A 115,343-nucleotide genomic window follows, 5' to 3' on the forward strand; every position below is an offset into this window, starting at 1 on the left:
TTCAAAAAATAATATTCTCAAGAATAGAGAGTAATATTGGAATATCATTCTCACCATTACTCAATAATTTTAAATGTACGGAGGAGGTTTACCCAATGCTTATGGATATCAATATATTTATACATCAAAAGGAAAATCAATGTCGATTGCATTTAAGGAAAAACCAATATATTGTGTTTAGTAACTATTTGTATTTACATTCTAGGACGAGATTTCCAAAGGATTCGCAAAGGACGTTGTTTAGATTTTGGTTTTAGAGGGGTGTATGAATTTAATAATTGCTGATGCATTAGAGTATAAAGGAAGGATAAAAAAATTTGCTTCCGGGAATAAAAATGTCATTTTATTTCTCTGTTTTTTATTACTCCCGGCAAAATCCAGTGGTATAATTGAAATCTTAATTATTTTGTCTTCGAATATTGTTACGCCAGGGAGTTACATAAAGTCATTTTATTTCTCTTCGATATCGTTAATAATTTATATGTTATTTTATTTGGTTAACATAAGATTTTTCCCTACGGCAAGAAAAAATTCATTTGTTGTTTCTTTGGTAGATAAAAAAACATTATTTCTTTGTAGTGTCGTTTTTTTTATTTACAGTGCTTTTCCGATGATTATTTTCTTTTTCTTGGGTTTTTTCTCTGGAAATGTTAATTATTTGTATTATTTTTCATCTATGTTGTTTTTGATTATTTCTTTTGCTGTAATTGGATTTTGCTTATCTGAGTTAAATTTCTTATGTTTTGTCTTTGTTGTTGCATTCTTTATTTTATCTGCATCATTCAGAAATGGAATATTATATAATTTTATTTTCACGTTAGCTATTTTATTGATGGCATTTAGATTATATTTAAACCCTCCGTCATGTTACACTATTAATCAAAGCAAGAAGTTATTTTCATCAGGATTTTTTTCATTACCTTATATTATAAATCTCCGATATTATTTTCATAAAAATAAAACATCTTCACTTATTATGTTATTATTCGTTATAATCTTATATATATTATGTGAAAGTGCTTTTTCTCAAATTCCAGCCAAGGTTGATTATATATTATTAATATACTTCAGTGTTGTTACATATATATGCATGTTGTTGTTCTATAGTTTTTCATATATTGAAATGAATTATCTTTCATATTTATCTAATTTTTTGTCTATGCGGAAAATTTTGTTTTATAATTATTTTATTTCTTTGTTTTTATTTTCCTTTTTAACTTTTACTTTTTGTTTTCTGGTTGTTAAATCATTCCCTGTTATTATGTTTATATCTTATGTTTTTCTTTCAGTTATTTTGTCATTTATTTCTCTATTAAGAACACAGTACACGAAACTTATTATTCTTTGTGTTATTTTCTTTTTTACATATTTTTTCGGAGTTATTTATGCTTGAAGTTATTGAACTGGAAGTTATTATCAATGATAAGACTATTTTTTCAGGAGTTAATTGTAATTTTTATGTCGGGCTAAACCGTATTGCGGGAATTAACGGTGCGGGTAAAACGGCTTTTCTTTCAAGTATTGCTGGTGTAAATAAGGTTAAAAAAGGAATGGTTAATTTTATAAGAAAGGAGAAAACATATCGATTTAGTTTACAAAGGCATGGTTTTTACATCTCAGATAATGTTGATTTTTATAACTTTATTACTGGAATGGATGTGATAGAGCTAGGAAAACGTTATCGGAAAAGTAATTTAAAACATCAATTAGACTACTATTTAAATGGTTTTGGCATATCTAAATATTCTGGTATTGAATATGGAAAAATGTCACTTGGGACAAAAAAGAAATTTTTATTGACGTCGGCTTTTATTACGGAAGCAGATGTTTATATTTTTGATGAACCAACAAATGGCCTTGACTCAGATTCTATAACATTTTTAATAGCATTAATGACTTCTCTCGCAGAAGAAAAAATTGTTATTTTTAGTTCACATGATGACAGCTTTTTACAGGAGTTAAATTTTACCACCTATAAAATAAATGGTAATAAAATAATGCGTCATGGGGAATAAAATAGACTACTGTACTATAATTGTACGCGGTTTTGCATAATAAATTCAACATTATAACGTTGAAAGCAACCCGATTTGTATGCTGTTAAATCGTTTATTTGAGGGTTTTGTTATTCGGATTTTTCATGATTGATGATTTAATTGGTTTATAAAAAAGTTATTCCTTGGTTGAAAACTTTATTAAAGCAGATTCATTTTGGGAAATAGATTGTCTGATTAACCTATTCATATTTTTATTTATCCTTTTTCTCCAGGAAATATAAGCATTAATAAAGTCAATTTTGTTTCTCATTTTTCACTGATGGCTTTATACAGGGCAGGTTTTAAACTATGATTAAAAATCATTATCTTAACTCCTGGATTTAATCGGTATGAGGTTTTAACGGTGGTTTTTACCACTTTTTCGCCTGCTTTTTATTAAGCTTAGTTATCATGGTATATCGTGTTTTATGTTTAAAAAACATTAATTATACTCGATTTTTATCTTTATAAATCAGCCAGTAAATCCTGATGATATAAAAATACTCCTTTATGTTTTTTCGGATAATCACGCTTTTTTCAGGATTTAAACCCTGTCAAATTAACTGCTTTATCCATTTTTTTATTGCGCTATTTTTTATGGTTTACTTCGTAAAATAACGGTAAGAAAGCGCTTTAATACCCGTCTATTCAGATATATCCTTTTGTGTGAATCCAAGATGCATTTATTGAGTTAAATCCGCTTGGTAGGTTTATTTAATACGTGGCTTTAAAGAGCAGTTTTTGTCGATTTAATGGTTTTTTTCGTTTTCTGATCTCTATTTAGTTTCCCCATTTTTATTAAACTGATAATTAAGTTTTCTCGTTTTTCTGTATTTGATTTTTTAGGTTTAAAACCAGAGAGAGTGACAGATGTGTTAATGATATTAAAAACAACGCTCGTTTCTTTAATGTTCTTGTTATTGGATTAACGTTGTCATTTTGCCACCTTGTTAATCAATTTAAAACCCGTTTTTCCTGCTGCTTTCTCTTTCTATATCAGCAGAGCATCGAATCTTTTACCTGCTTTTAAAAAATCTTTAATCACTGCTTTTTACTTTTCATGATTAAAGTTTTTACCTGTTTTTTTCATGATGAGCTTGTTCTTTTTTCCAGATTTTAAAACCATATTGACAGGTGAGAAACGGTTTTTCTTAACTGCTGTTTTATCCTTTCCTTAAAATCCCATCCGACATCACCGTAACCCTTGAAGAAAACAGTCCAGTTGTTGCCTTTCTATTAACTCTCGCGCCAATTTCTCAGCAACTTCAGGTGATTTACCTACAGCAATAAAAATAGAGCTCGGTGAAATAGGATAAGAACTGCCTCCCGGATCCTGCCACTCAGTACAATGTTTATGGGTATACTCCACAATATCAAAGCGGCTCATGTGACCGAACTGTCTCCAAATGGCATCCAGAACCCCTAATTCAGCATCAGAAAGAGATTCAAAATCATCCCTTGTTACATTTTTCCGTCTGAGTGAAATTTCATAATTCTTTTCACTTTTAATCCACGCCCCCCATCCAAATTCATCACTGGCGTAATCTCCAGTGATTAAATTCAAGGTTTGCGATAAAACCGGCCCCTTAGGCATAGATACCATTCGATCACCAGTGATAGGGTAGCCATAGTTATTCATAGACACCCTGTCTGCCAGATAAAGCAACTTCATAAGTTTCAGATATGCCATGCGCCCGCCGCGCTTATGCAGCAGATAGGCAGCCATTTGAGCTACTTTTTCTTCGCAAAACATAGAAACCTCCAAGACTTTTTCGAAATACCAAATTGGTAATTTACACATAAAGTGTACCCATAAATGTGCAACCTTGGCAATATTAATTATAATAAAATCAATTGGTTAAATACAATATGGCTGATATGTAAAGAATTAAAGATTTAAAAATTCTTTATCTTTAGGCAATAAAATCGTTTGACATTGAGAAGAGACAATAACGATTGGCTTCATGAAAAATGAAGTTTGTGTATGTATTCATGTCTGGATTGAAAATGCTGTGAGGGGGAAAAAATACCTTTTATTGCGTGCAGATTATTTGTAGCGCATTTAAGGTTCGGGTATACTGCTTTCCCGTCCTGTTATATCCATCATCTTTAAACCTAAACTTTCAGGTTCAGCATGAAAACTAATTATATTTTTGTGACCGGCGGGGTCGTATCCTCTCTGGGTAAAGGCATTGCCGCAGCCTCTTTGGCCGCTATACTCGAAGCCCGTGGACTCAATGTCACTATTATGAAACTGGATCCGTACATCAACGTCGATCCGGGGACGATGAGCCCAATCCAGCATGGGGAAGTTTTCGTTACTGAAGACGGCGCTGAAACTGATCTCGATTTAGGTCACTATGAGCGTTTCATCCGCACTAAAATGACTCGCCGTAATAATTTCACCACTGGTCGGGTTTATTCCGAAGTTTTGCGTAAAGAGCGTCGTGGCGACTATCTGGGAGCGACCGTTCAGGTTATTCCTCACATCACCAATGAAATTAAAGACCGCATCATCAGCGGTGGTGAAGGTCATGATGTGGTGCTGGTGGAAGTCGGTGGTACTGTCGGTGATATCGAATCATTGCCATTCCTTGAAGCGATTCGTCAAATGGCAGTAGAAGTTGGCCGTGAGCACACATTATATCTGCACCTGACTCTTGTTCCTTACCTGGCAGCGGCTGGGGAAGTAAAAACCAAGCCAACTCAGCATTCAGTAAAAGAGCTGCTTTCTATCGGTATTCAGCCGGATATTCTGATTTGTCGTTCAGATCGCGTCATTCCTGCTAATGAGCGGGCAAAAATTGCCCTTTTCTGTAATGTGCCGGAGAAAGCGGTTATCTCCCTGAAAGATGTTGATTCCATTTATAAAATTCCAGGGCTATTGAAATCTCAGGGTTTAGATGATTATATTTGTAAACGATTCAGCCTTGATTGCCCGGAAGCGAATTTGTCCGAATGGGAACAGGTCATTTACGAAGAAGCGAATCCTTCTGGTGAAATCACTATTGGCATGGTGGGTAAGTATATTGAACTGCCTGATGCATACAAATCTGTGATTGAAGCGTTGAAGCACGGCGGATTGAAAAATCGTCTGACGGTTAACATTAAGCTGATTGATTCCCAGGATATTGAAACCCGTGGCGTTGAATTACTGAAGGGGTTGGATGCGATTCTGGTTCCTGGTGGTTTCGGTGGTCGTGGTGTGGAAGGAAAAATCATGACAGCCCGCTATGCCCGTGAAAATAAAATCCCTTATCTGGGGATCTGTCTCGGTATGCAGGTGGCATTGATTGAGTTCTCACGCCATGTTGCGGGCCTGGAAAAAGCCAGCTCAACAGAATTCGAACCTGATTGCCGGTTCCCGGTTGTCGGCCTAATCACCGAATGGCGTGATGAGGACGGTAATTTAGAAGTGCGTAGCGAAGAGAGTGATCTCGGTGGAACGATGCGTGTGGGTGGTCAGCCATGCCACCTGACAAAAGACAGCCTGGTACGTACCTTGTATGGGGCAGATACAATTGTTGAACGCCATCGGCATCGTTATGAAGTTAATAATTTGTTGTTGAAACGTATTGAAGATGCCGGTCTGCGGGTAGCAGGTCGTTCAGTAGACAATAAATTAGTGGAAATTATTGAGATTCCAGACCATCCTTGGTTCGTGGCTTGTCAGTTCCACCCAGAATTTACTTCCACTCCTCGTGATGGCCATCCGCTGTTTGCCGGTTTTGTTAAAGCAGCCGGTAAATACCAGAAAGGCCAGCTCAAATAAGATGTGCAGTAAGTGGCGGGATGAGTGTTCCGTCATTTACCTGAAATGTAACTTGTACTGAGGAAAACCTAATGTCCAAAATCGTTAAAGTGATCGGTCGTGAAATCATTGACTCCCGTGGTAACCCAACCGTAGAAGCAGAAGTGCATCTGGAAGGGGGCTTTGTTGGTTTAGCGGCTGCGCCATCTGGTGCATCTACCGGCTCCCGCGAAGCGTTGGAACTGCGTGACGGTGACAAATCCCGTTTTATGGGTAAAGGTGTACTGAAAGCTGTTGATGCAGTAAATGGACCCATTGCCCAGGCAGTTATCGGTCAGGATGCTAAAGATCAGGCTAACATCGATAGAATCATGATCACCCTGGATGGTACTGAAAACAAATCTAAATTCGGTGCTAACGCGATTCTGGCGGTTTCTTTGGCTAACGCTAAAGCAGCGGCAGCGGCGAAAGGTATGCCATTGTACGAGCACATTGCTGAATTGAATGGCACGCCAGGTAAATTCTCTATGCCGTTGCCGATGATGAACATTATCAATGGTGGTGAACACGCGGATAACAACGTTGATATCCAGGAATTTATGATTCAGCCGATTGGCGCCAAAACGCTGAAAGAAGCGGTTCGTATCGGTTCTGAAGTGTTCCACAACCTGGCTAAAGTTCTGAAAGCGAAAGGGATGAGTACTGCCGTTGGTGATGAAGGTGGTTATGCGCCTAACCTGGAATCCAACGCTGCTGCATTGGCTGCGATCAAAGAAGCGGTAGAACAGGCAGGCTATGTTTTGGGTAGAGATATCACTCTGGCGATGGATTGTGCCGCTTCTGAATTCTACAACTCAGAAACAGGTAACTATGAACTAAAAGGTGAAGGTAAGACTTTCACTTCTCAGGAATTCACTCATTACCTGGAAGATTTGACCAGAAAATACCCAATCGTATCTATCGAAGATGGCTTGAATGAATCTGACTGGGACGGTTTCGCTTACCAGACTAAAGTGTTGGGTGAGAAAATTCAGTTGGTTGGTGACGACCTGTTCGTTACCAATACTAAAATCCTGAAAGAAGGTATTGAGAAAGGTATCGCTAACTCCATTCTGATTAAATTCAACCAGATCGGTTCTCTAACGGAAACTCTGGCAGCGATCAAAATGGCAAAAGATGCTGGTTACACCGCGGTAATCTCTCATCGTTCCGGTGAAACTGAAGATGCGACCATTGCTGATTTGGCAGTAGGTACAGCAGCAGGTCAGATCAAAACCGGTTCTATGAGCCGTTCTGATCGCGTTGCTAAATACAACCAACTGATCCGTATTGAAGAAGCTTTGGGTAACCGTGCTCCTTTCTATGGTCTGAAAGAAGTAAAAGGCCAAGCTTAATCGGTAATCAAAGCTAGAAATTACTGATATTAACAGGAGGGGTAAAACTCTCCTGTTTTTTTATGCCTGCAAGCTTGCATAAAATGCAGCGACCTCCTATACCTAAAAAGACGTAAATAGTGTGATATAAAAACAAAAAATTGTATAAAATACCGTCTTTTATGATTTAATTGGTCAATTCCAACGTCTTAGATCCCAAAATTCAAAGAACTGCGTTTTCTTCCCAGAAAAGACTCCTTATATTCACACGCCTTGTATTTTTTTAACAATTGTAGCAATGGTGGATAAGATATCACCGGCGCTAATGGAGTCACCATGGATGCTTCTGAATCTTTAACCCCAGCCATTAAGTCAAATTTCTCAAATAAAAAAGGCTTAATCATTCTGGCTGCTGATATTGTATTGCTGTTTATTCTGCTCAATGTCCTGCCGTTTGATGAAAAAGCTAATGCGGGTTTGTCACTGATGGTATTTGTTGGCGTGCTGTGGCTTACTGAAGCTATTCACGTCACTATTACTGCGTTATGTATTCCATTTTTGGCGGTTGGCATGGGATTGATGAATACAGGAGACGCATTGAAATCTTTTGCTAATCCTATCATCTTCCTGTTTTTTGGCGGTTTTGCACTGGCAACGGCATTGCATATACAAGGATTGGATCGACTGATTGCTAATCGTCTGCTGATGATTGCCCGTGGACGTTTTTCTATCGCTGTAATGTTGCTGTTTGGTGTTACTGCCGGTCTTTCTATGTGGATCAGCAATACAGCGACCGCCGCGATGATGTTGCCATTGGTATTGGGTATTTTGTCTAATCTGGATGTACGCACTGAGCGTCATACTTTTGTATTTGTATTGTTGGGGGTTGCTTACAGTGCAAGTATTGGTGGTTTAGGTACGCTGGTTGGTAGCCCGCCGAATGCGATTGCTGCCGCTCAACTGGGTATCGATTTTTTCAATTGGATGAAATTTGGTATTCCACTGGTTGTTATTCTGATGCCAATGATGATCGGCTTAATGTATCTGATGCTGCGTCCGAATTTGAATCATAAATTCGACATGAAGCTGGAAGAACTGGATTGGACAGGTAAGCGTCTGATTACCATGCTGATTTTTCTGTCAGCTGTGTTCTGCTGGATCTTTAGCTCTGTGATTAGTTCTGCTTTGGGTGGCGTGAAAGATCTGGATACCATTATTGCAATTGGTGCTGCTATTTTGATTGGTATAACCGGTGTAGCGAGTTGGTCCCAAATTCAGAATAACACCGAATGGGGTGTGTTGATGTTGTTCGGTGGTGGTCTGACGTTAAGCGCCATTCTGAAAAACTCAGGCGCCAGTGAGATCATGGCAAACGGTATGGCTGCTACTTTCGGTGCAAGCCACTGGTTTGTGATTATTGTTGCGGTGGCAGCGTTTATCATTTTCTTGACTGAATTCACCAGTAATACAGCAAGTGCAGCTCTGCTGGTACCAGTATTTGCAACGGTTGCGGAAGCATTGGGTATGCCGGTAATGACTCTGACACTGATTATCGGTTTCGGTGCCTCTTGTGCCTTCATGTTACCGGTGGCAACACCGCCTAACGCCATTGTTTTCGGCTCCGGTTATATCAAACAGGTTGAAATGGTGAGAGTCGGTATGGTTCTGAATATTGCCTGTATCGCTATCATTTCGTTGTTTGCCTGGTTCTTCTGGCTATAACTGAAAATTTAATTGATGTCCTCTGAGCGCGACAACGAATAATATTCCCCACCTAATGTATTGGGTGGGGAAATAAAGCCAGAGGGCAAGGCATTTATATCGAAGAGCTTGCTGAACTTTTGGAACGAGTCAGCCAGAAATCTAATATTGTCAATGTAAGACCGATAACCAATCCCACCGATAACACCATCATGGCTGCGGGGGGACCTCCCTTTGCCAGTCCTATCATTGCTAACGGTACCAAGCTCAAAATGCCCAGATTATTAAACGTTTCTGCAAAGGCTAGAACCATACCTTTATTAGCGCTTGCTCTTGTCACCAAAACCACTGTACTTGAAGGTGCTCCAGCACCAAGCGCGATTCCCCAAAATATCAAACACCCCAATGAGCCGAAGAGCGTAATTGGAACGAGCATGAAAACTGAGATCACACCAGTTAGTAGCAGACTGACAACGACTAAAATCGCTTCTTCTCGACCGCAAAGTTTGCGAAGCCCACCAGATGAGATATTCCCTATTCCCAGACCGACGCCAAAGGCTATAACGGTCAAGCCGATTTCGGTTGGACCAAATCCGTACTGTTGACGTAAAACTTCTCCCGACAGAAGAAAAGCAGAGACACCGGCACCATTCCAGGCCCCTTTTGCAATGAGTGGCCTGACAACCGACCATTGCCGAAACCAGACTAATTGCCGGTTTATAAGTTCTTTTGACGCCATTTGCATCGGAAGACAGTAAAACCCTGCGATAAATGTGACGGTGCAGCCAAGCGAGCTAAATAAAAAGGGTGCTTGCCAACTAATGAGGTCAGTAAGTATTCCCGCTAAGGCTGGACCAAATGCAATACCGAAAGTCATGCCAAGCATAACAACTCCCATTGCTCCAGCCTGGCGGTTATAAGGAACAATATCGGCGATCAAGGCAAATACTGTCGGTATGATGACCGCTGATGCTATACCGCCAAAAATCCGCAGTGCGATTGCGATTTCAAGAGTGGGTGCAAGAATGATAGCGAGACCATCTACGGCGAAAAACAATAAGGAACCCAGAAGCAATCTGCTCCGATTAACACGATCTGAAAAATATCCGAGTACCGGGGCTGCCAGAGCATAGGAAAATGCATAACCAGACACTAGCCAGGATGCTCCGACGGTAGTCGTTCCGAAGGCTGCTGCCAGAGGGGTAAGCATAGACGATAACATGAATTCGGTCGCGCCGACGAAGAATACGGTGACTGAAAGGATAAATAAAAACGTATAGTTTGTATTTTGCCCTAAAGTTGATGGATATTGAGTTTTGCTGTTCATAAAGTCAATGCGACTCCGTATTGTAGATAGATATTTCGTATATTTCTTGCGATAAAGCGTGATGAACCGGTAACGCGGAAAAGCTGTTGTGAGAGCAATACTATTGATCCATTTCTATAATATGGCTTGGGTGTTCGTACTTACTCTTAGATAAATATCCTTAAATATATTCAACGAGCATTATTAGCTTACGAGAATATTAACAATGTGGGTACAAAATATGACTCTATCCATTTGAAATAGTTAAATTATTTTGAATTGCGCCATATTCTTACTGAAATTTGTCATTTACTATGAGTTCAATTACTAATATTCATAAGACCTTGTGTGCTGCATCACAGCCTATGTCTGTTTCGGATTTATTAGCGGAGCATCCTTCTATTCCCAGAAGGACTATCCAGCGTTGGCTAGGACAGCTTGTTGAAGATGGGAAAGTACACGCTTTAGGAGAAGGACGGGGTCGTCGCTATGTTATTTCTGAGCGAGAAACATTAAAGCAGGTAACAGAAAGATCCGGCGATTTCCCGAGCTATATTCCATTGTCTGAAGATAGTAAGGATGTTCTCCGTTATATTGATCAACCTATGAAAGCCAGGGTGCCAGTTGGTTATCAACGAGAATTTCTGGAATCGTATAAACCCAATGTAACTCATTATCTGTCAGTTCCAATTCGTAATCAGCTTTGGAGAATGGGAGGGAAAACACAGATAATCTTTTCGTTAACTTAATTAAATTAGTCGTTCGTCTGTGAAAATATTTATATTAATCATTCTATTAAGTTGTTTTTATTCGTAAATTAGCCCCTTCACTATGTTATCGCATCAGGATTTAAGCTTGTACCGCTAAAGACTGAATGCGATTCGCGTATGATTGTATTGACATCGCTAAACACCCATCAGTATTTTCATCTCAACTTGGTCAGACATTAATATATGCAGGGTTGCCAGCGTAAATGAATCCTTGATGAAACGGTACAAATCTTTCACCTAGTTATCTTTATTTATCAAATGGATGGATAAAGTTAGTCACGTTATCAAGTTGTTCCTTGCAATACGATGTCGCTTTAATTCTGGTTTGTGCTTAACAAAGATGAACTTGAAGTTTATCTGTTTAAATAAGGCATCTTTATACGGGATTATCCTAAAAAAACAGAAAGTAGTATTTTTTTGATCTAAATTTTCGCATTATGTTCTAAAAGTAGGCAAAAGAAATGTTTAAGTAAGGATTTTAAATGGAAATACCAATTTATTTTCAATATTGGGGTAAGGCGAAGCGAACATCAGAAGCTGAAAGTACAAATTATCATCTACTTCCTTATCATTGCTTGGATGTCGCGGCTGTCGGCATGCAGTTACTTTCTTTAGAAAGATCGCTGATTAAAGATCTCACTAATTTTTTAGCGTTATCGACAAAGCAGTTACAAGGTATTGTCTCTTTTGTACTGACGTTGCATGATATTGGTAAATTTGCATCTGCTTTTCAAAAATTATTTTCCAGTCAGTCAGTCGGTCTGTATCAACCTTATTGCTGTAAAGGCTATGATGGACGTTATTTTTGTCATGACCGTATGGGGCTGTATTTTTGGGAAAATATCAAACCGAAGTTGCTTAAAAAGCTGATTAATATTGAGGATATTAAACGGAGAGAACAGCAAGAGATTTTCGATACCTTAATGGTGCTGATGGACTGTGTATTAGGACATCATGGTCAGCCAATAGATAAAACAGACTATAAAGCTATCGAATATTTTACTGAACCTCATAATCTCAATGCCGCCACACTCTTTGTTCACCATTTAATTGAATTACTCCAACCTGAGTTTCCTATTGAAAAATTACAATCCAAAGAATGGCGACGGCGATTAGAGCAAGTGAGCTGGCAGTTTGCTGGTATTGCGATATTGGCGGATTGGATTGGTTCTGATAATCGCTATTTTGTATATCAATCTGAACCTATGCCATTAGCAGATTATTGGCAACATGCTAAAGCCATGGCAAAAAAAGCGGTGATGGCGACAGATTTAGGCAAGGTGCCGAGAGTAAAGCCATTTATTTCTATTCAGGACTATTACGGTTTTGCTGCGACGCCATTGCAGAAGTGGGCTGAATCAATACCTGTAGATGATTCTCCTCAACTCTTTATTTTAGAAGATGTTACCGGGGCAGGAAAAACAGAGGCGGCATTAGCGCTAACACATCGTTTAATGCGAAGAAAAGCAGCCGATGGTTTTTATTTCGGTTTGCCTGACATGACGTCTTCCAACGCAATGTTTCACCGGATTGCTGAATATTATCAGCAAATGCTATCAACAGACGATGGCAATAAACCAGGTATTATTTTGTCTCATGGTGCACGAGAGATGAATGCTCAATTTCATGAAGCCATTCTGGCGTTAGGTCACCCAGACAGAAGTTATGGTGAAACAGATATCACCACTTCAGCACAATGCAATCAATGGCTGGCGGATCCACGCAAGAAAGCATTGTTAGCGCCTGTTGGAATAGGCGCTATTGATCAGGCTTTATTAGCTGTATTGCCCAGACGTTATCAGGCCCTGAGATTATTTGGGCTTAATCGTAAGGTATTAATTGTTGATGAAGTTTATGCTGCTGATGAATTTATGTTTAATTTATTGGAAAATTTATTAGCTCTGCATCTCTATCAAGGTGGTTCAGCTATTTTGCTGACAGCGACACTGACCCTGAAACAGCGTCAACGTTTAACGGATATTTGGTTGAACGCCGGTGGATTGAGCTCACAATTATTACAAAAAACGGATTTTCCTTTAGCGACAAAAATAAGCTTGAATGCCATATCGCCCGTTATTGAACAACCGTTATCAAGTCGAAAAGATGTTAGCCGGGAAGTCAAGGTTGATTTCTTAAATAGCTTTGTCTGTTGTGTTGAAAAAGTATTGGCTGCGATTGTACAAGGGCAATGTGTCGTTTGGATCCGAAATACAGTAGACGATGCTATTGAGGCTTATCAGACGCTGCAAAGCTTGCTCACTGAACCTGAACGTTGTCTGTTATTTCATAGCCGGTTTGTATTGCAACACCGGAAAGAAATTGAAAATCATATAATGACTATTTTTGGTAAAAATAGTCATAGTGAGATACGCCGCGGTAAAGCGTTAATTGCTACACCCGTATTCCAGCAAAGTTTGGATGCTGATGCCGATGTGATGATTTCAGATATTTGTCCTATTGATGATCTGATTCAGCGAGCAGGGCGTTTGCAACGTCATACTCGTGATAGTGATGGCATTTATCAAAATGGAATTAAAGATTCACGTTCTGCGCCAATACTCTTTATCCATGCGCCTGATTGGAAGGAGCAACCCGAATCAGATTGGTTAAGCCATAATTTCCGTAGCACACAATATGTTTATCGTTCGCCTGCACGTTTGTGGTTAAGCATGCGTGTATTGAGAAAACTGGGTGCAATACGTATGCCTGCGGAAACCCGTGAGTTAATTGATGCGGTTTATGGTCATGCTTATGAGCAAGCGCCTGAAAAGTTAAAGCGCCAGGAAAATGTATTAATTGATGAGGAACGAAGTCAGGAAGCCAAAGCGAAGTCTTATTGGTTGCAGTGGCAGTTATATGGTTATTGTGATCGAAGTGCTGATAATTGGTATGAAGACGATGCCGATATTCATACCCGCTACAGTGATATTGAAACCGTTGAGGTGTTATTACTGAAAAAGACTGATTCAGGACAACTTGTACCCTGGGTAAATTCCGCCGAATTTTCAGTGTCATTGAGTACGGTTACATTATCTAAAAATAAGTATGCGGATAAATTAGCGCCAATTCCAAGGAAATTAATTCCCGCTCTCAATGCATTACAACAGAGATATCACCAAATTAGATACTTGCAACCTTGGTTGCCAGAACAGGACCCAAACTTTACTTATTCTTCAACAATGGGCTTTCGTGAAAAATAAAAGCAGGAGGTGTTATGAACTTAGTTCAGGACCCGTGGTTGCCTTTCCGATTACGTGATGGTAGTGAAAAAGTACTGTCCATTAATGCGATATGTGACCATGATGTTATGGACTTTGCTTTACCGAGAGCTGATTTTCAGGGAGCGGCTTGTCAATTCGCTATTGGCTTATTGCAAACTGTTTTTGCGCCGGAAGATCAATATCAATGGCATTCCCTGTATAAAACATCGCCTGACAAGAAAACATTACAACAAGCTTTTGCCAAAGCTGAACATGCTTTCAATATTACCGGTACAGGGCCCCTTTTTATGCAGGATTTTGATCCTCTGCAAAAGGTAAAATCAACCACTGTCGCTGGACTGTTAATTGAAGCACCAGGAGCCAATGGCTTAAGGCTGAATACTGATCATTTCATTAAACGTGGCATTGGTGATGTAATGTCTCTTGAAATGGCCGCTTTGGCGCTTTTTACCTTACAAATTAACGCGCCATCAGGTGGTGTGGGACATCGGGTCGGGTTGCGGGGGGGAGGGCCATTAACCACGTTAGTGCTGCTGGGCCAGGCTGATGCGACACTATGGCAAAAACTATGGTTAAACGTCATTAACCGAAATGAATGGCGTTATTCAGAACCTGATTTAACCAGTGCTCAGGTTTTTCCCTGGTTAGCGCCAACAAAAGCAAGTGTTAAGGAAGGGACGGAAATTTATTTTTCAGATGTTCATCCCTTGCATATGTATTGGGCAATGCCAAGACGTATACGTCTTGTGGTGGAAGAGAAGGAACAGGTTTGTAAAATTTCAGGCAAGCGCTCTGCATTAACTGTTTCTGAATATCGCACACAGAATTATGGTGGCAATTATTCAGGTAATTGGTTTCACCCATTAACACCCTATAAATGGGACTCAAAAGCAACGGAACATTTATCTGTTAAAGGCCAGCCGGGAGGCGTGACCTACAAAATTTGGGATACTTTGGTATTTAGCAGTCATGAAAGAGGGCAAATCTGTGCACCGGTAGTGAGCCATTTTTATTCTTTATGTCGTGATTTTGCTGAACTTCAAAGTACCATGCCTTATTTGTGGGTGTTTGGCTACGATATGGATAATATGAAAGCACGTTGCTGGTATTCCGTTATCATGCCGCTGTTTTTTATCTTACCTGAACAGCAGGAAGATATTCTGTGCCAAGTTAAAGATCTACAAAAGCTGGCAACTACTATAATTTGGTTATGCCGAAACCAAATAAAAGCTGCCTGGTTTGAAAAGCCCGCAGAGGTAAAAGGAGACACTTCTTTTATTGACCTTGCTTTTTGGCAACAAAGCGAATCGTTATTTTTTTCAGTGATTCATCAAATTATCGACAATGCACGTTCGAATGATCCTTTCCTTACCCCGGAACAGGCCAAACATTGGCTCAATACCTTGCGTCATCTCTGTCTGGATTTATTTGATGAACATGCTGCTTTATCTGAACTTGGTAATGAGCGTTCAATGGCGAAACGTATAAGAGCGCGTCAGCACTTAATCATGGGGTTATATGGGCAAAAAGCTTTAAGAGAGATCAAAACATTTATTACCAATAATCATATTAATTCTGGCAAAGAGGAGGTGTAATGGACAGTAAAACTGAAATTATATTATTGCGTTGGTGGCAAAGTATATCTCTGTCACCAAAACAGTTAAAAGAGAAAGATATTATTCCGTCTCCTTCTACGTATAAAGCCCAGTTAAAGCGCTGTGAAAATGTTGAGATGGCGATGTTAACTGAAGGTTTTCGGGCTTTATGGCTCAGTTTACCTGACGAAATTAGCTTATCCGATAATCCGATAAAAATAGAATATTGGGCCACGATGGCGGCGGTATTAGTTTATGTCAGAAACAATAATGGTATTAAATTGGCAGTAGCGGCGGGTAAGAAAGGAGGGGGGAATAAACCGATTGTCAGTGAATTGCGTTTTTCACAATTACAAAATGCGAAAACACCGAACGAGTTATTACATCGATTACGTCGGATCCTACAGCAAGTAAAAGGCAATATTTCTGTTCTGGCTTTAGCTCAGGATATTGAGGAATGGTTTGCTGAATATGGACAATTACGACCCTGTAAAGCAGATAAGCGTATCAATGTAAAGTGGGTGATGGATTATTACTGTGCCGCCAGTAGTAAATGGGTTGATTTATCAGATTCTTATTAATGAATTTAGGAGAATGACTATGAGTCAGTTTATTCAATTACACCTATTAACCTCCTATGCACCATCCAATCTTAATCGTGATGATTTAGGCCGACCTAAAACAGCGAAAATGGGTGGTTTTGAACGTTTACGTGTGAGTTCTCAAAGTTTGAAACGCCACTGGCGTACCTCTGAATTATTTGAGCAAGCGTTATCGGAGAATATTGGTATTCGCACAAAGCGCTTCGGTATCAAGGTATTTGAAGCTTTGATCAGTGCCGGCGTGAAAGAGAAATCAGCTAAAGCATTGGCTGCAAATATTGCCGGTGTTTTTGGCAAAACTAAAAAAGATGCTTTAGAGACTGAACAATTGGCACATATCAGCCCGGCAGAGCAGCGGTCTGTCATGTCGCTGGTCGCTGTACTGGCAGAAGAAGGCCGGGCGCCAACATCGGAAGAGCTTAATTTGTTAAAAGCTGAACAAACCGCTGTAGATATTGCGTTGTTTGGTCGAATGTTAGCTTCAAGCCCTGCATTTAACGTCGAAGCCGCTTGCCAGGTTGCTCATGCGATTAGTGTGCACAGTGTTGTCGTTGAAGATGATTATTTTACGGCAGTAGATGATTTAAATGATGGTAAAGAAGACACGGGTTCGGCCCATATCGGGGAATCGGGTTTTGCGGCAGCGTTGTTCTACAGTTATATCTGCATTAATAAAACGCAATTAATAGAGAATTTGGATGGTAATAAAGCGCTTGCTAATAAAGCAATTAAAGCATTGACAGAAGCGGCGGTGAAAATCTCACCGACGGGTAAACAAAGTAGTTTTGCTTCCCGTGCTTATGCCAATTTTGCCCTCGCTGAAAAAGGCGAACAACAACCACGTTCTTTATCTGTCGCATTTTTAAAACCGATTCATGACAGTGACCAAGGCCCATCGGCAATTCGAGCATTAGAAAGCCAAATGCACAATATTGATCAGGTTTACGGTGCATGTGCCGATGCCCGCTATAAATTCAATACATTCACAGGGGAAGGAAGTTTGACAGAGCTGCTTGAATTTATTGCACAGTAATGGGGGCAGAATGAAAGCATATTTAGTCTTTCGATTATATGGCCCGATGGCAAGTTGGGGTCAACCTGCGGTTGGCGGGGAAAGGCCAACGGAATCATATCCTAGCCGATCTGCGATTTTGGGGTTATTAGGGGCCGCATTAGGCATTCGACGAGATAATGAGTCTGAATTAGCAAAATTACAAAAAAGTGTGTTGATTGCAATTAAGCAAATTGTTCCCAGTTCTTTAATGCGTGATTACCATACGACGCAGGTACCAACGCACGAGAATAATGTAATTCACCAGAGCCGTAAAAGCGAATTAAGTTCAGATAAACTGAATACCATATTATCTAATCGTGACTATCGCTGTGATGGTATTTGGATCGTTGCCATTGCATTAACCCGGCGAGCTGCTTTTACGCTAGAACAATTACGGGATGCTTTACTTAAACCGGTATTTATCCTGCATCTTGGACGTAAATCTTGTCCACCTGCTTTACCTCTCTGCCCTACATTAACAGGGAGATCGACATTAAAATCGGCGTTGGATACCTCTTTTCCACCACTGATTCATTCTGATAAGGAAGATAAGTTATGGCTGGGAGCAAATGGTCTTGTTACTTATTTTTGGGAAGGAAAAAAAGATGAAATTATCGCTTCAAATATTTTAATAAGCCATCCTTGGGATGAGCCGATCAACCGAGGACGTTGGCAATTCAGGCAACGTACTATGTATCAACTTTCTGTCGAGGAGGGTGTTAATGTATTTGTCTAAAATTACACTTCGGCAATCAGGCCAGACTGCAAACATATTGGCGAAGCTTGGCGCGAATGGAGTTTATACCTCTCATCAATTGCTATGGAAATTGTTTACGGAAGACGTACAGCGTCAATTTCTATTCCGGCAAGAAATCGGAATAATGGGATTACCTGTATTCTATGCTTTATCTAAAACATCACCCCAAACGCAGTCACCGTTATTTGATGTTGAAACGAAATCATTTTACCCTCTATTGCGCGAGGGACAGCGTTTAGCTTTCAAATTACGTGTTAATCCAACAATCTGTGTTACCGATCCTTCTGGAAAACGCCGGCGTCATGATGTCTTAATGCATGCCAAGTTTCAGGCAAGACGGCAAGGTGAAACTGAACAGGGAAAAATAAAGACCCTGATGGAAGATGCTGCCCGTAATTGGCTCCTGGATAATCGTCGTATGCAGCAATGGGGTATTCAGTTTGATGATTTACTGAATATTGAAGGTTATACTCAGCATCGAAGCGTAAAAAGGAAGGGACAAAAAATCCAATTCTCCAGTGTCGATTTCCAGGGACTTCTGACGATTACCAATGGTGATTTATTCTTGGCACAATATACAAAAGGTTTTGGTCGATCTAAAGCTATGGGATGCGGATTGATGTTAATCAGAACAGTATAATGGCACTGACTTCATTTAAATTTATTTCTGTTGGGGATCGTAATATAATCGCCTTCAGGGTATTGATTGTTGAAGATGGCTTATTTGTGTTATTAGATGTTCGCGTTATGTTTTGAAAGCAGAGTAAAAGGCGAGATTACTAACTAATGTATTCGTACCGCGATATTCTATTGCGTTGGGTGCAGTCACTACTCTAAAAAGTATTGATAAAATAATTACTGTGTTCCTCACATCTGTGGGGATAAACCCGAATTTTGGTAGGCATTTGAACCAGGAACAATATGTTTCCTTTGCTTCATCGGATAAAACGCTATAATTAACCAATAAGAGGCCGTGTTGGTGAATGTTCCTTGTGCCTACGGGGATGAACCAAACTCGATAAATCTTATCAATGAGCGAATTTACATGTTCCCTGTACTGACGGGGATAAACCGCGTCATGAGTGATGCTTTAGTAAATTTACTAAATGTTCCCTGTAATTACGGGGATGAACCTAGCAGTGCTCCTAATAGGATAAAGCCAGGAATGAGTTCCCTGTACCATCGGGGATAAACCCGAAGTAACACAGGGACGTAATTAGCGGTAATCGGTGTTTCTTCTGTCTGCGGGAGAATGTTATGTTAAAAGCAGTTAAGTAAAGTATTCCCCGTGTACGGGGATGAACCGAACTGATACTGTTGTATATCTGGTTTGAAAAAATGTTCCCTGTACTTACTGGGATAAACCGAACAGTTAGCGATTAAGTGAGCGGAAACATACGTGTTCCCTGTTTATATGGGGATAAACCGCTAAATACAGAATCATCTTCGTCTGTTATAACTGTGTTCCCCGTAACTTGAGGGGATGGACCGTCATCGGGGAGGAAAATTCCCGCAATAGTACCAGAATTCCTCGTGTCTACGGGGATTAACCTGATTCAGGTTTTGTGGTGGTAGCAGAGTAAAAAGGTTCCCCGTGCTTACGGGGATAAACCGATAATAGAAAAGAGTTAGATAATGAATATGAAGTATTCCCTGTGCTTACGGGGATAGAGTGGTTGTATGTTGTTCATTAAACGTCTGCAAATAATCCACACTGGTCAGGTTGCTAATGTCATCGCCGTTTTCTAAACGCACTTTCAACCAATTAATAATCCGTTCTACTAACCGCTCCTCTGATTCATTCAGTTTTTTAGCTAATTCACCGTGATCTTCCTATAAATCACAACTGATCATAAAGGCTTTCCCTTGCAGGGCGTAATCGGAATGAAGCCAGGCATACGATAAATGACTATCCAGGACGAAAGGCCGTTCATTCCCACCTTGACCGTAATTCTCAGGGCGGTAATAAATCTGTGGCTCAGGTGCGTCGATCATTAATTCACTCACCGGCGTTAGAAATCCCGACCAATCGCTGACAATCATTGCCGGTAATAACTGACTGAGAATACGCGTATCCATACTGCGCAAGAGTACCTGCTTCTCCTGTAATATCACCTGCTGACGTGAACGCCAGTGATTAAGCTGTGTTGCCCATAAATCCTCACTGCGGTAAGCCCAGCTCCAACTGTTATCGCTCAGGGTTTTACTATATGCCAGTAGGTATCATGCTGAATGTGGGCGGTCAGATCTCTCTGCTGATTTAACGGATGGACCTGATAGCCTTTTGGCTCCGGGTTCGGGAAATGATAGGGAGGTGGAATATCTTTGGGATCCCATTCCTTAATCACCGGCAACCCATCACTAATCTGCCCGATAGTCACATAGCAATATTGATGACCTTCCGCTTCTGCTTTTGGCTTCACCACCGAAGCCTCTTCACCGCGGATTTCCCGCAACGGGCGCTGTTCCATCTCGTCAGCCAGCGATTGAGCAGCGATATACAGTGTTACCGGATGGGGTAACAGCGTCTCTTCTCTAAGCACACCGAAACCATCGGTTACCCCCTGGCGCACATAACCTGGGGTTCCGTGACTGATAAGACGATAAGACTGGTTGACCAGCAGCTTATCCTGTTCATCCACCAACTGAAATTCTACCCAGTTTTTTAAAAACCGCTTACAATCGAAACACAAACGCGGATCTGATATACCCATTGGTTTTATTTCCTTCTGTTAACATGAATACAGCCCAGACATATCGCGATGAAAATCCCATAAGACTTTGCCATTTAAAACTGACGAATACTCATATCAAGTAAATAAAGTGAATATCTCATTACCGATCGTGAAATATATCCCACACAAGCAGCTGGATAGGTGGAAAGCAAAAGAAACAAACACCAATCAGTTAATCCCTGTTGATAACGACAAAGGTATCTGATGATATTCTTTCATATCGGCAACATAATAAAGTTTAGACAAAAATTATTAAATCATCATCAGAGTGCAAGAACTTTTTTGAAAATTTACAAAAATAAATTGATAACAATGCGCTATAAATATAAAAAGGATTCAGGTTTATATTTAGCGAAGAACAGATATCTTTAAATCGACCAACTGATCAGAAAAACAATCTATATAAACAAAAAAGTCTCTAATTCACCCATCTTTCACCAAATTATCATCATGACAATATCAAACTCAACATATTGATCATTAATCGATAATATACTCACCCTACCGTCTGTTATGATTTATACCCTTCATCTTTCAAGTTGCTGCTTTGTTGGCTGCGTTCACTTACCCCAGTCACAGAGTTATCTATGCTCCTGGGGAGGCGTTCACTTGCCGCCTAGCTGCAACTTTTCAGGTGCGTTTCCTGACCGCTTTCAGCGACTAACGCTTCCCCGGTCTGTAAATGCTGACTGCCGGTGATACGGTGCGATACATCCCCCTCGGTACTGTATTTACCGGAGCCGGCGATTTTCCGGTGGTCATCAGCGCGGATTTCACTGTAACGGTTATTATCGATCCGCTGTTTATGGTCGTGTTTAATATGCCAGTAGGTATCATGCTGAATATGGGCGGTCAGATCTTTCTGTCCGTGCAGGTAAATCTCTTCCTGGTCTTTGGCATCCTCAAACCGCAATTCGTTAAAACCGTCACCTTTGTGGGTCCGGGTTTTAAACGTGGTGCGGGTTTTCTCGGCGGGTAAATTCAGCGGTGGCCCGGTTTAAACCGTTGTAGGTGCAACCGGTGACAATCGGCCGATCAATATCGCCGTTCAGATAGGAGACGATCACTTCCTGACCGATACGAGGAACCGCCATAAAACCGTAACCGCTGCCATTCCAACCCTGTGCGAACCGTACCCAACAAGACGCGTTTTCATCGGCTTTATTATAACGATCCCAGTGAAAATGGACGCGAATACAACCGTCTTTGTTGACATAAATCTCTTCCCCTGCCGGGCCCACCACGGTTGCCACTTCATCACCATCTGCCAGTGGCTTGTAGCGATACAGCGCTCGCCAGTCCTTATAACCGGAAATAAAACTGAATTCGTTATGCAGATAACTTCCTGATCCGCCACGGGTTTCTTCCAGTGCCTGCGGACATTTGCCGTAATGATGAATGGTCACGATTTGCCAGCGGGTGTTCATGGCATCAATCGGATGCTCGTTGAGGTCAAAGATTTTACCGGGCATCAGCTATTATTCCAATCAATGCTTCCATCCGGGTATTCAACCCTCGCAGGTGCTTTACCCGACGGGATAATCACTTTCGGCATCTTAGTCTCATCCAGTTTAGGCTTATAGATAATTTTCCATTCCGCTCCTGGAGTTAACATCAATCTAAATGGACGCATTGGTTTCTCACCTCGCAAGTAGAGTCTTTTGGGAAATTTGTTAACCATTTCCAAAATAGGGTAAATAACCGGGTGGTAATCTATAACATTCAATGTTGCAGTTTCGTCAAGATATATCTGGGCCGCATCGTTAATAAATGCCGTTAAACCGGTCCCTTCAGCGCCTTCATCCTGAACCGCATCTTTTACCAAGCGGGTGACATCGGTATAACCGACTGTTACAAAGGCTTGATTGATTTTCCATTTGCACCAGCCCCCACCATTAAAGGGTAACTTTGCCTGAAAATAACCGGTTTGTGGATCAGCTTTTACATCCAGACTTAAAACATGGTAAGTCGGTACCTTTATAAGGTGACATATCAGAATGAAACTGATATCTAAGACAATCTTTTGATATATACTGCGCGGACACATACGGTTTGGTATATTTCGGCGCTACGCCTTCCACGGTAATTAACGGCCCCTTTCCGACAGATGAAAAAGGAAAAAGCCAGTTAAAAAAGGTATCGCCCAACGCCCAGTAAATAAAATAGAGAAATAATAAGAGCAACGTTATTTTCAATATTTTCATACTAACGGATTCCTTTAGAATACAGTGTTCTCGTGTTGGCATTTAAGCAAACTGGTGATATGACTTTAGAAACATGGCTTTATTTTCCAGACTCCTCTGATAGCGTTACTTCATATACATATACCGAAAATCGACTATTCGAGTATCGTTATCAATCTTTCCACCAGGATATTCAACCCACTCACTTCCATTAGTCACAGTCACCTTCGCCATTTTGGTTTCATCCAGTCTGGGCTTAAAGGTAATTTTCCACTCGGCTCCTGGAGTTAATTTCAGCCGAAAGGAATGCGTATTTGATACTTCACCCTGTAAGGATACTCTTTTAGGCAATCTTTCAACCATCTCTAAAACAGGGTAAATGATGGGGCTAAAATCAATAGTATTTAATGCCGCGGTTTCACTAATATTCGTCTGGGCAGCATCGTTAATAAATGCAGTGAAACCCGTTCCTCCATAGGGCACCGCATCTTTCACCAGATGGTGGACATCGGCATACCCCACTGCCACAGAAGCTTGATTGATTTTCCATTTACACCAGCCCCCGCCACTAAAAGGTAATTTCGCCTGAAAATAACCGGTTTGTGGGTCTGCCTTCACATCCAGGCGCAATCCGTTATAAGTTGGCACCTTATAAGGCGACATACCTGCATCAAACTGATATCTAAGACAATCTTTTGAGATATACTGCGCATATACATAGGGTTTGGTATATTTCGGCGCGACGCCCTCCACGGTAATTGACGGCCCCTTTCCGGCAGATGAAAAGGGAAAAAGCCAGTTAAAAAAGGTATCGCCTAACGCCCAGTAAATAAAATAGAGAAATAATAAGAGCAACGTTATTTTCAATATTTTCATACTGATAGTTCCTTCTTATCGCAGTAATGTTGTAAGGCCAGTGTGCCTTGTTCTTCCTGTTGGCTGACGGTCAGTGATTTTATTAACTGTTTGTCCATATCCAGAAAATAGAGATTACGATAGTAAATGTTGTCAGGGATAAGCATCTTATCATTATCCATTGTCGCCTTAAATTGACGCTGACTGTCCTGATAGACCGTAATCTTATCCGGTTCGCATAACTCTCTGAGGCGCTTATCTATATAACCCGCATATTTATACGAGCTATGATTAGAAAAGCCAAATCCCCCTTTTAAATCAGCACCTCTGTTTTCAACAAACAGTTTGTCTTTTTCTTGTTGACTGAGCTGATTAAACAACGCATTTTGCTGCTCACCGGCCAGAGAAAAATCCTTTTCTGTTTCCGGGTTTAAGTCAGGAATTAAATAGAGCTTGGTGGTGTTATTCAATACTTCTTCAGTCACACCCGTTATAAAGGGGATATTCCTGGCGGAAATCAGCCATTCCGGGCAACTGTTGGCTTGAAAAAAATGAACAACTTTACCATGATGCCAATAGATTTCTTGACTGGCAGTCGCTTGTTTAATGGCTTTAACAATCGGTGACGGAGACACCAGTTTCATGATTTCCCACTCGTACCCCGCCGGCACCCAGTAATGGAAAAAACCATTATCCATATCCTGCTCAAATGGCACAGCAGGAATGACGTCATCTTCATTAACATGACGATAGTGGATAATGGCAGACAATTCTTCTACTGCACTATGGGTTAATGTTCTCGGCATCCCATAGCTGTAAAGACAAGGATTATATTCTTTCAGTTGTGCACTGTGCAGTAATGCCAATGCTCCTCCCAAGCTGTGGCCGCAAATAAATAACCGTTTGTTTTTCACCAACTCTAAGATATCACTGAATATTTCTTTGGTTGTCTCACTGGGGACTGTTAACCGTTCAACCAAGTTGAATGCCTCCCAGAATCCTTTATGCACTTTGCCACTGTGAATAAACCCGCTGCACAGAGCTTTCTCATCGTCACAGCTCAAACTTAACGGCTGAAAGGTGATATCGGTCAGGTAATTATCCAGACTAATTGTACCCCGCCAGCTGACAAGAACATCACTGTTGCTGGCTACATAAAACAGTCGGGTATCACCCTGTTTATCTGCCGTTTTTGAATCAATAAACTCTACCCGGGAATAACGTTTACTGAACGGCACATCATAAACCACAGGCGTGGCCGATGCTTTTTCCACCTGATAAGGCCGCTTCGAAACATCCACCATCTGCCGATTAAAAAAGTGAGTCACCGAGCCTTCAGTATCAACATCCCCGCCGGCATAAGCCAACACACTCATCAAACACTGGTTATACGCATTAACAATGGAATACTCTTTTTGATGATGTAGCTGCAAGACCCAAGCCCGAAACGGGCATATTTCCAGAACATGCCGACAGTTTAATTGGCGGGAATAAAACCCTTTAGGCTCCGGGTCTGGGAAATGATAGGGAGGCGGAATTTTTTTAGGGTCATTCCAATCCTCAATCACCGGCAACCCATCACTAATCTGCCCGATAGTCACATAATGATATTGGTGGCCTTCGGCTTCTGCTTTGGGCTTCACCACCGACGCCGCTTCACCGCGTATTTCCCGCAATGGCCGCTGTTCCATCTCATCGGCCAAGGGTTGGGCACCGATATACAGTGTTATCGGATGGGGTGGCATATCCTCTTCCCGGAATAATCCATTGCCATCGGTAACACCTTGACGTCCCATCAGAGGATTCTCCCAAACTTTCAAACGGTAAGGCATATTGATCAGGGGTTTCCCCTGTTCATCCATCAACTGAAATTCCACCCAGTTTTTCAGAATTTTTCTACAGTCAATATGATCAAATGGGCCTAATTTGCTCATCGATATGATTTCCTTCTTTATAACATTATATATAGGGACGCAGTCCGAACATCATCTCTTGAAAGTCCCACAAGACTTCTCCCGTCTGACCATAATCACCTTCATCATCAAAAAAGCGCCCATGCTGATGAAAACTGTCAGCAGGCATGTCACCACCAGGCTGAACTGATACATCTCCCCCTGATTGGCAAAACAATCCGGGTTCAGGGTCAGGATAAGCTGGTGACCCCGCACAGGAACCCCTTTGTCGAGGCGATCTATCGGAATGTTATCCAGTCGGACGATACCGTTAATATGCTCCTGAATGCGTCGGCTTTAATGAGATTTCATAACGGCTGATGCCGTTGTTTATCGGGATGGCCGCACTGGTCATCTGCTCCAGTTGTCTGACCGGCACGCAATCCAACAAAAAGGTTTGGGCAATATCAGTCAGTTCCAGACTGCCTTTAAACCGCAAAATCAGCTCGAATGTCCGGTCATCATTCAACCTCACCAACGGACGTTCATTCTTGATATTAATCGTCACAAAATCACGCACATGAGGCATATAGTAATATTCCATCATCAGTTGCAGAATGGAAAACGGCAGGGTTTTCTTGGTCGGAAGAATGTCAACCCGCCGCTCTGTCCCCCACAAGGCCGGTACCGGGTAGCCGCCATCAAGCGTGATAGCTTTATCCTGCGTCCGTAACTGGATATCACAGAGATGAACATCAAGCCACAAAGCTAATTTCGCCGGCAAAAACCGACGTCCCCGCCGGCAGCGTTGTCGCCCCCAGGTGATTCCCTTCTTGCGGTGAAAATTGAACGAGACTCGTCGGCAGTAACGGACGCAACGCTTGTGGCCAAATATGCGTCAACATATTTAGCGTCACCTCAGGAAAATCATCCTCAATTTTGTAGCGAAGACGGGAAGCTAACAGGGCATAGACCTGTATTGCTCGTTCAGCATCCGGATCACCCGCCCCTTCGGATAAAAAAACCAGCCAGATGAGGGTGTTCCTTTACGGCTTCCTGCGCCAATTGTCGCATATAGTTGAGCTCTTGCAGGAGCAGTGATTCTCTTTTATTCATTACATCTGCCCTATGAGATTTTTACCTGAAAAAGTGACTGTGACGCGATCAACGTGGCGCCACAAGAGGTTTTCATGCCCTCCAGCGCGAGCCCCTGTTGATGGGTCCCACTCGCAGTCGAAGCGCCCTCAGCAATGGTTTGATCCCCCACCGGGAATTGAAATAATTGATCCCACCACCCTAAAAATAAGGTAGCAAAAATCCGATTACCACAGACATAAAGTACAGCTCTATGCAGTGAGTAATAACAAATTGAACGACAGGAAGACAGTAATGTATCCCCATCAATTAATCCCTTTGAATAAAGGGAACAGAAGTTGAAATTCCTTTCATACTGCTTGTATGATGGAACTTAAAGTAATAGTTATTAAACTTTCATCAGAAAGCAAGGATTTTTTATAAATTTACAAAAATATAAATTTGTAAGAAATGGTTACAAACGGTAAGAAAGCATTACTGACGCAGTATAAATTCGATTATCTTCAATCTAATAAACGATAAAACGGATAGTGACATACCATTTTTTCAGAAAAATAATCCACGATAGATAAAACAGCCGCTAATTCATTTACATTCCTCCCTATTATCATTGCGACAGAATAATACATTGATTTTTAATCAAAAAAATATATTTACCTCAATCTGTGATGATAACTCATAACGTCATCTATTTAACTGTTTCACTCATAGCGCATCTTCATTAAATACCGGGGATAAGGATATTACGCTTTACTGATGACAATAAAAACAGTCGTGAAAGTTGTCCACTATCTTGACACGCAATAGCCGGCGAACGCCAACAGTCGTGGAAATTATCCTGGTAATGGGGATCCCGGAATTATCTCATTCATTCCCGTGGAGAGAAATACAGATAACCTGAGATTAGTTGCCGTACAGAACGCAATTGACGACGAAAGCAACGCCGGCTTTTAAGAAAAAGAAAAAAAAGATGCCAATAAATTCTCATCCCCGTGGACACGAGGAACAGTATTTGAAGTCAATCGAATTATGACTTCATTTATGGTTCATCTCCGTTGATTCGGGGAACTCGTCATCCATGGTTCATATGGACTCCTTTATCGTAAATATGATGAAATGTAAAAATGATAATAATAACCTATTCAGAAAAAAGCAATTCACGCTATATAAAAACATCTTGTTGATTCAATTGAGCCTCTTTTATTGTATTTTGATGAATCTGATTTATCTTTAATGATGATAGTAAAAACAGTGAAAGTTATTGGTTACTTATATACCCTTCATCTTTCAAGTTGCTGCTTTGTTTGGTTACGTTCACTTGCCACCGCGCCGCAACTTGAAATCTATTGGGTATACACTATTACTCAAGTAATTTTAACGATAGGTGAATTATGACGTTATATGATATAAAACCGAAGTTTCAAAACTTACTCAGACCTTGGGTGATACGCCTTTATCAACGTGGTATTACTGCCAATCAGGTGACGCTGTGTGCAATGATAGCTTCGGTGATTGTAGGTGGAATTTTGGCATTCTTTCCTTATCCGCATCTTTTCCTTCTCTTGCCTCTTTTTCTGTTTCTTCGCATGGCACTTAATGCTATTGATGGCATGTTGGCAAGAGAATTTAATCAGCAATCCCGACTGGGCGCTGTATTAAATGAAATGGGCGATATCGTGTCTGATTTTGCGTTATATTTACCATTTGCTCTTTTGGCTAATACATCCCTTTGGTTAGTTATTTTTACCGTGATATTTGCCATATCTACTGAGTTTTGTGGTGTTGTTGCGCAGACTCTGACAGGTGTGCGCAGTTATAAAGGGCCATTAGGGAAAAGCGATCGGGCTTTCTTGCTGGGTGTTTATGGGATGTGTATCGCACTTTGGCCGCAATCATTGGTTTATTCCAATTATATTTTCATTGCAGCAATATTATTGCTGTTCTGGACATGCATTAATCGTTGCCGGGATGCAATTGCGCGGCCTAAACAAGAGGAATGACGATATATTTCTTCAGGTCGCTATGGAAAGCGTGATGTTGTGTAAAGTGCCGGTGCAGTTTGACTGGGGGCAATCTGAAAACACCACTGAAACTGCACTCAATACTGAATTATGTATCACCCATTCCTTGAGAAAAATAAGCTCAAATTAAGCACCAATGTCTGTAGTAGTGATTCATCTGAAACTTTTCTCTGTAATGATAGATTTACCCTATGATTAGGCTTCGTGGCAGGGCAAGATCGTGAATATTTTGTTAAAAAAATCAGATTTGACCGACGGTAATAGTTATGATCTCATACTCTCTTTTTGAGAGCAAAAACCATGTGCTTTGATATTTTTACTGAACATTTCTCAGACATTCAAGATCCCCGTCAAAGCGCTAAAGTCGCCTACCCTTTATTCGATATTTTATTTGCCTCATTGTGCGCTGTTCTGGGCGGCGCAGATGGTTGGAGTGAGATCCAAGAGTATATTGAAGGCCACCATGAATGGTTTCTTGAACATAATATGTTCAAGGCGGGGATCCCTGTTGATGATACGATTGCCCGGCTTCTCTCACGGATTAATCCGGAACAATTTAATCTGTGTTTTATCAACTGGATGCGTTCGGTTCATCAGGTTACTCAGGGAGAATTAGTGGCGATTGATGGTAAAGTCTTACGGGGTGCCTATGCCCCGGGAGAACGCGGTTCGGCTCTCCACCTTGTGAGTGCTTATGCGACAGCCAATAAAATGGTCATCGGCCAGGTTAAAACCCAGAAAAAATCTAATGAAATTACCGCAATCCCGGAACTCATTAAGTTGTTGGAACTGAAAGGCGCGCTGATTTCCATTGATGCGATGGGATGCCAAACGCAGATCGCTCAGGAGATTATTGATGCCGGCGCGGATTATTTATTAAGTGTGAAAGACAACCAAAAACGTCTCCATCGTGCCATTCAAAAAGCCCTGGAAGCCCAGCGCGTTTTGCCCTTAACAACCGAAAAAGCGTTGATAGAACAGGGTCATGGTCGTCTGGAAATCAGAGAAAGCCATGTGCTGAATGCCGATACATTCAAAACCGATTTTCCGGAATGGACGGGATTAAAAACACTGGGTGTCACAATCGGATACAGGCAAGAAAACGGCAAATTGCCCAGTCTGGAGTACCGTTACTACATCAGTTCAGCCAGACTGACAGAAGAACAATTTTCTCAGGCAGTACGCAGCCATTGGCAAATAGAGAATAATCTTCACTGGGTGCTTGATGTGACGTTTAAGGAAGATGATTGTCAAATTTACCGTGAAAATGCGGCGGAAAACATCGCGATATTACGACGTATTTCGTTAAACATGCTGAAAAAAGAAACGAGTCAATTAAGCATTAAAGCGAAGCGTAGACGAATATGGATGAAAACCCAATTTTTGGAGCGAGTATTACAGGCGGGTTTTGCTAATGTGAGTGATATTTAATCATTCATGCGGTTGCCCTGGGCTTCGTGGTTCCATAAGGGATGGTTACGGTCTCGTGACCAGCGATAATAGAGCGCTAAAAAGGCATTAATATTGTCCGGATAGAATTGCTCTGGGTCGAAATGTTCATTTTCAGACAAACCAAGCGATTCATTTATCCATTGCAGCGTTTCTTCATATTCTTCATGGTCAGGATCATTAAGTATTTCTATTAAGTTTTCATAACCATAAATACCTCCGGTATCTTCAGGGGGGCATGCGCGGGCGCCATCCAGACAGTAAAAAGGCAGCGGAAGATCACTTTCAGGATAATGATTGTTTTCTAAAATAATTTCGTGTTCCCAACTATCGCCAAAATCATAGATATAGCTAAAAGATCTCCCTTTTTGTTTAATCAGGTCAATCAGGCGATATGCACATTCTTCCTTTCCATTCGATGGGTCTTCTGGCATTTCTGTTAGTCGCAGTTTGCCAATATGAAATTCATGCAGATGGCTATCTTGCCATCCCATCACAATTTGTATGACATCATGCAGCCTATCAAGTGAGATAGAGGCAGGAACAACAAATTGCCGCCAAATAGCAGGTTGTGAGTCTGTGAGAGTAATTTTTAATTGATAGAATTTTTCGTTCATTACTGATTCTCCTAATAGTTATGGGATTATTCTTTCAACGTGTTCCATCTGTTGTCAATATTTCGTTGAATTTCTCTGGCTAAAATTGCTGGAATACCAACATGTTCCGCTTCTATATGAAAATCTTTAGCTATGTCATAAATTTCAGCAGCTATATTCATCATCGCTTTTGCGCCTGATAACCCGGCCTGACCTGCCATTAATTCCATTGTCTGTTTTGTTATTTTCGAGCCATAGCCATTGAAAGCTGTCATATGTTCATTATAACGTGATGGACTATACATAATGTCGTAGAAAGGAGAGATACGCCAGTTATCATTGTCATCGGCCAGGAAAGCGAAGTTCTTTGCATGATCATCTTGGTTTATCATCAGATAGTTAAATATGGCTCTGTAGAGAAGTTTCTTGGCTTCATCAGTATTACATAACATTCGGGTCGCTTTGATCAATTCGATATAATCCAGCGAAGGTTCCCTGAAAGGAGCATCCAGTAACCCACAAGCAGAAATCATATGAAAACGCCCTTGTTCACCTACACAGTCAAAACGGGATTGCTGTAACCAATATTGCCCATTCCCGGCATCAAATAACTCAAAATCGGAAACTTCAATATTTACGCGTTCTGCTATTTTCATATAGGTATATTCAATAAGGCTTTCATGATGCCCTAGCGCAAATTTCTCTGAGGTCAATTTGATAATCAGTTTTTCGCCAATAGCATCTTGTTTTGTGGTAAAAGTCCCATTTGCCAGTTTGGTTACATTAAGTTTTGGTCTTGCACCACCCGAACTCCCTGCGTTCATTAGGTGTGCTATTAGGTGAGATTCCGTTCCTTCAAATTCTTTAATGGCTTCTTTACCTAATGTAATGAGTTCTATATCTTGATATTTGTCTCTGTTTTCAATTTGTATTTCAGGCTCATAGGATAAAGCGCCAAGGCCACGATTTCCGATAAACGCCAGTCTTTCCAATGCTGTGATATTTTGGGGAACATAACCATTTTGGCGGAAAACTCGATCCATCAAATATAATCCCCATCCATCGGGCAAGCTATCACCAAAAACGCCATGTAATCCGTAGTGAGGTTGATGTGGTGCTTTTTGCAATGAATCATCGAACTCGAGATTAAATGGAGCAATAGAGCATTTATGTGCTGATAAATAATTATCATCGTATTGAAAGTAAACTCCGCTGCTGTTTTCAGCTAATTTACCGACGTTCTCAACGTTTCCATTACTGAATCTGCGCTTTACCAGTAAAGAGATATTAAGCATGTTTTAATACCTCTTCGATACTTTGGGGATGGTGTTTTATTTTGGTTATCTGATGAATATCATTGAGATTGCACAGTGCATCATAAAGCATTAAGAATTGTCTTAAAGAAATATTACCTGTTGCTTCAAATTTTCGAATCGTACTGTTGGGTACACCGGAATGTTGTGCTAGTGCCTCAACGGATAACTTACGGTTTTTGCGAACTTTCTTCAGATATGTCTTAAACGCAATCTGAGTGTCGTATGGGGTATTTAGTGATAGCATTTCAGCACCTATTGAATCGGAAATATTGCTACTATAATAGCAAAAATAGGGTATTTTTGCCACTTTTTGCTATTATAGTGGCAATTTTGTGATGGTGAACGCTAGGGCTTTTAGATCTTATGGGTTAAGTACATTATCTATCTTTTATTTTGACACTTTTTTTCGGTTAATTACAATCTTTTGATTTACAATGACTAACGTCAATGTAATGCTGTCACACTTATTAATAACGAATGAGAAATGCGATTTTATATTCCTGCTATTAGCATATCTATAGCTGAAAATATATCATCTCGTATTTGCGGTGCTTCCAGACAATATCATCTTTTTTCAAATTCTTAACATCGGTAGATGAAATCATATTTGAAAGAATGACATATTCTTTACCGTTTATCGTTAATATTGGTATTAATTTGTGAATTAGCCTTACTCTTGGCAGCTAACGGCATGTTTATAAATTGAAAATTGAGCCATCAGGAAACCCTGAATCTTTCATCGTCTGAAAATAATCCAGCTTCGTTTATAAAGCCATTCAGTGCTTCAATCCCGGTTTTGTTCTCTTCAATCCATTTTTGGCGTTTACGTTCACTTACAGCGTTTGCTAAGGCTTGTTTTAGTGTTGCTGATAGATTCATATGCAATGCCTTAGCTTCTTCAATTAAATCAATGCTACGGTAGACGTTTGCCCCTTTTTTCTACTACTTGCAGTTGTTCTCATAACACACTCCAGAGCATAATTATAGCTCACAGATAATGAGTACGATCAGCGTATCCCAGAATTTTTATTCTTAACAGGAAAACGCGCCTTATTTACAGATTTTTAATCAAATATTGCAGATCAATAACTGACAATCTAATATCCTAACTAAGTGAAATGCTTAACCAAGTGACAGAGAGATGATAAGGTGTTTTTTAGGCATTCGCTTTACTATTTCGTGTAAAAATCTGAGTAACGTCGTTTAGAGTTGCATAAAGAATAGATGATATGTGGAATATAATCGTGTCGAACAGAACGTTTAGCGCAACTGATTGCATTCAAGCTGGGGTTGAGCAACCACAGATGTTTTAGTTTTGTATTGATAAGAGAAGATTATAAATTTTGGGGTGTCTTCTCTATAAATTAAGGAAACGAGTTAGTTATGTTGTTAAGTAAAAAATTTCGAGAAACGTTCACTTTGGTGTGCTTATTTATCTTTCTCACCTTAGCCCATTTAAGCCTTGGGTATCAGTTAAAGTTTATATATGTATTCAGTGCTTTTTCGATTCTAATATTGTTGTCTAATTTTAGCTTCTCTATATATTGTATCTTTATACTTGCTATTGGATTAACTGGTGTGGTTTATTCTCCAGTAGGGTTGACTTATGGTTATCCTGATATTAATTCAGTAGGATCTTTAATTTATACCAACAAAAATGAAGCTATTGAATTTATCAGTGGGCTTCCTTTGCTTACCTATTTAGTTGCGTTGGCAATAATTATTTTAATGTTTTTGTCTCTCAAGCTAAAAGTAACTTTGAAGAGAAATAATGTAATATTTCTATCTCTGTTTTTTGTATTGTCAGCTTTTTGGTCACCGGTGAGAGGATATATAAAATCTAATTTCGATCCTGACTTTAATATATTAGCCTCTGGCTTACCTGAAGTTAGATTTTTTAGCGATCTGGGGGAAAGCTACAATGAAGTTAATTCAGAAAGGGTGAAATTTGCTGAAATAATAAAACAGAAGGATTCATGGCAGCCGGTGGTAGAAGAGGATAAATATGAAACATATATAATGGTAATTGGTGAAAGTGTTAGAAAAGATTTTATGAATGCGTATGGTTTTCCTTATAATAATACGCCGTGGCTGGACAAAGCCAATGGCAAGATATTTACAAATTATATCTCATCATCAGCATCTACCCAGCTGTCTTTGACGAACTCACTTGCTCTAAAAGACAATAATATTATCAATTTAAACAACAGTGTCATAACGTTGGCGAAAAAAGCGGGATTTTATACTTATTGGATATCTAACCAGGGTATGAAGAGTGCTTTTGATTCTCCGATCGCTTTAATTGGGAAGCAGGCAGATAGTTTTAATTTTCTGAAAAGCGGCAGTTCTGATGACAGGCTTTATTTACCTGATGATAAATTGATGCCTTATATTAAAAAGGCGTTAATGTCAGAAAAGAAGAAAAAGCTTATTGTTATTCATCTGATGGGTTCTCATCCACAGGCGTGTGTCAGAACTAATGGAGAATATGATCTGTTTTTACAATCGAAAGAAATTTCCTGTTATATAAAAAGTATCGCTAATACAGACAAGCTTCTTTCTGAAATTGTTTCTGAGGCGAATGATAATCATTTAAAATGGACTATGATGTATTTTTCAGATCACGGTCTTTCTCATGTTAATGAAGGAACCGAGCAGGAAAGTCTGACACATAATGACAAGAATAAACAGAGTTTTCAGGTACCTTTTTTTCTTACCGGAAGCGATTATTCTCATCGTGAAAAAATAACGGCGCAAAGAAGTGGATTACATTTTCTAACTTTATTTTCTCAATGGCTTGGAACAAAGGAAAAAAATATCCCAGATGATTGTAATATGATATCTAATAGCCAATGCAGTGGGCAAGATAAGATTATTACATTTAAAAATGAAGTTAAAGATTATGATGAATTGAATGAAGACCTCGTCGATACACAATTCGTCTCGGCGAAAAATAGTCATTAATCTATCTGTTAATTATTTTAAACAATAATTGGTGTGATAGTTATTTTATTGATTATTTTAGTGTTGCGTAAAATTAAATGAGGTGAGCGGGTTTTTTCCTTGAAGAAAATTCAGGGAGAAAAAACCCTCTTACCATCATCCACATTTTGTTAGTACCATGACCTGAACCAATTTTTCTTGCGTTATCAGTGCTTGGCAATTCCTATGCTTTATCTCTTTGGGAGCGTTTGTAGGGAACTGTTATTATTGCAGTTGATGAGCTATCTACTTTTCAAATGACTGAGGTAGATTATAGATCTAGATATAAATAACATTTCATAATTTTGCTACACATGGCCTTCTTCAACCCATTGTTATATATAGAATTATGAGTAGTATAAGATGTAGCGCTATTTTGGAATCTTATTTATATGCTAAATTCAAATTTTTATTTAATAACGCAATGTGTTTATTTCCGAAAAATTTAATTTAAAATTAATCACAAGAAATAATAAGCCACATCGTATGATATTAATAATTATTTTAGCGAATGAAAAACCCTCATCAGTACATACATGGATGAGGATTTTTTATAAAAAGAGATATTGAGATTAGTCGAGACCTTTTGAAGGTGTTTCCCATATTCTGGAAAACCGTTTTACATTGCTTGCTGTATAAATAACGGTATGGGATATATTCCGGTGGCCGAGATAATCCTGAATAAGGCGTGTATCTCTTCCGAGATCAGCGAGAGCATAACCGCAGGCATGTCTTAACATATGTGGGTGAGGTGAAATATTAACTAATGCTTGCCTGCCATAACGCTTTAATAAACCATAAACTTGCTGGCGTGAAATAGCGCCTGATTTTTGTGATAAAAAGACCCACGATGTATCTGATTCCCTCCACTGTCGCCTGACATTAAACCATTGATTTAAAGCATTAATTTCTTCTGGCACCAGTGGGTGCGTTGTTGATAATCCTCCTTTTAGTCGTCTTACATGAATAATTCCTGAGTTAAGATCAAGGTCTGATAGCATTAGATTACATAGCTCACTGACTCGAAACCCATGAATGAAGCACATGAGTATCATGCAGTAATCTCTCTCAGCATGACGACCTTGACGTGCTTTTTCTAAAATCGCATTAATTTCATGTCTGGTTAAGAATTTACGCTTCTTCATGAAAATAGTTCCTGTGAAATCAGAGCAGATAGTTATCGGCAGAAAATAATATTAATCTACCGGAATATATCAATTAATAGAGCTTTTATAAAATTATTAGCTGGCAATTCTATTTATTTAGGACAAAATCTATAAATACCATTTTCAGATAGTCACAAATAGTCATTTTTTAATAGAAAATATCAGCTTGTAAACTTTGTAATTATATATTTGGAAATTATTAGACAACAAAAAGAAACTAAACAGAATGCACCAAACTGTTTTATTTGGTTAAAAATACTAATAAGGCATAATAATTCGGAGTAAAAATTTTAAATTTAGTATTATTTTAAATTAATAATCTAAGTAATTAATTAATATTTGATTGAATTCAGATGAATTGACTGAGATTTTACAATCTAATTAATATTAGTTACGAGAAATAGTAAAGTATATCCAAGAAAATCTATATATTATAAATAGTTAAATATTGGCAATCTGGAATTACAATAAATTTGACTTAAGAGGTGGTTTTGTAGGAATATATTTACAGTTTGGTGCATTTTGTTTGGTTTTAAAAAATATTAATCCGAAATTTTGAAACCCTATTTTGTGCCGGATATCGGGTGCATGGATCGGGAATCCTGCGCTGCTATTTTTTTATGGTTATGGGTATTTTATCCTTAAATTCAAGGAATTAATTCACATGAAATTGAATAAATTGGTTATGGCTCTGGGATTGGGCATGGTTTTGGTCGCGAGTTCTGTAAATGCGGCTAATCCTAGCCAAGGTCACGGAACGGTAACTTTTACGGGTTCTATCATTGATGCACCTTGTTCCATCACCCCTGAAACAGTTGATCAGGTTGTACCACTGGGTTCTATCTCTAACGTTTCTTTGAAAAACGGCGGTCGTTCTTCTTCTAAGTCATTCAAAATTTCTTTAGAGAACTGCACAACTGAAACGATAAATACAGTAACAACCACGTTTATCGGCGCCAAATCCAGTATCACTGGCGGTGAAGGTCTGCTGGGCATTGAAGGATCGGCTAAAGGCGCAGGCATTGCGATCACCGATGGGGGCGGCAATAAGATTAAACTGGGTACCCCTTCTCCTGCCGTAGCACTGCATGATGGTAGTAATGATCTGAACTTCGCTGCTTATCTTCAGGGTGATACCGGGCCTGATGCAGTTGTTCCGGGAGATTTCACCGGCATTGCCAATTTCCAACTGACTTATCAATAACTCTTTCATGCATGGAAACGCCTACAGGAAGGCAGGTGTTTCCTAATCAAAGATTTTGAATGAGTTTGGCCGGAGAGAAGTCATGAGCCGATATTCTGCCGTTGTTGTGGTGCCCTGCCTGCTAACGTTTTCCTGCATTGCTGTCGGCGCTGAAGCGACTGCTACACGAGGAACACAAGGGCATGGTCGCGTTAGCATGCAAGGCGCCATTATTGATACAGCCTGTGCGATTGACGCAGGTAGCCGTGACCAGACGATTGAGTTAGCTACGATTCCGGTAAGCCGGATAGTACATGATGGGCAGGGGCCTGTGCGCCCCTTTTCCATCCGCTTGATTAATTGCGTACTGACCTCTGCCACATTGGATAAGCCTGACTGGCGTCACTTTCAGATGACGTTTGACGGCGTGCCGGATGGGAACAATTTTCGATTGGATGGTGTAACACAAGGTGTCGCGTTGCAAATTACTGACATATACGGCAATCAGGCATATCCGGGAACGCCATTGCCTGTGGGGGATTTACAGGAAGGGAATATGACTCTTAGTTACGCGATGCGATTGGTGGGTAATCACCAGTTATTGCAGGCGGGGCAGTATCGAACCACTGTCCGGTTCAGGCTGGATTATCACTAATCATCGATCAGAGAATGTTATGGCTTTGTTTTTTGGTTTGACCGCTGAATATGACAGGGTGGTCCCGGTTCGGTGTGTCCTGAAACCTTTTACTGTTTTGGTACTGCTTGCCTTGGTTGGTACTCATGTTGCGTATGCGGAAGAAGAAATTGAATTTAATACCGACGTATTGGATGTTCAGGATCGTTCGCGGATTGATTTAAAAGAGTTTTCCCGTGCTGGTTATATTATGCCGGGGGATTACCAGATGATGATACGCCTGAATAAAAGCGAGCTGTCTGAGATGCCGGTGACTTTTATGGCACCACCGGATGATCCGAAGGGCAGTGTGGCCTGTCTGCCGCCTGATATGGTGAAGCAGTTGGGACTGCGGGCGGAATGGGAATCAAAGATTAGCTGGTGGAACAATAATCAGTGTCTGGAAACTAAAACGCTGCCAGGAATGATGGTGCGCGGCGATTTGGGCAGCGATACGTTATATCTGAGTGTGCCGCAAGCTTATCTTGAATACAGCTCATCAGATTGGGACCCGCCATCACGTTGGGATGAAGGGATTTTGGGAATGATGTTTGATTATAACGTCAACGCTCAGGTATCTAAGCCGGCGAAGGGAAATGAGAATCATAATATCAGCGCCAACGGCACAACCGGAATAAACTTTGGGGCATGGCGTTTGCGGGCAGATTGGCAGTCACAATATAACCACACCACTGGCCGGGAAGGGAGTACAGAAAGAAACTGGGATTGGAGCCGTTACTACATGTACCGGGCGATACCGCATTGGCAGGCCAAACTGACACTGGGTGAGGATTATCTCAATTCAGGTATTTTTGACAGCTTTCGTTTTACCGGGGCGAGTCTGGTGACGGATGACAATATGTTACCACCAAACCTGCGTGGTTATGCGCCGGAGGTGACTGGCGTGGCGAAAACCAATGCCAGAGTGACCATTCGTCAGCAGGGCCGGGTGTTATATGAGACCCAGGTTGCGCCCGGCCCATTCCGTATTCAGGACATCAATGATGCGGTCAGCGGCAAACTGGATGTACGGGTAGAAGAACAGGATGGTGGTATACAGGAGTTTCAGGTCGATACAGCGAGCATTCCTTACCTGACCCGTCCGGGCCGAGTGCAGTACAAACTGGCGGCGGGTAAGCCGACCAATTGGAAGCACCGCAGTGAGGGGAATGGTTTTGGGCTGGGGGAATTTTCCTGGGGGATAAACAACGGTTGGTCACTGTATGGAGGGCTATTGGGGGCCGGAGATTACAACGCGCTGTCGTTGGGAATAGGGCGTGATCTGATGGCTTTCGGCGCGTTGTCGTTTGATGTGACAGAATCCCGTGCCCGCTTACCGGATGAGGGTAAAACTTTGACCGGCGGCTCCTATCGTCTCAGTTATTCCAAGCGTTTTGAGGAATATGACAGTCAGGTGACGTTTGCAGGTTATCGCTTCTCGGAACGTGACTTCATGAGCATGAGCCAGTATTTGGATCGCCGTTATCACGACGGGGATGCGGAGAGCAGTAAAGAACTTTATACCATTATGTTGAATAAACAGTTCACGAATTTAGGGATCAGTACTTATCTGAACTACAGCCACCAGACTTACTGGAACCAGTCGAACAATGATCGCTACAACATATCGGTATCACGCTATTTCGGTATTGGAACCATTAAGAACATTAACCTGAACCTGTCCGCTTATCGTAATAAATATGAAGGTAAGAATGACGATGGTATGTACCTGACGTTATCCCTGCCGTGGGGGAATTCAGGAACGATCAGTTATAACGCAATGGTCAACCGCAAAGGTAATTCCAATACGGTAGGTTATTACGACCGGATTAATGAAAACAGCAGCTATCGTTTGGCGGCGGGCACCAGTATTGACGGCAAAGCAGCGGCCAACGGCTATTTAACACATTACGGTGATCTTGCCCAACTGACGACAAGTGCGAGTTATCAGGATGGGCGTTATACCTCGGCGGCGCTTGCTGTCCAGGGTGGGATGACTGTCACATCAGAAGGTGCGGCACTGCATCGCATCAATACGCCGGGTACGACGCGTCTGATGGTAGATACCGATGGTGTAGGGGGTGTCCCGGTGAAAGGCTTCGGTGCGATTACCCATACCAATATGTTCGGTAAGGCGGTGATCTCTGATGTAAACAACTATTACCGCAACAGTGCGAGTATTGATTTGAATAAATTGCCGGACAATGTGGAGGCAATACGGTCGGTACAACAAGCGACGCTAACGGAAGGGGCGATTGGTTACCGTAAATTTCAGGTGATATCCGGTGAGAAAGCGATGAGCATGATCCGTTTATCGGATGGGAGTACACCTCCGTTTGGGGCCACCGTATTGAATAAGGATAAACGGGAGATCGGTATCGTCAATGATGGTGGGAATACCTACCTGAGCGGGATAAATCCGGGGGAGAAACTGGATGTACGCTGGGATGGGGAGTTGCAGTGTGTGATTGAACTGCCGCATGAATTACCAATAGTTGAAGAGATGGCCTCGTTATTACTGCTCTGCCAGTTGGCCAGCGGTAATAAACAGCCATAGTTTCAACTGACAGGCAGCGTGAAAACCTTGTTGCTGTCACCGGAACTTATCGTGGTGACCCGTAATGACGCTGAAATGACATATTCTGAGAATGAGTAATTGAGCATGAAATTGAAGAAAACAATGAACGCAGTAACGATCGCCGCCCTGAGTTTGTCAGTGGTCAGTGAGTCAATGGCGGCCATTGCACTGGATCGTACCCGGATAGTGTTTAACGGTGAGGATAAATCCACCAGTATGGATATCAGCAACCAGAACAAAGAGTTGCCGTATCTGGCTCAAGGCTGGATAGAAGATGAGCAGGGTAACAAAATCAATGGTCCGTTAGTGGTGACACCGCCGGTGCAACGAGTGGAGCCGGGGGAGAAAAGCCAGGTGAAAATACAGTCACTGCCAGCAATAGCACAGTTGCCACAGGATCGGGAAAGCCTGTTCTATTTTAATTTGCGTGAAATTCCGCCGCGCAGCAAGAAACCGAACACATTGCAAATTGCGCTGCAAACTCGGATAAAGCTGTTCTATCGGCCGAAGGCGATTTTTGCCAGTCGCACTGATCTGGATAACCCGTGGCAGGAGAAGATGACGCTGACACGTCAGGGGGATCAATATCAGGTGAACAACCCGACTCCGTATTACATCACCGTGGTGGATGCGTCGAATCAGCTTAAAGGGAAGAGCGTGGCGGATTTTAAGCCGTTGATGGTGGCGCCAAAAAGCAGTGCGGTGCTGAGTGGGAGTGCGGGGGCTTTGGGAAGTGCGCCGGTACTGACCTATATCAATGATTTTGGTGGCCGGCCGCAACTGACGTTTAGCTGTGCAGGAAACCAGTGTCAGGTGGCTGAACGTTCGTCGTGACGGGCGAAGCCGCGAGGAGCGACGATGAATATAAAACGGGCAGGTCGAGCACTGGCACTGGCGATCTTACTGACGCCGGTGCGAACGTCGGGAACATTGGGGATCGGGCATTACTGGGCCGTGGTGGATTTTAGGGTGAATTATGACTAAGCCTCTGCGAATAAAAAAGCCGTACTGCGGGCGAAAAAAATTGATTGTATTACTGCTGGGTTGTTTGCTGAGTCCCGGTGCTCAGGCTGATTTACCGACAAAAAGGGTAAACGTCGCAGCAACGCCGTTTAATAGTCTTTCGGGTAAAACGCCGGTCAATATATATGGTGTCGTTATCGCTCCTCCACCTTGTGTAATTAATAATGGCAATACTATTGATGTGGATTTTGGTGAAGTGATGATTACCCGTATCAATGGGGTTAATTACATGAAGCCGGTTAAGTACACAGTGAAATGTGAAAAAATGCCGGCCAATGCGATGAAGATGATGATATCGGGTAACACCGCCAGTTTTGACCGAGCAGTGTTACAAACCAATCATACCGGGCTTGGTATTGCGGTTATTCATAACGGACAGAAATTACCCGTCAATGACTGGATGAAATTTACCTACCCGGATTTTCCTGAGTTACATGCGGTGCCAGTAAAAAATATGACTGCGGTATTGAAAGGCGGTGGTTTTGGCGCAGCTGCCACGATGATGGTTGAATACCAATGAACAGGAGACACTGATGAAGAATTTGATTTATCGTGCTTTCTGGACGGTTTGCCTGGGATTGATCAGCGTGATACCGGGGCAAGCGGCAGATAATATGTGGTTTCATGGCACACTGCTTGAACCGCCTCCTTGCGTCATTAATGACGGTAATATGATTGACATCTATTTTGGTCATAACGTTGGAATACATAAGGTGGATGGGGTGAATTATACCCAGCCAGTAAATTATCAATTGGTGTGTGCGCCTAATGTTTCAGGCTGGAGTTTAGGATTGACGGTGATTGGCCCACAGACTTCATTTGATGCTGCTGCCTTGAAAACGAATATCACCAATTTAGGTATTCGTCTGACTTTGGATGGTAAAGCATTCATCCTTAACAAGCGTATTCCGGTGACATCACAGAAACTGCCGGTGATACAGGCTGTGCCAGTGAAAAATCCGGGAAGCACGTTACCGGAAGGGATATTTGAAGTGACGGCGACATTACTGGCGGAATACCAGTGAAAGGAAAGCCAATGAATTATTTCAAGTTATTCGTGTTGCGCGTTGGTTTTATGATTGTTGCTACTGCGGTTTATTGCAATCAGGTGGTACAGGCTGCGGATAATATGCGTTTTTACGGCGCATTGGTTGAAGAACCCTGCACAATTAAACCGGGTGATGAAGATATCCGGCTTGATTTGGGCACGATTGCTGAAAAATATTTGTATCTGCATGGCCGGACCAATAGTGAACCTTTTCAGCTCCGGCTGTCTGGCTGTGATATGAGTGTGGGGAAATCTATCAAACTGACATTCAGTGGGGTAGAAAACAGACAATTGCCGGGTTTATTAGCATTAAGCGCGGGTAGTCAGGCTTCCGGAATTGCCATTGGTATCGAAACGGCTGAAGGCAAACGGTTACCGTTGAATAAAGACGGAGATGCCTATCCGCTAAAAGAGAGCGAAAACGTGATTATCCTGAAAGCGTATGTGCAGGCTGAACCAACGGCGCTGGCTAACCAGACGATTAAACGGGGCGCGTTTCATGCTATTGCGACATTTAATCTCAACTATGACTAATCGAATAGTTTTGGTTTTATTTTATTAGGTAAGTAAATGAAAAAATTATTCTCTGCTTGTCTGGTATTTTTATCGCTGTTCTCATCAGGTGCTGCGGCATCAATATTTTCATATATCACTAAATCCGAGGGTGTTCCTACAAATGCCTATTATACTTTTGTAATTGAACGTTGGGACCAGGAAAACGATTTTACGCCAAATCCTTGTTATGGTTATTCTGCATGTTGGATATCGGTTAACCATCGCCATTTTGCTGATGGTTATTCAGGGCAGCCCTATAGGATATTTAATACTCGCGTGGAAAGATTTAAGACAATGAAACAAGTACAGGCGGAGATATTGAAATATACCAGTTTTCCGATCACCGGAGTTGCAAAACATTTTGGTCCTGCTATTCGGTCTCATCAGGAATGTGTCGGGCTATTTTACGAAACCGATCAAAATGGCTTTCATGGAAGATTGTTGCCTGGATCTTTATGTGGCGTTGCACCACCGCCGATAGGCTTTTGTCAGGTCAGTGAAGGCTCAGTTGAGCTTGATTACGGTAGTATTGATGAGGCAGAACTAGAAAATGCAACCAAAACGGGAAATATCAATGTGACCTGCAATGTAGATATAAAGATTATCGTGATAGCGACGGGCCTTAATGGGGAATTTGTACCTTTGAGAAATGATGGTAGCTTGAAAGCTAAACTGCTATTAAATGATAGAAAAGGTGAAGACGGCGTTTCTGTGTTTGTACCGGCTGGAGGAAATGTACCCATTACAGTGAAATCAATTTTACAAAAAAATGGCAGAGTAGAGGCAGGACCTTTCTCAGGATCAGGGACAATAATTTTGGCGATGCCATAAAAAGGTGTTTTTTTAATTTAAAGGCTGGGATGAAAATGAAACAAGATCATCTATTAGTAGGGAAGCGTATTCAAAAAAGAAGGAAAGAGTTGGGCATGACCGCCGTAAAATTGGCGGAAAAAATAGGTATTAGTCAGCAACAACTTTCACGTTATGAAAGAGGGATAAACCGCATTAATTTATCCCATCTAGTGCAGATTGCTTCAATATTGGAGACACCGATAAACTGGTTTTTCCTTGATTGTTGTTATCCTGCAACCAATAACAGCATCAATAAATTAACAGACCAATATATTCCTATTGCGGAGGCCACATTGGGTAAATTTGGATGTTAACTGATCTCGACTCCAATCGGGGGATCTATAAACCAGTTGATGACTGAGTTTCGTGACCGACGGAACGGTCACTTTAATGGTTTCACTGTCAGCGATATTATTACGACAAATGAATAGTTCATTCTTGTCTATTAATCTTACCTTTATTGCTTATCACTCAGTCCCTTGAGCATGACTTCTACAGAGTGATAGCGATGTTTTACTTTTATTTCCAGTTCTTTGGCTTCTTGTAAGGCTCCCAGTGTCTTAGGGTGTAATTGTTGTTGGTGTTATTGGATCTTTTGTTTTGTAACTTGAAATCTATTGGGTATATCTAACCCCGCATTTCGGTTATTTCTACTTCTTTATCGAAACGTAAATGCTCATCGGCAGCCATCGGAATTAACCAACGTAAGTTATAGATAACATTATCGGGTAATGCATTTGTTTCATAGATATTGACGATCTCTTTTTCAATAGATCTTGCAGAATAAACCTGATCGTCACACATATAGAGAAAATTTACCCGATAAACGTCAGGGCGAGTTAAGACGGTAAATAGTCGCCATTCTTCAGGGCGCGTTTCAATTCCTGCTTCTTCAGCGAATTCTCTTGCCATTGCCTGTTGAGGGCTTTCACCTGCCTCTATTTTACCGCCAATCCCGTTAAGTTTCCCTGTTTGCCAACTGGGTTGTAGTTTTGAGATTAAAGAGACATGTTTTTTATCTTTAGAAAACATAAATCCAGTTACATAATGAATCATTATCTTTCCCGCTCTTATTATTGAATGACTAATGTCTGATTTCTATCTGGTCCATATGAGATATACTTGATAGGAACTCCAGCATAGTCTTGAATAAAAGACAAGAAGTTAATCAATTCGGTGGGAAGCTCTGTCAAGTGTGTATATGATCCGTTAAGCTCTCCCCAACATTTAAAGGTTTTATAGATAGGTTTTGCTCTGTCTAACTGTAATAATGCGTTATCACAACTCACGATTTCATCGTCAATTTCATAGGCAATAGCCGCTTTTATTTCGTGTAAGCCAGCAAGAACATCAACATTCGTGATTGCCAGTTCTGTGACCCCATTGAGTTTTACCGCATGTTTAATCAGAGATAAATCCAACCAGCCACAACGTCTTGGTCTTTTTGAAACAGTACCATATTCGTTTCCACGCTCCCGAATATAGTCAGCTTTCTCGTCGGATAACTCTGTGGGGAATGGTCCGTTGCCTACGCGAATCATATAGGATTTCATCACACCGACAATATGTATTTTCTGCGCCGGGATACCTATCATAGCAAAACAAGTTTGAACTAATGTCTGATATGCCACGGTATAAGGATAGGTACCAAAACTATTATCTAAGAAAGTGGCTTGTGATGTTTCAAGTAAAACATCTTCTCCAGAATTCAGCAAATCACCGATGACTTCATTAGTGAATGTGAAATAAGGTTCTATTCTGTTGCCATATTGATGCGTTTTCTCTAGCATCTCTTCAAAATCTAATGTGGTTTCTTCATTAAAAACATAATTAATCTGTTTTTCCCTGATACCCCAAAGAAACTCTAATTTTGTTCTTAATTTCTCTTTATCTAAGGTATCAATAAGCCGGATACCATGACGATTAGATTTGTCTTCAACGCAGGCACCGACGCCTACACCAACCGATCCTATTTTATTTTTACCTTTATATTTCTCTGATGCTTTATTTAGTTCGGCATGTAATGGCAAAACGATATGGCATCGGGGATCGATAAATATATTAGAGTTAATGTTCTCTTTTTGTATAAAATCAATCTCTCTAATGAGTATCGGCAAGCTGATTAAAGCGCCTTGACATATATACAAATTTTTTTCATTCAGTGATGAGGGCAATTGAGAAAATGATCCTCTTATATTCCCACATTGTACACTATGACCGGCATTTGCTCCGCCATTAAATCTGGCGACGTTATTGGTATTAACGGATAAATAGTCAACAAATTTCCCTTTTCCTTCATCTCCGAATTGGAGTCCAACGACAGAAATTAACATAAATTTATTCCTTTTATTTATGGAGTGAGCATAGATAATAGTTAAACTTTATCTTTAATCATTTATTTGAAAAATACAAAGTGGCCCATTTTAACCTGATATGTTAAATGGCTATTCACATGTTGTTATTAATCATTTCTTTTTAAATGACCAAACAGATTTCTTCTTATTATGGTTATTTGGGGCAGTTATTTTTAATAAATTCCTTTTTATTGTTTATATACCAGAGAATCTGCTATTAATAACGCTTCTCTTAAGGTATCAACAACGGGAACACCTGCGGTTTCAAGACTTATACGGCTGTGGGTTCCCCCGGTATAAAGAATGGCATGGGTACCTGTCGCTAATGCCGCAATTGCGTCATCAGTAGCATCACCAATAACCACACTTTGTTCAGGAGAAACATTGAGTTTTTTTAGATGACCTGCCAATTGCTCTGATTTGCCGGTTGTTAACAGTGGCGTATTTCTGCCATCTACCTGGGTAAAAAATTTGCCAATACCATGATTATCGAGCATAGGTACTAACTCATCATGTTGCATCAGTGAACATAATGATTGAGTTGCCCCTGTTTGATACCGGGAAGCAAGGAGTTGGCTCACGCCTTCAGTTAAGCTAGCTTTCTGAATCCCTGGCCGATAATGAAAATTAAACGTTTTCCCGATCACTGACCATTCAGAAGATGATGGTTCACGCCCAATCACTTGTTTATAGAAAATTTGCACTGGAACACAATAATATTCCCGATATTGTTCTAAGGTCAGAGGTTCAATGCCAATTTCCGCGAGCGCAAAATTGGTTGCACTTAATGAAACATTGACATCATTAAGCAATGTTCCATTCCAATCCCAAATAATATGTGCTGTTGTCATAATCAATTATTTCCCTTTTCTAAACTAATTTTCCGAGCAGAACATTCAGGGCATTGATGTGCCAGGGTCTTAAATGCATCTATTGGCTGCTCACAATTCAGAGGTATTTGTGATTTCAGATTTGATAGAAAATGCAATAATTTTGTTGCCCATGTTGAATCTGCCAGGGTGTCATGAAGGACAGATAACAAACTGTATGAATAGGCGACCCAATCCGCAGTGGTTGTATGAGCGTATTTACCATCAGTTAAGAGCTGGTTAACCAAACTGTTTAGTACCCGATGATGTCTAAAACACCAGGGTGTCAATACATCTAAAGTTTCGGGGCTGAATACACGATCAGGATGCCCATAAATACGGGTGCGTAACAGTTTTTCCCAGTGCAGTTCGACGGCTCGTGCTTTCGGACGTTGCCCGGTTTCCGCTATCACCAGGTCGATCGCCTGACGTAAGCTATCGCCTGTTCCACAATTATCATCAATAATCGTCACTGTTTGCCCAGACGGAATGTCATGTCCCCACAGGCGATTGCTCTTATTAGATGCATCGTCGTAGCGTGAAACTTTCACTAAATTGAGATCGCTGCCCCATGCTGCCGCGGTTACTGCCGCCGCCGCCGCTCCTCCCAACATAATGCCAACAACCGGGGAGTTTGGGTATGCATCAATTTGTGCCGCGGCTAAGGTTAACAGGTGATTATCCCCTTCAATATACGGTCTGGGCACTTTGTGTTCCGAAGAAAACGGCAATTTCAGGTCACGGATCGAAGAGGATGAAAAACTGAATGCCGTGCCTGTCAGTGTTGAACTGACGACTTTAGCGCACTCTTTGACCCCATCGATAAACGGTACGATATCTTCGTTAACAATTTTCGGAGAGCTTAATAAGCTATCAATAATTCTGAGCAACTTTGCCAGGATATGATCGGCTAATATGTATTTTGATGAGGTGGCGCACAGCTCATCTGTACATTGGAGTTGAGTGATGTGCTCCGCGTAATCTTTCGCTGTAGCCAATAGTTCCCGGCAAGATTTTTGTTCGTAATAGGCAACGCCGCGGGAACCGACGAATTCCGGTGTCTCTGTGAGTAAGCCCGGAAGCGATACCACTTCTTTCGCTAAATAGCCTGCTTCAGGTATGCCGCGTAACTCCCCCAATAAACCAGTAGTGCGAAGATCCAAATCAAGAGATAAAGAAAACGTCTCGGACATATTCAACCCCTCGGCGATTGCGTTGCGGCAAGGGCATCTTCGAGAGAAACTTTACCGATATGTAAAGCCTGACCAAGAATTGCACCTTCAACACCCAGAGTGTACATGTCCGCTAAAGCACGCAGATCATCTATGCTTGATACCCCGCCGCCGGCAATCACGGGTGATGAAGTTTGCGCACAGACTTCACGTAATAGGGTCAAGTTTGGTGAACTCATCATGCCGCCCCGCTCAACATCGGTCACGACGTAGCGCTGACAACCTTGTCTATCAAGGCGTTCAAGTACATCCCAGAGATTGCCATTGTTTACATTCCACCCGTGAGTTGCCAGTTGATAACCTTCTGATGTGCTTCTTACGTCTAAGGCAATTGCGATTTTATCGCCATGTTCTGCAATAGCCCGGGCACACCAATCTGGTTTTTCTAATGCGGCGGTTCCCAAATTAACCCGTTGGCATCCGGTTGCTAATACTTTGCTCAAAATCGCCTCGTCTCTGATCCCGCCACAGACCTGGACATGGATATCAACTGCGGCGATAACATCAGCAATCAAATGGCTGTTTGAGCCTCGCCCTGATGCAGCATCAAGATCAACAACATGTATCCATTTTGCCCCAGCATTTTGCCAGGCCAGAGCGACCTCTACCGGGGTACCTAAAGGTCTACGTAATGTTGAACTTTCACCGCGGGTTAATCGAATCGCAGAATTCGATGTCATAGCTATGCCGTCAACAATATCAACAGAGGGGAAGACCTCAAATGTTTCCTTACTTATCATTGGATGCACCTAAATAATCCCAAATATATAATTTATAAACTAATAACAATATGTGATTAATTTAATTATAGATTATAACTTAATTAACAGAAATTTTTCTTGGTTCTTTGAAAATGAACGGATTAATTTAATGGTTTAAGTTAATCGTTCATAAGCTCATAGTAATGAAAAGAAAAAATTTCTCAATATAGCCATAAGGAATTTAATAAATTAGATGATTTTATTCAGTCACTGAATCTCATATTTAATTAATAATTTACTTAATAAGGGTTGGTTTATAAATGGGGAATTAAGATTCGGTTTAAATGTGCAGATAATCAACTTTGCTGTTATTTTAAGTAGGGAGATTGGTTATTATTAGCCAATATTCCGATCACCTAAAAATAAATTAATTCTGTTTTTTAGGTAAAATTCTTTATATATAATTATTTATATTAAATAAATTACAATATTGACTTACAATACATAAATTTAAATGATTTAATGCTGTTTGGTTGTTTTTTTTGCATTCATATATATTATGATAACTGCCTGTTTCATCATTCATATTAATATAATTCTGAATGTATAATTTCATTAATTGAGTAAATGCAGTCTGTTATCAGACTGCGATTTACCCAATTAATATTTTTTTAATTCAGGAAAATGCCAGCAGTGGTGAGATACACAATAGGAATCCGGTAAAGATAATCAGGACCAGAGATATTCCTTTATATTTGTGCAACGTTGGCACTTTGTAGACCAAATAAGCGGGGATCAGGCAACCGACCATACCGAATATTGGGCTACAGATTGAAGTAAAACTCAGTACCGGTGCATTCAGAATAATCGCTCCCCAAGCCAGCAGAATAGCGAAAATCATGATGCCTTTTTGCACCCAGTTTTTATTGATTCTTTCTGTTGGCATGATACGCGCCAGAATATTCATCACTATGCCTTGGGTTGCTTCACGGAAGCCAAGATAAACGCCAAAGAAGGCGGTCATCACAGCAAAGATATTCAGTAAGACACTGATAACCGTTACCCAACCCCCGGGAAAGAATTTTGCCGCAATCGCCAGAGCAGAGATATTTTGTTCATAAGCTTGAACCGCTTCATCATGTCCCATTGCTAAGGTGAATGAAACTGCATAGAAGAAGACCGTACAAAACAGGACGCCAAAGGCGATATTCATCGCTCTTAATGCCTTGTAGCGGGCGACTTCACGATTTTTCTCATGATGGCGATAAGAGATAACCATCGGGCTTAAGGTTTGAATAAACAGAATGGAAGTCAGGGTAAATGGCAGCGTAATGATCGCCTGTTTTATCAGCGTTCCTGCCGGTGGCAGCGCGCCGATATTATATAAGTGCCACATGCCTATCATGGATAAACCAAGTACCGCGACGACAAGCAGTTTAGACAGCACCATAAAGCTGGATAATTTAAACAGGAGTCGCTCACCACTGGATGAAAGCGCAACCAGAATACAAATCAGTACCAGTCCGTAGAGAGGATTGTCGGACAACAAACCTTCAGTGACACCGAAAGTTTGCAGATAGGAAGCGCTGTCATTGGTGATGGCTGTTGAGTAAACAAACATCCAAATGACCAGCATCACAAAATAGAGTGCACCCAGCAGAATGCCCCAGTTTTTACCGAGATAACCGCTGATAACGCTGGGATAATCTTTACATTCGGGGGATTCTGCCAGCGTGTTGATAAACAGACGTTGGAACAGGTACATCGCCGGATAACCGATCACCGAGGATAGCAGGAAAACCCACAATCCCATTAAACCAACCTGAACTGGCAGGAAGACAATACCGGCGCCGATTGCCATGCCGATACTCATGATGACCCAGCCAACATCAAGATTGTCGAACTTGATAGCTTCCCGCCATTCACTTTCAGTCATGTTTGCCCGCTTTGCCGCAGGAGAATCTGCGACCATGATAGGGTTGTTTTTTGCCGTTTCCATAATGGCTCTCGCTTATTATTTCCGTTAAAAATGTAAGTGTTATAGGGAAGAGATGCAGCATGATAATGCAACAACCCTATTTTTTGAGATTCGTATATAGTCAGTGTATTTCACTATGCAAATTGATTCGTCAGTAAGAAGGTAACGGGATAACATTTTCACGTTACAGAATAATCGATCAGGTATTAAGTGAAAAATAGAAATTACTTTTTAATGACATAAATTGATAAATCATAGTGAAGTATTGCAATTAACTAATTTTAATTTCTTTTTATTCTGTTATAAACAGAGAAAAGAAGAAAATTGAGTAAAAAAACCAACAATTATAAAAATAATTGTAAGTGGCTTTCACATTAGATAGTTTAAACAGGGATAACAGAATAAAATGATGATTTATGTCAATTAAACATAAAATATCAAAATATTTCACTATCAATATCGGGTATTGTTGCAAATAAAGAACCATGCCGGAATATCTCTGTCAGTTATTCATATGGCATGGTTCAGGTAAATTCAGCAGGAAAATGGGCTAGGAGTTTTTCTCTTCCTGCTGCTCTTTTTGACGAATTTCTCTATACCAGCGAGGATGATGTTTCTTTGCCCAGCCACGGGTTACCCAGCCTTCCACCATCGATCGGATAGAGCCTTTTACCCAAAATGCGGCATAGGCATGTATCATAATCAGCAGGATCAGACCAACTCCGGCCAGAGAGTGCACCAGAAGTGCAAGCCGGATCAGTGAGATAGAGAAAAAGTCGGCAAAATAGGGACGCCAGATAATCACACCGCTGATAGCCAGTAAGATCAGGCAGCCACTGATAGACCAATAAATGCCTTTTTGACCCAGGTTATATTGGCCGATATCGCCGGCTTCTTCATTTCTCAGGACCTTATGGATGTTTTTCAGCCAGACAATATCTTCTTTGTCGATAAAGTTATGTTTGAAGTATCTGAAAAACATAAAGATAAACAAGAAAAACATCATTGAGCCGATAAATGGGTGTAATATCCGCGCTAACTGAGGTGTGCCGAAAATATTCATCAACCAGTTAAAGGATGGGAAGAAGAACCCCAACCCACTGATAGCCGTAAATAAAAAACAGAGCACCACTGACCAGTGATTCACCCGCTCAATCGGTGAGTGGCGGAGAATCGTATCTTTCTTTTTCATCACAACTCCTCCCGATTAGCTGATTTTGCCGGTGACTCATCATCCTGACGGGCATGTTCTTCGTCTTCTTCGCTGGTGCGGTTTGGACCAATGCCGACATAGTGGAAGAGGCTGGCGGCAAATGTCGCGGCAAAACCCACCGCTGCCAGTGGTTTCCAGATACCTTTCCAGAAAGTCACGGTTGGGCTGATGGTCGGATTATCCGGCAAGCCGTGATAAAGCTGCGGTTTATCCGCATGATGCAGGACGTACATAACGTGCGTGCCACCAACACCTGCGGGATCGTATAACCCGGCGTTCTGATAACCACGGCCTTGCAGTTCAGTTACCCGTTCGGACGCCAGATTTTTCATCTCTTCTTTGGTACCGAAATGGATTGCCCCGGTCGGACAGGTTTTCACGCAGGCAGGCTCCTGGCCGACACCAACACGGTCAACACACAGGGTACATTTATATGCCCGGTTGTCTTCTTTATTGATCCGCGGCACGTTGAACGGGCAACCCGCGATACAATAACCACAGCCGATACAGTGCTCTGACTGGAAGTCCACAATGCCGTTTGCATACTGGATAATCGCACCTTCTGACGGACATGCTTTCAGGCAGCCCGGATCAGCGCAGTGCATACAGCCATCCTTGCGGATAAGCCACTCCAGTTTGCCGTGCTCTTCCACTTCAGAGAACCGCATCACGGTCCATGATTTAGCGGTCAGATCGGTTGGATTATCATAAACACCGACGTTAAAACCCACTTCGTCACGGATATCGTTCCATTCTGAACAGGCCACCTGACAGGCTTTACAGCCAATACAGGTGGTGACATCGATCAATTTTGCCACTTGTTCCTGATGATCACGCACGCGAGGTGCCGGAGTAAAGGAATGGGTGGCGGATTTACGAATAATGTCTTGAGATTGCATTGCCATAATTCGCTCCTGTTAGACCTTTTCCACATTCACCAGAAACGCTTTGTATTCTGGTGTATGCGCGTTGGCATCACCCACGGAAGGTGTGAGAGTGTTTGCCAGAAAACCTTTCCGGGCAGCCCCGGTGAAACCCCAATGGCAAGGAATACCAATGGTTTCAACTTGCTTACCGTTAATGGTCAGTTGCTGAATTCGTTTGGTGACAACCGCTTTGGCTTTGATAAAACCGCGTTTGGAAGAAACTTTGACTTCATCTCCCTGAATAATGCCTTTTTCTGCCGCCAGCTTTTCACCGATTTCAATAAATTGTTCGGGCTGAACCACGGCATTAAGCTGAGCGTGTTTTGTCCAGTGACGGAACAGTTCGGTAATGGAATAAGTTGTTGCGACATAAGGGAATTCATTTGCTTCTCCCATATAAGCAACATCGGCATGAAAGATGCGGGCAACCGGGTTGGAGATCACATTCGGATGGAGTGGATTGGTACCGATAGGTGATTCAATCGGCTCGTAATGTTCAGGGAATGGCCCGTCAGCCATTTTATCAATGGAAAACAGGCGGGCTACCCCTTCTGGCTGCATGATAAACGGCCCGACATGAGTTCCCGGCGCGGCATTGCTGTAATCAACAACATCAAAGCCACGCCATTTGCTGCCATCCCATTTGATCAGCTCACGGTTCGGATCCCACGGTTTGCCTTGTGGATCAACCGACGCGCGGTTGTAGAGCACCCGGCGGTTTTGTGGCCATGACCACGCCCAGCCCGGAGTACAGCCCAAACCAGATGGATCTGAGTTATCACGGCGGGCCATCTGATTGCCTTGTTCGGTCCAGCAACCGGTGTAGACCCAACAGAAACTGGATGTGGAACCATCATCTCTCAGTTGAGAGAAACCGGAAAGTTGCTGACCTTTTTTCAGCATGATATTGCCGTTTTCGTCTTTAATATCCGCTAATGCCTTACCGTTAGCTTCACGGGCAATCTCTTCCGGTGCCGGATCTTCAGGATTTTGGTAATCCCACGACAGATTCATAATAGGATCGGCATAAGCACCACCTTCTTCACGGTAGAGTTCACGCAGACGCATCAGCAGCTTGCCAAGAATTTTACCGTCGTGCAGGGCTTCTCCCGGTGGATGAGCACCTGCCCAGTGCCATTGCAGCCAGCGACCTGAGTTAGCAATCGATCCATTTTCCTCGGCAAAACAGGAAGAGGGCAGGCGGAAAACTTCGGTTTGAATATCAGCCGGACTCACATCATTCATCTCACCGTGGTGCTGCCAGAAGTTAGATGATTCTGTGACCAGTGGATCGATCACCACCAGATATTTCAGTTTTGATAGTGCTCTGCTTGATTTATTTTTATCCGGGAACGCCGCCAGCGGATTAAAACCCTGAACGATGTAGCCGTTCATTTTGCCTTGAGTCATTAATTCGGCCTGAGTCAGGATATCGTAGCTTTTATCCCATTTAGGCAGCCAGTCGTAACCCCAGTCATTTTCTGCTGTGGCGTGTTCGCCCCAGAAACCTTTTAACAAGCTGATAAAGAAGTTTGGTGTATTTTTCCAGTAATTAACCTGATTTGGTACCAGGGTTTTCGGTGTGGTTTGCGCCAGATAGGTTGCCAGGTTCTCCTGTTTTTCGCTCGGCAGAGGCAGATAACCGGGCAGGTTAAGCGACAACAAACCAAGGTCACTGTAGCCCTGAATATTGGAGTGACCGCGCAATGCGTTAACACCGCCGCCCGGCATTCCCACGTTACCTAACAGTAACTGAACCATTGCAGCGGCACGAATAATCTGAGCACCACCGGTGTGGTGAGTCCAGCCCAGTGCATAGAGAATGGTTGCAGTGCGGTTAGTGACCGAGGTACTTGCCAGTTGAGAACAGATATAGAGGAAATCCTCTTTTGAAGTCCCACACAGATTAGAAACCTGTTCCGGGGTATAACGTTCAACGTGATTTTTCAACAAGTTCCATACACAGCGTGGATGAGACAAGGTGTCATCCCGTTTGGCATAACCTTGTTCATCGGTTTCGTAATGCCATGAAGATCTGTCATAGCTTTTGGTGGCTTGATCAAAGCCGCTGAATAAACCGTCTGTAAACTGATAATCTTCACGAACAATCAAACCCGCATTGGTGTAAGCCTTAACATACTCAGACTGGATTTTGTTGTTGAGCATCAAATAGCGGATCACACCCAGTAAGAACGCAGTATCTGAGCCAGCACGGATCGGTGCGTAAAAATCAGCTACGGCGGCACTGCGATTGAAACGCGGATCAACCACAATCACTTGAGCATTGTTTTTGATTTTTGCTTCAATCACCCATTTAAAACCTACCGGATGCGCTTCAGCGGCGTTTCCGCCCATGATCAAAACAACGTTAGCGTTTTTGATATCGACCCAGTTGTTGGTCATAGCACCACGGCCAAATGTTGGCCCCAGGGCCGATACCGTCGGGCCGTGGCAGAGGCGCGCCTGACAATCAATGGCGATCATGCCCATTGCGCGGGTGAATTTCTGATCGAGAATACCGGTTTCGTTACTGGCAGCGGAGGAGCAGAGCATACCCGTTGTCAGCCAGCGGTTGACAGTGACATTGTTTTCATTCTTCTCAACAAAGTTGGCATCACGGTCATCTTTCATCAGACGGGCAATACGTTCAATCGCTTGATCCCAACTGATGCGTTGCCATTTATCAGAACCCGGAGCGCGGTATTCGGGATAATGAAGGCGGTTTTTACTGCGAATATAATCGAGCACTCCAGCCCCTTTCGGGCACAGAGAACCCCGGCTGACCGGATGATCCGGATCACCTTCGATATGAAAAATGCTTTCTTTAACGTTTTTCGCACCATCACCCAGGCTGTACATCAGAATGCCACAGCCAACGGAACAATAAGTGCAGTTATTACGAATTTCACGCGAGCGCAGTAATTTGTACTGACGAGTTTCAGCCAGCGCAATGGCAGGAGCAAATCCTAGCGCGGCGACTGTTGTTCCCGCCATACCACCTGCGCAGATCTTGAAGAAAGCTCTTCTGCTAACTTGCATCGGTCTTCTCCTTATTTTTTTGAATGACGACATTGCTTTACTTCTGATGCAATAACGCCTTGACGAATCAGGCGAAATTGCTTTCATAGCCCGGCTCGTTTTTCATTCAAAACATTCCTGGGTATCGCGGAGAACCCACTGCATTGATGAGTTATAAACTACCTGAGGTTATCATTATCCATAGTATCATAAAGCGTATTATGTTTGTGACTGCTCCCCGCCTAAAGAGGGTGTCGCAAAAGGCCAGCATTGACAATAAACCCACAGAGATTTATCGCCTGTTATTGGAACTGACAACCCAGACAGGCTAAAAATAGCCCATAATATCAGGGCAACGGCCTTTGATAAGTTATACGCTATGGCGTGCAAGGTAAATTCCACTCTGACTGCCGATAAACCTCTGCGCCGAAAACGCTCCAGTCCCTGGATACCCCGTAAGGCAGAAAATACCGGTTCTACCATGACTTTTCGTTGACTCAATATCCGCTTTGACTCCGGTTTGGTCATACGTGAACGCAGTTTATCCCGCGCTTCATCTTCCCGGTAACGTTTAATTTTTCTGCCCTTTTTCGCCTGCGTACAACCGGATTGACTGTGATGTAATACGGATGAAGCTCCCCCTTCAAAAAACGAGCCCGTCAGCGTGGATTGATGTTGATAGATGAAACGTCCAAGGCTGGCGTGCTCAGGTGTCATGCCATGACTGACAAAGAGACATCCCAAATCCAGACGTGCCAGCCGTTCAAGTCCTCTGAGAGAACGGCTCCCTTTCATGAGCCCATCAAGCAGAATGCCCATCATGGAACGTGGGGAATACGGTGCTCTACCGGATGAGGCGTAATCGCGTTCGAAAGGGGCCCAATCCTGCTCATCAAGGATATCGGAGACAATAAATGCAGTGCGTTCCCCCACTGGCTTCAAATAGTCATGGAGGGAAAGAGTTCCCTTCAGTACAGTGAGGTGCTGAGCGGTGACAAACTGACGCCCGGTATGAACGGAAGGTGTCAGTTGCCGTAGGAATTTAGTCATATAAGGTCTCGTTTAGAATATTAACCCAGAGCTTAACTGATATTAGCTGATAAGGGTTAACTTTTGCGACACCCTCGCACTGGGCAAGGGTTTACGGCGGTTTTTGCTAATTAATTGTGTTACCTTGATTGTAAACGAAATAATCAAAAATCAATGTATTTAAGGGGATTATTAAACATTACCCTCCTGGTCAATATCTTTTATCATTATTTATTCAAGTATAGGAAAGGTGTCTTTCATATATACAGAGGGTATAAGATCATCAATTGGGAGAGATACAACACTGAGGCTCCCGATAAAGGGAACCTCAGTGTTGGGATTAGGCGAATATTTCAATCATCAACAATCTGTTGATTAAAGATCTAATCGCTTTGTTTGCCATTTTTTAGATTTCCAACGCCAAGTATTAACTAATCCACGTAGCCATTCATCACAGAAGAAACCGATCCAAATACCTAAGATCCCCATTTCCATCTTGATGCCAAGGAAATACCCTACTGGAATAGCAACACACCACATAAAGAACATTGCAGTATATAGCGGGAAACGGGCATCACCGGAAGCGCGCAATGCGTTCACCATAATAATATTGGCGGTACGGACTGGCTCCAGAAAAACAGACAGCAAGAATAATGGCAACAGTAGTTTGATGATGGATTCATCTTGTGTCAGGAAATGCAGAATCGGTACTCTGAACAGCCAGAAGGCAGCGACAACACCCACAGTCACGATACAGCCAATTTTCAGGCTATTAAAGCCACGAATATAAGCATCTTCAAACCGTTTGGCACCGACCAGATGGCCAACCATAATTTCATTACCGATGCTGGTGGCAATACCAAACAACATGACAAATAGTGATAGTTGGAAATAGAGTGTTTGTGCTGCCAGTGGAATTTCACCCATCAATCCAATGAATGCTATGGCAGCCATATATTGCAGGACCCACACCATGTTTTCGCCCGCAGCGGGTAAACCGATATGTAAAATTTTGCCCAATATACTTTTTGACCAGAGCAGGAAACCTGTCAGTTTAAATTTAATCCGCAGGCCATAACTTAGCAGACAGAATAACAGGATAACAGCAACAATCCGGCCAAAGACGGTAGACCAGGCAACACCTTCCAGACCATATTGAGGCAATCCAAAGAAACCATACAGGACGATCATATTACCCAGCACCGTCAGCAAGTTAGCAATCAGCGTGACATACATTGCCGGCTTGGATTTTCCATAAACCCGTAAACAAGTCGCCAGGATAATCGAAATGGCTTCCGGGATCAGGCAGATCCCCAGAATGTGCAGATAGCCGAAACCATCTTTCATCAGGTGTTCTGGCATATTCATGATATGCAAGATCTTATAGCCGAAGAAGATGGTAACCAGCGCACAACTAAACCCAAGTAAAAAGTTGAATGCGATAGCAATATGGATCGCCTGACTGGCCTTACCCTGTTTGCCGGCACCAATGTATTGCGCAATAACAACACTGCAACCGACACTGATAAAGCTGAAAATAGTGATAAACAGGTCAAAGACCTGATTACCTACAGCCATAGCAGCCAGGTAAGAAGTAGAAACATGGCTCACCATATAAGTGTTAATTAATAAAGTGGCCAGATGGAGGAGAATATCAATAAAAATCGGCCAGCTTAGAGAAAAGAGCGAACGCTCCGTAACATCAGTTTGATGCATTTGAAAAACCTGCTTATTAAAAAAGGTAAAATAAATAGTTTCTTGAGATGCGGCGTACTCAGAAAATATTCATGCATTGTACATGGTTTATTCATCTGTTAACAGAGAGAGGATAAGAATAAAAAGGTGAATGCTATTTTTCAATTTGTCTGTATCTGAATGTTGGTTATGGCACCTGACTGCTGAGATATCAGGTCGATTCGTGAATAATTTCGGTGCTGTATCAAGTAGATCATTATCTGACAATAGAGGGAGTGGAAAATTCTACATGTTTTATTTAATTGTCTTGGTAATTTTTTCATATAATTAATGCTAATATATAGATTGGTACAGTTAGAGATTATTATTTTTTATGTTTGGATAAATTTTCCCAATAATGCCTATATTTTTGCGTTTGGTTGATATTTAAAGTTTAATTTATCTAAATAACTTTATTTCCTCATTAAAACTTAAATGACTCATCAACGAAAAGATAAAAGAACTTATTTGGTTAAATCTTGTTCTATAATCAGTTACAGGAGTAAAATATATGGAAATAAAAATATACCATTTAACGAGGTGATATGATGATAAATAGATTACAGCGTCGGTTAATAATGACAATTTTGATGTTGACTTTTTTTTCTACTTTTTCTGCCTCTATCTATGCTTGTGTATTAAAGCCACATTTCCCTATATGCGCAATAAAATGTGTTATTTTTTCATCCCACACTACGACATGTCTTATTGGTTCTGATAGTCCTAATAATTTTACTCCTGATCAATCAACCCCTGTTGTATTTAAGAATAAATAATTAATCTAGGCTTGGATTAATTGATTTTCAGATGGCACAGCTATTGTGTTATGCAGAATTCTATTTCTATTCCGCCCTTTAATAAGGGCGGGTTTTTATAAATAAATTAAACTCTAGGTATCTTATTTAAGCTAATGAAAATAATCTACATTAGTTGGTTTTAGATTTAGGTAATTAAAACGACTTACTAAACTTAACTATAATTAACCAATAACAAGAAATGTGTTTATTGGTATATTGTTTATGTTTTTCAGCGTCATAATAGTATTTATGCGTCAAAAAAAGTGAAGGAACGGTCAGGCATAAAAGAATATACCGTTCAATATGTCGTTATGTTTTCCATGAATTGGCTGAAACGTAGCAGATAGCCATCGGGATCTTGCACTAGGAATTCTCTTTGGCAGGCCAGTATTTCATCAATACGGTAATGATTGTCTTTAACTTCTCGGTATAGTTTTATGCCATTAGCTTTTAAGTTGTTAAGCAGAGGAGTTAAATCATCAACTTCAATTTGAAAATTCACACCTCTTCCCAGAGGATAATTTAGTGAGGCAATATTCCAGCCATCATCATGTAGTGCTTCAAGCATTAGCTGTGCTTCGCCTAATTCTAGATAGGCGAAATCTGGGGCATCTCGGCGAATAAGTAATCGGAAGCCGAGGATTCTTTGATAAAAATCCAGAGATCGAGAAAAATCAGTGACGGTCAGTTCTGGGACCATACGATTCCAATAGGGTTTATGTTGGCTCATACGTTATTCTTTAGCTCTGCGATATTTTTTCTATTATATAAGTATTTTTCACTCTATGAACAGCTCTGTTTTTCGTAGTAATTGCCATATAAGAAATGCAGAAATTAATCATTAGTAAGAAAAATGTTTTATTTTCTTACCAACCTTGAAGGATGAGGTTTCTTTGATTTCTGTATGGTTTTTATTTTTATAAAAATATTCTTATTATTTTAATGTGTTGTTTTATTGATTTGGTTTAATTGTGTTGTTATATTTTTTTCATTGATTTTTATACGATGTTTATTAACGGTTTTTTCTTAGGTATATAATCGATTTACTTGAGTGTATATAAATTTCTATTTTTTATGATTTTTATTTTTTGCGTGATTGGTCACAGATAATTTAAATATTATCTATATCTTAGTGACGGGTTTTAACTGTGGAATAAATTCATTATATGACTTCTATATCTTTACATTATCATCTTATTTGTTCTTGTAATATACAGGCATGGTTTAATGTCGATCACCGTATTTCTAACTATTTCCCTAATTAATTCCTCTAATTGTATCTTTAATTAAATCTTTATTTTTAATCACTGCATTTATTGTGGCGTATTTTTGTGTATTTTTCAGGATTTTTCCTGAATTACGTAGTATAGACAATTATTGGATAAAATATTCATGAAACGTATTCCAGAACCTTTCCGTATTAAAATGGTAGAAAATATCCGTATGACTACGCGTGCGGAACGTGAAAAAGCATTAGAAGAAGCTGGATATAATCCATTCCTGTTACCAAGTGACGCTGTTTATATTGATTTGCTGACAGATTCCGGTACAGGTGCAATGAGTGATCGACAGTGGGCGGGAATGATGATGGGTGATGAGGCTTATGCGGGTTCCCGTAACTATTATCATTTATGTGATAAAGTTAATGCGCTGATTGGCTATCAATATACTATTCCAACTCATCAAGGTCGTGGCGCAGAACAAATTTTATTCCCATCATTAATTGCCCGCAAAAAAGCGCAAGGGGGCGCAACACATCCGGTCTTCATTTCTAATTTCCATTTTGATACCACGGCTGCCCATGTTGAATTAAATGGTGCGAAAGCGATTAACGTTGTTACGCCAAAAGCCTTTGATACAACGACGTATTACGATTGGAAAGGCGATTTTGATATTGATGAATTGAAAAAAACGATTGCCGAACAGGGTGCTGATAATATTGTGGCAATTATCACCACTGTGACTTGTAATAGTTCTGGTGGTCAACCTGTCTCTATCGCTAATATGAAGTCTGTGTATGAGATTGCGAAGCAATACGATATTCCTGTGGTGATTGATTCCGCCCGTTTTTGTGAAAATGCCTGGTTTATTAAGCAAAGAGAAAAAGGCTATGAGAATAAATCAGTCAAAGAGATTGTCAGGGAGATGTATCAATATGGTGATATGCTGACAATGTCAGCTAAAAAAGACCCGATGGTCAATATTGGTGGTCTTTGCTGTTTCCGTGATGATGAAGATCTATTTAACGAAGTGCGTACCCGCTGTGTGCCAATGGAAGGGTTTGTCACTTACGGTGGTCTTGCCGGGCGCGATATGGAGGCTCTGGCAATTGGTCTTGAAGAGGGTATGAATGAAGATTATCTGGCATATCGTATTAATCAGGTGGCTTATTTAGGTAACAGATTAAGGGATGCAGGTATTCCGATTCAGTACCCAACTGGTGGCCATGCTGTATTCGTTGATGCTAAATTATTATTGCCGCATATTCCAGGGGAGCAGTTTCCTGCTCACGCATTGAATAATGAACTGTATCTGGATGCGGGAATAAGAAGTGTCGAAATTGGCTCTTTATTGTTAGGTCGTGATCCGAAAACAGGAAAGCAAAAAGAATCACCAATGGAACTGTTGCGTTTAACTATTCCTCGCCGGGTATATACCAATGATCATATGGATTATATTGCTGAGGCTTTTATTTCGCTGAAAGAGAGAGCAACTCAAATTAGAGGATTAACGTTTACTTATGAGCCTTCAGTATTACGGCATTTTGTTGCAAGATTAAAGCCAGTTAAATAATAAAAAACGGGGTGCTTCTATCTGAAAGCATCCCAAATTTTATTTCGTATATTATAAAGCCACGCGAGGATCACGCACATGGCTACTTTACCGATAAAAAAATCGTCTCCCTCTTTACTTGGCGGCGCAATGATCATTGGCGGAACGATTATTGGCGCAGGCATGTTTTCCTTACCTGTTGTAATGTCAGGAGCATGGTTTTACTGGTCAATCGCTGCTTTGGTGTTTACCTGGTTTTGCATGCTGCACTCAGGGTTAATGATATTGGAGGCCAATCTTAATTATCGGGTTGGCTCAAGTTTCGGGACTATAACAAAAGATCTTTTAGGCGATGGCTGGAATATCATTAATGGTATTACGATTGCTTTTGTTTTATATATACTGACTTATGCTTATATTTCTGCCAGTGGATCGATTATTCAGCATGTCATGCAGGAAATGTCGATAGATTTTTCGCCGCGACTTGCCGGTTTTTTGTTTGCTTTTGCCGTTGCGTTTATTGTCTGGTTAAGTACGAAGGCGGTCAGCCGGATAACCTCTATTATTCTTGGTGCCAAAATATTAACTTTCTTTATGACTTTTGGAGGCTTGATTTATAACGTTAAACCTGCTGTTTTATTTAATACCGCTGAGATTAATCCGACTTATTGGCCTTATGTATTAGCAACCTTACCTTTCTGTCTGGCTTCTTTTGGATATCATGGCAATGTTCCTAGCCTGATGAAATATTATGGAAAAGAACCACAAAAAATAAAGAAATGTCTGTTTATTGGGACGTTAATGGCGTTAGTTCTTTATCTGGTCTGGTTGATTGGAACAATGGGAAATATTCCCCGGTCAAGTTTTATTAAAATTGCGGAACAAGGGGGAAATATTGATGTTCTGGTTCAGTCATTAAGTGGAGGCTTAAATAGTTCAACACTAAATTTATTGCTGACACTTTTTTCTAACTTTGCCGTTGCCAGCTCATTTCTTGGTGTCACGCTGGGACTGTTCGATTACTTGGCTGACTTGTTCAAATTTGATGATACCAAACTGGGACGTTTTAAAACCGCACTGGTGACGTTTTTTCCGCCAATGGTTGGTGGGATGATTTACCCGAATGGTTTTATCTATGCGATTGGCTTCGCTGGCCTTGCTGCGACAGTTTGGGCTGCTATCGTTCCCGCTTTACTCGCCAGAGCATCCCGTAAACGGTTTGGTAGCCCAGCCTATCGGGTTTGGGGTGGCAATGCGATGATCGGCTTGATTTTGCTGTTTGGCGTATTGAATGTCACTGCTCATATCTTATCAAGTTTTAATCTGCTGCCCGTTTATTCATAAAAAAACTCCTGCGGTGGGTGCCGCAGGAGCCTGGTGTTGACGGAGATAAGCTCCGAAAAGGAAGAAAACAAAGCAGGTGTATTTATGTTTTAATTTAGTTTGTTAACTCCCAACATCTTACAGCAAGGTTATTAACAGGAAGTTCTTATGGCTTCCCTTTAGAACACGAGCACCTGACTGCCTTATTTAGTACAACATCCCGACAGATGTACCGTAAGAAGTTGTGACTAATAGAACAATAGCATCAGAATGCACTGTTTTGACAACTTTTTGCCTAGTCATTAATTAGTTGTATACAATCTTTCAGTGTCAGTACTGCTTCTGAACCGGTATTATCGTTGCTGGTCAGACCCATTAATACTTGCTCCTGCTTCAGTGGTTGTTTGTGTTGAATCACAACTTAAGCCATCATCATCTGCTGGTATTCGCTAATCACCTGTTGGCAGAATTCAGGTGAATTCACGTGATGAGGGCTTTTAATTAGTTGTCTGTTTTTCGTTTCTATAAATGCAGACTCAAAAGCGTTAATAAAGGCCTGAGTCGCATCAGGATTCCAGAAGGGGCCACCTTCAATGTCCAGAGCGGAAAAACCGCCTTCAGGAATAATAAATTTTACTTTTCCTTCGCACAGATTAAGCTTTTCAGCAATCCAAATCCCCATTTGACGGTTCTCTTCTGGTACGGTGCGCATTAATGTTACCTGAGAATTGTGGCGGTAAAATTGCCGGTATTTGTAGCGTTCCGGGATAGTATTCAGATGCCCGAAATTTACCATATCCAACGCGCCGCAAGAGCCAATATAAGGTATTTGTGTCCGGGCTATCGCACCCAAACGGTCTGCATCACAGGCCAGAACACCACCAAACAGATAATCACAGACTTCGGTTGTAGTGATATCCAACAGGCTATTCAGCAGACGGCTTTCAGCCAGTTTTTCCATTGTTTTGCCGCCGCTGCCGGTTGCATGGAAAACCAGACAATCATACTGATTATCCAGCTCTTTGGTCAGTAACTGTATGCAAGGTGTTGTGACACCAAACATTGTCAGACCGATAGCTGGCTTATCTTCAACATTGTTCTCTTGGTAGAAATAAACTGCACCTGCAATTTGGTTAGCCGCATTTTTCAATACCTGACGGGAGATACGGTTAAGACCAGATACATCAGTGACTGAATAGAGCATGGCAATATCACTGACACCAACATAACCTGAAACATCACCGGAGGCCATAGTAGAAACCATCAGTTTTGGTATACCTACAGGCAAAGATTGCATTGCGGGTGTAATCAGTGCTGTCCCGCAGGATCCCCCCAGACCTAGAATCGCTAAAACATCAGTTTGTCTTGATAAAAAAATATTAAAAGCGGCTGACATTGCGGAAATTGCTTTCCCCCGATCACCACAGAAAACGGCATCTTTGCCTTGTGGATGATGCTCTGCTACTGTTAATGCAGTGATGTCCGCACCTCTTTCGAGCGGGCCAGATTTAGTAGTTAAATCCACAGTACGAACAGCAAGGCCAGCTTTTTCTATCAGATCCCTGACGTAGAAGATTTCTGCGCTCTTGGTATCAAAAATAGTGGCGATATAGACATAGCCTTGGCTTTTTTTCATTATAATTATGAATACTTCCCTGGTGCTGACTACTAACTCATGGATAGATTATAGACAAGATGAGACTCTAGTATCACTATTATATTACCAAATTGAGACTATCATCTCATTTTACCCATAAATAAATTGAATCAATTTGGGTGTTTTGTAGATAGTTAAGTAGAGTGACGATAGCGAAAAAGAATTTTAACCATAAGCTTTATCTAGAGATTTTTATTGTGAAAGAGTTGTGGCAATGATGGATTCGAATACTAAACCTCACTTTACCGGGACCCGGAAAAAAACGTATGCATTGTTGATAAATGCTGCACTGGAACTTTTTGAGCAGAGAGCGATACCTTCGGTTTCCGAATTGGCGCAGTATGCTGGTGTTTCCAGAGCAACGGCATACCGCTATTTTCCGACCCAAAGCGATTTAATTGACGCAATTGTTGGTGCCAGCCTTGGGCCAATTCTCACCTGGAAACCTTCCAGTGAAAAAACCGAAGAGCGGATTATTGAGCTGTTGGATTTTGCCTATCCCCGAATGTTTCAACATGAAGGTGCATTGCGGGCGGCTCTGTTGGTTTCTTTACAGCAATGGGCTCATGGGCGCGATTTATCCGCGGATAAGCAGGAAAAGAAACTGGTACGCGGGCATCGTAAGGAGATCCTTGCAATGGTGGTTGAACCACTAAAAGGGCATTTTCCACCGGAGACTTTGGAAAATGTTATTCGTTCTTTTTCTCTGATTTATGGCTCTGAAGTCTTTCTGGTAATGAAAGATATTTGGAATATGGATGACGAGCAGGTTATTGAAATCACTAAATGGATGGCAAAAGCCATTATTAATCAGGCGCATAGAGATTCTGAGCTCTAGTTGTTTCTGATAAGCCATTTAATAACTCAGTGTTAAACGGGGCGGATATTTTGCATAGATTTCATATAACTTATGATTATTCTTATGCAAAGTATCCCTGTTTATGCTGAAAGAATAAACAGGGTTGTTAAATCAGGTGATTAAGTTTCACCGCTGTATGCCAAATGAGCATTTGTTACTTATTGAATTTATCTCCTTTATGACTAAGGTTTGTTCATAACCATTCTGCATTTCCATTAAAATTAATTTGATGAAATGACATCATTGTACTTATCTTTCATGATTAAAATTCCCGCCTATAGAAAGCAAAATATTAAAAAAAATACTAAATAAAAAACACAATGTTAAGAATATATTGATTTGTGGTTGCAATAAACACTTTAAAATCTAACAAATCGATAACTAATATAACTATTTCAGATTAATCATGATGAAAATCATAATTAGTCCTTTAATTACACCTATATTTTAGTTTTTCTGACTAATCAGAATTTTACTGCTCAAAATAATAGTTTGAAAAATAGGACAAGTACGAAAATACACTTTAATTACAATTCGAAATTTTTAATTTAACCTTTAAATACAATCAGTTAAATTAATTTTAAAGATTTTCGATATTATATTTAATCCAGTAAAGTGTTGCATTAAATCAATATGCGTGAGAACTTATTTACCAGCCGACCCACGGTGGGTTTTAAATATCATTAAATGTGTCACAGCATATCAGATTGCTATAAATAGACGTTAATTGTTCTCTTCGTCTGTTTCATCTTGTTCGGTTATTTAATCAGGTTTGGTGTGGTTTAACGTAAGTTTACACTTCCTGTCATATATAAAGGAGCCATGAATACTCAACATAAGCTTGATAAAGATAATTTTAATACGGTAATGGAAGGTCTGACACCTTCATTGGAATGACAAGTTGAAAGTGCACTGCCTGGGCAGAGTGGATCAAAAGCTAACTCGACCCGTTTCTGGCCGAAGTTACCTCAAGCTTACTGGTTGTTTACAATATTAATCATAATAAAACAAATATTAATATTTTGTTAAAATTAAAAAATAAATACATGTAATAATTAAACCAAAATAACAATTTAATAAACTGAGTCTATTTATTTGTTTTGAAATATTTTAATGAGAAAAACAGTATCAAAATCAAAGAACATTATAATTTCAATTGACATGATATATATTTAATATTAATAAATTACTATAATTTTTTAATTTATTGTAGTGTTGATTTTTTCGATTTTAATATTGACAAGATTTATCCTAAAGAACCAGGAGGGCGGTAGCGTGGGAAGTAACTTAGAAAAGAAAATTAAAAGTACGAAAAGTAGTAAACAGAAGAAATAGTTTTAATGAGAACGTAAATAGGCTTTTTTTACAGAGTAAGGAAATCATAAAGGCAGAGAAAATTTATCCAGAAAATAATAAAACTATACAATTAGTTTACATATCGATGTTGTGCTTGTTAAAGCTGAAAAATTCAATTTTGAACGCATTTAAAATAGTGAAAGAAATTTTAAGTTAGTTTATCACCTGCAATAATAAAGAATTCCTTCAAGTTCTATAATGAGACGAAATCATTAATAGCTAATCCTCAATGGGATATATTATGGATGAAATTAAATGTTTGGATGTTTTCCCACTGTTTTCTACTCTCCTGCAAAAACTTTGGCAACAAATTACCGAGGATATCGAACGCATTACACCAGAAATGTTGCTACTGACTGAAATAAATCAGTCTGACATTGACGAAATATCAACCAGATAATGGGAGAGATCCAGAACGTTCAGGATATTTATGGGCTTTCGCCGTTGCAGGATGGAATTATGTTTCATCACTTGTTGGAAAATCAGGGCGATTCATATCAAGTGATATTCCGTCTCATCATGTTTTAATAATAAACTTAATTATCCATCTCCGTGACAAATATCAATCGAATTATTTCTATATCATTCTTTTATCTTAATTAAGCATATAAACGTATCACTATATTAGTGTCTGTTATCAAATGTTGTGCCCAATTAGAAATTAGAACGATGTTTGGTTGATAGGGATTCAAGACTTGACACTTTGGAATTATAAAATGAATACGCCACATAGCCACAACCTATCATTAGAAAATCCTCTTACTTCTTCTCATGAACTATCACTTAGTTCTACTCAACAAGTCATTTGGCTTGACCAAATTCTTCATCCTGACTCCCCCAATTACAACATTAGTACATTGGTCTGTATTGATGGAGATCTGGATGAAGTATTGTTCACTCAGGCTCTTGAAGCCGTTGTTTCTCGCCATGACACATTGCGCTTACGGCTTGTGGATACCCACGGATTACCTCGCCAAAAACTCGTCGATACTTCCTCCGTATCTTTAGCTGTGCACGATTTTTCACACTATGCTGATGCAGAAGCCCAAGCCACACAGCAAGTGCACGCTACTTTTATACGCCCGTTCCATTTGTATGGGGAGCTGTGGCGTTCTGAGTTGCTGCGAGTCAGTGATACACGCTGGTACTGGCAATTTTGCTGTCATCATTTGATCTCAGATGGTCTGGGTTTGAGGCTGGTTATCAAAGATCTTGCAGATAATTACAATCGTTTGGTCAAAGGGGATACATTAGCAGACGTTGCTCCTTCCTACCTTGACTTTATTGTTGAAGATCGTACCTATCTTGACTCCAAATTACACGCGCGCGACCTGCAATTTTGGCTGGAACGCTATGAAAAACTGCCTCCAGCCCTAATTCCGCCCTCAAATCCAGGCACATCTGTCACTCACTCGCCGGCAAAACCCGTTCTTTGGCAGCTGGACGCAACACTTTTTCAACAGATTGAAGATACAGTGGCCGCTCATGGATTCTCTATCCTCCATTTTATGTATGCCGTTCTGGCTTGCTATTTCGCACGCAGTACAAACACAGAAGAGATTGTTATTGGCATTCCAGTGCACAATCGCAAAAATGCGAAACAGAAATGTACCCTAGGGACATTTTCGTCAGTCATTCCCATTGGAGTGACTATTCACTCTAAAGACTCTTTCCTTGATGTTATGCACAAGGTCGCAGCAGAGTTACGTCGTTGCTATAAGTATCAGCGGCTACCCATTACAGAAATTAACCAGCATACACAGATAAAACAGAAAACAGGACGTGCCCAACTTTTTGATATCACACTGTCGCTTGAGTTGTTCAACACCAATTTTAATATGCAACAAGCTGTCACAACGCTTAAAGCGTCACATCGTGGTGCAATGTTCCCCCTTGCAATAGCTATATACCAATACACATTTACCCACCTTGAAAAGGTAAGCCAGCCTGTCACAATCGAATTCAATTACAATACTAATTACCTGAATCACGAAGAAGTCATTGCCCTCCAGGCTCGTTTAGCCCTATTAGTAGAAGCCGCCATAACTTCTTTAGATAGGCCGATTGGGAATGCCCCTCTCTTACCTTCGTGGGAGCGTCAGCAATTATTGATGGATTTCAACGCAACCAAAGTTGATTTTCCACAAAACACACTGATACATCAGCTGTTTGAGCAACAGGTTGAACGCACTCCTGATGCCATTGCCGTGGTATTTGAAACACAATCAATTAACTACAATGAACTGAATCATCGGGCCAATCGTTTAGCGCATTATCTGATTTCTTTAGGCGTACAGCCCGATGAGCGGGTCGCTATTTGTGTTGAACGTAGTCTGGATATGATAGTGGGGCTGCTGGCTATTCTCAAGGCTGGCGGCGCCTATGTGCCCCTCGATCCGACCTATCCGTCTGAGCGACTGACCTATATGCTGGATGATGTGGAACCAGTGGCTCTGCTGACTCAGTCTTCACTCATTGAAAAACTGAATAGCCATCTGCCTACCGTGGTATTTGATACCCCGGTCTTGTCCGCCTTTGATAAAAAATCGGCAGAAAATCCCAATACTCAGGCCCAAAAACTGACCTCAAACCATCTGGCTTATGTGATTTATACCTCCGGCTCTACCGGGCAACCTAAAGGAGTCATGGTAACACACAGGAATGTTATTAATCTTTATACTGGACTAGGTCTTCATACTGGATTGAATAACACAGAACAGCCATATCGTGTAGCCGTAAATGCCAGTCTGGTATTTGATGCTTCAGTACAAAATTGGATCCAAGTGTTGTCAGGCCACACGTTAGTTATTGTCCCTGAGAACATGCGCCCAGATGGGGACATGCTATGGCAATATTTTGCCAGTCAAGCAGTGGATGTCTTCGACTGCACGCCAGTCCAATTGCAATGGTTACTGAATGCTGGTTTAGGCTCTTCTTCTGATTATCAGCCTAAGCTCGTGTTGATTGGTGGTGATGCCATTTCACCTTTAGTTTGGTCCAGATTGCAACAAATCACGACTTCCCGATTTCTTAACCTATACGGGCCAACAGAATGTACGGTAGATGCCACTGTCTGCCCGATTGATATCACGTTATCACAACCCTCTATTGGTCGCCCTATCGCCAATACCCAAATCTATATTCTAGATACACAAGGCCAACCCGTGCCTTTTGGTGTAACCGGCGAAATTTATATTGCGGGTGCCGGGGTGGCCCGGGGTTATCTGAACCGCCCTGAATTGACTATCGAGCGTTTCTTGACTGATCCGTTTACCTCAGATCCTGATGCCCGCATGTACAAAACCGGTGACCTTGGACGCTGGTTACCTGACGGTAATATTGAGTACATCGGCCGTAATGATTTTCAGATCAAATTACGTGGATTCCGCATTGAACTGGGTGAAATCGAAGCCCATCTCATTCAATGTCCGGGAGTGCGGGAGGCTATTGTCATTTCTCGTGAAGATACCCCCAATAATACACGGCTGGTTGCCTATATTCAGCCTCAGCCCGGTATTAAGCTTGTCCCGGCTGAGCTACGTCAGCAACTTGTTTTGCAATTAGCTGAATATATGCTGCCCAGTGCATTCGTGATATTGGAAACTTTCCCGCTGACTCTCAACGGTAAACTCGATCGTAAAGCACTACCAGCACCTGATCAATCAGCAGTAATAACGCGTAGCTATGAAGCCCCCAGTGGGGAACGGGAAACAAAACTGGCTGAGCTTTGGCAAGACTTACTGGGATTGAAATGTGTTGGCCGTCAAGATCATTTCTTTGAACTCGGTGGTCATTCACTGATGGCGGTCAGCCTGATTGAACGACTGCGTAATGATGGATGGCTGCTTGATGTTCGCGGCGTTTTTTCCGCACCCGTGCTTGCTGACATGGCTCAGGCTATCCAGATAAATCAAGATAACTCTGTTTTTATTGTGCCACCCAACCGTATTCCTAAAAACTGCACCGCTATTACTCCCGACTTGTTGCCCTTAGTAACATTATCTCAAGCAGAAATCGACACGATTACAAAAACTGTAGTTGGCGGCGCGGCCAATGTGCAGGATATCTATCCGCTCGCACCGCTACAGGAAGGCATACTGTTCCATCACCGCCTACAGGAGCAAGGCGATACATACCTGTTAAATAGTCTGATTGCTTTTGATAACCGTCAGCGTCTTGATACCTTCCTTGATGCTTTGCAAAAAGTCATTGATCGCCACGATATCCTGCGTACCGCTATCTGCTGGCAGGGACTGACCCAACCCGTACAAGTGGTCTGGCGACAAGCCTCGCTATCAGTGATGACTTTCGTGCCTATCTCAGCAGACAATGTGCAAGCCCAGTTACAGACCCACACCGACCCACGTCAACGCCGATTTGATCTAAGTCAGGCACCGTTACTGAGCGCCGATATCGCTCATGATCCGGTCAGTCACGAGTGGCTGCTGGCGCTGAGTTACCATCATTTGGTCTGCGACCATATGACACTGGAACTTATCGCCAGTGAAATCCATCTATTACTGCAAGGACTCACTGACGAACTGCCTAATCCGCTACCATACTGTAACTTCATTGCCCAGACCTTGAATGTACCGTCTTCAGTTCATGAAGACTATTTTCGTGCCCGACTCGCCGATATTGATACACCAACGACACCATTTGGTCTGTTTAATGTACAGAATGGTGCTCACGATATTATCGAAGCCCATTTATTGCTGGACAGCACTCTGGCACGAGCGATCCGTACTCAGGCCCGCCACTTAGGAGTCAGTGCAGGGGTACTATTCCATGTTGCCTGGGCGCAAGTATTAGCACAGACCAGCGGCTGTGATGATGTGGTTTTCGGTTCCGTGCTGCTGGGTCGCCTGCGAGGTTACGCTGGGTCTGATCGAGTCATGGGAATGTTTATCAATACCCTACCGGTGCGGGTATCCCTTGCTAATCACAGTGTATTGGAAATGGTGCAGACCACCTACCGTGATCTAGCGATGCTGTTGGAACATGAGCAGGCTCCGCTGGCATTAGCCCAACGCTGTAGTGGTGTTACCCCGCCATTACCGCTGTTCAACACTTTACTCAACTACCGTCATAATCAATCAAACATAGATAATATTACCTCGGACGGTACCCGCTTGCTAACCACAATAGAACGTAACAACTATCCGCTCACTCTCTCGGTAGATGATCTAGGTGAAGATTTTAGTCTGTTGGTTCAAAGCGTTGCGGAGATCGATCCCGCTCGAATAGCAGGTTACTTGACCACAGTCATGGGTAATCTGATCGAAACCTTGGCTACTGACCCTCAGCAGCCTATTTGTCGCCTGCCAATCTTGTCCGCCAATGAGCGTCAGCAATTGCTGATGGATTTCAATGCGACCAAAACTGACTTTCCACAAAACGCACTGGTACACCAATTGTTTGAACAACAGGCTGAACACACTCCTGACGCCATTGCTGTGGTGTTCGAAGGACGCGCTCTCAGCTACAAGGAACTTAACTGCCGTGCTAATTGTCTAGCCCACGACTTGCTTGCGTTGGGGGTAAAACCTGATGACCGGGTGGCCATCTGTGCTGAACGCAGTCCAGAGATGGTGGTGGGGTTATTGGCTATTCTCAAGGCTGGTGGTGCCTATGTACCACTGGATCCAACCTATCCGGCCGAACGACTGGCCTATATGCTGGATGATGCGGCGCCAGTCGCACTACTTACTCAAGCAGCCCTGAGGGAAACACTGGGCAGCAACCTGCCTACTGTAGTGCTTGATGTCCAACAACTATCTATTTTTGATAAAGCGTCAGCAGAAAACCCCGATGTTCGGGCATTGGGATTGACCTCACACAGTCTGGCGTATGTGATCTATACCTCAGGTTCCACCGGGCAACCCAAAGGAGTTATGGTTGAGCATGGCGGATTCAGAAATTACCTACAGTGGGCTCTTAGACACTATGCTAATGCAAATCGACTAAACAGTATTGTGTCATCACCGGTGGCCTTTGATGCGACTGTCACCAGTATTTACCTGCCCCTGCTTTGTGGCGGTAGAATACAACTGCTCCGTGACGGACAAGAATTGATCGAGTTGATACCCACCCTGTTATCTATGGATGCCACTACTCTGGTCAAGATCACCCCAACCCATTTTGCTGTGGTTGGTCAGGAATTGCTGACGGCAAAACAAACTTGTCCTGCGCACTATTTCATTGTGGGGGGAGAGCCTCTCTCTAGTTCAACCGTAGCACTTTGGCGTGAACTTTCTCCTGAATCACGCATTGTCAATGAGTACGGCCCAACCGAAACCGTGGTGGGTTGCATCACGTTTGATGCCTATGAGCTGAATAGTTTCACTCGCAATGTTCCTATTGGCCGCCCAATCGCCAATACCCAAATCTATATTCTGGATGTACAAGGTGAACCCGTACCTCTCGGTGTTATCGGTGAGATCTATATTGGCGGCACCGGTGTGGCCCGCGGCTACCTTAACCGCCCAGAGTTGACAGCAGAACGCTTTATTCCCGACCCGTTCTCAACCGTATCTGGTGCCCGGCTGTATAAAACCGGCGACCTCGGCCGCTGGTTGCCGGACGGCAATATCGAATACCTCGGCCGTAACGATTTTCAGGTCAAGCTGCGCGGCTTCCGCATTGAGCCGGGTGAAATCGAAACCCAACTTGTTCAGTATCCGGGTGTAGAAGAAGCCGTTGTCGTCGCCCGCGAAGATATTCCGGGCGACACCCGTCTGGTGGCCTATCTCCGGCCTCAGTCCGGCGTTGAATTAGTGCCGGCGGATTTACGCCGGCAATTGGCACAGCATCTGGCCGACTATATGCTGCCCAGTGCCTTTGTGATGCTGGAGAGCTTCCCGCTCACGCCCAATGGCAAACTCGACCGCAAATCACTGCCAGCACCCGACCAGTCTGCCGTGGCAATGCATGCCTATGAAGCGCCCGTTGGCAAACTGGAAACAACGCTCGCCCAGATCTGGCAAGACCTGCTGGGGCTGGCGTGTGTCGGGCGTTATGACCATTTCTTCAAACTCGGCGGGCATTCATTACTCGCAGTTCAATGCACGACACGTGTACGCCAAGAGTTAGCTTTGGATCTGCCGCTGGCTCAGCTTTTTGCCCAGCCTGTCCTGATTGACCTCGCCCGGGCACTCACTGCTGCCTCAGTCACCGCCCGGGCTGTTATCCCTGCGGCCGATCACAGCTTGCCTCTGCCACTCTCTTTTGCCCAGCAGCGATTGTGGTTCCTCGGCCAACTCGATTCCGCTGCCAGCCAGGCCTACCATATTCCCGCGGTATTGCAGCTTTCCGGTCAGCTTGACCCGCAGGCCCTCACTGCGGCACTCGATAGCCTTGTCGCCCGCCAAGCGAGCCTGCGTACCCACTTTACGCTGGTTGACGGTCAGCCCTGCCAGCAGATAGCGCCTACAGACATCGGCTTTTCACTCTCCTGTCCGGATCTACGTTCCCTGAACGCAACGGCCCGTGCCAAGCGCGTTGCCGAACTCACCGAATATGAGGCCTATACGCCCTTCGATCTCACTCAGGGCCCGCTGATCCGCGGTCAATTGCTGCACTTGGCCGATGAGGAGCATGTGCTGCTGTTTACTCAGCATCATATCATCTCCGACGGCTGGTCCACCGGCATCATGGTCCGTGAGCTGGCGACGCTTTATCAGGCCGCTCTTGCGGGTCAGGATGCCGCTTTACCGCCTCTGCCTATCCAGTATGCCGACTATGCCGTCTGGCAGCGCAATGAGTTGCAGGGAGACCGCCTTACCGAACAACGTGATTTCTGGTGTGCCCGATTGCAGGGCGCGCCCGCCTTGCTGGAATTGCCCACGGACCGCCCACGCCCGTCAGTACAGCGTTATGCCGGCAGCCGGGTGCCTTTCCATCTGGATGCTGAAGTCCTCACTTCCCTCAAGGCACTGGGGCAACGTCAGGGCACGACCCTGTTTATGACCCTGCTCGCGGCCTGGACTGTTGTACTTGCCCGCCTCAGCGGTCAGGACGATATCGTCATCGGTACCCCCGTGGCCAACCGCCAGAACAGCGAAACCGAAGCATTAATTGGTTTTTTCGTCAATATGCTGGCTTTGCGTATCGAACCCGGTCAGTGCCACACGGTGGCGGAACTGCTTGCTCAGGTTCGCGAACGCACACTGGCGGCCTATGCCCATCAGGACCTGCCTTTCGAACAGGTGGTAGATGCATTGCAGCCGGCCCGCAGCCTGAGTTACAGCCCTGTTTTCCAGGTCATGCTGGCGCTGAACAACACCCCGGCTCAGGCGTTGAAGTTGCCCGGTCTGGCACTCGCCCTCGTTGAGCAACCGCAGCGCAGCAGCCAATTTGATCTGACTCTGTCGCTGACTGAAACCGACGCCGGTTTAGTGGGGGGGCTGGAATATGCGACCGACCTGTTTGAGCGGGAGACCGTGGTTCGCATAGCGGGTTACCTTGAGAACGTGCTGACAGCAATGGTCGCGGATGTGACGCAAGCGCTTTCATCTCTGCCTATACTACCGGTCACAGAGCAGCAACAACTGCTGATGGATTTCAACGCCACACAGGCGGATTTCCCACAGGCCGCCCTGATCCATGAATTGTTCGAACAACAGGCGGCACGTACCCCGGATGCCATTGCTGTGGTGTTTGAAGAACACGCTCTCAGCTATGACGAACTGAACCGCCGCGCCAACCGGCTGGCCCATCACCTGCTGACCCTCGGCGTACAGCCGGATGACCGGGTCGCCATCTGCGCCGAGCGCAGTCTGGAGATGGTGGTGGGATTATTGGCCATCCTTAAGGCCGGCGGTGCCTATCTGCCGCTCGATCCGGCTTATCCGGCCGAACGGCTGGCCTATATGCTCAGTGATGCGGCACCCGTGGCTTTGCTGACTCAGTCCGCGCGGGTTGAAATACTGGACAGCAGCCTGCCTACCGTGGTGCTAGATGCCCGCTCACCGTCTGTCTTTGACGGGACGCCGGACAGCAACCCCAACAGCCGGGCACGGGGACTGACTTCACAGCATCTGGCCTATGTGATTTATACCTCCGGCTCTACCGGCCAGCCCAAAGGGGTGATGAACAGCCACCGGGCCCTGTGTAACCGTCTGGTCTGGATGCAGGCTGCCTATCGCCTGACGCCCGATGACCGTGTCTTGCAGAAAACCCCGTTCAGTTTCGATGTGTCCGTCTGGGAATTCTTCTGGCCCCTGCTCTGGGGGGCTCGTCTGGTGATGGCCCGCCCCGAAGGCCACAAAGACGCGGGGTATTTGGCCCGGTTGATTGAGACCGCCGGTATTACCACATTGCACTTTGTGCCTTCCATGTTACAGCAGTTTGTGCAGAGGGTTTCGCCGGAGCACACCTGCGCCTCCCTCAAACGGGTGATTTGCAGTGGTGAGGCCTTGCCGCCAGAGCTGCAACAGCGCTTTTTCTCCCACTTTGAGGCCGAATTGCACAACCTGTATGGCCCAACCGAAGCCGCGATTGATGTCACCTATTGGGCCTGTCAGCGCGAGGATAAACGCCACTTTGTCCCCATTGGCCGCCCGATTGCCAATACCCAACTCTATATTCTGGATACACAGGGTCAGCCCGTGCCGCTCGGTGTGGCCGGTGAAATCCATATCGGTGGGGTAGGGGTGGCCCGCGGTTACCTGAACCGTCCGGCACTGACAGCGGAACGTTTTATCCCGGACCCGTTCTCCCGCGCCCCGGATGCCCGCCTGTATAAAACCGGCGACCTCGGCCGCTGGCTACCCGACGGCAGTATCGAATACCTGGGCCGTAACGACTTTCAGGTCAAGCTGCGTGGCTTCCGTATTGAGCTGGGGGAAATAGAAGCGCGCCTGACCCAGTGTCCGGGAGTGGAGGAAGCGGTCGTTATCGCCCGCGAAGATATCCCGGGTGACAAACGGTTAGTGGCCTATGTCCGGCCGCAGGCGGGTGCTGCACTGGTGCCGGCGGATTTACGCCCGCAACTGGCACAGCACCTGACCGACTACATGCTGCCCAGTGCCTTTGTGATGCTGGCGGCTTTCCCGCTGACCCCGAACGGCAAGCTGGACCGCAAGGCGCTGCCCGCGCCTGACCAGTCAGCAGCCGTCACCCGTGACTATGAAGCCCCTGTGGGTGAACGGGAAACCACGCTGGCGCAGATTTGGCAAAACCTGCTGGGGCTGGCACGCATCAGCCGGCACGACCACTTCTTCGAACTCGGCGGCCACTCGCTGATGGCGGTCAGCCTGATTGAACAACTGCGCAATGCCGGCTGGCTGCTTGATGTGCGCAGTGTCTTCTCCGCGCCCGTATTGACCGACATGGCGCAGGCTATCCGGACGGAGCAGGGGGAAGCGGCTTTTATTGTGCCGCCCAACCGGATCCCTGACGGCAGCACCGTGCTCACGCCTGAGATGTTACCGCTGGTCACGCTGTCTCAGGCGGAAATTGATGCCATTGCCGACTCCGTGGCGGGCGGGGCAGGCAATGTGCAGGATATCTATCCGCTGGCACCGCTACAGGAGGGCATTCTGTTCCACCATCGGTTGCAAGAGCAAGGCGATGCTTATCTGTTGCACCATGTCATCGCCTTTGATACCCAGGAACGCCTTGAGGCTTTCCTTTGGGCGCTGCAACGGGTGATAGACCGCCATGATATCCTGCGTACCGCTGTCTGCTGGCAGGGATTGACACAGCCTGTGCAGGTGGTCTGGCGTCAGGCGCCACTGTCAGTGGCCACTTTTGTGCCCGCTTCCGCAGAAAATGTGCTGGCCCAATTGCAGGCGCACACCGATCCGTGTCGGTGTCATATTGATTTGAGTCAAGCCCCGTTAATTACCACCAATATTGTTCAAGCTCCTGCCAGTAGTGAATGGCTGTTGGCCCTGAACTTCCATCATCTAATTGGCGATCATATGACGCTGGAGCTTATTGTCGCCGAGGTTCGTTTGCTGTTGCAGGGGCAGACAGAAGCCCTACCTGCTGCCCTACCTGCTGCACTACCTTACCGCGACTTTATCGCTCAAATCCTGAGCGTGCCAGCCTCCGTGCATGAGAACTATTTCCGCGCCCGACTCGCTGATGTCGATGCCCCAACAGCCCCCTTTGGCTTGCTTAATGTACAGGGTAACGGTGAGGATATGACTGAGGCCCATTTGCTATTGGATACCACACTAGCGCAAGCAATACGTATGCAGGCTCGCCGTCTGGGTATCAGCCCAAGTGTTTTATTCCACGTCGCCTGGGCTCAGGTGCTGGCACAAACCAGCGACCGTGACGACGTAGTCTTCGGGACTGTGCTGCTTGGCCGTCTGCAAGGCTCAGCCGGCGCTGATCAAGTGATGGGGATGTTTATCAATACCCTGCCAATGCGGGTATCCCTTGCTAATCGCAGTGTACTGGAAGTTGTGCGTGCCACCTATCGCGATCTGACCGCGCTGTTGGAGCATGAACAAGCCCCCCTGACGCTGGCACAGGGCTGTAGCGGCGTGAACCCACCGCTACCGCTCTTTAGCACCCTGCTTAACTACCGCCATAGCCAGCCAGGTACGGCTAATAAGGTTTGGGACGGTATGCGTATATTGACCACAGAAGAACGCACTAACTATCCGTTGACCCTCTCGGTAGATGATCTGGGGGAGGATTTCAATTTGATAACCCAGAGCGTTGCAGGCGTTGATCCCGTCCGAGTGGTGGATTATTTAGCTACAACCATCAGCCGCCTGATTGAAGTGCTGAAAACCGAGCCACAGCAGCCTATTCTGAGCCTGCCGATCCTGCCTGCCGCTGAGCGTCAGCAGCTTTTGGTCGATTTCAATGCCACACAAGCGGACTTCCCGCAGGCAGCCCTGATCCATGAACTGTTCGAACAACAGGTTAAACGTACCCCTGACGCCATCGCCGTAGTGTTTGAAGGTTTGTCATTGAGTTATGCCGAACTGAACCAGCGCGCTAACCAACTGGCACACGCCCTGATTGAGTTTGGTGTACGTTCCGATGATCGCGTTGCAATTTGTGTTGAACGCAGTCTGGATATGGTGATTGGCATACTAGGCATATTAAAAGCCGGGGCGGGTTATGTTCCGCTCGATCCCGCATACCCTAGCGAACGGCTGACGCATGTCTTATCTGACAGTGCACCAAAATTACTACTCACCCAGCAGCATTTACGGACGCATTTACCGATAGCCGATATCCCTGTCTGGTTACTGGACAATGTCAAACACTTGAACACGGTTGCTCAACAATCTGTTGCCAATCCTGATCCGGTACAACAGGGATTACAAGCGCACCATTTGGCTTATGTTATCTATACTTCTGGCTCTACTGGGTTGCCTAAAGGCGTGATGATCGAGCACCGTAACGTGGTGAATTTTACTCATGCCCAATGCCAGATCAGTGAACTCAAATCCACTGATCGTATCCTGCAATTTGCCACGATTGCCTTTGATACAGCTGTGTCTGAAATTTTTCCAACACTGACTGTCGGTGCCACCTTAATTCTGCGCCCAGCGCATATTCGGATACCAGACACCGCCTTTAGCCATTTCTTGCAAGAACAGGCCATCAGTGTGGTAGATCTACCGACTGCCTTTTGGCACCAGTGGGTACAGGAGATGAAAGCTGGCCGCTGTGATATCAGTCCTTCTCTGCGCTCAATCACGGTTGGTGGTGAGAAAGCCGAATACCGTCATCTTATCGACTGGCAATCCATGCCTGAAACTCAGCACTGCCGCTGGGTCGATACTTACGGGCCAACCGAAACCACCGTTATCACCACTTCGCTGGCCTTGGAGGGTGGCGAGGTACTGGACGCAACAGAAACGCTGTCAATTGGTCGCCCGATTACCAATACCCGCATTTATATTCTCGATACACAAGGACAACCTGTGCCACTCGGCGTCACTGGAGAAATCTATATTGCCGGTGCGGGAGTTGCCCGTGGCTATCTGAATCGCCCTGAGCTTACCGCTGAACGTTTTGTCTCCGACCCATTCAGTTCTCAACCGAATGCCAGAATGTATAAGACCGGCGATCTGGGGTGCTGGCAGCCAAATGGTACGATCGTCTATCTCGGTCGCAATGACTTCCAAGTCAAGATCCGTGGATTCCGCATTGAACTGGGGGAAATAGAGACACAATTGGCCGGTTGCGCGGGTGTTAAGGATGCTGTAGTTATCGCACGTGAAGAAGATAATGGCGAAAAACATTTGGTCGCGTATCTCGTGCCACAGCCTGACATCACGCTGGATGCCATCAACCTGCGCGAACAGCTGAGTACCCGCCTGGCGGATTATATGCTCCCCAGCGCCTTTGTGATGCTGGAGACCTTCCCGCTGACTCCGAACGGAAAACTAGATCGCAAGGCACTACCGGCTCCGGATCAGACCGCCATTGCCAGCCGCGAATATCAGACACCTCAGAGTGAAATGGAACAGCAACTGGCAGCTATCTGGCAAACTTTGCTGGGGCTGGAGCAGGTTGGACGTCACGACAATTTCTTTGAGCTGGGGGGACATTCACTGCTAGTCGTCAGCTTGATTGAACAACTACGCCAACGTGATCTGACCCTTGATGTTAGCGCTGTCTTCGCATCACCGACCCTGACGGCGATGGCTGCTCGCCTGACAACAGAAGTAGCTGGAAATACTGCACTGAATGTACCACCCAACCTCATTAGTACTGATTGTGACACCATTACGCCAGACATGCTGCCACTGATAGCATTATCTCAGGCGGAAATCGACACGGTTGTCAAGACTGTGGTTGGCGGTGCCGCCAATGTGCAGGATATCTATCCGCTTGCTCCGTTACAGGAAGGTATTCTGTTCCATCACCAGCTACAGGAGCAAGGTGATGTCTACTTGTTAAATAGTCTGATTGCCTTTGATAGCCGTACTCGTCTCGACGCTTTCCTTGATGCCTTGCAACAAGTGATTAATCGCCACGATATCTTGCGCACAGCCGTCTGTTGGCAAGGACTGACGCAGCCTGTTCAGGTGGTCTGGCGTCAGGCTCCGTTGTCGGTCACCACTTTTGTCCCGACCTCCTCAGATAATGTGTTGGCTCAGTTACAGGCGCACACCAACCTACGTCGGCTTAACTTGAGTCAGGCACCTCTGTTCACCGCTGATATTGCACTCGATCCAGTCAGCAATGAGTGGCTATTGGCCCTAAATTTCCATCATTTGATCGGCGATCATATAACGATGGAGCTTATCGCTGACGAAGTCCGCTTATTGTTGCAGGAACAAGCAGAAACCTTGCCAACCCCGTTACCTTACCGCAACTTTATTGCCCAGACTCTGAGCGTGCCGCTTTCAGCACATGAGGCATATTTCCGCGCCCGACTGGCCGATATCGATACACCAACAGCCCCTTTCAGCCTACTTAACGTACAGGGCGATGGTGAAGGCATAACCGAAACGCATCTTCCTCTAGATCATGCACTGGCACAGGCAATCCGCAGTCAGTCCTGCCGTCTGGGTATCACACCGGGTGTGTTGTTCCATGTTGCCTGGGCACAGGTGCTGGCGCAGACTAGCGGCCGTGATGATGTAGTCTTTGGTTCCGTGCTGCTGGGTCGTCTGCAAGGCTCTGCCGGGGCCGATCGGGTGATGGGAATGTTTATCAATACCCTGCCAGTACGAGTGTCCCTTGCTGGCCGCAGTGTACTGGAAGTGGTGCAGGCCACCTACCATGATTTGACGGCACTGCTTGAACATGAGCAGGCTCCTTTAGCACTAGCCCAACGTTGTAGCAGTGTGACACCGCCGATGCCATTGTTCAGCGCTCTACTCAATTACCGCCATAGCCAGCCAGACGCAGACGATACAACTTGGGACGGCATGCGTCTGTTGGCGGCAGAAGAGCGCACTAACTACCCGCTGACCCTCTCGGTCGATGACTTTGGGGAAGATTTCAGTCTGGTAGTCAAAACTGTCGCAGCAGTCGATCCCGTCCGGGTAGCGGGTTATCTGGTCACAGCCATCAGTGGCTTGGTTGAAGCCCTGACGAATGAACCCCAGCAGCTTGCTTTGAATCTATCAATCCTGCCTGCTACTGAGCGCAAGCAGTTACTAGTGGATTTCAATGACACAGAGACTGACTTCCCACGGGAAGCTCTGATCCATGAACTGTTTGAACAACAAGTGGTGTGCACCCCAGACGCTATCGCCGTGGTGTTTGAAGAACAGTCTCTCAGTTACAGTGAACTGAATCGCCGTGCCAATTGCCTGGCTCATCATCTGCTCGCCATAGGTGTACGCCCGGATGATCGGGTGGCTATCTGTGTTGAACGTAGCCTGGAGATGATGGTGGGGCTACTGGCTATTCTCAAGGCTGGCGGCGCTTACGTACCACTGGATCCGACCTATCCGGCCGAGCGGCTGGCTTACATGCTCGACGATGCCGCACCAGTGGCCCTGCTCACTCAATCCACACTGGTTGAAATGCTGGACAGCAATCTGCCCAGTATATTACTTGATGCCCAGTTGCCATCTATCTTTGATGAGAAACTGGAAAATAATCTTGATATTCAGACGCTGGGGCTAACTTCACGCCATCTGGCCTATGTGATTTATACCTCTGGTTCTACAGGGCGACCCAAAGGGGTAATGGTGGAACACAGGAATGTTATCAATCTTTACACAGGATTAAATATAGCATTTGCCCTCAAGCAACCGTGCCGCATAGCAATGAATGCCAGTATTGTATTCGACGCATCGGTGAAAAGCTGGCTCCAGTTGCTTTCTGGCCATACATTGGTCATCGTCCCTGAAGCCCTTCGTACCGATGGTCAGACACTTTGGCGCTATTTTGCACGGCATGCTGTGGATATGTTTGACTGCACACCGATCCAATTGCAATGGCTACTAGAAGCAGGTTTGGGAACAACCTCCGGTTATCAACCCAAGCTGGCACTGATCGGTGGTGATAGCATTCCTCCTTTAGTGTGGTCCAAATTGCAACATATAAAAACCACCCGCTTCATCAACGTCTATGGACCAACAGAATGTACGGTAGATGCTAGTATCTGTCCGGTTAATTTATCGCTGTCGCAGCCTAGCATCGGTCGGCCAATCGCCAATACCCAAATCTATATTCTGGATGTACAAGGTGAACCCGTACCTCTCGGTGTTATCGGTGAGATCTATATTGGCGGCACCGGTGTGGCCCGCGGCTACCTTAACCGCCCAGAGTTGACAGCAGAACGCTTTATTCCCGACCCGTTCTCAACCGTATCTGGTGCCCGGCTGTATAAAACCGGCGACCTCGGCCGCTGGTTGCCGGACGGCAATATCGAATACCTCGGCCGTAACGATTTTCAGGTCAAGCTGCGCGGCTTCCGCATTGAGCCGGGTGAAATCGAAACCCAACTTGTTCAGTATCCGGGTGTAGAAGAAGCCGTTGTCGTCGCCCGCGAAGATATTCCGGGCGACACCCGTCTGGTGGCCTATCTCCGGCCTCAGTCCGGCGTTGAATTAGTGCCGGCGGATTTACGCCGGCAATTGGCACAGCATCTGGCCGACTATATGCTGCCCAGTGCCTTTGTGATGCTGGAGAGCTTCCCGCTCACGCCCAATGGCAAACTCGACCGCAAATCACTGCCAGCACCCGACCAGTCTGCCGTGGCAATGCATGCCTATGAGGCGCCCGTTGGCAAACTGGAAACAACGCTCGCCCAGATCTGGCAAGACCTGCTGGGGCTGGCGTGTGTCGGGCGTTATGACCATTTCTTCAAACTCGGCGGGCATTCATTACTCGCAGTTCAATGCACGACACGTGTACGCCAAGAGTTAGCTTTGGATCTGCCGCTGGCTCAGCTTTTTGCCCAGCCTGTCCTGATTGACCTCGCCCGGGCACTCACTGCTGCCTCAGTCACCGCCCGGGCTGTTATCCCTGCGGCCGATCACAGCTTGCCTCTGCCACTCTCTTTTGCCCAGCAGCGATTGTGGTTCCTCGGCCAACTCGATTCCGCTGCCAGCCAGGCCTACCATATTCCCGCGGTATTGCAGCTTTCCGGTCAGCTTGACCCGCAGGCCCTCACCGCGGCACTCGATAGCCTTGTCGCCCGCCAAGCGAGCCTGCGTACCCACTTTACGCTGGTTGACGGTCAGCCCTGCCAGCAGATAGCGCCTACAGACATCGGCTTTTCACTCTCCTGTCTGGATCTACGTTCCCTGAACGCAACAGCCCGTGCCAAGCGCGTTGCCGAACTCACCGAATATGAGGCCTATACGCCCTTCGATCTCACTCAGGGCCCGCTGATCCGCGGTCAATTGCTGCACTTGGCCGATGAGGAGCATGTGCTGCTGTTTACCCAGCATCATATCATCTCCGACGGCTGGTCCACCGGCATCATGGTCCGTGAGCTGGCGACGCTTTATCAGGCCGCTCTTGCGGGTCAGGATGCCGCTTTACCGCCTCTGCCTATCCAGTATGCCGACTATGCCGTCTGGCAGCGCAATGAGTTGCAGGGAGACCGCCTTACCGAACAACGTGATTTCTGGTGTGCCCGATTGCAGGGCGCGCCCGCCTTGCTGGAATTGCCCACGGACCGCCCACGCCCGTCAGTACAGCGTTATGCCGGCAGCCGGGTGCCTTTCCATCTGGATGCTGAAGTCCTCACTTCCCTCAAGGCACTGGGGCAACGTCAGGGCACGACCCTGTTTATGACCCTGCTCGCGGCCTGGACTGTTGTACTTGCCCGCCTCAGCGGTCAGGACGATATCGTCATCGGTACCCCCGTGGCCAACCGCCAGAACAGCGAAACCGAAGCATTAATTGGTTTTTTCGTCAATATGCTGGCTTTGCGTATCGAACCCGGTCAGTGCCACACGGTGGCGGAACTGCTTGCTCAGGTTCGCGAACGCACACTGGCGGCCTATGCCCATCAGGACCTGCCTTTCGAACAGGTGGTAGATGCATTGCAGCCGGCCCGCAGCCTGAGTTACAGCCCTGTTTTCCAGGTCATGCTGGCGCTGAACAACACCCCGGCTCAGGCGTTGAAGTTGCCCGGTCTGGCACTCGCCCTCGTTGAGCAACCGCAGCGCAGCAGCCAATTTGATCTGACGCTGTCGCTGACTGAAACCGACGCCGGTTTAGTGGGGGGGCTGGAATATGCGACCGACCTGTTTGAGCGGGAGACCGTGGTTCGCATAGCGGGTTACCTTGAGAACGTGCTGACAGCAATGGTCGCGGATGTGACGCAAGCGCTTTCATCTCTGCCTATACTACCGGTCACAGAGCAGCAACAACTGCTGATGGATTTCAACGCCACACAGGCGGATTTCCCACAGGCCGCCCTGATCCATGAATTGTTCGAACAACAGGCGGCACGTACCCCGGATGCCATTGCTGTGGTGTTTGAAGAACACGCTCTCAGCTATGACGAACTGAACCGCCGCGCCAACCGGCTGGCCCATCACCTGCTGACCCTCGGCGTACAGCCGGATGACCGGGTCGCCATCTGCGCCGAGCGCAGTCTGGAGATGGTGGTGGGATTATTGGCCATCCTTAAGGCCGGCGGTGCCTATCTGCCGCTCGATCCGGCTTATCCGGCCGAACGGCTGGCCTATATGCTCAGTGATGCGGCACCCGTGGCTTTGCTGACTCAGTCCGCGCGGGTTGAAATACTGGACAGCAGCCTGCCTACCGTGGTGCTAGATGCCCGCTCGCCGTCTGTCTTTGACGGGACGCCGGACAGCAACCCCAACAGCCGGGCACGGGGACTGACTTCACAGCATCTGGCCTATGTGATTTATACCTCCGGCTCTACCGGCCAGCCCAAAGGGGTGATGAACAGCCACCGGGCCCTGTGTAACCGTCTGGTCTGGATGCAGGCTGCCTATCGCCTGACGCCCGATGACCGTGTCTTGCAGAAAACCCCGTTCAGTTTCGATGTGTCCGTCTGGGAATTCTTCTGGCCCCTGCTCTGGGGGGCTCGTCTGGTGATGGCCCGCCCCGAAGGCCACAAAGACGCGGGGTATTTGGCCCGGTTGATTGAGACCGCCGGTATTACCACATTGCACTTTGTGCCTTCCATGTTACAGCAGTTTGTGCAGAGGGTTTCGCCGGAGCACACCTGCGCCTCCCTCAAACGGGTGATTTGCAGTGGTGAGGCCTTGCCGCCAGAGCTGCAACAGCGCTTTTTCTCCCACTTTGAGGCCGAATTGCACAACCTGTATGGCCCAACCGAAGCCGCGATTGATGTCACCTATTGGGCCTGTCAGCGCGAGGATAAACGCCACTTTGTCCCCATTGGCCGCCCGATTGCCAATACCCAACTCTATATTCTGGATACCCAGGGTCAGCCCGTGCCGCTCGGTGTGGCCGGTGAAATCCATATCGGTGGGGTAGGGGTGGCCCGCGGTTACCTGAACCGTCCGGCACTGACAGCGGAACGTTTTATCCCGGACCCATTCTCCCGCGCCCCGGATGCCCGCCTGTATAAAACCGGCGACCTCGGCCGCTGGCTACCCGACGGCAGTATCGAATACCTGGGCCGTAACGACTTTCAGGTCAAGCTGCGTGGCTTCCGTATTGAGCTGGGGGAAATAGAAGCGCGCCTGACCCAGTGTCCGGGAGTGGAGGAAGCGGTCGTTATCGCCCGTGAAGATATCCCGGGTGACAAACGGTTAGTGGCCTATGTCCGGCCGCAGGCGGGTGCTGCACTGGTGCCGGCGGATTTACGCCCGCAACTGGCACAGCACCTGACCGACTACATGCTGCCCAGTGCCTTTGTGATGCTGGCGGCTTTCCCGTTGACCCCGAACGGCAAGCTCGATCGCAGGGCGTTGCCTGCTCCCGATCAGTCGGCCATTGTGTCACGGGGCTATGCGCCTGCGCAGGGTGAGGTTGAAACGGGGCTGGCGCAGATCTGGCAAGACTTGCTGGGATTGGCGCGTGTCGGGCGTTATGATCACTTCTTCGAACTCGGCGGCCACTCGCTGCTGGTGGTCAGTGTAATCGAACGGCTGCACCAGCGGGGCTGGGAACTGGATGTCCGTACGGTATTCACCGCACCGATCCTGGCCGATCTGGCCCGGGCGATTCAGGTATCTCCGGGTGATGTCCCGGCCTTTGTCGTGCCGCCCAACCGTATTCCTGACGGCAACACCGCGCTCACGCCGGAGATGTTACCGCTGGTCACCCTGTCCCAAGCCGAAATCGACACCATCGTCAACCGGGTGCCCGGCGGAGTGACCAATGTGCAGGATATCTATCCGCTGGCTCCGTTGCAGGAAGGTATCCTGTTCCATCATCGACTTGATCCGCACAAAGATCCCTATGTTATCTCGTCGCTGTTATGTGTCGATAGCCAGACAAACCTTGACGCTTTCACGGCTGCATTACAAGCGGTCATCGACCGGCACGATATCCTGCGCACCGCCGTCCACTGGGCCGGGTTATCCCAGCCGGTTCAGGTTATACACCGGCACGCCCCCTTGCCGGTTCATCGCCTGATCCTAAAGAACTGTGATGATATGGCCGCCAGTTTGCAAGCCCGCATGGAGTTGTCACACGGGCAGCTGGATTTATCTCAGGCACCGCTGATACGCTTACAAACCGCTGCTGAACCACATTCAGCCAGGCTGTACGTCTTGCTCCAATTTCATCATATTATCGATGATAACCTCTCATTACGGCAGGTTCTCGCGGAAACGGCGGCATTCTTACTGGGCAAAAGTGCCGATTTACCGCCATCGGTGCCTTATCGTAACTTTGTGGCTTATACCCGTCAGGAAAGCCATATTCAGGCCGCAGAAACCTTCTTCCCGGACTATCTGGCGGATCTTGATGAAGTGACAGCCCCTTTTGGCCTGATCAATGTTCAGGAAGGGGGCGAACATACGGCCGAAGCCCAACAGCCCCTTAATGCCGGCTTATCACGCGCCCTCCGTGAAACGGCCCGCAGGCTGGGCACCAGCCCCGCGGCGTTGTTCCATGCGGGTTGGGCACTGGTCGTCGCCCGGACCAGCGGGCGTGACGATATTGTATTCGGCACCACCTTATCAGGCCGTATGTCGGGCATGGCGGGCAGTGCGGGCGCGTTGGGGATGTTTATCAATACCCTGCCGGTCAGGCTGAAACTCAAAGGGATCAGCGCTGAGGCCCTCATCAAGGCAGTCACTGACATATGCGCTAATTTATTGCGTTATGAACAGACCCCCTTGTCCCTGGTGCAGCGCTATAGCGGGCTCGGTAATATGCCGTTGTTCAGTGCCTTGCTCAATTGCCGGCATGTGAGTGACAAGGACAGCGGCACGCTTAACCTGTCGCAGTTTGGTATAACCAGTCTGGCTGGCCGGGAACGCACCAATTATCCCGTGGGGATCTCGATTGATGATGATGGTAAGGATTTTATGTTATCCGCTCAAACTGTCAGCACTGTCGATCCGAAGAGGATCAATGCCTATTTGATCAGGGCACTGGAACAACTGGTTGCGGTATTGGCGGATGCACCGCATTCACCGGCCCTGGCGGTGGATGTGTTGCCTGCCGCTGAACGTCAGCAATTACTGGCGGACTTCAATGCCACTGAGCGTGACTTCCCGCAAGCGGCCCTGATCCATGAGTTGTTTGAGCAACAGGCCGCACGCACCCCGGATGCCACCGCCGTGCTATTTGAAGGGCAGTCACTCAGCTATGGTGAACTGAACCGCTGTGCCAATCAGCTGGCGCATCATTTAATTGCACTGGGCGTACAGCTTGATGACCGGGTCGCTATCTGTGTTGAACGCAGTCCAGCGATGGTGGTGGGACTGCTGGGAACCCTTAAAGCTGGCGGCGCCTATGTGCCCCTCGACCCAGCTTACCCGACCGAACGGCTGGCCTATATGCTGGCAGATGCGGCGCCGGTGGTCCTGCTTACCCAGACATCACTGGCTGAAAAATTGGGCAGCGGTCTGCCGACGGTGCTGCTGGATACCCCGGCCTGCAATACTTGTGCGGACAATAATCCGGCTGTCCGGGCACATACGCCACACCATCTGGCGTATGTGATTTACACCTCCGGCTCCACCGGTCAGCCCAAAGGAGTTATGGCTGAACACCACGGGTTTAGAAATTACCTACAGTGGGCTCTCAGTCATTATGTTACTGCCGGACAGATAGATAGCATCGTGTCATCATCTTTTGCCTTTGATGCAACAGTCACCAGTATTTACTTGCCTCTGCTTTGTGGGGGCAAAATACGCCTTATCCGTGAAGGTCAGGAACTTACGGAATTGGCGCCCTCACTGTTATCCACATCTATGGAGTCCGCGACTCTGGTTAAAATAACACCCTCTCATCTCGCCGCAATTGGTCAGGAATTACTGGCTGCAAAATGGATCTGCCCTGCACACTGTTTCATCGTCGGCGGGGAGGCACTAACCCGTTCAATCGTAGCACTTTGGCGTGAGTTATCTCCTGAGTCACGTATTGTTAACGAGTATGGCCCAACCGAAACAGTGGTGGGTTGCATCACGTTTGATACTCATAATCAGGATAATATCACCGACAACGTTCCCATCGGACAACCGATCGCCAACACCCGGATTTATATTCTGGATGCGCAAGGCCAACCAGTGCCCTTTGGTGTGGCCGGTGAGATCTATATTGGTGGTGCCGGTGTGGCCCGCGGTTACCTCAACCGTCCGGCACTGACAGCAGAGCGTTTTATTCCTGACTCCTTCTCAGCAGAACCCGATGCCCGTCTGTACAAGACGGGCGACCTCGGTCGCTGGCTGCCGGATGGCAATATCGAGTACCTGGGCCGCAACGATTTTCAGGTCAAGCTGCGTGGTTTCCGGATTGAGCTCGGTGAAATCGAGTCACGTCTCGTCCAATGCTCTGGAGTACGCGAAGCTATTGTTATCGCCCGCGAAGACATTGCCGGAGAAAAACGCCTGGTGGCCTATCTCCGATCGCAGTCCGGCGTTGAACTAGTGCCAGCTGAATTGCGCCAGCAACTGGCTCAACATTTAACCGATTACATGCTGCCCAGCGCTTTTGTGACGCTGGAAAGCTTCCCGCTGACCCCTAACGGTAAACTTGACCGTAAGGTGCTGCCCATCCCTAAGCAGTTTGCCGTGGCAACGCGTGGTTATGAAACACCTGAGGGCGAACTGGAAACCCTGCTGGCACAGATTTGGCAGGAGCTACTGGGCTTGGAGCGTGTTGGCCGTCATGATCATTTCTTCGAACTCGGCGGCCATTCACTGATGGCGGTCAGCTTGATTGAACGACTGCGCGTTTTGGGGCAGACACTTGATGTCCGCAGCATCTTCTCGGCACCGATCCTTTCCGAGATGGCTCTGGCTATTCAGGCCCTTCAAGAGATGCCTGCCTTCATAGTTCCCCCTAATCGCATTAGCAAAGATTGTGTTGTCCTTACACCCGATCTGTTGCCACTGGTGGCACTGTCCCAGACTGAGCTCGATACCATTATCGACACCGTTCCCGGTGGTGCTGCCAATGTTCAGGATATCTATCCGCTTGCCCCGTTGCAGGAAGGCATTCTGTTCCACCATCGCTTGCAGGAACAAGGGGATACCTATCTGTTAAACAGCTTGGTGGCTTTTGATAGCCGTACACGTCTTGACGCCTTCCTTAGCGCCCTGCAACACGTGATCGACCGCCACGACATCCTGCGTACCGCCATCTGCTGGCAGGGACTAACCCTGCCCGTACAGGTGGTCTGGCGACAGGCACCATTGTCAGTGAACACCTTTGTGCCGACCTCAGAAAACAATGTGCTGGCCCAGCTACAAGACCATATTGATCCACGACAGCGCCGGCTTAATCTTAGTCAGGCACCGCTGCTCACCGCCGATATTGCCCATGATCCGGCCAGTCACGAATGGCTGTTGGCGCTGAGTTTCCATCATTTGATCGGCGATCATATGACGCTGACACTTATCGTTGATGAAATTCGCTTACTATTGCAAGGGCGTATAGGAGAACTGCCCAACTCGCTGCCATACCGCAACTTTATCGCCCAAACACGGAGCGTGCCGGTTTCTGTGCATGAGGGCTACTTCCGTGCCCAGCTCGCCGATGTCGATACCCCAACAGCGCCTCTTGGTTTGCTTAATGTGCAAGGTGACGGCGGGGATATTACCGAAGCCCGTTTGTTGCTGGATACCAAGCTGGCCCAAACGATCCGCAATCAAGCCCGCCATCTGGGTATCAGCCCAAGTGTGATATTTCATGTTGCCTGGGCGCAGGTGTTGGCGCAGACCAGCGGCTGTGACGATGTGGTCTTCGGCTCCGTACTGCTGGGCCGTCTGCAAGGCTCTGTCGGCGCTGATCGGGTAATGGGGATGTTTATTAATACCCTGCCATTGCGGGTATCCCTTGCTAATCGCAGTGTACTGGAAGTGGTACAGACCACCTACCGTAACCTCACAACATTGCTGGAGCATGAACAGGCCCCTCTGGCGCTGGCCCAGCGTTGCAGTGGTGTGACGCCTCCCATGCCATTATTTAGCGCTCTGCTTAACTACCGCCATAGCCAGCCAGACGCAGACGATACAGCTTGGGATGGCATGCGTTTGTTGGCGACAGAGGAGCGTACTAATTACCCGTTGATCCTCTCGGTAGATGATTTAGGGGAAGGCTTCAATCTAGTGGCTCAGACTATTTCAGGAATTAGCCCCACTCGGATTGCAAACTATTTGGTTATGGCCATCAGCGGTCTGATTGAAGCACTGGCAACTGAATCCCAACAATCTATTTTGGACCTGCCGATCCTGCCTGCTACCGAACGTCAGCAAATACTGGTGGACTTCAATAATACCGAGGCAGACTTCCCTAGAGAGGTTTTGCTCCATGAATTGTTTGAGCAACAGGTAGTACGTACTCCAGATGCCACCGCTGTGGTGTTTGAGGAAATCACTCTCAGCTACAACGAACTGAACTGCCGTGCTAATCGATTAGCTCATCATCTGCTTGCTCTGGGTATACGCCCGGACGATCGAGTCGCCATCTGTATTGAACGCAGCCTGGAAATGATGGTGGGATTATTGGGTATCCTCAAAGCGGGTGCTGCCTATGTGCCACTCGATCCCGCTTATCCGGCCGAACGCCTGACTTATATGCTGGAAGATGCCGCTCCCGTGGCGTTGCTTACCCAAACTGGTCTGCTGGAAACCCTGGACAGTCACCTGCCTACCATCGTGCTTGATGCTCGTGGCTCATCAGTTCTGGATAATGGGCCGGCAGAAAACCTTGCGGCTCAGGTACTGGGACTGACCTCACGTCATTTGGCGTATGTGATTTATACCTCGGGCTCAACAGGGAAACCAAAGGGTGTGATGATTGAACACAGTAATATTGTTAATTTCTTGTGTTCGATGAGCAAGGAACCTGGTATTACGGAGGAGGATGTTTTACTGGGTATTACCTCTCTTTCTTTCGATATTTCCATTTTAGAACTATTCCTGCCGTTATTAGCCGGAGCTCGGATCATATTGGCGACACAGGCACAAGCAACGAATGCACAGCAACTGGCCGCCTTAATTGCGCATCATAATGTATCCTTCATGCAAGCAACGCCTTCGACATGGCGTATGTTATTGCAAATGCCGACTTTCTCTCTGCCAACCAAGTTTAAGGTGCTGTGTGGTGGGGAAGCATTACCTGAAAAACTAGCAACACAGTTGCTCCAACAGGTTCCTACGCTCTGGAATCTGTATGGGCCAACGGAAACGACAGTCTGGTCTGCGTTAAATGGCTTGACTCGAACTTCCTCTTACATTGGTCACCCTATCGCCAATACCCAAATCTATATTCTGGATACACAGGGTCAGCCCGTGCCCCTTGGTGTGGCCGGTGAAATCCATATTGGTGGGGTTGGTGTGGCCCGCGGTTACCTCAACCAGCCGGCACTGACAGCAGAGCGTTTTATTCCTGACTCCTTCTCAGCAGAACCGGATGCCCGTTTGTACAAGACGGGCGACCTCGGTCGCTGGCTGCCGGATGGCAATATCGAGTACCTGGGCCGCAACGATTTTCAGGTCAAGCTGCGCGGTTTCCGCATCGAACTCGGCGAAATCGAGGCACGCCTCGCCCAATGCTCTGGAGTACGTGAAGCTGTTGTCATCGCCCGCGAAGACATCCCAGGCGATACTCGTCTGGTGGCCTATCTTCTCCCTCAGCCTGATGCTGAGCTCGTGCCGGCTGAACTGCGTCAGCAGCTTGTACAGCATCTGGCCGAGTATATGTTGCCCAGTGCCTTTGTGACGCTGGAAAGCTTCCCGCTGACCCCTAACGGTAAACTTGACCGCAAGTCGCTGCCTGCCCCTGAACAATCTGCTGTGGCTGTACGTGGTTATGAGGTTCCTATTGGTGAAATGGAAACTACGCTGGCTCAAATTTGGCAAGACTTGCTGGGACTGGAGCGCGTCGGCCGACATGATCACTTCTTCGAGATAGGTGGTCATTCGCTCATGGTCGTGCAATTGATAACGCGTATACAAACTGAATTTTTAATCGATATACCCATAGTCTCAATTTTCCAATTCCCAAAATTATCAGAATTAGCTGAGGTAATTCTCTCTGCTCAAATGAGTTCTGCATGGGGAAATGATATTGAATCAGTAAAAAGCGATCTTGATTCAATGTCGATAGAAGAGTTAATGGCGATTTTAGATGGAGATACTAATTAATGACCAAAGCTAACATAAACATTGAGATGCTAAAGCGTGCCGTTTTAGAGAAAAAGCTTAAGGAGCAATTAAAAAAACGCGAGGATCACTCTTTGCATCTACCGATAGGGAAAGCAGATCGCCATATGTCTTTACCGTTGTCTTTTGCTCAACAGCGGCTGTGGTTCCTCGGCCAATTCGATCCTGCCGCCAGTCAAGCTTACCATATGCCTATGGTACTACGACTTTCCGGTCAGCTTGACCCTCAGGCCCTCTCCGCAGCGCTCGATAACCTTGTCGCTCGCCAAGAGAGCCTGCGTACCCATTTTACGCTGGTTGATGGTCAACCCTGCCAGCAGATTGCCCCCGCAGACAGTGGTTTTGAACTTCCCTGTCTGGACTTGCGTTCCCTGAGCGAGACGGCGCGTGCCAATCGTGTTGCCGAACTCACCGAATATGAGGCCTGTGCGCCATTTGATCTCACTCAAGGCCCGCTGATCCGCGGTCAATTGCTGCAACTGGCCGATGAGGAGCATATGCTGCTGTTTACCCAGCACCATATCATCTCCGACGGCTGGTCCATCGGCATCATGGTCCGCGAGCTGGCGGCGCTTTATCAAGCCGCTCTTGCGGGTCAGGATGCAGTTTTACCACCTTTGCCCATCCAGTATGCCGACTATGCCGTCTGGCAGCGCGATGAGTTGCAGGGCGACCGCCTTACCGAACAACGTGATTTCTGGTGTGCCCAATTGCAGGGCGCGCCCGCCTTGCTGGAATTGCCCACGGATCGCCCACGCCCGTCGGTACAGAGCTATGCCGGCAGCCGGGTGCCTTTCCATCTGGATGCTGAAATCCTCACTTCCCTTAAGGCACTGGGTCAACGTCAGGGCACAACCCTGTTTATGACCTTGCTCGCGGCTTGGGCTGTTGTCCTTACTCGCCTCAGTAGCCAAGACGATATCGTCATCGGTACCCCTGTGGCCAACCGGACACGCAGCGAGCTGGAAGGTTTGGTTGGTTTCTTCGCCAATACGCTGGCCTTGCGTATCGAACCCGGTCAGTGCCACACGGTGACGGAACTGCTTGCTCAGGTTCGCGAACGCACACTGGCGGCCTATACTCATCAGGACCTGCCTTTCGAGCAGGTAGTAGAAGCATTGCAGCCAGCCCGCAGTTTGAGTTACAGCCCTGTTTTTCAGGTCATGCTGGCGCTAAACAACACCCCGGCTCAGGCACTGAAGTTGCCCGGGCTGGCTCTCTCCCTCGTTGAGCAACCGCAGCGCAGTAGCCAATTTGACCTGACGCTGTCGCTGACTGAAACCGACGCCGGTTTAGTGGGGGGGCTGGAATATGCGACCGATTTGTTTGATCAGGAGACCGTGGTTCGCATAGTCGGTTACCTCAAAAATGTCCTGACGGCGATGGCAACCGATGTCACGCACGCTATCCCGTCCCTGCCGATGCTGTCTGTCACAGAGCAGCAGCAACTACTGGCAGACTTCAACGCCCCCCAAACCGACTTCCCGCAGACCGCCTTGATCCATGAACTGTTTGAACAACAGGCTAAGCGGGTGCCTGACGCTACCGCCGTGGTGTTTGAAACACAGTCCCTCAGCTATGACGAACTAAACCGCCGCGCCAACCGGCTGGCTCATCATTTGCTGGCCCTGGGCGTACAGCCGGATGACCGGGTCGCTATCTGCGTTGAACGCAGTCTGGATATGGTGGTGGGTTTGCTGGGCATTCTGAAGGCCGGGGCGGCTTATCTGCCGCTTGACCCGGCCTACCCGGCCGAACGGCTGGCCTACATGCTCAGTGATGCGGCGCCGGTGGCCCTGCTTACCCAGACTGCCTTGCTGGAAACCCTGGACAGTCACCTGCCTACCGTGGTGCTGGATGTCAGCTCGTCGTCCGTCCTTGACGGAGCGCCGGACAGCAACCCAGACAGCCGGGCACGGGGACTGACTTCACACCACCTGGCCTATGTGATTTACACCTCCGGCTCCACCGGCCAGCCCAAAGGGGTGATGGTGGAACACGCGAACATCATTCGCCTGTTGGCAGCCACACAGGGTTATTTCCAGTTCAATCGCAACGACGTCTGGACCTTGTTCCACTCTTTCGCTTTTGATTTCTCGGTATGGGAGTTGTGGGGAGCCTTAGCTTACGGTGGCCGGCTGGTTATCGTACCGGCAGCCTGTGCCCGTTCGCCACAGGCATTTTATGCTCTATTGTGCCACGAACGCGTGACGGTGCTGAATCAGACACCGAGTGCTTTCCGTCAACTTATCCCCGTCCAGGATGACACCGCACATGCCCTGCGCTGCATTATCTTCGGCGGGGAGGCGCTGGAATTACCGTCGCTGGCGCCGTGGATCGCCAATAACCCTGTCCGCCAGACCCGGCTGGTGAATATGTACGGCATCACCGAGATCACCGTCCATGCCACCTATCAGGAACTCACCGAGGAGGCTATCACCGGCGGACGGGGTAGCCTGATTGGCCAGCCATTACCCGATCTGCGTGCCTATCTTCTCGACTCTCACGGTCAGCCGGTGCCAATCGGCGTGACCGGCGAGCTTTATATCGGCGGTGCCGGTGTGGCCCGCGGTTACCTGAACCGCCCGGCATTGACAGCGGAACGCTTTATCCCTGACCCGTTCTCCCGCGCCCCGGATGCCCGCCTGTATAAAACCGGTGACCTTAGCCGCTGGCTGTCTGACGGCTGTATCGAATATCTGGGCCGTAACGACTTTCAGGTCAAGCTGCGTGGCTTCCGTATTGAACTGGGGGAAATAGAAGCGCGCCTGACCCAGTGTCCGGGGGTGGAGGAAGCGACCGTTATCGCCCGTGAAGATATCCCCGGTGACAAACGTCTGGTGGCCTATGTCCGGCCGCAATCCGGTGTTGCACTGGTGCCGGCGGATTTACGTCAGCAACTGGTGCAACATCTGGCCGATTATATGCTGCCCAGTGCCTTCGTGATGCTGGAGGCCTTCCCGCTGACCCCGAACGGCAAGTTGGACCGCAAGGCGCTGCCTGCCCCTGATCAGTTGGCCATTGTGTCACGGGGCTATGCGCCTGCGCAGGGTGAGGTTGAAACGGGACTAGCACAGATCTGGCAAGACCTGCTGGGATTGGCGCGTGTCGGGCGCCATGATCACTTCTTCGAACTCGGCGGCCACTCGCTGCTGGTGGTTAGTGTGATCGAACGGCTTCGCCAGCGGGGCTGGGAACTGGACGTCCGTACGGTATTCACTGCACCGATCCTGGCCGATCTGGCCCGGGCAATTCAAATATCCCCGGGTGATGTCCCGGCCTTTGTCGTGCCGCCCAACCGTATTCCTGATGGCAGTATCGTGCTCACCCCTGAAATGCTGCCGCTGGTCACCCTGTCCCAGACGGAAATCGACACTATCGTCAACCGGACTTCCGGCGGAGCGGCCAATGTGCAGGATATCTATCCGCTGGCCCCGTTGCAGGAAGGTATCCTGTTCCACCATTTGCTGAATCCGGCCAAAGATCCCTATGTTATCTCGTCGCTGTTATGTATCGACAGTCAGGCAGACCTTGATGCATTCACGGCTGCATTACAAGCGGTCGTCGGCCGGCACGATATCCTGCGCACCGCCATCCACTGGACCGGATTGTCCCAGCCGGTTCAGGTTGTGCACCGATACGCTCCATTACCTGTTCATCGCCTGATCCTGAAGGACAGTGATGACGTGACTGCCAGTCTGCAAGCCCGCATGGGGTTGTCACACCTGCCTATGGATTTATCTCAGGCGCCGCTGATACGCTTACAAACCGCTGCTGACCCACATTCAGCCAGGCTGTACGTCTTGCTCCAATTTCATCATATTATCGATGATAACCTCTCATTACGGCAGGTTCTCGCGGAAACGGCGGCATTCTTACTGGGCAAAAGTGCCGATTTACCGCCATCGGTGCCTTATCGCAACTTTGTGGCTTATGCCCGTCAGGAAAGCCATATTCAGGCCGCAGAAACCTTCTTCCCGGATTATCTGGCGGATCTCGATGAAGTGACGGCCCCTTTTGGCCTGATTAGCGTTCAGGAAGAGGGCGAACATACGGCCGAAGCCCAACAGCCCCTTAATGCCGGCTTATCCCGCGCCCTCCGTGAAACGGCTCGCAGGCTGGGCACCAGCCCCGCGGCGTTGTTCCATGCGGGTTGGGCACTGGTCGTTGCCCGAACCAGCGGGCGTGACGATATTGTATTCGGTACCACCTTATCAGGCCGTATGTCGGGCATGGCGGGCAGTGCGGGCGCGTTGGGGATGTTTATCAATACCCTGCCGGTCAGGCTGAAACTCAAAGGGATCAGCGTTGAGGAACTCGTCAAGACAGTCACTGACACATGCGCTAATTTATTGCGTTATGAACAGACCCCCTTGTCCCTGGTGCAGCGCTATAGCGGGCTCGGTAATATGCCGTTGTTCAGTGCCTTGCTCAATTGCCGGCATGTGAGTGACAAGGACAGCGGCACGCTTAACCTGTCGCAGTTTGGTATAACCAGTCTGGCTGGCCGGGAACGCACCAATTATCCCGTGGGGATCTCGATTGATGATGATGGTAAGGATTTTATGTTATCCGCTCAAACTGTCAGCACTGTCGATCCGAAGAGGATCAATGCCTATTTGATCAGGGCACTGGAACAACTGGTTGCGGTATTGGCGGATGCACCGCATTCACCGGCCCTGGCGGTGGATGTGTTGCCTGCCGCTGAACGTCAGCAATTACTGGCGGACTTCAATGCCACTGAGCGTGACTTCCCGCAAGCGGCCCTGATCCATGAGTTGTTTGAGCAACAGGCCGCACGCACCCCGGATGCCACCGCCGTGCTATTTGAAGGGCAGTCACTCAGCTATGGTGAACTGAACCGCTACGCCAACCAGCTGGCGCATCATTTAATTGCACTGGACGTACAGCTTGATGACCGGGTCGCTATCTGTGTTGAACGCAGTCCAGCGATGGTGGTGGGACTGCTGGGAACCCTTAAAGCTGGCGGCGCCTATGTGCCCCTCGACCCAGCTTACCCGACCGAACGGCTGACCTATATGCTGGCAGATGCGGCGCCGGTGGTCCTGCTTACCCAGACGTCACTGGTTAAGAAACTGGACAGTTCCCTGCCTGCTGTGCTGCTGGATACCCAAGCCTTCGATACCTGTGCGGACAATAACCCTGATACCCAGGCGCGGGGGTTGACTCCACATCATTTGGCGTATGTTATCTACACCTCCGGCTCCACCGGTCAGCCCAAAGGGGTCATGGTTGAACATCGCGGCCTGAGTAACTTGATTAACACACAAATTGAAGCATTTCATATCACAGCTGACAGTCGGTTATTGCAATTCGCTTCTTTCAGCTTTGATGCCTGTATCTCTGAAATTGCTACTACACTGTGTCAAGGTGCCTGCCTTGTTCTGGCATCCCGCGAAGCCTTGTTACCCGGTGAAGCTCTGCTCAAGACTCTGCAAACTCAGGCGATCACCCATGTGACCCTTCCTCCTGTTGCAGCCAGTGCCTTAACGCCTGATGCTGACCTGCCCAACTTGACAACTTTAGTTTTGGCAGGTGAAACTTGTCCGCCCGCGCTGGTCAAACGGTGGGCAGCGGGGCGACGGATGATTAATGCCTATGGGCCAACAGAAAGTACCGTCTGTGCAACTCTCTATCTATGTGATGTCCGTAATGAAAATGCGCTCCCTATTGGTCAACCGATCGCCAACACCCGGATTTATATTCTGGATGCACAAGGCCAGCCGGTGCCCCTTGGTGTGGCCGGTGAGATCTATATTGGTGGTGCCGGTGTGGCCCGCGGTTACCTCAACCGCCCGGCACTGACAGCAGAGCGTTTTATTCCTGATCTCTTCTCAACAACACCAGATGCCCGACTGTACAAAACGGGTGATCTCGGCTGCTGGCTGCCGGATGGCAATATCGAGTACCTTGGCCGTAACGATTTTCAGGTCAAGCTGCGTGGTTTCCGGATTGAGCTCGGTGAAATCGAGGCACGCCTCGCCCAATGCTCTGGAGTACGCGAAGCTGTTGTTATCGCCCGCGAAGACATTGCCGGAGAAAAACGTCTGGTGGCCTATCTCCGGCCTCAGTCCGGCGTTGAATTGGTGCCGGCCGAACTGCGTCAGCAACTGGCACAGCATCTGGCCGATTATATGCTGCCCAGCGCCTTTGTGACGCTGGAAACTTTCCCGCTGACCCCTAACGGTAAACTTGACCGTAAGGCGCTACCCGACCCTGAGCAGTCTGCCGTGGCAACGCGTGGTTATGAAGTACCTGAAGGCGAACTGGAAACCCTGCTGGTGCAGATTTGGCAGGAGCTGCTGGGCTTGGAGCGTGTTGGCCGTCATGATCATTTCTTCGAACTCGGCGGCCATTCACTGATGGCGGTCAGTCTGATTGAGCGATTGCGTGGCGCTGGCTGGTTGCTTGATGTCCGTAGTGTTTTCTCTACACCCGTGCTCGCCGAGATGGCTCAGATGATACAAACACATCAGGGTAAACCGGTCTTCGTCGTACCACCTAATCGCATTACCGAAGATTGCACTACTCTCACCCCGGATCTGTTACCGTTGGTGAAACTATCCCAGACTGAGCTCGATACCATTATCGACACCGTTCCCGGCGGGGCGACTAATGTGCAGGATATCTACCCGCTTGCCCCGTTGCAGGAAGGCATCTTGTTCCACCATCGCTTGCAGGAACATGGGGATACCTATCTGTTAAACAGCTTGGTAGCTTTTGATAACCGTACACGTCTCGACGCTTTCCTTAGTGCCCTGCAACAGGTGATCGACCGCCACGATATCCTGCGTACTGCCATCTGTTGGCAGGGACTGACCCAGCCCGTACAAGTGGTCTGGCGTCAGGCATCCCTGTCAGTGAACACCTTTGTGCCGGTCTCGGCAAACAATGTGCTGGCCCAGCTACAAGCCCACACCAACCCACGCCAGCGTCGGTACGATCTCAGTCAGGCACCGCTGCTCACTGCCGATATTGCCTATGATCCGACCAGCCATGAGTGGTTGTTAGCTTTGGGCTTCCACCATCTGATCGGCGATCATATGACACTGGAACTTATCATCGCCGAAATCCGCCTGTTGTTGCAGGGGCGTACGGGAGAACTGCCTAATTCGCTGCCATACCGCAACTTTATCGCTCAAACTCTGAGCGTACCGGTTTCTGTGCATGAGGATTACTTCCGTACGCAGCTCGCCGATATCGATGAACCAACTGCTCCCTTTGGTCTGCTTAATGTGCAAGGCGACGGTGAGGATGTGTCCGAAATTCATATACCTCTAGATACCACACTCGCCCGGGCGATCCGCAACCAGGCCCGCCGTCTGGGTATCAGCCCAAGTGTAATGTTCCATGTTGCCTGGGCGCAGGTGTTGGCGCAAACCAGCGGCCGTGATGATGTGGTCTTCGGCACCGTACTGTTGGGCCGTCTGCAAGGCTCTGCCGGTGCCGATCGGGTAATGGGGTTGTTTATCAATACCCTGCCATTGCGGATATCCCTTGCCGGTCGCAGTGTACTGGAAGTGGTGCAGTCCACCTATCGTGACCTCACGACACTGCTGGAACATGAACAGGCCCCTCTGGCGCTGGCCCAGCGTTGCAGTGGTGTGACGCCACCGATGCCATTGTTCAGCGCTCTGCTTAACTACCGCCATACCCAGTCAGACGCAGACGATACAACCTGGGATGGTATGCGCTTGTTGGCGACAGAGGAGCGTACTAATTACCCGTTGACCCTCTCGGTGGATAATTTAGGGGAAGGCTTCAATCTAGTGGCTCAGGCTATTTCAGGGATTGACCCCACCCGGGTCGCAAACTATTTGGTTACGGCCATCAGCGGCCTGATTGAAGCTCTGGCAACTGAACCCCAGCAATCTATTTTGAGCCTACCGGTTCTGCCTACTGCTGAACGTCAGCAACTGATGGATTTCAACGCCACACAGGCGGATTTCCCACAGGCCGCCCTGATCCATGAATTGTTCGAACAACAGGCGGCACGTACCCCGGATGCCATTGCTGTGGTGTTTGAAGAACACGCTCTCAGCTATGACGAACTGAACCGCCGCGCCAACCGGCTGGCCCATCACCTGCTGGCCCTCGGCGTACAGCCGGATGACCGGGTCGCCATCTGCGCCGAGCGCAGTCTGGAGATGGTGGTGGGATTATTGGCCATCCTTAAGGCCGGCGGTGCCTATCTGCCGCTCGATCCGGCTTATCCGGCCGAACGGCTGGCCTATATGCTCAGTGATGCGGCACCCGTGGCTTTGCTGACTCAGTCCGCGCGGGTTGAAATACTGGACAGCAGCCTGCCTACCGTGGTGCTAGATGCCCGCTCACCGTCTGTCTTTGACGGGACGCCGGACAGCAACCCCAACAGCCGGGCACGGGGACTGACTTCACAGCATCTGGCCTATGTGATTTATACCTCCGGCTCTACCGGCCAGCCCAAAGGGGTGATGAACAGCCACCGGGCCCTGTGTAACCGTCTGGTCTGGATGCAGGCTGCCTATCGCCTGACGCCCGATGACCGTGTCTTGCAGAAAACCCCGTTCAGTTTCGATGTGTCCGTCTGGGAATTCTTCTGGCCCCTGCTCTGGGGGGCTCGTCTGGTGATGGCCCGCCCCGAAGGCCACAAAGACGCGGGGTATTTGGCCCGGTTGATTGAGACCGCCGGTATTACCACATTGCACTTTGTGCCTTCCATGTTACAGCAGTTTGTGCAGAGGGTTTCGCCGGAGCACACCTGCGCCTCCCTCAAACGGGTGATTTGCAGTGGTGAGGCCTTGCCGCCAGAGCTGCAACAGCGCTTTTTCTCCCACTTTGAGGCCGAATTGCACAACCTGTATGGCCCAACCGAAGCCGCGATTGATGTCACCTATTGGGCCTGTCAGCGCGAGGATAAACGCCACTTTGTCCCCATTGGCCGCCCGATTGCCAATACCCAACTCTATATTCTGGATACACAGGGTCAGCCCGTGCCGCTCGGTGTGGCCGGTGAAATCCATATCGGTGGGGTAGGGGTGGCCCGCGGTTACCTGAACCGTCCGGCACTGACAGCGGAACGTTTTATCCCGGACCCGTTCTCCCGCGCCCCGGATGCCCGCCTGTATAAAACCGGCGACCTCGGCCGCTGGCTACCCGACGGCAGTATCGAATACCTGGGCCGTAACGACTTTCAGGTCAAGCTGCGTGGCTTCCGTATTGAGCTGGGGGAAATAGAAGCGCGCCTGACCCAGTGTCCGGGAGTGGAGGAAGCGGTCGTTATCGCCCGCGAAGATATCCCGGGTGACAAACGGTTAGTGGCCTATGTCCGGCCGCAGGCGGGTGCTGCACTGGTGCCGGCGGATTTACGCCCGCAACTGGCACAGCACCTGACCGACTACATGCTGCCCAGTGCCTTTGTGATGCTGGCGGCTTTCCCGCTGACCCCGAACGGCAAGCTGGACCGCAAGGCGCTGCCCGCGCCTGACCAGTCAGCAGCCGTCACCCGTGACTATGAAGCCCCTGTGGGTGAACGGGAAACCACGCTGGCGCAGATTTGGCAAAACCTGCTGGGGCTGGCACGCATCAGCCGGCACGACCACTTCTTCGAACTCGGCGGCCACTCGCTGATGGCGGTCAGCCTGATTGAACAACTGCGCAATGCCGGCTGGCTGCTTGATGTGCGCAGTGTCTTCTCCGCGCCCGTATTGACCGACATGGCGCAAGCTATCCGGACGGAGCAGGGGGAAGCGGCTTTTATTGTGCCGCCCAACCGGATCCCTGACGGCAGCACCGTGCTCACGCCTGAGATGTTACCGCTGGTCACGCTGTCTCAGGCGGAAATTGATGCCATTGCCGACTCCGTGGCGGGCGGGGCAGGCAATGTGCAGGATATCTATCCGCTGGCACCGCTACAGGAGGGCATTCTGTTCCACCATCGGTTGCAAGAGCAAGGCGATGCTTATCTGTTGCACCATGTCATCGCCTTTGATACCCAGGAACGCCTTGAGGCTTTCCTTGGGGCGCTGCAACGGGTGATAGACCGCCATGATATCCTGCGTACCGCTGTCTGCTGGCAGGGATTGACACAGCCTGTGCAGGTGGTCTGGCGTCAGGCGCCACTGTCAGTGGCCACTTTTGTGCCCGCTTCCGCAGAAAATGTGCTGGCCCAATTGCAGGCGCATACCGATCCGCGTCAACGCCAGATCGATCTTAGCCGGGCGCCGCTGTTTGCTGCTGACATGGCTCACGATCCAACCAGTAATGAATGGCTGTTGGCCCTAAGTCTTCATCATTTAGTCTGTGACCATATGACGTTAGGGCTTATCATTGCCGAAATTATTCAGTTGTTACAGGGGCAGACAGAAACCCTACCGACCCCTCTGCCTTACCGTAACTTTATCGCCCAAACTCTGAGCGTGCCGGTCTCTGTGCATGAGGACTATTTCCGCGCCCGACTTGCTGATGTTGATGCTCCAACAACGCCTTTTGGCCTGCTTAATATACAGGGCGACGGCGAGGATGTGACCGAAGCCCGTTTGCTGCTGGATACCACGCTGGCGCAGGCGATCCGCATGCAGGCCCGCCGTCTCGGTATCAATCCTGGCGTACTGTTCCACGTTGCCTGGGCTCAGTTGTTAGCACAGACCAGCGGCCATGACGATGTGGTCTTCGGCACTGTGCTGCTTGGCCGTCTGCAAGGCTCAGATGGCGCCGATCAGGTGATGGGGATGTTTATCAATACTCTGCCAGTGCGGGTTCCCCTTGCTGATCGCAGTGTATTGGAAGTCGTGCGCACCACCTACCACGATCTGATGACACTACTGGAGCATGAACAGGCGCCCCTGACGCTGGCACAGCGTTGCAGCGGTGTGAACCCGCCACTACCACTCTTCAGCGCCCTGCTTAACTATCGTCATAGCCAGTCAGGTACGGCTAATAAGGTCTGGGATGGTATGCGCATGTTGAACGAAAAAATACGTACCAACTATCCGTTGACCCTCTCAGTAGATGATCTAGGGGAAGATTTCAGCCTGCTTGCCCAAGCTGTTGCGGGCGTTGAACCTTTACGGTTGATAAACTACTTGATCACTGCGATCAGTGGGCTGGTTGAAGCATTGGCAACTGAACCCCAGCGCCCCATTCTGAGCCTGCCGATCCTGCCTGCCGCTGAACGTCAGCAGCTATTAGTGGATTTCAATGCCACACAAGCAGACTTCCCGCAGGCGACCCTGATCCATGAGCTGTTTGAGCAACAAGTTAAGCGTACTCCTGACACCATCGCCGTGGTGTTTGAAGGTCTGTCGCTTAGCTATGCTGAACTGAACCGTCGTGCCAATCGTCTGGCCCATTACCTGCTTGCGCTGGGGGTTCAGCCTGATGATCGAGTAGCTATCTGCGTTGAGCGCAGTCTGGAGATGGTGGTAGGACTGCTGGCTATTCTTAAATCTGGCGGCACCTATGTACCACTGGATCCGACCTATCCTACAGAACGGTTGGCCTATATGCTTGATGATGCGACCCCAGTGGCGCTGCTCACCCAGTCTACACTGGTTGAGGTACTGGGCTGTAATCTACCTACTGTAGTACTTGATAACCAAGAATTATCTGTTTTCGATAAAGAGCCGGAAGAAAACCTCAATGCTCAGGCGCTGGGGCTAACTTCACGCCATCTGGCCTATGTGATTTATACCTCTGGCTCCACCGGGCAACCTAAAGGGGTGATGGTTGAACACCGCAGCCTGTGTAATCTGGTTAATGCGCAGATAAAGGCGCTTAACATTACAGCCAATAGTTGCATATTACAGTTTGCTTCTTTCAGTTTCGATGTCTGCATGCAGGAATGTTGTATGACTCTCCTGACAGGGGCTCGCCTCCAACTCACTCAACGTACAAAGCTCCTGCCTGGTTCTGAGCTGTTCCATACCCTGAAAGAAAATGCCATTACTCATATGCTTCTGACGCCGACGGCATTAGCTGCATTGGATACAATACCGGAGACACTACAGACTCTGGTCGTCGGTGGCGAGATTTGCCCTCCAACGCTGATCAAACGCTGGGCAATAGGGCGACGCATGATCAATGCCTATGGCCCAACGGAAAGTACCATCTGTGCAACTTTCTACCTATGCAATGCCCAAGATGAGAAAGTGCCTCCTATCGGCCAGCCTATCGCCAATACCCAAATCTATATTCTGGATACACAGGGTCAGCCCGTGCCAGTCGGTGTTGTCGGTGAGATCCATATTGGTGGAGTCGGGGTTGCCCGCGGTTATCTTAATCGTCCAGTACTGACGGCAGAACGATTTATTCCCGACCTATTCTCAACAGTTCCAGATGCCCGTCTATACAAGACGGGTGATCTCGGCTGCTGGCTCCCTGATGGCAATATCGAATACTTTGGTCGCAACGATTTTCAAGTCAAGTTGCGCGGCTTCCGTATCGAACTCAGTGAAATCGAAGCGTGTCTCTCTCAGTGTCCAGGAGTGCGTGAGACGATCGTTATCGCCCGCGAAGATATCCCCGGTGACAAACGTCTGGTGGCCTATGTCCGGCCTATGTCCGGCGTTGAACTGGTGCCGGCTGAACTGCGCCGGCAACTGGCACAGCACCTGGCCGAATACATGCTACCCAGCGCCTTTGTGACACTGAAAACCTTCCCGTTCACGCCTAATGGCAAGCTTGATCGCCAAGCACTGCCGGCTCCTGACCAATCAGCGGTAGTCACCCGTGACTATGAGGAACCCGTCGGTGAACTGGAAACAATACTGGCGCAAATTTGGCAGGAGTTGCTGGGCTTGGAGCGTATCGGGCGTCACGATCACTTCTTTGAGATCGGTGGTAACTCGCTGATGGCTGTCAGCCTGATTGAACGGTTGCGCGGTCTAGGTCAGGCGCTTGATGTGCGCAGTGTTTTCTCCGCTCCCGTACTCACCGACATGGCTCAGGCGATACAAGCACATCAAGGTAAACCTGTCTTCGTCGTACCGCCTAATCGCATTACCGAAGATTGCACCGTCCTCACTCCAGACTTATTGCCGTTGGTGACGCTGTCCCAGACGGAAATCGACTCGATCGTTGAGACGGTGGTCGGCGGTGCGGTTAATGTACAAGATATCTATCCTCTCGCTCCGTTGCAGGAAGGTATTTTGTTCCATCACCGAATGCAGGAGCAAGGAGATACCTATCTGTTATGCAGTCTGATAACCTTCAACACCCGTGCACGTCTTGATGCTTTCCTTGACGCACTGCAACAGGTGATCGACCGCCACGATATTCTGCGTACTGCCATCTGCTGGCAGGGACTGACCCAGCCCGTACAAGTGGTCTGGCGTCAGGCATCCCTGTCGGTGAACACCTTTGTGCCGGCCTCGGCAAACAATGTGCTGACCCAGCTACAGACCCACACCAACCCACGTCGGCGTCGGCTCGATCTAAGCCAAGCACCTCTGTTCGCTGCCGATATCGCCCATGACCCAGCTAACCATGAGTGGTTGCTGGCATTGAGCTTCCACCATTTGGTCGGTGATCATATGACTCTGGCACTTATCGTTGATGAAATCTGCCTGCTGTTACAAGGGCATACAGAGGAACTATCCAATCCTCTGCCTTACCGTAACTTTATCGCCCAAACCCTGAGCGTACCGGCCTCGGTGCATGAGGACTATTTCCGCGTTCGGCTCGCTGATGTTGATGCCCCTACAGCCCCTTTCGGCCTGCTTAATATGCAGAATGACGGAGAAGATATTGCCGAAGCCCGTTTGCCGCTGGATACCACGCTGGCACAGGCGATCCGCAACCAGTCCCGTCATTTGGGTATCAGCCCGAGTGTACTGTTCCATGTTGCCTGGGCTCAGGTGTTGGCACAAACCAGTGGCCGTGACGATGTGGTTTTCGGCACGGTGCTGTTGGGCCGCCTGCAAGGCTCTGCCGGGGCCGACCGCGTAATGGGAATGTTTATCAATACCCTGCCGCTGCGAGTATCCCTTGTCGGTCTCAGTGTGCTGGAAGTGGTGCAGGCCACCTATCGTGACCTAATGACTCTTCTGGAGCATGAACAGGCTCCCCTGGCGTTGGCTCAGCGCTGTAGTGGGGTAATTTCACCGATGCCATTGTTCAGTGCCTTACTCAATTATCGCCATAGCCAGCCAGAAGCGGCTAATGTGGTCTGGAACGGCATGCGCTTGCTAACTACCGAAGATCGCACCAACTATCCGCTCTCTCTTTCTGTGGATGACTTGGGGGAGGGTTTTAATCTGGTGGTTCAGGCTGTGGCGGGAATTGATTCCGCTCGGGTCGCCAACTACTTGACTACAGCTATCAGTGGCTTGGTTGATGCCTTGGCAATTGAACCTCAGCGTTCTGTTCTGAGTCTGCCGATCTTACCTGCCGCAGAACGGCAACAGCTACTGGTGGACTTCAATACCACTGAGGTCGACTTCCCACGGAAGGCTTTGATCCATGAGTTGTTTGAGCAACAGGCAGAGCTCGCTCCTGACGCTACCGCCGTGGTGTTCAAAGAATTCTCCATCAGCTACAGTGAACTGAACCGCCGTGCCAACCAACTGGCCCATCATCTGCTTACCTTGGGCGTACAGCCGGATGACCGGGTCGCCATCTGCGTTGAACGTAGCCTGGAGATGATCGTGGGCTTACTGAGCATTCTCAAGGCGGGTGCGGCCTATGTACCATTGGATCCGGCCTACCCAGCCGAACGGCTGGCCTATATACTCAACGATGCTGAGCCGGTTGTTCTACTTACCCAATCAGTCCTGAGCGAAACGTTGGGCAGCAGCCTGCCTACTGTGCTGCTCGACATCTCCGTTTTTGGCGCTTACGCAGAGAGTAATCCTGATACTCATACACTGGGATTAACCTCACACCACTTGGCGTATGTCATCTACACCTCTGGTTCTACGGGCCACCCTAAAGGGGTAATGGTTGAACACAGGAATATCGTTGCATCCACTTATGCTCGACAATTGACGTATCCGCATTTCGAACGGTTTTTACTCTTGTCTTCAATCGCATTTGACAGTTCCCTCGCCAGTATCTTCAGTACACTCACGCGCGGAGGATGTTTATGTCTTCCAGAACAAGCGATTACTGTTAACCCTACAGCCATTTTGCAGGCTCTACGCCAGAATGACATCAGTTGCCTATTATGTGTGCCATCTTTGGCCCTCAGTCTGTTGCAACTCGCTAATAAAGAAGATATGGCATCCCTCCGAGCCCTTATTGTGGCAGGTGAACGCTGCCTGCCTGAACTTTATACTCGAATTGAACAGTTAGAGTTACCTATTGCTCTCTATAACGAGTATGGACCGACAGAAACTACAGTATGGGCCTCGGTTTATCAGGTCATGTCCCACGACTTGTTCAACATCCCTATCGGCCAGCCAATCGCTAATACTCGAATCTATATTCTGGATACGCAGGATCAGGTTGTGCCGATTGGCGTGGCTGGTGAAATCTATATCGGCGGGGCTGGTGTTACTCGCGGTTATCTTAATCGTCCAGAACTGACGGCAAAACGATTTATTACCGACCCATTCTCAACTACACCCGGCTCACGTATGTACAAAACGGGTGACCTTGGACGTTGGTTGCCCGATGGCAACATCGAATATCACGGCCGTAACGATTTTCAGGTCAAGTTGCGCGGCTTCCGGATTGAACTCGGTGAAATTGAGGCACAACTTATTCAGTGTCCTGGCGTAAGCGAAGCCATTGTCATTGTTCGTGAAGATATTTCGGGAGACAAACGTCTGGTGGCCTATCTCCGGCCTCAGTCCGGCGTTGAACTGGTGCCGGCAGAACTGCGCCAACAGCTTGCGCAGCAATTGGCTGAGTACATGATCCCCAGCGCATTTGTGATGTTGGAGACCTTCCCGCTGACGCCTAACGGCAAACTCGATCGTCAAGTTCTGCCAGCACCTGACCACTCTGCTGTAGCAACACGTGTCTATGAAGCACCAGAAGGTACATTGGAAACCGCACTGGCGCAGATCTGGCAAGATTTGCTGGGGCTGGAACGCGTCAGCCGTCATGATCACTTTTTCGAACTCGGAGGTCATTCACTGATGGCCGTCAGCCTGATTGAACGATTGCGTAATGCTGGCTGGTTGCTTGATGTGCGTAGCGTTTTCTCCACACCAGTACTCACCGAGATGGCTCAAATGATACAAGCACATCAGGGTAAACCTGTCTTCGTCGTACCGCCTAATCGCATTACCGAAGATTGCACTACCCTCACCCCCGACCTACTGCCGCTGGTGACGCTGTCTCAAGCGGAAATCGATATCATTATCGACACCGTTCCCGGCGGTACGGCCAATGTGCAGGATATCTACCCGCTAGCCCCGTTGCAGGAAGGCATTCTGTTCCACCATCGGTTGCAGGAGCAAGGGGACACTTATCTGTTATGCAGCCTAGTGGCCTTTGATACCTCTGAGCGCCTTGACGCTTTCCTTGGTGCCTTGCAACAGGTGATCAGCCGCCACGATATCTTGCGTACCGCTATTTGCTGGCAGGGATTAACGCAGCCTGTTCAAGTAGTTTGGCGTCAGGCCCCACTACCAGTGAATACCTTTGTGCCCACTTCAGAGAACAATGTGTTGGCCCAGTTGCAGGCCTACACCGACCCGCGTCAACGCCGGCTAAACCTGAATCAGGCACCGTTGTTTGCCGCTGACATCGCCCATGACCCTGCCAACTGCGAGTGGCTGCTGGCACTGAGTTTCCATCATCTGATCAGCGATCATATGACACTGGAACTTATCGTCTCTGAAATCAACTTGCTGTTGCAGGGACGTGCAGAGGTTCTCCCTGTACCACTGCCGTATCGCAACTTTATTGCCCAGACGCTGAGCGTGCCGGCCTCCGTGCATGAAGACTATTTCCATGCCCGGCTCGCCGATATTGATGCACCAACAGCACCTTTTGGTCTACTTAATGTGCAGGGTGACGGTAAAGATGTGGTTGAAGCCTATTTGAAGCTGGATATCACGCTGGCACGGGAGATCCGCAGTCAAGCTCGTCGCCTGGGAATCAACCCAAGTGTGCTGTTCCATGTTGCCTGGGCTCAAGTGCTGGCACAGACCAGCGGTCGTGATGATGTGGTCTTCGGCTCTGTGCTGCTCGGCCGGTTGCAAGGCTATGCCGGTGCTGATCAGGTAATGGGAATGTTTATCAATACGCTGCCAGTGCGGATATCCCTTGCTGGCATCAGTGTACTGGAAGTGGTGCAGACCACTTACCATGACCTAATGGCGTTACTAGATCATGAGCAAGCCCCTCTGGCGCTGGCCCTTCGCTGTAGCGGTGTGACACCACCGATGCCATTATTTAGTACCCTGCTCAATTACCGGCATAGCCATTCAGGGGCGGCCGATGATAGAGTTTGGAGAGGCATGCGTATGCTGACAGCAGAAGAACGCACAAACTATCCATTGACCCTCTCAGTGGATGACTTAGGGGAAGACTTCAGCCTAGTAACCCAAAGCATCTCGGGGATTGATCCCTCCCGACTGGCTAACTACCTGATTACAGCTATCAGCGGCCTGGTTGAAACTCTGGATAACGAACCTCAGCGACTTGTTTTGAGCCTGCCAGTTCTGCCTACTGCTGAACGTCAGCAACTTTTGATGAATTTCAACGCCCCCCAAACCGACTTCCCGCAAACCGCCCTGATCCATGAACTGTTTGAACAACAGGCTAAGCGGGTGCCTGACGCTACCGCCGTGGTGTTTGAAGCACAGTCCCTCAGCTATGACGAACTAAACCGCCGCGCCAACCGGCTGGCTCATCATTTGCTGGCCCTGGGCGTACAGCCGGATGACCGGGTCGCTATCTGCGTTGAACGCAGTCTGGATATGGTGGTGGGTTTGCTGGGCATTCTGAAGGCCGGGGCGGCTTATCTGCCGCTTGACCCGGCCTACCCGGCCAAACGGCTGGCCTACATGCTCAGTGATGCGGCGCCGGTGGCCCTGCTTACCCAGACTGCCTTGCTGGAAACCCTGGACAGTCACCTGCCTACCGTGGTGCTTGATGCCTGCTCGCCATCTGTCCTTGACGGGGTGCCGGACAGCAACCCAGACAGCCGGGCACGGGGACTGACTTCACACCACCTGGCCTATGTGATTTACACCTCCGGCTCCACCGGCCAGCCCAAAGGGGTGATGGTGGAACACGCGAACATCATTCGCCTGTTGGCAGCCACACAGGGTTATTTCCAGTTCAATCGCAACGACGTCTGGACCTTGTTCCACTCTTTCGCTTTTGATTTCTCGGTATGGGAGCTGTGGGGAGCCTTAGCTTACGGTGGCCGGCTGGTTATCGTACCGGCAGCCTGTGCCCGTTCGCCACAGGCATTTTATGCTCTGTTGTGCCACGAACGCGTGACGGTGCTGAATCAGACACCGAGTGCTTTCCGTCAACTTATCCCCGTCCAGGATGACACCGCACATGCCCTGCGCTGCATTATCTTCGGCGGGGAGGCGCTGGAATTACCGTCGCTGGCGCCGTGGATCGCCAATAACCCTGTCCGCCAGACCCGGCTGGTGAATATGTACGGCATCACCGAGATCACCGTCCATGCCACCTATCAGGAACTCACCGAGGAGGCTATCACCGGCGGACGGGGTAGCCTGATTGGCCAGCCATTACCCGATCTGCGTGCCTATCTTCTCGACTCTCACGGTCAGCCGGTGCCAGTCGGCGTGACCGGCGAGCTTTATATCGGCGGTGCCGGTGTGGCCCGCGGTTACCTGAACCGCCCGGCATTGACAGCGGAACGCTTTATCCCTGACCCGTTCTCCCGCGCCCCGGATGCCCGCCTGTATAAAACCGGTGACCTTGGCCGCTGGCTGTCTGACGGCTGTATCGAATATCTGGGCCGTAACGACTTTCAGGTCAAGCTGCGTGGCTTCCGTATTGAACTGGGGGAAATAGAAGCGCGCCTGACCCAGTGTCCGGGGGTGGAGGAAGCGACCGTTATCGCCCGTGAAGATATCCCCGGTGACAAACGTCTGGTGGCCTATGTCCGGCCGCAATCCGGTGTTGCACTGGTGCCGGCGGATTTACGTCAGCAACTGGTGCAACATCTGGCCGATTATATGCTGCCCAGTGCCTTCGTGATGCTGGAGGCCTTCCCGCTGACCCCGAACGGCAAGTTGGACCGCAAGGCGCTGCCTGCCCCTGATCAGTTGGCCATTGTGTCACGGGGCTATGCGCCTGCGCAGGGTGAGGTTGAAACGAGACTGGCGCAGATCTGGCAAGACCTGTTGGGGCTGGCGCGTGTCGGGCGTCATGACAATTTCTTTGAGTTAGGTGGTCATTCGTTGTTAGCTGTGCAATTGCTGAACTACATAAGTGAACAAGGCATGGAAGTGTCGTTGGCTACTTTATTCTCTCATCCAACATTATGTGATTTGGCGCTGGTTATTAACGACAAGTCAAACAAACTAAGTTCACCTTTTGATGCAAATCCTGTGCCGTTAAGCCCCAAAGGCAGTCTATCGCCATTATTCCTGGTACACGAGACCACAGGTGACCCGCTGGTTTATTCACTACTGGCGACTTTGCTACCGTCGGAACTGCCCGTATATGGGTTACAGGCACTTGGCCTCCACACACTGGAGAAGCCTCCGACTTCCATTGAAGAACTTGCCGCTTACCATGTTCAAGCCATTCGTCGAGTTCAACCTCACGGCCCTTATCATCTCGCAGGTTGGTCAATCGGGGGCGTCATTGTTTACGAGATGGCCTTGCAACTGATTAGCAGCGGTGAAGAAGTCAAGTACCTTGGTATGATCGATTCCTACAATTTAAGTGGACTCAAAATTGATACTGAAAGTGGACATAATATTGATGCCAATAAATCTGTAAATGATACGCAGGAAGATATCAATACGATTATTGAATATCTGCGTGATCATATAGACGTTATTGATAAACATGATTTGGATAAGCTTTATGACTTCAATGAAATGGACCAACTCCTTACCTTTTGTGAAGAACACCAATGGCTACCAACCGGTATTACAAAAGAAGATATCCTCTTTCGTATTTATACCCAGAGAGCCATTTTACAATTTGGTCGAAAATATATTGCTTCCGCTTCATCTTTACCCATCCATCTCTATACAGCAGATAATTTACCTGCTGAGTATGACTCTTGGCGTGGCTGGCGCAATATCGTTGGAGAGAATTCCGTACTCCATCCTATTGGTGGGACTCATAACTCCATCATGCAACAGCCTTTGCTCAACCAAGTGGCTGATTTGATCACTGAGCACTTGTTGCCCACAACCTACACCCCGAATATCATCATCCAAAATGGGGCCAAGTCTATTCCGCCACTTTTCTGTATTCCTGGAGCAGGTGCCAGCGCTTCCGGTTTCATCGAGTTGTCATTGTCCCTTCCACCGAAGCTACCTGTACACGCTTTGCAGTCTCGCGGTCTGATAGATGC

At 46.4% G+C, this 115,343-nt stretch carries 60 protein-coding genes and 4 pseudogenes (1 of these 64 only partly in view); 32 read left to right on the top strand and 32 right to left on the bottom strand.

Translation table 11 applies throughout. From position 1 onward, the window contains the following. Positions 1 to 101 precede the first annotated feature (101 nt). Positions 102 to 257, top strand: coding sequence for a TauD/TfdA family dioxygenase (locus VY86_RS26405; protein ID WP_420800621.1), 156 nt, complete (start codon positions 102 to 104; stop codon positions 255 to 257). 1,128 nt (positions 258 to 1,385) lie between these two features. Then, positions 1,386 to 2,015, top strand: coding sequence for an ATP-binding cassette domain-containing protein (locus VY86_RS03865; RefSeq protein WP_046973995.1), 630 nt, complete (start codon positions 1,386 to 1,388; stop codon positions 2,013 to 2,015). A 1,213-nt stretch (positions 2,016 to 3,228) separates the two neighbouring features. On the opposite strand, the gene VY86_RS03870 is transcribed toward VY86_RS03865, so the two are convergent. After that, positions 3,229 to 3,789 (bottom strand): Panacea domain-containing protein, encoded by a 561-nt coding sequence (locus VY86_RS03870; protein WP_046973996.1) that lies wholly within the window; start codon positions 3,787 to 3,789, stop codon positions 3,229 to 3,231. 381 nt (positions 3,790 to 4,170) lie between these two features. On the opposite strand from VY86_RS03870, the gene pyrG reads away from it, so the two are divergent. From pyrG to VY86_RS03885, 3 genes are all read left to right on the top strand, one after another. Further along, entirely contained in the window at positions 4,171 to 5,808 is a 1,638-nt protein-coding gene (gene pyrG / locus VY86_RS03875; protein ID WP_021323106.1) for a glutamine hydrolyzing CTP synthase, read from the top strand. A gap of 71 nt (positions 5,809 to 5,879) precedes the next feature. Further along, entirely contained in the window at positions 5,880 to 7,181 is a 1,302-nt protein-coding gene (gene eno, locus VY86_RS03880; protein WP_046973997.1) for a phosphopyruvate hydratase, read from the top strand. 315 nt (positions 7,182 to 7,496) lie between these two features. Then, positions 7,497 to 8,882, top strand: a complete 1,386-nt coding sequence (locus tag VY86_RS03885) for an SLC13 family permease (RefSeq protein ID WP_046973998.1) — start codon at positions 7,497 to 7,499, stop codon at positions 8,880 to 8,882. Positions 8,883 to 8,976: 94 nt separating this feature from the next. On the opposite strand, the gene VY86_RS03890 is transcribed toward VY86_RS03885, so the two are convergent. Next, on the bottom strand, positions 8,977 to 10,083 hold the full coding sequence (locus VY86_RS03890; RefSeq protein WP_228940403.1) for an MFS transporter: 1,107 nt from the start codon (positions 10,081 to 10,083) through the stop codon (positions 8,977 to 8,979). A 449-nt stretch (positions 10,084 to 10,532) separates the two neighbouring features. On the opposite strand from VY86_RS03890, the gene VY86_RS03895 reads away from it, so the two are divergent. The 7 genes from VY86_RS03895 (at position 10,533) to cas6e (ending at position 18,806) form a co-directional block, all read left to right on the top strand. Continuing rightward, positions 10,533 to 10,916 (top strand): hypothetical protein, encoded by a 384-nt coding sequence (locus tag VY86_RS03895; RefSeq protein ID WP_193386966.1) that lies wholly within the window; start codon positions 10,533 to 10,535, stop codon positions 10,914 to 10,916. Between the two features lie 503 nt (positions 10,917 to 11,419). Further along, the gene (locus tag VY86_RS03900) at positions 11,420 to 14,137 is read left to right on the top strand and encodes a CRISPR-associated helicase/endonuclease Cas3 (RefSeq protein WP_046974001.1); all 2,718 of its coding nucleotides are present in this window, start codon (positions 11,420 to 11,422) and stop codon (positions 14,135 to 14,137) included. 14 nt (positions 14,138 to 14,151) lie between these two features. After that, a complete protein-coding gene (gene casA / locus VY86_RS03905) occupies positions 14,152 to 15,753 on the top strand; it encodes a type I-E CRISPR-associated protein Cse1/CasA (protein WP_046974002.1) in 1,602 nt (533 codons plus the stop codon). Further along, the gene (gene casB / locus VY86_RS03910; protein WP_046974003.1) at positions 15,753 to 16,334 is read left to right on the top strand and encodes a type I-E CRISPR-associated protein Cse2/CasB; all 582 of its coding nucleotides are present in this window, start codon (positions 15,753 to 15,755) and stop codon (positions 16,332 to 16,334) included. Before casA ends, casB begins: the two co-directional genes overlap by 1 nt. Positions 16,335 to 16,353: 19 nt before the next feature. Further along, positions 16,354 to 17,388 (top strand): type I-E CRISPR-associated protein Cas7/Cse4/CasC, encoded by a 1,035-nt coding sequence (cas7e, locus tag VY86_RS03915; RefSeq protein ID WP_046974004.1) that lies wholly within the window; start codon positions 16,354 to 16,356, stop codon positions 17,386 to 17,388. 10 nt (positions 17,389 to 17,398) lie between these two features. Then, positions 17,399 to 18,145 (top strand): type I-E CRISPR-associated protein Cas5/CasD, encoded by a 747-nt coding sequence (gene cas5e, locus VY86_RS03920; protein ID WP_046974005.1) that lies wholly within the window; start codon positions 17,399 to 17,401, stop codon positions 18,143 to 18,145. After that, entirely contained in the window at positions 18,132 to 18,806 is a 675-nt protein-coding gene (gene cas6e / locus VY86_RS03925; protein WP_046974006.1) for a type I-E CRISPR-associated protein Cas6/Cse3/CasE, read from the top strand. The genes cas5e and cas6e overlap by 14 nt, the downstream gene beginning before the upstream one ends. Positions 18,807 to 19,999: 1,193 nt before the next feature. Here cas6e and VY86_RS25610 read toward each other — a convergent pair. The 11 genes and pseudogenes from VY86_RS25610 to VY86_RS25635 all read right to left on the bottom strand — a co-directional run bounded on the left by VY86_RS25610 (position 20,000) and on the right by VY86_RS25635 (position 26,947). After that, positions 20,000 to 20,245, bottom strand: coding sequence for a hypothetical protein (locus VY86_RS25610; protein ID WP_052760770.1), 246 nt, complete (start codon positions 20,243 to 20,245; stop codon positions 20,000 to 20,002). A 21-nt stretch (positions 20,246 to 20,266) separates the two neighbouring features. Then, positions 20,267 to 20,383, bottom strand: a pseudogene (locus tag VY86_RS25615) (DUF4123 domain-containing protein); the annotation flags it as partial. Positions 20,384 to 20,418: 35 nt separating this feature from the next. Continuing rightward, positions 20,419 to 20,880: pseudogene (locus tag VY86_RS03935) on the bottom strand (lipase family protein); the annotation flags it as partial. Between the two features lie 646 nt (positions 20,881 to 21,526). Then, positions 21,527 to 22,376: pseudogene (gene tssI, locus VY86_RS03940) on the bottom strand (type VI secretion system tip protein TssI/VgrG); the annotation flags it as partial. Continuing rightward, a pseudogene (locus VY86_RS03945) lies at positions 22,373 to 23,105 on the bottom strand (hypothetical protein). The pseudogenes VY86_RS03945 and tssI, both read right to left, overlap by 4 nt. Positions 23,106 to 23,210: 105 nt before the next feature. Then, a complete protein-coding gene (locus tag VY86_RS03950) occupies positions 23,211 to 23,960 on the bottom strand; it encodes a hypothetical protein (RefSeq protein ID WP_046974009.1) in 750 nt (249 codons plus the stop codon). Further along, positions 23,957 to 25,873 carry a lipase family protein gene (locus VY86_RS03955; RefSeq protein WP_046974010.1) on the bottom strand — a complete coding sequence of 639 codons (1,917 nt, stop codon included), beginning with the start codon at positions 25,871 to 25,873 and terminating at the stop codon, positions 23,957 to 23,959. Before VY86_RS03955 ends, VY86_RS03950 begins: the two co-directional genes overlap by 4 nt. A gap of 51 nt (positions 25,874 to 25,924) precedes the next feature. Then, the gene (locus VY86_RS25620) at positions 25,925 to 26,107 is read right to left on the bottom strand and encodes a hypothetical protein (protein ID WP_071880975.1); all 183 of its coding nucleotides are present in this window, start codon (positions 26,105 to 26,107) and stop codon (positions 25,925 to 25,927) included. Positions 26,108 to 26,162: 55 nt separating this feature from the next. Further along, the gene (locus VY86_RS25625) at positions 26,163 to 26,615 is read right to left on the bottom strand and encodes a type VI secretion system baseplate subunit TssF (protein ID WP_071880976.1); all 453 of its coding nucleotides are present in this window, start codon (positions 26,613 to 26,615) and stop codon (positions 26,163 to 26,165) included. Further along, positions 26,587 to 26,865, bottom strand: coding sequence for a type VI secretion system baseplate subunit TssF (locus tag VY86_RS25630; RefSeq protein WP_338012150.1), 279 nt, complete (start codon positions 26,863 to 26,865; stop codon positions 26,587 to 26,589). Before VY86_RS25630 ends, VY86_RS25625 begins: the two co-directional genes overlap by 29 nt. Beyond that, positions 26,831 to 26,947 (bottom strand): type VI secretion system baseplate subunit TssF, encoded by a 117-nt coding sequence (locus tag VY86_RS25635; RefSeq protein ID WP_238591565.1) that lies wholly within the window; start codon positions 26,945 to 26,947, stop codon positions 26,831 to 26,833. The genes VY86_RS25630 and VY86_RS25635 overlap by 35 nt, the downstream gene beginning before the upstream one ends. Before the next feature lie 1,370 nt (positions 26,948 to 28,317). Here VY86_RS25635 and VY86_RS03965 point away from each other — a divergent pair. Together VY86_RS03965 and VY86_RS03970 are read left to right on the top strand one after the other, a co-directional pair. Next, entirely contained in the window at positions 28,318 to 28,926 is a 609-nt protein-coding gene (locus VY86_RS03965; protein ID WP_046974012.1) for a CDP-alcohol phosphatidyltransferase family protein, read from the top strand. A gap of 321 nt (positions 28,927 to 29,247) precedes the next feature. After that, entirely contained in the window at positions 29,248 to 30,378 is a 1,131-nt protein-coding gene (locus VY86_RS03970) for an ISAs1-like element ISPlu17 family transposase (protein WP_046973755.1), read from the top strand. Here VY86_RS03970 and VY86_RS03975 read toward each other — a convergent pair. The 4 genes from VY86_RS03975 to VY86_RS03990 form a co-directional block, all read right to left on the bottom strand. Further along, positions 30,375 to 31,013 carry a plasmid pRiA4b ORF-3 family protein gene (locus VY86_RS03975; protein ID WP_046974013.1) on the bottom strand — a complete coding sequence of 213 codons (639 nt, stop codon included), beginning with the start codon at positions 31,011 to 31,013 and terminating at the stop codon, positions 30,375 to 30,377. The genes VY86_RS03970 and VY86_RS03975 overlap by 4 nt on opposite strands. 26 nt (positions 31,014 to 31,039) lie before the next feature. Beyond that, on the bottom strand, positions 31,040 to 32,287 hold the full coding sequence (locus tag VY86_RS03980; protein ID WP_046974014.1) for a type II toxin-antitoxin system HipA family toxin: 1,248 nt from the start codon (positions 32,285 to 32,287) through the stop codon (positions 31,040 to 31,042). Beyond that, entirely contained in the window at positions 32,280 to 32,552 is a 273-nt protein-coding gene (locus tag VY86_RS03985; protein ID WP_023045957.1) for a helix-turn-helix domain-containing protein, read from the bottom strand. The genes VY86_RS03980 and VY86_RS03985 overlap by 8 nt, the downstream gene beginning before the upstream one ends. Before the next feature lie 473 nt (positions 32,553 to 33,025). After that, positions 33,026 to 33,187, bottom strand: a complete 162-nt coding sequence (locus VY86_RS03990) for a type II toxin-antitoxin system CcdA family antitoxin (RefSeq protein ID WP_228940060.1) — start codon at positions 33,185 to 33,187, stop codon at positions 33,026 to 33,028. A 504-nt stretch (positions 33,188 to 33,691) separates the two neighbouring features. Here VY86_RS03990 and VY86_RS03995 point away from each other — a divergent pair. Continuing rightward, positions 33,692 to 35,272 carry a phosphoethanolamine transferase gene (locus VY86_RS03995; protein WP_046974016.1) on the top strand — a complete coding sequence of 527 codons (1,581 nt, stop codon included), beginning with the start codon at positions 33,692 to 33,694 and terminating at the stop codon, positions 35,270 to 35,272. Between the two features lie 590 nt (positions 35,273 to 35,862). Here VY86_RS03995 and VY86_RS04000 read toward each other — a convergent pair. Beyond that, complete coding sequence (locus VY86_RS04000) at positions 35,863 to 36,435, bottom strand: tyrosine-type DNA invertase (RefSeq protein WP_046974017.1); 573 nt, start codon at positions 36,433 to 36,435, stop codon at positions 35,863 to 35,865. Between the two features lie 685 nt (positions 36,436 to 37,120). Here VY86_RS04000 and VY86_RS04005 point away from each other — a divergent pair. The 10 genes from VY86_RS04005 (at position 37,121) to VY86_RS04045 (ending at position 44,682) form a co-directional block, all read left to right on the top strand. Then, positions 37,121 to 37,660, top strand: a complete 540-nt coding sequence (locus VY86_RS04005; RefSeq protein ID WP_046974018.1) for a fimbrial protein — start codon at positions 37,121 to 37,123, stop codon at positions 37,658 to 37,660. An 82-nt stretch (positions 37,661 to 37,742) separates the two neighbouring features. Continuing rightward, complete coding sequence (locus VY86_RS04010; protein ID WP_046974019.1) at positions 37,743 to 38,294, top strand: fimbrial protein; 552 nt, start codon at positions 37,743 to 37,745, stop codon at positions 38,292 to 38,294. Positions 38,295 to 38,313: 19 nt separating this feature from the next. Beyond that, positions 38,314 to 40,869, top strand: a complete 2,556-nt coding sequence (locus tag VY86_RS04015) for an outer membrane usher protein (RefSeq protein ID WP_046974020.1) — start codon at positions 38,314 to 38,316, stop codon at positions 40,867 to 40,869. Positions 40,870 to 40,974: 105 nt separating this feature from the next. Next, entirely contained in the window at positions 40,975 to 41,724 is a 750-nt protein-coding gene (locus tag VY86_RS04020) for a fimbria/pilus periplasmic chaperone (RefSeq protein ID WP_046974021.1), read from the top strand. Positions 41,725 to 41,748: 24 nt separating this feature from the next. Next, positions 41,749 to 41,874, top strand: a complete 126-nt coding sequence (locus VY86_RS26155) for a hypothetical protein (protein WP_267481640.1) — start codon at positions 41,749 to 41,751, stop codon at positions 41,872 to 41,874. Then, positions 41,867 to 42,433, top strand: coding sequence for a fimbrial protein (locus VY86_RS04025; protein ID WP_046974022.1), 567 nt, complete (start codon positions 41,867 to 41,869; stop codon positions 42,431 to 42,433). The genes VY86_RS26155 and VY86_RS04025 overlap by 8 nt, the downstream gene beginning before the upstream one ends. A gap of 13 nt (positions 42,434 to 42,446) precedes the next feature. Continuing rightward, positions 42,447 to 42,938 carry a fimbrial protein gene (locus VY86_RS04030; RefSeq protein ID WP_046974023.1) on the top strand — a complete coding sequence of 164 codons (492 nt, stop codon included), beginning with the start codon at positions 42,447 to 42,449 and terminating at the stop codon, positions 42,936 to 42,938. Between the two features lie 11 nt (positions 42,939 to 42,949). Then, positions 42,950 to 43,495 carry a fimbrial protein gene (locus VY86_RS04035; RefSeq protein WP_046974024.1) on the top strand — a complete coding sequence of 182 codons (546 nt, stop codon included), beginning with the start codon at positions 42,950 to 42,952 and terminating at the stop codon, positions 43,493 to 43,495. Positions 43,496 to 43,531: 36 nt separating this feature from the next. Continuing rightward, positions 43,532 to 44,347, top strand: coding sequence for an MrpH family fimbial adhesin (locus tag VY86_RS04040; protein ID WP_046974025.1), 816 nt, complete (start codon positions 43,532 to 43,534; stop codon positions 44,345 to 44,347). 29 nt (positions 44,348 to 44,376) lie between these two features. Continuing rightward, positions 44,377 to 44,682, top strand: coding sequence for a helix-turn-helix domain-containing protein (locus VY86_RS04045; protein WP_031281449.1), 306 nt, complete (start codon positions 44,377 to 44,379; stop codon positions 44,680 to 44,682). Between the two features lie 313 nt (positions 44,683 to 44,995). Here VY86_RS04045 and VY86_RS04050 read toward each other — a convergent pair whose 3' ends face one another. The 12 genes from VY86_RS04050 to VY86_RS04105 form a co-directional block, all read right to left on the bottom strand. Further along, positions 44,996 to 45,424, bottom strand: coding sequence for an NUDIX domain-containing protein (locus tag VY86_RS04050; protein ID WP_046974026.1), 429 nt, complete (start codon positions 45,422 to 45,424; stop codon positions 44,996 to 44,998). A gap of 17 nt (positions 45,425 to 45,441) precedes the next feature. Continuing rightward, positions 45,442 to 46,701, bottom strand: a complete 1,260-nt coding sequence (locus VY86_RS04055; protein ID WP_046974027.1) for an adenylosuccinate synthase — start codon at positions 46,699 to 46,701, stop codon at positions 45,442 to 45,444. A gap of 209 nt (positions 46,702 to 46,910) precedes the next feature. Next, a complete protein-coding gene (locus VY86_RS04060) occupies positions 46,911 to 47,573 on the bottom strand; it encodes an HAD family hydrolase (RefSeq protein ID WP_046974028.1) in 663 nt (220 codons plus the stop codon). Between the two features lie 2 nt (positions 47,574 to 47,575). Further along, positions 47,576 to 48,784: a phosphoribosyltransferase gene (locus tag VY86_RS04065; RefSeq protein ID WP_046974029.1), complete on the bottom strand. Its 1,209-nt coding sequence runs from the start codon at positions 48,782 to 48,784 to the stop codon at positions 47,576 to 47,578. 2 nt (positions 48,785 to 48,786) lie between these two features. Next, the gene (locus VY86_RS04070) at positions 48,787 to 49,563 is read right to left on the bottom strand and encodes a HisA/HisF-related TIM barrel protein (RefSeq protein WP_046974030.1); all 777 of its coding nucleotides are present in this window, start codon (positions 49,561 to 49,563) and stop codon (positions 48,787 to 48,789) included. Positions 49,564 to 50,200: 637 nt separating this feature from the next. Beyond that, complete coding sequence (locus VY86_RS04075) at positions 50,201 to 51,523, bottom strand: SLC5/6 family protein (protein WP_046974031.1); 1,323 nt, start codon at positions 51,521 to 51,523, stop codon at positions 50,201 to 50,203. A 529-nt stretch (positions 51,524 to 52,052) separates the two neighbouring features. Next, positions 52,053 to 52,694: a formate dehydrogenase cytochrome b556 subunit gene (gene fdoI / locus VY86_RS04080; RefSeq protein ID WP_046974032.1), complete on the bottom strand. Its 642-nt coding sequence runs from the start codon at positions 52,692 to 52,694 to the stop codon at positions 52,053 to 52,055. Continuing rightward, on the bottom strand, positions 52,694 to 53,620 hold the full coding sequence (fdxH, locus tag VY86_RS04085) for a formate dehydrogenase subunit beta (RefSeq protein WP_046974033.1): 927 nt from the start codon (positions 53,618 to 53,620) through the stop codon (positions 52,694 to 52,696). The genes fdoI and fdxH overlap by 1 nt, the downstream gene beginning before the upstream one ends. A 12-nt stretch (positions 53,621 to 53,632) precedes the next feature. Beyond that, positions 53,633 to 56,680 (bottom strand): formate dehydrogenase-N subunit alpha, encoded by a 3,048-nt coding sequence (fdnG, locus tag VY86_RS04090; protein ID WP_071880977.1) that lies wholly within the window; start codon positions 56,678 to 56,680, stop codon positions 53,633 to 53,635. 198 nt (positions 56,681 to 56,878) lie between these two features. Next, on the bottom strand, positions 56,879 to 57,709 hold the full coding sequence (locus VY86_RS22990) for a transposase (RefSeq protein ID WP_071880978.1): 831 nt from the start codon (positions 57,707 to 57,709) through the stop codon (positions 56,879 to 56,881). 354 nt (positions 57,710 to 58,063) lie between these two features. Then, the gene (locus VY86_RS04100) at positions 58,064 to 59,404 is read right to left on the bottom strand and encodes an MATE family efflux transporter (protein WP_046974034.1); all 1,341 of its coding nucleotides are present in this window, start codon (positions 59,402 to 59,404) and stop codon (positions 58,064 to 58,066) included. A gap of 1,113 nt (positions 59,405 to 60,517) precedes the next feature. Next, the gene (locus VY86_RS04105; RefSeq protein WP_046974035.1) at positions 60,518 to 60,949 is read right to left on the bottom strand and encodes a bleomycin resistance protein; all 432 of its coding nucleotides are present in this window, start codon (positions 60,947 to 60,949) and stop codon (positions 60,518 to 60,520) included. 436 nt (positions 60,950 to 61,385) lie between these two features. Here VY86_RS04105 and tnaC point away from each other — a divergent pair, with 436 nt between their 5' ends. The 3 genes from tnaC (at position 61,386) to mtr (ending at position 64,335) form a co-directional block, all read left to right on the top strand. Then, positions 61,386 to 61,484, top strand: a complete 99-nt coding sequence (tnaC, locus tag VY86_RS22995) for a tryptophanase leader peptide (RefSeq protein ID WP_071880979.1) — start codon at positions 61,386 to 61,388, stop codon at positions 61,482 to 61,484. A gap of 127 nt (positions 61,485 to 61,611) precedes the next feature. Then, positions 61,612 to 63,012: a tryptophanase gene (gene tnaA, locus VY86_RS04110; RefSeq protein ID WP_046974036.1), complete on the top strand. Its 1,401-nt coding sequence runs from the start codon at positions 61,612 to 61,614 to the stop codon at positions 63,010 to 63,012. A 78-nt stretch (positions 63,013 to 63,090) separates the two neighbouring features. Then, a complete protein-coding gene (gene mtr, locus VY86_RS04115; protein WP_046974037.1) occupies positions 63,091 to 64,335 on the top strand; it encodes a tryptophan permease in 1,245 nt (414 codons plus the stop codon). Positions 64,336 to 64,609: 274 nt separating this feature from the next. Here mtr and VY86_RS26160 read toward each other — a convergent pair whose 3' ends face one another. Continuing rightward, positions 64,610 to 64,732 carry a hypothetical protein gene (locus VY86_RS26160; RefSeq protein ID WP_274521080.1) on the bottom strand — a complete coding sequence of 41 codons (123 nt, stop codon included), beginning with the start codon at positions 64,730 to 64,732 and terminating at the stop codon, positions 64,610 to 64,612. Positions 64,733 to 64,735: 3 nt separating this feature from the next. Continuing rightward, positions 64,736 to 65,950: a Tm-1-like ATP-binding domain-containing protein gene (locus tag VY86_RS04120; protein WP_046974038.1), complete on the bottom strand. Its 1,215-nt coding sequence runs from the start codon at positions 65,948 to 65,950 to the stop codon at positions 64,736 to 64,738. 235 nt (positions 65,951 to 66,185) lie between these two features. On the opposite strand from VY86_RS04120, the gene VY86_RS04125 reads away from it, so the two are divergent. The 4 genes from VY86_RS04125 to VY86_RS04135 all read left to right on the top strand — a co-directional run. After that, a complete protein-coding gene (locus VY86_RS04125; protein ID WP_046974039.1) occupies positions 66,186 to 66,809 on the top strand; it encodes a TetR/AcrR family transcriptional regulator in 624 nt (207 codons plus the stop codon). A 1,618-nt stretch (positions 66,810 to 68,427) separates the two neighbouring features. After that, positions 68,428 to 68,586, top strand: coding sequence for a hypothetical protein (locus VY86_RS24485; protein ID WP_158019903.1), 159 nt, complete (start codon positions 68,428 to 68,430; stop codon positions 68,584 to 68,586). A gap of 316 nt (positions 68,587 to 68,902) precedes the next feature. Beyond that, positions 68,903 to 94,852, top strand: coding sequence for a non-ribosomal peptide synthase/polyketide synthase (locus VY86_RS04130; RefSeq protein WP_046974040.1), 25,950 nt, complete (start codon positions 68,903 to 68,905; stop codon positions 94,850 to 94,852). Further along, on the top strand, positions 94,852 to 115,343 hold the 5' portion of the coding sequence (locus tag VY86_RS04135) for a non-ribosomal peptide synthetase (RefSeq protein ID WP_052760771.1). Its footprint extends 688 nt past the window's final position; the window shows 20,492 of its 21,180 coding nt (coding positions 1–20,492); its start codon is at positions 94,852 to 94,854; its stop codon lies off the right edge, out of view. The genes VY86_RS04130 and VY86_RS04135 overlap by 1 nt, the downstream gene beginning before the upstream one ends.

This window comes from Photorhabdus thracensis (genome assembly GCF_001010285.1).
In the GTDB taxonomy this organism is placed as follows: Bacteria; Pseudomonadota; Gammaproteobacteria; order Enterobacterales; family Enterobacteriaceae; genus Photorhabdus; species Photorhabdus temperata.

Bases quoted from the DNA above. Each gene is read 5' to 3' on its own strand.
- VY86_RS26405 (WP_420800621.1), top strand. From the start codon at position 102: ATGGATATCAATATATTTATACATCAAAAGGAAAATCAATGTCGATTG.
- VY86_RS03865 (WP_046973995.1), top strand. From the start codon at position 1,386: ATGCTTGAAGTTATTGAACTGGAAGTTATTATCAATGATAAGACTATT.
- VY86_RS03870 (WP_046973996.1), bottom strand. From the start codon at position 3,789: ATGTTTTGCGAAGAAAAAGTAGCTCAAATGGCTGCCTATCTGCTGCAT.
- pyrG (WP_021323106.1), top strand. From the start codon at position 4,171: ATGAAAACTAATTATATTTTTGTGACCGGCGGGGTCGTATCCTCTCTG.
- eno (WP_046973997.1), top strand. From the start codon at position 5,880: ATGTCCAAAATCGTTAAAGTGATCGGTCGTGAAATCATTGACTCCCGT.
- VY86_RS03885 (WP_046973998.1), top strand. From the start codon at position 7,497: ATGGATGCTTCTGAATCTTTAACCCCAGCCATTAAGTCAAATTTCTCA.
- VY86_RS03890 (WP_228940403.1), bottom strand. From the start codon at position 10,083: ATGTTATCGTCTATGCTTACCCCTCTGGCAGCAGCCTTCGGAACGACT.
- VY86_RS03895 (WP_193386966.1), top strand. From the start codon at position 10,533: ATGTCTGTTTCGGATTTATTAGCGGAGCATCCTTCTATTCCCAGAAGG.
- VY86_RS03900 (WP_046974001.1), top strand. From the start codon at position 11,420: ATGGAAATACCAATTTATTTTCAATATTGGGGTAAGGCGAAGCGAACA.
- casA (WP_046974002.1), top strand. From the start codon at position 14,152: ATGAACTTAGTTCAGGACCCGTGGTTGCCTTTCCGATTACGTGATGGT.
- casB (WP_046974003.1), top strand. From the start codon at position 15,753: ATGGACAGTAAAACTGAAATTATATTATTGCGTTGGTGGCAAAGTATA.
- cas7e (WP_046974004.1), top strand. From the start codon at position 16,354: ATGAGTCAGTTTATTCAATTACACCTATTAACCTCCTATGCACCATCC.
- cas5e (WP_046974005.1), top strand. From the start codon at position 17,399: ATGAAAGCATATTTAGTCTTTCGATTATATGGCCCGATGGCAAGTTGG.
- cas6e (WP_046974006.1), top strand. From the start codon at position 18,132: ATGTATTTGTCTAAAATTACACTTCGGCAATCAGGCCAGACTGCAAAC.
- VY86_RS25610 (WP_052760770.1), bottom strand. From the start codon at position 20,245: ATGGATACGCGTATTCTCAGTCAGTTATTACCGGCAATGATTGTCAGC.
- VY86_RS03950 (WP_046974009.1), bottom strand. From the start codon at position 23,960: ATGAAAATATTGAAAATAACGTTGCTCTTATTATTTCTCTATTTTATT.
- VY86_RS03955 (WP_046974010.1), bottom strand. From the start codon at position 25,873: ATGAGCAAATTAGGCCCATTTGATCATATTGACTGTAGAAAAATTCTG.
- VY86_RS25635 (WP_238591565.1), bottom strand. From the start codon at position 26,947: ATGAATAAAAGAGAATCACTGCTCCTGCAAGAGCTCAACTATATGCGA.
- VY86_RS03965 (WP_046974012.1), top strand. From the start codon at position 28,318: ATGACGTTATATGATATAAAACCGAAGTTTCAAAACTTACTCAGACCT.
- VY86_RS03970 (WP_046973755.1), top strand. From the start codon at position 29,248: ATGTGCTTTGATATTTTTACTGAACATTTCTCAGACATTCAAGATCCC.
- VY86_RS03975 (WP_046974013.1), bottom strand. From the start codon at position 31,013: ATGAACGAAAAATTCTATCAATTAAAAATTACTCTCACAGACTCACAA.
- VY86_RS03980 (WP_046974014.1), bottom strand. From the start codon at position 32,287: ATGCTTAATATCTCTTTACTGGTAAAGCGCAGATTCAGTAATGGAAAC.
- VY86_RS03985 (WP_023045957.1), bottom strand. From the start codon at position 32,552: ATGCTATCACTAAATACCCCATACGACACTCAGATTGCGTTTAAGACA.
- VY86_RS03990 (WP_228940060.1), bottom strand. From the start codon at position 33,187: ATGAATCTATCAGCAACACTAAAACAAGCCTTAGCAAACGCTGTAAGT.
- VY86_RS03995 (WP_046974016.1), top strand. From the start codon at position 33,692: ATGTTGTTAAGTAAAAAATTTCGAGAAACGTTCACTTTGGTGTGCTTA.
- VY86_RS04000 (WP_046974017.1), bottom strand. From the start codon at position 36,435: ATGAAGAAGCGTAAATTCTTAACCAGACATGAAATTAATGCGATTTTA.
- VY86_RS04005 (WP_046974018.1), top strand. From the start codon at position 37,121: ATGAAATTGAATAAATTGGTTATGGCTCTGGGATTGGGCATGGTTTTG.
- VY86_RS04010 (WP_046974019.1), top strand. From the start codon at position 37,743: ATGAGCCGATATTCTGCCGTTGTTGTGGTGCCCTGCCTGCTAACGTTT.
- VY86_RS04015 (WP_046974020.1), top strand. From the start codon at position 38,314: ATGGCTTTGTTTTTTGGTTTGACCGCTGAATATGACAGGGTGGTCCCG.
- VY86_RS04020 (WP_046974021.1), top strand. From the start codon at position 40,975: ATGAAATTGAAGAAAACAATGAACGCAGTAACGATCGCCGCCCTGAGT.
- VY86_RS26155 (WP_267481640.1), top strand. From the start codon at position 41,749: ATGAATATAAAACGGGCAGGTCGAGCACTGGCACTGGCGATCTTACTG.
- VY86_RS04025 (WP_046974022.1), top strand. From the start codon at position 41,867: ATGACTAAGCCTCTGCGAATAAAAAAGCCGTACTGCGGGCGAAAAAAA.
- VY86_RS04030 (WP_046974023.1), top strand. From the start codon at position 42,447: ATGAAGAATTTGATTTATCGTGCTTTCTGGACGGTTTGCCTGGGATTG.
- VY86_RS04035 (WP_046974024.1), top strand. From the start codon at position 42,950: ATGAATTATTTCAAGTTATTCGTGTTGCGCGTTGGTTTTATGATTGTT.
- VY86_RS04040 (WP_046974025.1), top strand. From the start codon at position 43,532: ATGAAAAAATTATTCTCTGCTTGTCTGGTATTTTTATCGCTGTTCTCA.
- VY86_RS04045 (WP_031281449.1), top strand. From the start codon at position 44,377: ATGAAAATGAAACAAGATCATCTATTAGTAGGGAAGCGTATTCAAAAA.
- VY86_RS04050 (WP_046974026.1), bottom strand. From the start codon at position 45,424: ATGATTCATTATGTAACTGGATTTATGTTTTCTAAAGATAAAAAACAT.
- VY86_RS04055 (WP_046974027.1), bottom strand. From the start codon at position 46,701: ATGTTAATTTCTGTCGTTGGACTCCAATTCGGAGATGAAGGAAAAGGG.
- VY86_RS04060 (WP_046974028.1), bottom strand. From the start codon at position 47,573: ATGACAACAGCACATATTATTTGGGATTGGAATGGAACATTGCTTAAT.
- VY86_RS04065 (WP_046974029.1), bottom strand. From the start codon at position 48,784: ATGTCCGAGACGTTTTCTTTATCTCTTGATTTGGATCTTCGCACTACT.
- VY86_RS04070 (WP_046974030.1), bottom strand. From the start codon at position 49,563: ATGATAAGTAAGGAAACATTTGAGGTCTTCCCCTCTGTTGATATTGTT.
- VY86_RS04075 (WP_046974031.1), bottom strand. From the start codon at position 51,523: ATGGAAACGGCAAAAAACAACCCTATCATGGTCGCAGATTCTCCTGCG.
- fdoI (WP_046974032.1), bottom strand. From the start codon at position 52,694: ATGAAAAAGAAAGATACGATTCTCCGCCACTCACCGATTGAGCGGGTG.
- fdxH (WP_046974033.1), bottom strand. From the start codon at position 53,620: ATGGCAATGCAATCTCAAGACATTATTCGTAAATCCGCCACCCATTCC.
- fdnG (WP_071880977.1), bottom strand. From the start codon at position 56,680: ATGCAAGTTAGCAGAAGAGCTTTCTTCAAGATCTGCGCAGGTGGTATG.
- VY86_RS22990 (WP_071880978.1), bottom strand. From the start codon at position 57,709: ATGACTAAATTCCTACGGCAACTGACACCTTCCGTTCATACCGGGCGT.
- VY86_RS04100 (WP_046974034.1), bottom strand. From the start codon at position 59,404: ATGCATCAAACTGATGTTACGGAGCGTTCGCTCTTTTCTCTAAGCTGG.
- VY86_RS04105 (WP_046974035.1), bottom strand. From the start codon at position 60,949: ATGAGCCAACATAAACCCTATTGGAATCGTATGGTCCCAGAACTGACC.
- tnaC (WP_071880979.1), top strand. From the start codon at position 61,386: ATGACTTCTATATCTTTACATTATCATCTTATTTGTTCTTGTAATATA.
- tnaA (WP_046974036.1), top strand. From the start codon at position 61,612: ATGAAACGTATTCCAGAACCTTTCCGTATTAAAATGGTAGAAAATATC.
- mtr (WP_046974037.1), top strand. From the start codon at position 63,091: ATGGCTACTTTACCGATAAAAAAATCGTCTCCCTCTTTACTTGGCGGC.
- VY86_RS04120 (WP_046974038.1), bottom strand. From the start codon at position 65,950: ATGAAAAAAAGCCAAGGCTATGTCTATATCGCCACTATTTTTGATACC.
- VY86_RS04125 (WP_046974039.1), top strand. From the start codon at position 66,186: ATGATGGATTCGAATACTAAACCTCACTTTACCGGGACCCGGAAAAAA.
- VY86_RS24485 (WP_158019903.1), top strand. From the start codon at position 68,428: ATGGATGAAATTAAATGTTTGGATGTTTTCCCACTGTTTTCTACTCTC.
- VY86_RS04130 (WP_046974040.1), top strand. From the start codon at position 68,903: ATGAATACGCCACATAGCCACAACCTATCATTAGAAAATCCTCTTACT.